Origin of the sequence: Kiloniella laminariae DSM 19542 (genome assembly GCF_000374005.1) — a bacterium.
Lineage (GTDB): Bacteria > Pseudomonadota > Alphaproteobacteria > Kiloniellales > Kiloniellaceae > Kiloniella > Kiloniella laminariae.
Genome location: NZ_KB893135.1, coordinates 286338 through 400164, shown reverse-complemented (window position 1 = coordinate 400164; position 113827 = coordinate 286338). Strand labels below are relative to the sequence as shown.

At 53.0% G+C, this 113827-nt stretch carries 116 protein-coding genes (2 of these 116 only partly in view); 70 read left to right on the top strand and 46 right to left on the bottom strand.

What is annotated here, in order from left to right; genetic code table 11:
• Window positions 1–95: the 3' portion of a PAS domain-containing protein gene (locus tag B152_RS0106705; protein ID WP_020591634.1), read on the top strand. The gene continues 388 nt to the left of window position 1, outside the view; the window shows 95 of its 483 coding nt (coding positions 389–483); the start codon falls outside the window, past its left edge; its stop codon occupies window positions 93–95.
• A 262-nt stretch (window positions 96–357) separates the two neighbouring features.
• Here B152_RS0106705 and B152_RS0106695 read toward each other — a convergent pair whose 3' ends face one another.
• The 4 genes from B152_RS0106695 to B152_RS0106685 all read right to left on the bottom strand — a co-directional run bounded on the left by B152_RS0106695 (window position 358) and on the right by B152_RS0106685 (window position 2508).
• Complete coding sequence (locus tag B152_RS0106695) at window positions 358–585, bottom strand: DUF1127 domain-containing protein (RefSeq protein ID WP_020591632.1); 228 nt, start codon at window positions 583–585, stop codon at window positions 358–360.
• 248 nt (window positions 586–833) lie between these two features.
• A complete protein-coding gene (locus tag B152_RS0106690) occupies window positions 834–1373 on the bottom strand; it encodes a protein phosphatase CheZ (protein ID WP_020591631.1) in 540 nt (179 codons plus the stop codon).
• 8 nt (window positions 1374–1381) lie between these two features.
• The gene (locus tag B152_RS25980) at window positions 1382–1546 is read right to left on the bottom strand and encodes a hypothetical protein (protein WP_157230923.1); all 165 of its coding nucleotides are present in this window, start codon (window positions 1544–1546) and stop codon (window positions 1382–1384) included.
• A gap of 146 nt (window positions 1547–1692) precedes the next feature.
• Entirely contained in the window at window positions 1693–2508 is an 816-nt protein-coding gene (locus B152_RS0106685; RefSeq protein ID WP_020591630.1) for a DUF2189 domain-containing protein, read from the bottom strand.
• Window positions 2509–2775: 267 nt separating this feature from the next.
• On the opposite strand from B152_RS0106685, the gene B152_RS0106680 reads away from it, so the two are divergent.
• The 3 genes from B152_RS0106680 (at window position 2776) to B152_RS0106670 (ending at window position 6752) form a co-directional block, all read left to right on the top strand.
• Complete coding sequence (locus B152_RS0106680; protein ID WP_020591629.1) at window positions 2776–4149, top strand: HD-GYP domain-containing protein; 1374 nt, start codon at window positions 2776–2778, stop codon at window positions 4147–4149.
• Between the two features lie 644 nt (window positions 4150–4793).
• Window positions 4794–5363 (top strand): hypothetical protein, encoded by a 570-nt coding sequence (locus B152_RS0106675; protein ID WP_020591628.1) that lies wholly within the window; start codon window positions 4794–4796, stop codon window positions 5361–5363.
• A 219-nt stretch (window positions 5364–5582) separates the two neighbouring features.
• On the top strand, window positions 5583–6752 hold the full coding sequence (locus tag B152_RS0106670; RefSeq protein WP_020591627.1) for an acetyl-CoA acetyltransferase: 1170 nt from the start codon (window positions 5583–5585) through the stop codon (window positions 6750–6752).
• A gap of 91 nt (window positions 6753–6843) precedes the next feature.
• Here B152_RS0106670 and B152_RS0106665 read toward each other — a convergent pair whose 3' ends face one another.
• Window positions 6844–7380, bottom strand: coding sequence for a hypothetical protein (locus B152_RS0106665; protein WP_020591626.1), 537 nt, complete (start codon window positions 7378–7380; stop codon window positions 6844–6846).
• Between the two features lie 387 nt (window positions 7381–7767).
• On the opposite strand from B152_RS0106665, the gene B152_RS0106660 reads away from it, so the two are divergent.
• The 4 genes from B152_RS0106660 to B152_RS0106645 all read left to right on the top strand — a co-directional run bounded on the left by B152_RS0106660 (window position 7768) and on the right by B152_RS0106645 (window position 9794).
• The gene (locus B152_RS0106660; RefSeq protein ID WP_157230921.1) at window positions 7768–7983 is read left to right on the top strand and encodes a hypothetical protein; all 216 of its coding nucleotides are present in this window, start codon (window positions 7768–7770) and stop codon (window positions 7981–7983) included.
• Window positions 7984–8448: 465 nt separating this feature from the next.
• Complete coding sequence (locus B152_RS0106655; RefSeq protein WP_157230919.1) at window positions 8449–9174, top strand: hypothetical protein; 726 nt, start codon at window positions 8449–8451, stop codon at window positions 9172–9174.
• On the top strand, window positions 9146–9331 hold the full coding sequence (locus B152_RS0106650; protein WP_020591623.1) for a hypothetical protein: 186 nt from the start codon (window positions 9146–9148) through the stop codon (window positions 9329–9331). Before B152_RS0106655 ends, B152_RS0106650 begins: the two co-directional genes overlap by 29 nt.
• A 4-nt stretch (window positions 9332–9335) precedes the next feature.
• Window positions 9336–9794: a helix-turn-helix domain-containing protein gene (locus tag B152_RS0106645; RefSeq protein ID WP_020591622.1), complete on the top strand. Its 459-nt coding sequence runs from the start codon at window positions 9336–9338 to the stop codon at window positions 9792–9794.
• 191 nt (window positions 9795–9985) lie between these two features.
• On the opposite strand, the gene B152_RS25110 is transcribed toward B152_RS0106645, so the two are convergent.
• Complete coding sequence (locus B152_RS25110; RefSeq protein WP_157230917.1) at window positions 9986–12379, bottom strand: ATP-binding protein; 2394 nt, start codon at window positions 12377–12379, stop codon at window positions 9986–9988.
• 466 nt (window positions 12380–12845) lie between these two features.
• On the opposite strand from B152_RS25110, the gene B152_RS0106630 reads away from it, so the two are divergent.
• Together B152_RS0106630 and B152_RS26515 are read left to right on the top strand one after the other, a co-directional pair.
• A complete protein-coding gene (locus B152_RS0106630) occupies window positions 12846–13367 on the top strand; it encodes a PAS domain S-box protein (RefSeq protein WP_020591619.1) in 522 nt (173 codons plus the stop codon).
• A gap of 2 nt (window positions 13368–13369) precedes the next feature.
• Window positions 13370–14491, top strand: a complete 1122-nt coding sequence (locus tag B152_RS26515; protein ID WP_020591618.1) for a methyl-accepting chemotaxis protein — start codon at window positions 13370–13372, stop codon at window positions 14489–14491.
• 113 nt (window positions 14492–14604) lie between these two features.
• Here the strand turns inward: B152_RS26515 and B152_RS0106620 are convergent, their stop codons facing one another.
• Window positions 14605–15378, bottom strand: a complete 774-nt coding sequence (locus B152_RS0106620; RefSeq protein ID WP_020591617.1) for a substrate-binding periplasmic protein — start codon at window positions 15376–15378, stop codon at window positions 14605–14607.
• A gap of 37 nt (window positions 15379–15415) precedes the next feature.
• Window positions 15416–16021 (bottom strand): TetR/AcrR family transcriptional regulator, encoded by a 606-nt coding sequence (locus B152_RS0106615; RefSeq protein ID WP_020591616.1) that lies wholly within the window; start codon window positions 16019–16021, stop codon window positions 15416–15418.
• Between the two features lie 106 nt (window positions 16022–16127).
• On the opposite strand from B152_RS0106615, the gene B152_RS0106610 reads away from it, so the two are divergent.
• Complete coding sequence (locus tag B152_RS0106610) at window positions 16128–17063, top strand: NADP-dependent oxidoreductase (RefSeq protein ID WP_020591615.1); 936 nt, start codon at window positions 16128–16130, stop codon at window positions 17061–17063.
• A 16-nt stretch (window positions 17064–17079) separates the two neighbouring features.
• Here B152_RS0106610 and B152_RS0106605 read toward each other — a convergent pair whose 3' ends face one another.
• The gene (locus B152_RS0106605) at window positions 17080–18099 is read right to left on the bottom strand and encodes an endonuclease/exonuclease/phosphatase family protein (protein WP_020591614.1); all 1020 of its coding nucleotides are present in this window, start codon (window positions 18097–18099) and stop codon (window positions 17080–17082) included.
• 258 nt (window positions 18100–18357) lie between these two features.
• Between B152_RS0106605 and B152_RS0106600 the strand changes: the two genes are divergently transcribed.
• Window positions 18358–19431, top strand: a complete 1074-nt coding sequence (locus B152_RS0106600) for a siderophore-interacting protein (RefSeq protein WP_020591613.1) — start codon at window positions 18358–18360, stop codon at window positions 19429–19431.
• Window positions 19432–19439: 8 nt separating this feature from the next.
• Here the strand turns inward: B152_RS0106600 and B152_RS0106595 are convergent, their stop codons facing one another.
• Together B152_RS0106595 and B152_RS22780 are read right to left on the bottom strand one after the other, a co-directional pair.
• Complete coding sequence (locus B152_RS0106595; RefSeq protein ID WP_020591612.1) at window positions 19440–20711, bottom strand: SEL1-like repeat protein; 1272 nt, start codon at window positions 20709–20711, stop codon at window positions 19440–19442.
• Window positions 20712–20876: 165 nt separating this feature from the next.
• Entirely contained in the window at window positions 20877–21842 is a 966-nt protein-coding gene (locus B152_RS22780) for a tetratricopeptide repeat protein (protein WP_020591611.1), read from the bottom strand.
• Between the two features lie 312 nt (window positions 21843–22154).
• Between B152_RS22780 and B152_RS25105 the strand changes: the two genes are divergently transcribed.
• Entirely contained in the window at window positions 22155–23876 is a 1722-nt protein-coding gene (locus tag B152_RS25105; RefSeq protein ID WP_020591610.1) for a sensor domain-containing diguanylate cyclase, read from the top strand.
• A gap of 194 nt (window positions 23877–24070) precedes the next feature.
• Window positions 24071–26227, top strand: coding sequence for a CocE/NonD family hydrolase (locus B152_RS0106580; RefSeq protein ID WP_020591609.1), 2157 nt, complete (start codon window positions 24071–24073; stop codon window positions 26225–26227).
• A gap of 23 nt (window positions 26228–26250) precedes the next feature.
• Here the strand turns inward: B152_RS0106580 and B152_RS0106575 are convergent, their stop codons facing one another.
• The 4 genes from B152_RS0106575 to B152_RS25100 all read right to left on the bottom strand — a co-directional run bounded on the left by B152_RS0106575 (window position 26251) and on the right by B152_RS25100 (window position 31436).
• On the bottom strand, window positions 26251–26544 hold the full coding sequence (locus B152_RS0106575; protein ID WP_020591608.1) for a hypothetical protein: 294 nt from the start codon (window positions 26542–26544) through the stop codon (window positions 26251–26253).
• 81 nt (window positions 26545–26625) lie between these two features.
• Window positions 26626–28449 (bottom strand): SEL1-like repeat protein, encoded by a 1824-nt coding sequence (locus B152_RS0106570; RefSeq protein ID WP_020591607.1) that lies wholly within the window; start codon window positions 28447–28449, stop codon window positions 26626–26628.
• Entirely contained in the window at window positions 28446–30239 is a 1794-nt protein-coding gene (locus B152_RS0106565; protein WP_020591606.1) for an SEL1-like repeat protein, read from the bottom strand. Before B152_RS0106565 ends, B152_RS0106570 begins: the two co-directional genes overlap by 4 nt.
• 102 nt (window positions 30240–30341) lie before the next feature.
• Complete coding sequence (locus B152_RS25100) at window positions 30342–31436, bottom strand: endonuclease (protein ID WP_020591605.1); 1095 nt, start codon at window positions 31434–31436, stop codon at window positions 30342–30344.
• A gap of 210 nt (window positions 31437–31646) precedes the next feature.
• Here B152_RS25100 and B152_RS0106555 point away from each other — a divergent pair, with 210 nt between their 5' ends.
• Window positions 31647–32723, top strand: coding sequence for a hypothetical protein (locus tag B152_RS0106555; RefSeq protein ID WP_157230913.1), 1077 nt, complete (start codon window positions 31647–31649; stop codon window positions 32721–32723).
• 209 nt (window positions 32724–32932) lie between these two features.
• The gene (locus B152_RS0106545; RefSeq protein ID WP_020591602.1) at window positions 32933–33370 is read left to right on the top strand and encodes a GFA family protein; all 438 of its coding nucleotides are present in this window, start codon (window positions 32933–32935) and stop codon (window positions 33368–33370) included.
• Window positions 33371–33672: 302 nt separating this feature from the next.
• On the opposite strand, the gene B152_RS0106540 is transcribed toward B152_RS0106545, so the two are convergent.
• Window positions 33673–34248 carry a helix-turn-helix domain-containing protein gene (locus B152_RS0106540; RefSeq protein WP_211212145.1) on the bottom strand — a complete coding sequence of 192 codons (576 nt, stop codon included), beginning with the start codon at window positions 34246–34248 and terminating at the stop codon, window positions 33673–33675.
• Between the two features lie 156 nt (window positions 34249–34404).
• On the opposite strand from B152_RS0106540, the gene B152_RS22765 reads away from it, so the two are divergent.
• The 4 genes from B152_RS22765 to B152_RS0106520 all read left to right on the top strand — a co-directional run bounded on the left by B152_RS22765 (window position 34405) and on the right by B152_RS0106520 (window position 37223).
• Complete coding sequence (locus B152_RS22765; RefSeq protein ID WP_211212143.1) at window positions 34405–35307, top strand: AzlC family ABC transporter permease; 903 nt, start codon at window positions 34405–34407, stop codon at window positions 35305–35307.
• Entirely contained in the window at window positions 35304–35615 is a 312-nt protein-coding gene (locus B152_RS0106530) for an AzlD family protein (RefSeq protein WP_020591599.1), read from the top strand. The genes B152_RS22765 and B152_RS0106530 overlap by 4 nt, the downstream gene beginning before the upstream one ends.
• A gap of 161 nt (window positions 35616–35776) precedes the next feature.
• Window positions 35777–36313 carry a CoA-binding protein gene (locus B152_RS0106525; RefSeq protein WP_020591598.1) on the top strand — a complete coding sequence of 179 codons (537 nt, stop codon included), beginning with the start codon at window positions 35777–35779 and terminating at the stop codon, window positions 36311–36313.
• A gap of 70 nt (window positions 36314–36383) precedes the next feature.
• Window positions 36384–37223 carry an enoyl-CoA hydratase gene (locus B152_RS0106520; RefSeq protein ID WP_020591597.1) on the top strand — a complete coding sequence of 280 codons (840 nt, stop codon included), beginning with the start codon at window positions 36384–36386 and terminating at the stop codon, window positions 37221–37223.
• Between the two features lie 49 nt (window positions 37224–37272).
• Here the strand turns inward: B152_RS0106520 and B152_RS22760 are convergent, their stop codons facing one another.
• The gene (locus B152_RS22760) at window positions 37273–37752 is read right to left on the bottom strand and encodes a GFA family protein (RefSeq protein WP_157230911.1); all 480 of its coding nucleotides are present in this window, start codon (window positions 37750–37752) and stop codon (window positions 37273–37275) included.
• A gap of 323 nt (window positions 37753–38075) precedes the next feature.
• Between B152_RS22760 and B152_RS0106505 the strand changes: the two genes are divergently transcribed.
• Window positions 38076–38600, top strand: coding sequence for a hypothetical protein (locus B152_RS0106505; protein WP_020591594.1), 525 nt, complete (start codon window positions 38076–38078; stop codon window positions 38598–38600).
• 82 nt (window positions 38601–38682) lie between these two features.
• Window positions 38683–38814 (top strand): hypothetical protein, encoded by a 132-nt coding sequence (locus B152_RS26510; RefSeq protein WP_281168711.1) that lies wholly within the window; start codon window positions 38683–38685, stop codon window positions 38812–38814.
• 47 nt (window positions 38815–38861) lie between these two features.
• Here the strand turns inward: B152_RS26510 and B152_RS0106500 are convergent, their stop codons facing one another.
• Window positions 38862–39911, bottom strand: a complete 1050-nt coding sequence (locus B152_RS0106500; RefSeq protein ID WP_020591593.1) for a DMT family transporter — start codon at window positions 39909–39911, stop codon at window positions 38862–38864.
• A 348-nt stretch (window positions 39912–40259) separates the two neighbouring features.
• On the opposite strand from B152_RS0106500, the gene B152_RS0106490 reads away from it, so the two are divergent.
• Both B152_RS0106490 and B152_RS0106485 read left to right on the top strand, forming a co-directional pair.
• Window positions 40260–41012 carry an FRG domain-containing protein gene (locus B152_RS0106490; protein WP_020591591.1) on the top strand — a complete coding sequence of 251 codons (753 nt, stop codon included), beginning with the start codon at window positions 40260–40262 and terminating at the stop codon, window positions 41010–41012.
• Window positions 41009–42100, top strand: a complete 1092-nt coding sequence (locus B152_RS0106485) for a DUF262 domain-containing protein (protein WP_020591590.1) — start codon at window positions 41009–41011, stop codon at window positions 42098–42100. The genes B152_RS0106490 and B152_RS0106485 overlap by 4 nt, the downstream gene beginning before the upstream one ends.
• 149 nt (window positions 42101–42249) lie before the next feature.
• On the opposite strand, the gene B152_RS0106480 is transcribed toward B152_RS0106485, so the two are convergent.
• Window positions 42250–42843 carry a MarR family winged helix-turn-helix transcriptional regulator gene (locus B152_RS0106480; RefSeq protein WP_020591589.1) on the bottom strand — a complete coding sequence of 198 codons (594 nt, stop codon included), beginning with the start codon at window positions 42841–42843 and terminating at the stop codon, window positions 42250–42252.
• 120 nt (window positions 42844–42963) lie between these two features.
• Here B152_RS0106480 and B152_RS0106475 point away from each other — a divergent pair, with 120 nt between their 5' ends.
• The 5 genes from B152_RS0106475 (at window position 42964) to B152_RS0106455 (ending at window position 46993) form a co-directional block, all read left to right on the top strand.
• Window positions 42964–43776, top strand: coding sequence for a hypothetical protein (locus B152_RS0106475; RefSeq protein WP_211212141.1), 813 nt, complete (start codon window positions 42964–42966; stop codon window positions 43774–43776).
• An 88-nt stretch (window positions 43777–43864) separates the two neighbouring features.
• Window positions 43865–44446: a redoxin domain-containing protein gene (locus B152_RS0106470; protein WP_020591586.1), complete on the top strand. Its 582-nt coding sequence runs from the start codon at window positions 43865–43867 to the stop codon at window positions 44444–44446.
• Window positions 44447–44581: 135 nt separating this feature from the next.
• Window positions 44582–45058, top strand: coding sequence for a GNAT family N-acetyltransferase (locus tag B152_RS0106465; protein ID WP_020591585.1), 477 nt, complete (start codon window positions 44582–44584; stop codon window positions 45056–45058).
• Window positions 45059–45123: 65 nt separating this feature from the next.
• Window positions 45124–45822, top strand: coding sequence for a helix-turn-helix transcriptional regulator (locus tag B152_RS0106460; protein WP_020591584.1), 699 nt, complete (start codon window positions 45124–45126; stop codon window positions 45820–45822).
• Between the two features lie 46 nt (window positions 45823–45868).
• Window positions 45869–46993 (top strand): aminotransferase class I/II-fold pyridoxal phosphate-dependent enzyme, encoded by a 1125-nt coding sequence (locus B152_RS0106455; protein ID WP_020591583.1) that lies wholly within the window; start codon window positions 45869–45871, stop codon window positions 46991–46993.
• 400 nt (window positions 46994–47393) lie between these two features.
• Here the strand turns inward: B152_RS0106455 and B152_RS0106450 are convergent, their stop codons facing one another.
• Window positions 47394–48080 carry a hypothetical protein gene (locus B152_RS0106450; RefSeq protein WP_020591582.1) on the bottom strand — a complete coding sequence of 229 codons (687 nt, stop codon included), beginning with the start codon at window positions 48078–48080 and terminating at the stop codon, window positions 47394–47396.
• Between the two features lie 259 nt (window positions 48081–48339).
• Between B152_RS0106450 and B152_RS0106445 the strand changes: the two genes are divergently transcribed.
• Window positions 48340–48522: a hypothetical protein gene (locus tag B152_RS0106445; protein WP_211212139.1), complete on the top strand. Its 183-nt coding sequence runs from the start codon at window positions 48340–48342 to the stop codon at window positions 48520–48522.
• Window positions 48523–48562: 40 nt separating this feature from the next.
• On the opposite strand, the gene B152_RS0106440 is transcribed toward B152_RS0106445, so the two are convergent.
• The 3 genes from B152_RS0106440 to arsB all read right to left on the bottom strand — a co-directional run bounded on the left by B152_RS0106440 (window position 48563) and on the right by arsB (window position 50587).
• A complete protein-coding gene (locus B152_RS0106440; RefSeq protein ID WP_026261328.1) occupies window positions 48563–48997 on the bottom strand; it encodes a c-type cytochrome in 435 nt (144 codons plus the stop codon).
• A 71-nt stretch (window positions 48998–49068) separates the two neighbouring features.
• On the bottom strand, window positions 49069–49425 hold the full coding sequence (locus B152_RS0106435; protein ID WP_020591579.1) for a hypothetical protein: 357 nt from the start codon (window positions 49423–49425) through the stop codon (window positions 49069–49071).
• A gap of 52 nt (window positions 49426–49477) precedes the next feature.
• Entirely contained in the window at window positions 49478–50587 is a 1110-nt protein-coding gene (arsB, locus tag B152_RS0106430; RefSeq protein ID WP_020591578.1) for an ACR3 family arsenite efflux transporter, read from the bottom strand.
• Between the two features lie 248 nt (window positions 50588–50835).
• Here arsB and B152_RS0106425 point away from each other — a divergent pair, with 248 nt between their 5' ends.
• The 6 genes from B152_RS0106425 (at window position 50836) to B152_RS0106400 (ending at window position 56835) form a co-directional block, all read left to right on the top strand.
• Window positions 50836–52056 (top strand): PepSY-associated TM helix domain-containing protein, encoded by a 1221-nt coding sequence (locus B152_RS0106425; RefSeq protein ID WP_020591577.1) that lies wholly within the window; start codon window positions 50836–50838, stop codon window positions 52054–52056.
• A 117-nt stretch (window positions 52057–52173) separates the two neighbouring features.
• The gene (locus B152_RS0106420) at window positions 52174–52590 is read left to right on the top strand and encodes a hypothetical protein (protein ID WP_020591576.1); all 417 of its coding nucleotides are present in this window, start codon (window positions 52174–52176) and stop codon (window positions 52588–52590) included.
• Window positions 52591–52843: 253 nt separating this feature from the next.
• On the top strand, window positions 52844–53443 hold the full coding sequence (locus B152_RS0106415; RefSeq protein WP_020591575.1) for a cupredoxin domain-containing protein: 600 nt from the start codon (window positions 52844–52846) through the stop codon (window positions 53441–53443).
• A gap of 79 nt (window positions 53444–53522) precedes the next feature.
• Entirely contained in the window at window positions 53523–55475 is a 1953-nt protein-coding gene (locus tag B152_RS0106410) for a copper resistance system multicopper oxidase (protein ID WP_020591574.1), read from the top strand.
• Window positions 55475–56227 carry a copper resistance protein B gene (locus tag B152_RS0106405; RefSeq protein ID WP_020591573.1) on the top strand — a complete coding sequence of 251 codons (753 nt, stop codon included), beginning with the start codon at window positions 55475–55477 and terminating at the stop codon, window positions 56225–56227. Before B152_RS0106410 ends, B152_RS0106405 begins: the two co-directional genes overlap by 1 nt.
• 134 nt (window positions 56228–56361) lie before the next feature.
• A complete protein-coding gene (locus B152_RS0106400; RefSeq protein ID WP_020591572.1) occupies window positions 56362–56835 on the top strand; it encodes a hypothetical protein in 474 nt (157 codons plus the stop codon).
• 58 nt (window positions 56836–56893) lie between these two features.
• On the opposite strand, the gene B152_RS0106395 is transcribed toward B152_RS0106400, so the two are convergent.
• Together B152_RS0106395 and B152_RS0106390 are read right to left on the bottom strand one after the other, a co-directional pair.
• Window positions 56894–57193, bottom strand: coding sequence for a YciI family protein (locus B152_RS0106395; RefSeq protein WP_020591571.1), 300 nt, complete (start codon window positions 57191–57193; stop codon window positions 56894–56896).
• Between the two features lie 147 nt (window positions 57194–57340).
• Complete coding sequence (locus B152_RS0106390) at window positions 57341–58540, bottom strand: glycoside hydrolase family 5 protein (RefSeq protein WP_020591570.1); 1200 nt, start codon at window positions 58538–58540, stop codon at window positions 57341–57343.
• A 278-nt stretch (window positions 58541–58818) separates the two neighbouring features.
• On the opposite strand from B152_RS0106390, the gene B152_RS0106380 reads away from it, so the two are divergent.
• Both B152_RS0106380 and B152_RS0106375 read left to right on the top strand, forming a co-directional pair.
• Complete coding sequence (locus B152_RS0106380) at window positions 58819–59778, top strand: DMT family transporter (protein WP_020591568.1); 960 nt, start codon at window positions 58819–58821, stop codon at window positions 59776–59778.
• 101 nt (window positions 59779–59879) lie between these two features.
• Window positions 59880–60812: a DMT family transporter gene (locus B152_RS0106375; protein WP_020591567.1), complete on the top strand. Its 933-nt coding sequence runs from the start codon at window positions 59880–59882 to the stop codon at window positions 60810–60812.
• A gap of 58 nt (window positions 60813–60870) precedes the next feature.
• Here B152_RS0106375 and B152_RS0106370 read toward each other — a convergent pair whose 3' ends face one another.
• The 3 genes from B152_RS0106370 to B152_RS0106360 form a co-directional block, all read right to left on the bottom strand.
• Window positions 60871–61164, bottom strand: coding sequence for a putative quinol monooxygenase (locus tag B152_RS0106370; protein WP_020591566.1), 294 nt, complete (start codon window positions 61162–61164; stop codon window positions 60871–60873).
• 92 nt (window positions 61165–61256) lie between these two features.
• Complete coding sequence (locus tag B152_RS0106365) at window positions 61257–62573, bottom strand: multidrug effflux MFS transporter (protein ID WP_020591565.1); 1317 nt, start codon at window positions 62571–62573, stop codon at window positions 61257–61259.
• 121 nt (window positions 62574–62694) lie between these two features.
• Entirely contained in the window at window positions 62695–63321 is a 627-nt protein-coding gene (locus B152_RS0106360) for a glutathione S-transferase family protein (protein WP_020591564.1), read from the bottom strand.
• Window positions 63322–63967: 646 nt separating this feature from the next.
• Here B152_RS0106360 and B152_RS0106350 point away from each other — a divergent pair.
• The 3 genes from B152_RS0106350 to B152_RS22755 all read left to right on the top strand — a co-directional run bounded on the left by B152_RS0106350 (window position 63968) and on the right by B152_RS22755 (window position 66270).
• The gene (locus tag B152_RS0106350) at window positions 63968–64510 is read left to right on the top strand and encodes a PAS domain-containing protein (RefSeq protein WP_020591562.1); all 543 of its coding nucleotides are present in this window, start codon (window positions 63968–63970) and stop codon (window positions 64508–64510) included.
• Between the two features lie 299 nt (window positions 64511–64809).
• Window positions 64810–65355, top strand: a complete 546-nt coding sequence (locus tag B152_RS0106345; RefSeq protein ID WP_020591561.1) for a PAS domain-containing protein — start codon at window positions 64810–64812, stop codon at window positions 65353–65355.
• Between the two features lie 123 nt (window positions 65356–65478).
• Entirely contained in the window at window positions 65479–66270 is a 792-nt protein-coding gene (locus tag B152_RS22755; RefSeq protein ID WP_020591560.1) for a GH25 family lysozyme, read from the top strand.
• 18 nt (window positions 66271–66288) lie between these two features.
• Here B152_RS22755 and B152_RS0106335 read toward each other — a convergent pair whose 3' ends face one another.
• Window positions 66289–67497 carry an MFS transporter gene (locus tag B152_RS0106335; RefSeq protein ID WP_020591559.1) on the bottom strand — a complete coding sequence of 403 codons (1209 nt, stop codon included), beginning with the start codon at window positions 67495–67497 and terminating at the stop codon, window positions 66289–66291.
• A gap of 1004 nt (window positions 67498–68501) precedes the next feature.
• On the opposite strand from B152_RS0106335, the gene B152_RS0106320 reads away from it, so the two are divergent.
• Together B152_RS0106320 and B152_RS0106315 are read left to right on the top strand one after the other, a co-directional pair.
• Window positions 68502–68981 (top strand): glycine-rich domain-containing protein, encoded by a 480-nt coding sequence (locus B152_RS0106320; RefSeq protein ID WP_020591556.1) that lies wholly within the window; start codon window positions 68502–68504, stop codon window positions 68979–68981.
• A 225-nt stretch (window positions 68982–69206) separates the two neighbouring features.
• Window positions 69207–70031 carry a phytanoyl-CoA dioxygenase family protein gene (locus tag B152_RS0106315; protein ID WP_020591555.1) on the top strand — a complete coding sequence of 275 codons (825 nt, stop codon included), beginning with the start codon at window positions 69207–69209 and terminating at the stop codon, window positions 70029–70031.
• Between the two features lie 89 nt (window positions 70032–70120).
• Here the strand turns inward: B152_RS0106315 and B152_RS25095 are convergent, their stop codons facing one another.
• Complete coding sequence (locus B152_RS25095) at window positions 70121–70708, bottom strand: TetR/AcrR family transcriptional regulator (RefSeq protein ID WP_020591554.1); 588 nt, start codon at window positions 70706–70708, stop codon at window positions 70121–70123.
• A 185-nt stretch (window positions 70709–70893) separates the two neighbouring features.
• Between B152_RS25095 and B152_RS0106305 the strand changes: the two genes are divergently transcribed.
• The 3 genes from B152_RS0106305 (at window position 70894) to B152_RS0106295 (ending at window position 72741) form a co-directional block, all read left to right on the top strand.
• Window positions 70894–71433: a carboxymuconolactone decarboxylase family protein gene (locus B152_RS0106305; protein ID WP_020591553.1), complete on the top strand. Its 540-nt coding sequence runs from the start codon at window positions 70894–70896 to the stop codon at window positions 71431–71433.
• 291 nt (window positions 71434–71724) lie between these two features.
• Window positions 71725–72435, top strand: coding sequence for a trimeric intracellular cation channel family protein (locus B152_RS0106300; RefSeq protein ID WP_020591552.1), 711 nt, complete (start codon window positions 71725–71727; stop codon window positions 72433–72435).
• 27 nt (window positions 72436–72462) lie between these two features.
• Window positions 72463–72741 (top strand): hypothetical protein, encoded by a 279-nt coding sequence (locus tag B152_RS0106295; RefSeq protein WP_157230907.1) that lies wholly within the window; start codon window positions 72463–72465, stop codon window positions 72739–72741.
• A gap of 302 nt (window positions 72742–73043) precedes the next feature.
• On the opposite strand, the gene B152_RS0106285 is transcribed toward B152_RS0106295, so the two are convergent.
• Complete coding sequence (locus B152_RS0106285) at window positions 73044–73499, bottom strand: DUF7684 family protein (protein ID WP_020591550.1); 456 nt, start codon at window positions 73497–73499, stop codon at window positions 73044–73046.
• A 425-nt stretch (window positions 73500–73924) separates the two neighbouring features.
• Here B152_RS0106285 and B152_RS0106280 point away from each other — a divergent pair, with 425 nt between their 5' ends.
• The 3 genes from B152_RS0106280 (at window position 73925) to B152_RS0106270 (ending at window position 77822) form a co-directional block, all read left to right on the top strand.
• On the top strand, window positions 73925–74212 hold the full coding sequence (locus tag B152_RS0106280; RefSeq protein WP_020591549.1) for a sll1863 family stress response protein: 288 nt from the start codon (window positions 73925–73927) through the stop codon (window positions 74210–74212).
• Between the two features lie 194 nt (window positions 74213–74406).
• Window positions 74407–74913, top strand: a complete 507-nt coding sequence (locus B152_RS22745) for a sll1863 family stress response protein (protein ID WP_020591548.1) — start codon at window positions 74407–74409, stop codon at window positions 74911–74913.
• Window positions 74914–75509: 596 nt separating this feature from the next.
• Window positions 75510–77822, top strand: coding sequence for a P-loop ATPase, Sll1717 family (locus tag B152_RS0106270; RefSeq protein WP_020591547.1), 2313 nt, complete (start codon window positions 75510–75512; stop codon window positions 77820–77822).
• Between the two features lie 89 nt (window positions 77823–77911).
• On the opposite strand, the gene B152_RS0106265 is transcribed toward B152_RS0106270, so the two are convergent.
• Together B152_RS0106265 and B152_RS0106260 are read right to left on the bottom strand one after the other, a co-directional pair.
• Window positions 77912–78646 carry a Stf0 family sulfotransferase gene (locus B152_RS0106265; protein WP_281168713.1) on the bottom strand — a complete coding sequence of 245 codons (735 nt, stop codon included), beginning with the start codon at window positions 78644–78646 and terminating at the stop codon, window positions 77912–77914.
• A 32-nt stretch (window positions 78647–78678) separates the two neighbouring features.
• Window positions 78679–80244: a tetratricopeptide repeat protein gene (locus tag B152_RS0106260; protein ID WP_020591545.1), complete on the bottom strand. Its 1566-nt coding sequence runs from the start codon at window positions 80242–80244 to the stop codon at window positions 78679–78681.
• Between the two features lie 291 nt (window positions 80245–80535).
• Between B152_RS0106260 and B152_RS0106255 the strand changes: the two genes are divergently transcribed.
• The 5 genes from B152_RS0106255 to B152_RS0106235 all read left to right on the top strand — a co-directional run bounded on the left by B152_RS0106255 (window position 80536) and on the right by B152_RS0106235 (window position 87435).
• Window positions 80536–81801, top strand: coding sequence for a multicopper oxidase domain-containing protein (locus B152_RS0106255; protein ID WP_020591544.1), 1266 nt, complete (start codon window positions 80536–80538; stop codon window positions 81799–81801).
• Window positions 81798–82997 (top strand): ZIP family metal transporter, encoded by a 1200-nt coding sequence (locus tag B152_RS0106250; protein ID WP_020591543.1) that lies wholly within the window; start codon window positions 81798–81800, stop codon window positions 82995–82997. The genes B152_RS0106255 and B152_RS0106250 overlap by 4 nt, the downstream gene beginning before the upstream one ends.
• Window positions 82998–83305: 308 nt before the next feature.
• Window positions 83306–85006, top strand: coding sequence for a two-component system response regulator (locus tag B152_RS0106245; protein ID WP_020591542.1), 1701 nt, complete (start codon window positions 83306–83308; stop codon window positions 85004–85006).
• A gap of 135 nt (window positions 85007–85141) precedes the next feature.
• Complete coding sequence (locus B152_RS0106240; RefSeq protein WP_020591541.1) at window positions 85142–86920, top strand: CHASE domain-containing protein; 1779 nt, start codon at window positions 85142–85144, stop codon at window positions 86918–86920.
• Between the two features lie 68 nt (window positions 86921–86988).
• Complete coding sequence (locus B152_RS0106235; protein WP_033405839.1) at window positions 86989–87435, top strand: response regulator; 447 nt, start codon at window positions 86989–86991, stop codon at window positions 87433–87435.
• Window positions 87436–87486: 51 nt separating this feature from the next.
• On the opposite strand, the gene B152_RS0106230 is transcribed toward B152_RS0106235, so the two are convergent.
• Together B152_RS0106230 and B152_RS0106220 are read right to left on the bottom strand one after the other, a co-directional pair.
• A complete protein-coding gene (locus tag B152_RS0106230; protein ID WP_020591539.1) occupies window positions 87487–88209 on the bottom strand; it encodes a VIT1/CCC1 transporter family protein in 723 nt (240 codons plus the stop codon).
• A gap of 137 nt (window positions 88210–88346) precedes the next feature.
• Window positions 88347–89135 carry a substrate-binding periplasmic protein gene (locus B152_RS0106220; protein ID WP_083921825.1) on the bottom strand — a complete coding sequence of 263 codons (789 nt, stop codon included), beginning with the start codon at window positions 89133–89135 and terminating at the stop codon, window positions 88347–88349.
• A gap of 291 nt (window positions 89136–89426) precedes the next feature.
• On the opposite strand from B152_RS0106220, the gene B152_RS0106210 reads away from it, so the two are divergent.
• Window positions 89427–89984, top strand: coding sequence for a PAS domain-containing protein (locus tag B152_RS0106210; protein WP_083921824.1), 558 nt, complete (start codon window positions 89427–89429; stop codon window positions 89982–89984).
• A 32-nt stretch (window positions 89985–90016) separates the two neighbouring features.
• Here the strand turns inward: B152_RS0106210 and B152_RS0106205 are convergent, their stop codons facing one another.
• Window positions 90017–90778 carry a CatA-like O-acetyltransferase gene (locus B152_RS0106205; protein WP_020591534.1) on the bottom strand — a complete coding sequence of 254 codons (762 nt, stop codon included), beginning with the start codon at window positions 90776–90778 and terminating at the stop codon, window positions 90017–90019.
• 269 nt (window positions 90779–91047) lie between these two features.
• Here B152_RS0106205 and B152_RS25090 point away from each other — a divergent pair, with 269 nt between their 5' ends.
• Both B152_RS25090 and B152_RS0106190 read left to right on the top strand, forming a co-directional pair.
• On the top strand, window positions 91048–91590 hold the full coding sequence (locus B152_RS25090) for a GNAT family N-acetyltransferase (protein ID WP_020591532.1): 543 nt from the start codon (window positions 91048–91050) through the stop codon (window positions 91588–91590).
• A 171-nt stretch (window positions 91591–91761) separates the two neighbouring features.
• Window positions 91762–92289 (top strand): hypothetical protein, encoded by a 528-nt coding sequence (locus B152_RS0106190; protein WP_020591531.1) that lies wholly within the window; start codon window positions 91762–91764, stop codon window positions 92287–92289.
• A gap of 234 nt (window positions 92290–92523) precedes the next feature.
• Here the strand turns inward: B152_RS0106190 and B152_RS0106185 are convergent, their stop codons facing one another.
• Window positions 92524–93105 carry a peroxiredoxin-like family protein gene (locus tag B152_RS0106185; protein ID WP_020591530.1) on the bottom strand — a complete coding sequence of 194 codons (582 nt, stop codon included), beginning with the start codon at window positions 93103–93105 and terminating at the stop codon, window positions 92524–92526.
• A gap of 151 nt (window positions 93106–93256) precedes the next feature.
• On the opposite strand from B152_RS0106185, the gene B152_RS0106180 reads away from it, so the two are divergent.
• Complete coding sequence (locus tag B152_RS0106180; RefSeq protein ID WP_020591529.1) at window positions 93257–94096, top strand: AraC family transcriptional regulator; 840 nt, start codon at window positions 93257–93259, stop codon at window positions 94094–94096.
• A gap of 29 nt (window positions 94097–94125) precedes the next feature.
• On the opposite strand, the gene B152_RS0106175 is transcribed toward B152_RS0106180, so the two are convergent.
• Window positions 94126–94806 (bottom strand): LysE family translocator, encoded by a 681-nt coding sequence (locus B152_RS0106175; RefSeq protein ID WP_020591528.1) that lies wholly within the window; start codon window positions 94804–94806, stop codon window positions 94126–94128.
• Between the two features lie 295 nt (window positions 94807–95101).
• On the opposite strand from B152_RS0106175, the gene B152_RS25085 reads away from it, so the two are divergent.
• The 4 genes from B152_RS25085 (at window position 95102) to B152_RS0106150 (ending at window position 98561) form a co-directional block, all read left to right on the top strand.
• A complete protein-coding gene (locus B152_RS25085; RefSeq protein WP_020591526.1) occupies window positions 95102–95980 on the top strand; it encodes a LysR family transcriptional regulator in 879 nt (292 codons plus the stop codon).
• Between the two features lie 346 nt (window positions 95981–96326).
• A complete protein-coding gene (locus B152_RS0106160) occupies window positions 96327–96968 on the top strand; it encodes a PAS domain-containing protein (RefSeq protein ID WP_218044360.1) in 642 nt (213 codons plus the stop codon).
• A gap of 218 nt (window positions 96969–97186) precedes the next feature.
• Window positions 97187–97807 (top strand): PAS domain-containing protein, encoded by a 621-nt coding sequence (locus B152_RS0106155; RefSeq protein WP_020591524.1) that lies wholly within the window; start codon window positions 97187–97189, stop codon window positions 97805–97807.
• A gap of 217 nt (window positions 97808–98024) precedes the next feature.
• Entirely contained in the window at window positions 98025–98561 is a 537-nt protein-coding gene (locus tag B152_RS0106150; protein ID WP_157230949.1) for a PAS domain-containing protein, read from the top strand.
• A 90-nt stretch (window positions 98562–98651) separates the two neighbouring features.
• On the opposite strand, the gene B152_RS0106145 is transcribed toward B152_RS0106150, so the two are convergent.
• Window positions 98652–98996, bottom strand: coding sequence for a PAS domain-containing protein (locus B152_RS0106145; RefSeq protein ID WP_020591522.1), 345 nt, complete (start codon window positions 98994–98996; stop codon window positions 98652–98654).
• Between the two features lie 395 nt (window positions 98997–99391).
• Here B152_RS0106145 and B152_RS0106140 point away from each other — a divergent pair, with 395 nt between their 5' ends.
• Entirely contained in the window at window positions 99392–99964 is a 573-nt protein-coding gene (locus tag B152_RS0106140; RefSeq protein WP_020591521.1) for a PAS domain-containing protein, read from the top strand.
• A 63-nt stretch (window positions 99965–100027) separates the two neighbouring features.
• Here B152_RS0106140 and B152_RS0106135 read toward each other — a convergent pair whose 3' ends face one another.
• Window positions 100028–100429: a hypothetical protein gene (locus B152_RS0106135; RefSeq protein ID WP_020591520.1), complete on the bottom strand. Its 402-nt coding sequence runs from the start codon at window positions 100427–100429 to the stop codon at window positions 100028–100030.
• A 412-nt stretch (window positions 100430–100841) separates the two neighbouring features.
• Entirely contained in the window at window positions 100842–101309 is a 468-nt protein-coding gene (locus B152_RS0106130) for a hypothetical protein (RefSeq protein ID WP_020591519.1), read from the bottom strand.
• 410 nt (window positions 101310–101719) lie between these two features.
• Between B152_RS0106130 and B152_RS0106125 the strand changes: the two genes are divergently transcribed.
• Window positions 101720–101881, top strand: coding sequence for a DUF1737 domain-containing protein (locus tag B152_RS0106125; RefSeq protein WP_157230905.1), 162 nt, complete (start codon window positions 101720–101722; stop codon window positions 101879–101881).
• A 227-nt stretch (window positions 101882–102108) separates the two neighbouring features.
• Here B152_RS0106125 and B152_RS0106120 read toward each other — a convergent pair whose 3' ends face one another.
• The gene (locus B152_RS0106120; RefSeq protein WP_020591517.1) at window positions 102109–103032 is read right to left on the bottom strand and encodes a LysR family transcriptional regulator; all 924 of its coding nucleotides are present in this window, start codon (window positions 103030–103032) and stop codon (window positions 102109–102111) included.
• Window positions 103033–103176: 144 nt separating this feature from the next.
• Between B152_RS0106120 and B152_RS0106115 the strand changes: the two genes are divergently transcribed.
• From B152_RS0106115 to B152_RS0106085, 6 genes are all read left to right on the top strand, one after another.
• Window positions 103177–103857 carry a type 1 glutamine amidotransferase domain-containing protein gene (locus B152_RS0106115; RefSeq protein ID WP_020591516.1) on the top strand — a complete coding sequence of 227 codons (681 nt, stop codon included), beginning with the start codon at window positions 103177–103179 and terminating at the stop codon, window positions 103855–103857.
• A gap of 254 nt (window positions 103858–104111) precedes the next feature.
• Window positions 104112–105128, top strand: coding sequence for a hypothetical protein (locus tag B152_RS0106105; protein WP_020591514.1), 1017 nt, complete (start codon window positions 104112–104114; stop codon window positions 105126–105128).
• Window positions 105129–105254: 126 nt separating this feature from the next.
• Window positions 105255–105665 carry a hypothetical protein gene (locus tag B152_RS0106100; protein WP_020591513.1) on the top strand — a complete coding sequence of 137 codons (411 nt, stop codon included), beginning with the start codon at window positions 105255–105257 and terminating at the stop codon, window positions 105663–105665.
• A gap of 285 nt (window positions 105666–105950) precedes the next feature.
• Complete coding sequence (locus tag B152_RS0106095; protein WP_020591512.1) at window positions 105951–106886, top strand: dihydrodipicolinate synthase family protein; 936 nt, start codon at window positions 105951–105953, stop codon at window positions 106884–106886.
• Window positions 106887–106917: 31 nt separating this feature from the next.
• The gene (locus B152_RS26505) at window positions 106918–107046 is read left to right on the top strand and encodes a hypothetical protein (RefSeq protein WP_281168710.1); all 129 of its coding nucleotides are present in this window, start codon (window positions 106918–106920) and stop codon (window positions 107044–107046) included.
• Window positions 107033–108376 (top strand): NAD(P)/FAD-dependent oxidoreductase, encoded by a 1344-nt coding sequence (locus tag B152_RS0106085; protein WP_020591510.1) that lies wholly within the window; start codon window positions 107033–107035, stop codon window positions 108374–108376. The genes B152_RS26505 and B152_RS0106085 overlap by 14 nt, the downstream gene beginning before the upstream one ends.
• A 53-nt stretch (window positions 108377–108429) precedes the next feature.
• Here B152_RS0106085 and B152_RS0106080 read toward each other — a convergent pair whose 3' ends face one another.
• From B152_RS0106080 to B152_RS0106065, 4 genes are all read right to left on the bottom strand, one after another.
• Window positions 108430–109641, bottom strand: coding sequence for an aminotransferase-like domain-containing protein (locus B152_RS0106080; protein ID WP_020591509.1), 1212 nt, complete (start codon window positions 109639–109641; stop codon window positions 108430–108432).
• Window positions 109642–109748: 107 nt separating this feature from the next.
• Entirely contained in the window at window positions 109749–110990 is a 1242-nt protein-coding gene (locus B152_RS0106075) for a GIY-YIG nuclease family protein (protein WP_020591508.1), read from the bottom strand.
• On the bottom strand, window positions 110983–113022 hold the full coding sequence (locus B152_RS0106070; RefSeq protein ID WP_020591507.1) for a DEAD/DEAH box helicase: 2040 nt from the start codon (window positions 113020–113022) through the stop codon (window positions 110983–110985). The genes B152_RS0106075 and B152_RS0106070 overlap by 8 nt, the downstream gene beginning before the upstream one ends.
• A gap of 159 nt (window positions 113023–113181) precedes the next feature.
• On the bottom strand, window positions 113182–113827 hold the 3' portion of the coding sequence (locus tag B152_RS0106065; protein ID WP_020591506.1) for an endonuclease NucS domain-containing protein. It continues 404 nt past the right edge of the window; the window shows 646 of its 1050 coding nt (coding positions 405–1050); its start codon lies off the right edge, out of view; the stop codon is at window positions 113182–113184.

The window sequence follows — 113827 nt, the reverse complement described above, 5'->3', positions numbered from 1 at the left end:
TGCAGTTACATGATGAAGTCTTGTTTATGCCATTGTCGAATGATGACGAACTGGTGAACATGGTGATGCTGTTTTGTGTGCAGGAATACAAATAAGCGACTGTTTCATAACTATTTTATGATCTCCTGCTTTGCTGTTAAAAAAGGCCCTGAAGATTTTTCTTCAGGGCCTTTTTTAAGTATTGGGAAAGCTGCAAGCGCAGTTAACGTATCTGATCCAGTCTGACCTTCCGGGATACGCCTTTTATAAAACATCTTTTGCCAGAACTCTGCCCTTCCGGACATACAGACAGAAGGTTCTTTTGGGGCAATATTTTATATTGCGCGAGCTTTCACGCAAGCAGGCATCTCGGGTAAATCAGAGTTTGGAAACGATACCTTCGATATCACCACGTGACAGACCAATGTCTTCGAGGACAGCGTCGCTGCAGTTATAGAGAGCGATGCGGGTCTGGCGGCGTAGTTTGTAGGCTTCCATAGCTTCGATCATGGAGATGAAGAGGCTGCCCAGAGACAGGCCAATGCGCTGTGCATAACCGGCTGTTGGGTTAAGGGGAAGTGTTTCACTGAAAGTAACTGTAGCCATTGTTTGAACTCCTAAACATTCGGTCAAATAAAGTTTAGACGTTTTGCGAAAAGCTTCGTGTCCGTCTGATATGCAGGATGTAATCCGGCTCGACTTGTTTTACGAGCGGGATTTCTACAACCGAGATATGCAAAAAATGCATGTCATAAAGCGGACATTTTCTGCGGATTTATGGCGGAATTGTGAATTTTACAAGACGGAATTGGTAAGGAGGTGGGCTGAGCTATGCGCGAGTAAAACGGGGCCGTTCAATCAAACAGGGCGTCAATATCATCCTGGGAGATGGCTTCTTCCTCAATGACCGCAGGGCCATCCATGGCGACTTCCTCTTCAGGAATGTCATTGGCGCTGAGTTCGGCACCGCGGTTGATCACGGCTTCCTGACCATAGATATTGATCATGGCATTGACCCGGTCTTCGACAAACTGCAGGGAATGCAGGATTTTTGTGACCCTTTGTCCTGTCAGGTCTTGAAAACTGCAGGCTTCGAGGGTGTCCATGGCATGTGCCGTCAAGGTGTCGCACATACTGTGACGTGCTTCTTCGTCTTTTTCGTCTCGGATCATATCGACCAGATCCAGAATGCCTTCGCTGGATTTGAGGATCTGGTCAGAGGCCACTTCGGTATTGCGTACCAGGGCATCCAGCTGTACGGACATGTTTTCAAAATCGGTACGTTCACCTTTTTTGCGGCTGGCATCTGCAAGCTCTTCGCGCAGACGCCCCATATACATGACCAGCTTTTCAAGTTCTTGACGAAGGCGCCCGTCGGTCTCTGTCGATCCCATTTCTCGTATTATCCCAGCATCAACATAGGGTGAAAACAGGAAATTCCGTGATGGTTCACCGGAGCCATTGCCGGACGAGGACGGTTGTGACGGTTGTTCTTACAATGTTTTACCGGAGACACGTTGTGGTTGCTTTCTTTGGCATTTACAGCTGTCGCCTTACCCAGAGACATGGTTAAGCCTTCTTTAAAAACAGTACTTTAAACGTCAGCGATTAACGTGGCGTTAAAATAATGCATTCCCCTGGAAGCTGCCGAGTTCAGTGTATTATACCAGTAAAAATATTACAAAAATGTTTTTTGTATACAGTAATAATTTATCAGGCCGTTTTTTCTGCGCCGTGCGTCGGCCCCACGGCCCGGCGATATAGGTGCCAGGTCGCATGGCCGAGAAGCGGTAGGACAATAAAAAGCGCCAGAAGTCCCGTCACGAGAGAAACCGCAATTAGCGCAGCAATCGTCATACACCACAGCGCCATGGGCAGAGGGTTACGGATTACCAATCGGACGCTGGTGACAATGGCGGTCACAAAATCGATATCCCGATGATAGAGCATGGGGAAAGAGACCACGGAAAAAGAGAACACGGCAAAGGAAATCAAAGCTCCTGCTGCGTTGCCAACCAGAAGGAAAACCAGGCCACGTTGTGTTGTCATGATTTGATGTAGCAGCTCAGCAATGCTGAAGAGCTTGAAGCCAAAGAAGCTGAAAGTGAGAAAGGCAGCAATATCAAGCCAGATAAACAGCGAAAACCCGGTAATCAATGCCATCCAGCCAAGATCCCGCTGAAACATTGAACGCACAACACCAAAAGTCCGTCCCCAACTGAGAGGCTGTCTTTCTTCCAGTTGATGGCTGATGAAATAAAAGCCGCCAGCGATAAAGGGCGCGATCAGGGCAAAGCCGACTGCCAGGGGATAGACGAGATAGGGCAGCTCAAAGTGAAACAGCAACAAAATCAGCAACCACCCGCCAATTGCATAGATGCCACCAAAAAAAAGGGCGTAAGGGGCTGCGGCCCGGAAGTCGGCAAAACCGGCAAGCAGAATATCGATGATATCCCGGCTGGTAATGTCCCGGACTTCTGGCCAGTGTGAGGCACTGGAGGGCTGCTTTGTGGATGACTGATCTGGCATATTCTGTTTCCCCGTTCTTGCAGTTTGTTTTTGTTGCCGGCTCTTTTCTCGCCGGAGACTGCTTAAGTTCCCGTTACAGAATAGAATATCCTGACGGGCTTTACATCTCAATTTTACTTCTTCGCGTTATAGGAGCGCCTTTAAGCTTGGCTCGGTTTTTTTTATCGCGATTTTTGCCTGATGGTTTTGTGGCGCTTCAGCGATTTTTAACCTGTATGGGGTAACTCTGATGTCTGGTGAAGGGAATGGCCCCTCGGGAGGGAATTGATGGTTCTAAAGGAGGTGGCAGAAAAAAGTACGAGCAAAATACGCCTGTCCGAACTGCTTTCTGCGCTCAGTCATGCTCTTGATCTGACAGAAGGGCAACCTGCTGGCCATTGTATCCGTTGTTGCTGGATTGGTATCCGGCTGGGGGAGCATATGGGGCTGAAAAGCGAGGAGCTCTCTGACCTCTACTACACTCTGCTGCTCAAGGATCTGGGGTGCAGTAGCAATGCTGCCCGGATCTGTAGTCATTACCTGACAGATGATATCAGCTTCAAACACGACTTCAAAAAAGTTGATGGCAGCCTGACCAAGGTTCTGGGTTTTGTCCTTTCTCATACGGGTATGCAGGCTGGTATGGCAGAACGCTTTCGGGCGATCTTGCACATCCTGCAAAACGGGGGAGAACTCGCCCGGGAGCTGATTGAAACCCGCTGTAATCGCGGGGCGGATATCGCAGCAAAAATGCATTTCAGTGAACGTGTGACCGAGGGTATCCGCAACCTGGATGAGCATTGGGATGGCTCTGGCTTGCCAGAGCGGCGCAAGGGGCATGACATACCGCTGTTTTCCCAGATTGCTCTTTTGGCACAGGTGGTCGATGTCTTTGCCTCTCAGGGCAATGTCAATCGGACCTTGGAGGAAATCAAGGCGCGTTCGGGAAGCTGGTTCTCTCCGGAGCTGGTTACGGCGTTTGTGGAGTTGGCGCTGGATATCAACTTCTGGAATGCGCTGGAAGACCCGGGGCTTGACAAGGCGATCTATCTCTATGAACCGGGGCAGGCAGCACGTTATGTCGATGATGATTATCTCGATGATATTGCCGAAGCCTTTGCCCAGGTGGTCGATTCAAAAAGCCCCTTTACTGCCGGACACAGTGAAAGAGTGACTGTCTTTGCCGATCTTATTGCCCAGCGGATGGGCTTTTCTGAAGAACGCCGCCGCTGGTTACGCCGCGCTGCATTGCTGCATGACATTGGAAAGCTGGGGATTAGTAATTCCATTCTGGACAAGCCGGGAAAACTGACCGATGAGGAGTTCATCCAGATCAAGTTACATCCGGTCTATTCCGAGAATATCCTGAAACAGATTTCAGCGCTCAAAGATCTTGTGCCTGTCGCTGTCGGGCATCATGAACGGCTGGACGGCAAGGGATATCCCTATGGTCTCAAGGGGGATGAAATTCCACTGGAGACCCGGATTGTTACTGTGGCTGATATCTTTGATGCCCTGAGTGCAGATCGCCCCTATCGTGCTGCAATGCCGCTGGAAAAGGCACTGGCGATTATGCAGGATATGGTCGACAGCGCCATCGATCCCGAATGTTTTGCCATGCTTAAAGAGGTTATTGTGGATCTTGAGGAGGCGGTGGCCTGAAAGCCGCCCGGCTTGTTCCGGCAAGGGAAAAGCAGAAAAGAAGGGGGGGAGGGAGCAGACTGACCCGCATTCCAGGTTCTGCGGAGGTTTGTATCGCTGGTATTTCCAGTCCCGTTTTCCCGGTGCTGATCCAAACGACTGCTTTAGCCTGTCCGTCTTATAAAACCTGTTTTGTGAACCGGTCAGTTTGTTCTTTGGTGATGGGGGAGATCACCGCGTTTACAAGATCTGATCCCTTCAACCCTGTGTTCACTATCCTCTTGAAGTATTAACAAGGGATTAGCAGAATTTTTTCCTGAAAAATGTCCAGCATTTGGGAGGAATGAGACAGGGAGAAAAACCCCGTCGTAAAAGATACTCTTTTGGTAATCTCTTGAATATAAAACAGTATTTTAAAATTGTCTTGACGCTCTGCCCCCTGTTGTCAATAATCTCCCTTCTTTCTCGCGAAGCGTGGGGCAGGACATCTGAACAGACCGGCAGGGGAAGACTCCGGTCCTGTCTCTCAGCCTCTCAAGACCCATGTCAGAGAAGGTAAATCCGCAGAGAACGGATTGCTCAAAAATCTATACGTCAGGCATTCCCTGTTATTTTCGAAGTTGCACTCTTTCCCGCCGGAAAATTGTGACTTCGCGGAGAAAAGCATGACCTGTTACGATCCCGACGCGTCGCCACATGGCTGGCCACAACACCCTCAACGAACCCGCAGCTATCCGTTGCAGAATTACGACTTCCAGCCCTCGGAACTGCTGGTGCTTGATCTGATCAGGGATTTTTGCCGAAGTTACGCCGATCCGGGCTCACTTGCCTGGGAGCAGGTATTCGAACAGGCGGAACAACAGCTGGGGCTTTATGATGGTGCCTGGCTGGTCAGCGCTGTGGGACGTTTGATCCGGACCATTCGAAAGACACGAAAAAGTCCCTTCGAGTTTATCGTCTCCTGCTGCCCGGACTGTCGGCGCATGATCTGTACAACCGAACTTAATGTGCTCTGGCTGGTTCAGGCGGCGAGACGGGAAAACCGAATGTCGATGGAAACCGCGGCTGTTCTGGTGCTGGATAATCACAACACCCTGGATTTGCTTGAAAGCGTCACCCATCTCGGATCGGTCTTGCGGGAAGTTTTTCCCGAAGAAGACAATGGAAAACCTTCTGAAGGTGATGCCGGGGGCAAGTCCTCAGATTTCCCGAAGTATCCTTTTACAACCCATTGAGGGGATGAAAAAGGAGAAGACAGTTTATACTTTTTCAAGGAAAGTTTGTATTATTGCCATGCCGCACTGCAACATTACCCTAGGGCGGAGGGGCAGGATTGTGGTAGTTTAGACGCCGAATTGAATTATCTGGCCGTTCCGTTTGATCTGTTTGGCACAAGCTGCGGGTCTTGCAGCGACAACCCCTGTGGGCTTTGCCCCGGTTCTGGAGGAAAAAGCATGTCTGCCTGTATCGTTGGTTGGGCTCATACCCCCTTTGGTAAATTGCCGGATGAAGATGTCGAAAGCCTGATTACCCAGGTCAGCCGTCAGGCTTTGGCTTCTGCCGAGATCGAAGGTGCCGAGGTGGACGAGGTTGTGCTGGGAACGTTTAACGAGGGTTTTTCGCCCCAGGGTTTTCCGGCATCGCTGATTTTGCAAAGTGATGACGCCTTGCGCTTTAAGCCGGCAGTCCGGGTCGAAAATGCCTGTGCGACGGGGTCTGCTGCCATTCATCACGGACTGAGGGCGATTGAATCCGGTGCGGCACGGATTGTTCTGGTGGTCGGGGTGGAAAAAATGACCGCCCTGCCGGGTGAAGAAATTGCCAAAACCCTGCTGAAGGCGGCCTATCTGAAAGAAGAGGGGGAGATCAGGGGAGGTTTTGCCGGGGTTTTTGCCCGGATCTGCGATCTTTATTACCAGCAGTTCGGGGCGCAGCCGGAGGCACTGGCCCGGATTGCGGCAAAGAACCACGCCAATGGTGTGCACAATCCGCTGGCGCAGATCCGCAAGGATCTGGGCTATGAATTCTGCCGCAGCCTGTCGGATAAAAATCCCGTGGTGGTGGGGAACCTGAAGCGTACGGACTGTTCGCTGGTCTCGGATGGGGCAGCGGCGCTGGTCCTGGCAGATGAGAAAACAGCCCGGCAGATGGAACGTGCTGTCCGTTTCAGAGCAACCAGCCAGGTCAGTGATTTTCTGCCCATGAGCAAGCGGGATATCGTGCGTTTTGAAGGCTGTACCAGGGCCTGGCACCAGGCTTTGCAAAAAGCCGGGGTAACGCTGGATGACCTGTCGTTTGTCGAGACCCACGACTGTTTTACCATTGCTGAGCTGATTGAATATGAGGCTATGGGTCTGACTGCACCGGGGCAGGGATATCGGGCGCTGAAAGAGGGCTGGGTCTATCCCGGCGGCAAGTTGCCGGTTAATCTTTCCGGCGGACTGAAATCAAAAGGTCATCCGGTCGGGGCGACAGGGGTTTCCATGCATGTGTTGTCGGCCATGCAGCTGACGGGAACTGCTCCGGCAGAAGTGCAGGTGAAAAATCCGAAGCTGGCCGGAATTTATAATATGGGCGGGGCGGCTGTTGCCAGCTATGTCTCTATTCTCGAGCCTTTGAGCTGATTTTTAGCTTCTGATTGAGGCAGGAATAACACAAGGCCCGCTTCTGGCGGGCCTTGTTACCTGTGCTCTGGCTTTGGAGGGCAAGGAGCAATCAGCCGGTTAAATTCCAGAGCGCACGGATCAGGGCAATCTGGGCCATGATGATATAGGCCATCAGCATGAAGAGCATAATGTAGCGATGAACATCTGACTCGCCGCTTGATTTGAGCGAGCGCACATGCTGGGCCGAGGTCGAGAGGTGCTCGGCAATATCCCGGATTTTGCGCTGTTCGTTGATCTGCCAGAACTGGAGGAAGATTTCTGCGACGATGGCAAAGAGGCTGAGGATAAACGAGCAGGCAGAGAGGTAATTGACAAACTTGAGGTCATGCACATTGCCCCGGGCGAGCAGATAAATCGCAACAAAGGCAAGTGTGAGGTATGCCATGCTGTGCCATTGCTTCTGTTTGGCAAAAAGCAGGTTGTCTCCGGCCTCCTTGTAAAGAGTCAGGAATTCGGCGTGGCTCAGGTCATCCAGCTCGCTTTCGATATGTTCGAACTCGTCCTCATCCTCATCCCGCACGCGATCTCTTCCCGGGGGATTTTTGCCAGGGGGGCCTTTGCCTGTGGGAGGTGGTGTGGCTGGCATTTCTGACTTCCTTTGTTCTTTCCGGCCTTCTGATAAGAAGATCTGTCAGACCGGCACCAGGGACATTCTCCTTGCTCTTTTGAATGGCTGGACGGTGAAACCAGGGTATATAAACACAATGCTGGAGGCATTTTGCAGCGTAACCCGTTAATAAATAGTTTCTTTTTCAGTGTCAGGTCTGCCAGGAAAAATAATTCATCCGTCGGGAATGAGGGTGTCTACCGGAATCTGGCCCGAAACTTGTAAGGAAAAAGAAGACAGTTTGTGTTATGCTTGCCCAGAGGTGAAGAGATGCATGGTTTGGGAATAATGGCGGCTATTTTCGAGTTTTTTATCAGATTTCGAGCTCGAGTTACCTGGTTTCGGGCAGGAGCCTTGCGGCAGAAAATGCCCGGAACTCTTTCTCTTGTGCTGGGTGGTGTTCTGGGCGGTGTTCTTTTGGGGCTGGCTGGCTGCAGTACCCAAAGAACTGCCCCCGAGGAAATTACCATTATCTATGCGGCCGAACCCGCGGCCTATTGTTATCGTTCTCTGGCAAATGTGGATTGTTATGAACAGCCTGTGCCGGAAAAAGAACGTACGCTTCTGACGGTTTCTCCCTGATCACTTCTCCCGGATTATTCTTCAGGCTTTGCCCATCTGCTCCTAATCTGTTCCCGATCCTGTCATCAGGATGGTTGATAGCGGCTTTGTTCATTCAATGATCTGCCAAAGTTGGCAGTCACTCCCGGAAATTTCATTAACATCATTGGCTCTCGCGATCCCCGTGCCTGCTTATTCCGATATTCTGGGGTGAGCAGAAGTGCAGGGGCCACAGAAATACAAGGTCCAAAGAAATACAAGGTCCGAAGAGATACAAGGGCCTTTGTATGCGCTGGCTGTCCCGATATTTTTTTTTACCCGCTGTCTAGCCCGCAGTTTATAAGGGCGACGAGGGCTTGTTCCTTGATAGATATAATTAAATTCAATAACTATCTAATTTTATAGTTGCATTAGTTAATTATGATTAATACTATCATCTAACAAAATATATAGATGGGCGCGACAAGCGCTCTGCAGGGGGACACTGTGAAGAGAACGCAACTGGATATGCGCCGGTTCGAGAAAGTGGTGGCATTGCTTGATTCAGATGTCGAGGGTGAAGCTTCGGCAGCTTTCGGACGTGCCAGACATTTGCTCACCAGCGCAGGAGTCAGCTTTCAGGAGCTGATGGTGGGGACCTCCGGTGCGGAAACTGGTGTTCTTGCATCTGCTCAGGAGCAGGCGCAAGAACACCAGCTTGAATCTTTACGGTGGTCCCTTGCCCGTCAAGAGTTGCAGATTGCAACATTGCGCCATGCCGTTGAGGAAAAGTCGGCTGTTATCCAGCAAGAACAGGAAAAACGTTTTTTGCTGGAACGTGAACTTTCCGGCGTGCGCAAGGCGCTTGCTGTGCAGATGGAAGAGGCGCTGAACCGGCGCGAAGAGGCAGAGAGACTCTTTCGCGATCTCTCCCGGTCGCGTTCGGAAGCTCTGGAGCTGCTCCGTGAAATGGAGCAGCTGAAGGCGGCGGAGAGCAGCAAAAAAGATCAGGATCAGGCTGTTTTCAAAAAGAATGACTGTCTTGATGAAGAGGTCATGGCGCCTTATTCCCCTGTTGGGCTGACGGCAACAAAGCCAAAGACAAAGGATATGATTCCGGGTGTGATGCAGCCAGCCTCTTCGGAGGCGAACCTGTCCGTCGGGAAAAAGCTTTCATCTGTTTCATTCTGCTGGACAAGGTGCGTTGGATCTTGTCGGGGGGCGGGACAATGAAGGCGGGCAGCAGTATCGCTGGGCCCCGGTGGAGCAGCGCCACTATACGGTGACGGCGACGATTAGCCGTCCGGGCAACGATGACACCGGATTTGAAGAGCCCGGCTACAGGATTACAGCTCCTGCCGTGACGAAATCGGCGCAGGTCGAGGCATAGCTTTATGGCTGGAGGTCGAAAATCAGACGGGCGCCCGGCAGGAAAGGCTTCTGCAGGGCGCTTGAAACAGCTTCAGGACAGCCTGCGTGAATCTGTCTCTCAGATGGAGCAATGGGGAGCCTGGGCGCAGAACCTTCTGGAAAGCCGGGATGGTGAAATTGCTGCCCTGCAGGCGCGGGTTGATGCGCTGGAGCAACGTCTGTTGCGTGAAAGCAGTGATGAACCCCGTCTGACCAATGCTGAAAAACGTGAGGCTATTACGGCCTATCTGAAAGATCCGGAACGACGGGACTGGTCAGATCGCGAGATCGCCCGTCAGGTCGGTACATCGCCCCAGACGGTTGCCAACTGGCGTCAGCGATTGTCGCTGACCAGCCGTAAAGGTCAGGACCGCACTGTAATTCGTGGCGGCAAGATTTTCAAAATGCGCACTGACAATATCGGGCAGGGTAAGGGCGAGTAAACTTGCCTGTATTTTGGAAAGCTGGAGGGTGTTTTTCCCTGGTTTATTTCGGGCGGAATGTTGCGGAATGAAATGCAAAATGCTGCGCGGTAAGATATTGAAATATATTTATACTTGGTGAATTTTTTAACAGCATGTCCAATGAAGTTCTTTTTGCTTAACTGATCTTGGAAAAGGCAAGGGGAGGCCAGCTACGCCCCTGGTTTCTGTTTGTTGTTTTTTGTCTGAACTATACCGTCTGGTGTCTCTTGCGACTTTGGCATCTTTTTTCTGGCTGCCGCCTTGGGGCGTTTCTCTTGGGATGCTTTTGTCAACTTTGCGCCGAGAGAGCGAGGTTGTTCTCTGGTGATTTCCAGGGCGTGGTCCTGGGGCATTTGTTCCGGGGGCGGCTCGAGCGGAAAGAGAATGGTGATGCTGGTGCCTCTGCCGAGAGTGCTTTCGATTATCATCTCGCCGCCCTGGGCCTCGACCAGGGATTTGACGATATAAAGCCCCAGCCCGTTTCCCTGTCGGGCGCGGGGGGAGTTGGAGTTGGCCTGGGCAAAGGGGGCGGTGATAAGGGGGATCATTTCAGAGGCAACGCCGATCCCCGTGTCCTGGACGGCAAGGCGCATCTGTCCTTGTACAGCGCGGGCAGAAAGGGCAATGCTGCCGCCGCGGTTGGTGAATTTGACCGCGTTGGAAAGCAGGTTGAGGGTGATCTGGGTCAGGGAACGGCTGTCTGCCTGCAGCAGGGGAAGAGGCTCCTGCAGATTAAGGGACAGGGTAATGTCGCGTTCTTCGGCGCTTTTCTCGATCGTGGAGAGGCACTTGCCAAAGAGCGCAGGGATATCGATGGCTTCGCGCAGCAGGGTTCGTTTGCCGGCTTCGACCGAGGCGATGTCGAGAATATCGTTTATCAGCGCAAGCAGGTGTGCGCCGCTGTCGTGGATATGTTTGGCATAGTCACTGTATTTATCTGATCCGAGGGGGCCGAAGTAACGGGTGTGGATCATCTCGCTAAAACCGAGGATAGCATTTAGCGGGGTGCGAAATTCATGGCTCATGGTGGCGAGAAATTCCGATTTGGCCTCGCTGGTTCTTTCTGCTTCGATCAGGGCCTGCTGCAGTTTTTCCTCAATCTGTTTGCGCTGGGTGATATCTGAGGCGGCGCCGCGATGACCGGTGTATCTCCCTTCGGAATCGAAAAGCGGTTTTCCATCTACCTTTGCGTGGTGAACGACCCCGTCCTTTCCGAGGTAGCAGTATTCAAATCCCTTGATCTCGCCTCCTTCTGCCAGGGCTTTACGATAGGGACGCCAGTCTTCATCCGACATCAGGTCGCCCGCGAGCTCTTCTCGTGTGCGCCCTTTGACATCATTAAAATTCAAACCCCAGTTTCCTGCCTGATTGCTGTCGATTTCCCAGATCAGTCGTCCGTGGCTGTCGGTCTCCCAAAACCAGTCCGACGCACTCGAGGCATAATCACGAAAGCGCTGTTCGCTTTGTTTGAGCCGCTGTTCTACCTGCTCCATCTCTTCGATCATGCCGTTGAAAGCAGTGATTAGATCTTCTGCTTCCTTCGATGCCAGGGAAGAGAAGGCTGGGACGCGGGTGTCATGGTGTCCGGCTCTGATTTCCCCTGCTGCCTTGACCACAGATTGTACGGGAAGGGTCAGGTAGCGGGCCAGAAGCCAGCTGGTCAGGGCCGCGGCGGCGATCCCGAAGAGGGTGACGAAGACGGCAGCAAGGTGCAGCTGTCCGGTCTCTTCCTGAAGCTCGCTCAGGGGTTGGGGGATCATAATGCCCCAGGAAACCCCGGGGACAGTAGTGTAGGCGGCAATCATTTCGGTTTGTGCGGCGGGCGAGAAGAAGGTGGCTATCCCAGTTTCGCCAGCCATCATCAGGGCGACAGGCTTGATTTTTGAAAGGTCTTCTATCCTGTTTCGCCAGGCGGTGTTGGGATGGGCAATGACCTGTCCGGCCTGGTCAACAATGACAGCATGTCCCCCCTTGCCAAAGGTGACGCTCTTCCCGACTTCGGAGAGATACTCGGTGGACAGGTTCGCCAGGGTGTAGTTGCCGGTGTTTTCGGCCCGGATCATAAAGAGGCTGGGGGCGCCGTTTTCATCCGGCAAGGTGCGACTGAAGATGATCTCGCCCACTTTTGATCTTGCCAGAAGCAGGTCCGGACCCAGGCGGGCGAGCTGATCAGGGGGAATCTGTGGCCCGGTTTGGCTCAGGGGATTTTTGCTGATGTGCTTCAGCTGGGTGCCGTCCGGGGCGATAAGGCAGATGTGGTTGAAATCAATCCCTTGCAGCAGTTCGGAAATTTGCGACTGGGGCAGGTCGGTTACCAGGCTTTGCGCGAGAACTCTGAAGAGGTTTTCCGCATCGGCAACATAGTCCTCCAGCCTGCTTGCAAGGTTCATTGCAAAAAGCAGGTGTTTATCCTCGACGATCTCCATTTCCCTGTTCTGTGCCGATCTCTGGGCCCAGGTCGCCAGAAAAAAGACTGGCAGGGTTGATATGATGGTAAACCCGATGAACAGGATATGGTGAAGTGCTAATCGTCGTGGTTGTGATTTCCCCGTGGAGATAGCCACTGAAAAGGGCCCTCCTGATCCTGTCAGTCAAGATATTCATGCAAAAGGCGCGAGAGAAAAGCCTGTTCCGGAAATCTTGACGGATGGTGAAGTAAATAACGTCCGCACTTTACTGATCCGGGCTGAGTATAGCTGAAAGCACGGGGTTCGGATAGTTGGATGTTTTGTTTTGCGGATTGAAGGGCTGCAGGAAATCTCTGTTTTGTACTGGAATCATTTATGAATAGGCTTTGGGAGTTCCCTTTTTTAATGAATTTCAAGTATTAATGTTGGATTATTTATTTACAATAAATATAAACCTTAAGTTGTTAGTTTTAGATCTTTCTGTATTAAATAAATATTTGTTTATTTTTTTGTAATTGTTTTTTTATTTGTATTCGAAGTGTATTTATTTAAATTTTGATTCATTTTTTCTTTGCATACTATAGTTGCTCGTTAGAGGGCGGCGAAAAGGAGAAATGAAAACATGCAATATCCAGGCAAGGAATTGTTCTTTGACCGCAATGATTTGATCGTCAGCAAGACTGATCTCAAAGGACGTTTGACCTATACGAATGATATTTTTCTGCAGATAGCGAGCTATTCCGAGAATGAGGTGATCGGCAAACCGCATAACATCATCCGCAATCCCAATATGCCTCGTGCAATTTTCGAGCTGTTGTGGACGAACCTTGCCGCGGGTGAGGAAATTTTCGCCTATGTCGTGAACTCTTCCAAAAATGGTGATCATTACTGGGTGATTGCCCATGTGACACCCAGTACCGTAAATGGAGAAATTGTCGGTTATCATTCGACCCGGCGTGTCCCAAATCCGCAGACAATCAAGACAGTCATCGAACCGCTTTATGACAAGCTCAAGAAAATTGAGGATGCCAACAGTAACCGCAAGGAAGGCATCAAGCAGTCGATCGAGGCGCTCAACCAGATCCTGTCCGAGAAAGACCAGTCCTATAATGAGTTCATTGCCGCTTTGGCCCAGGAGGATTGAGCATGTTTGCGCGAAAAAAAGAAATGGTTCAGCGTCAAGCTATCCGACCGGAAGTTCTGGAACAGGTTCTCCAGGTCTGCGAGGCGATTTGTCAGGGGAATTTTGAAGCCCGGATTCTGGACATTACCCCTGAAGACAATGTGGAACGCAAACTTTGTACGCGGATCAACGAGATGATTGACCGCACGGATGCCTATGTTCGGGAATCAACGGCCTGTCTGGGATTTATCTCGAAAAATCAGTATTTTCGCCGAATTGCTGTTCATGGGATGGTCGGTTCTTTTGGTGAAGCTGCGCAACAGATTAATGCTGCAGCAGATGGTGTCGAGAACAAGATGAAAACCTTTGGGGAGATGGTTGACGCGATCGCCTCGATTTCAAGCCAGCTGAACAATAGTGCCCAGTCTATGAACCGCACAGCATCGGAAGCGGCGGAACGTACCGTTACGGTCGCGGCAGGTGCGGAAGAGGCGGGAGTAAATACCCAGACTGTTGCGTCTGCGGCCGACCAGCTCAATTCCTCAATCAAGGAAATCAACCAACAGGTTTCCCACTCTTCCACGATGGCAACCAATGCCTTTACCGAAGCTGAACAGGCCAATCAGTTGGTACGCGGCCTATCCGAAGCCTCGGCGAAGATTGATCGCGTGGTCAGTCTGATCAACGACATCGCGGGGCAGACCAATCTGCTGGCGCTTAACGCCACGATTGAAGCTGCAAGGGCGGGCGAGGCAGGTAAGGGCTTTGCCGTTGTTGCCTCCGAAGTAAAGGCACTTGCGACTCAGACGGCGAAGGCAACGGAAGACATCAAGATCCAGGTTGCAGAAATCCAGGACGTTTCAGGAAATGCAGTCACGGCCATTGCTCACATCACCAAGTCGATTGGCGACATCAACCAGGGGGCGTCGGGAATTGCCGCAGCCATGGAAGAACAGGGGGCCGCAACCCAGGAAATTGCCCGTAACGTCGGCGAAGCAGCTTCTGGAGTGAATGATATCACGGTCAATATCAGCGGTGTGACCCAGAACGTTGATCAGGTCCATACTGTTGCAGGTGAAGTCATGGGCATTGCCGAAGATCTTGCTGGGAGGGCAGATCGCCTGTTGAAGGTGTTGAACAGCTAGGACAGGATCTTGCTGTCGTCAGTAAGGTAAAAATGACCGGCTCTGTTGCGCGCCTCTCGTCCGGGAGGCGCGTTTTTCAGAAAGCCAAGGCGTTTCTCTTTAATTTTTTGCGTTTAGTTCGACAGCTCGCCGATATAGGCAAGGCCATAGCGGGCGGAAAGCTGTTTGATTTCTCCTGTTACGGCGAGTTGATTGAGCGCGTCGTTAAAGCGCTTTTGAAAGGCAGCATCGGTTTGTTTTTTTGGGAACGCGAAATAGCCAACCACCGTGCGAAACTCGGGCTCCTTGATCTCTATTTCCTCCAGTGCGGCTTCTTTTCTTATCTCATAGAGAGCATTGCGTTCGTTCAGGGCCACCAGATCAACCTGGTCATTGCGGAGCATCAGCAGGGCCTGTGCTGCTGTCGTAACCTTTTCAATTCTGAGAAGAGGGCGGGATGCTTCAAATTCCGGTCCGTAAGCCCAGCCGTTGATTGTCAGGATGCTATAGCTGCTCATGGACTTGAAATTGCCGTCCCAGGGGATCGGTTCGCTCTTGCGCTGCAGGAGCACCATGCGATCTTCGTAAAAATGACGGCTGGAATAGGTCATGTAACCATCGCGTTCGGCAGAGCGGTAAGGCCCGACAAGACCATCGACGCTTCCGAGCTTCAGCAACTGCTGTGCCCGGGCCCAGGGATAAACCTTCACCTCAATGGGATCACCGGTGATCGCGGAAACTCTTTCAAGAATATCGACGGATAATCCCCGCGGGGTTCCTTGGTTATCCTGTTCTAGTATGAAGGGGAAAAAAGCACCCGCAAAAACCTGGGTTTTACGCGGTTCATCAGCCTGTGTCGAAACCGTAAAGGCAAAAAGGCAGCAGGCGATAACAAGACGAACAATCACTTTATTTCCACCTCATTCATTCGCGGTACCTTGTAGTCTAATCCCTGATTGGCTCTTGACTCAAGAGTGCATTCGTAAGGTGTGCCAGATCAGCTGACAAAATCCCGGGATCCGAGCGCAATGCTTTCCGGGTAACGCAATAGCCTTCCAGAAACGGTAAAAGAATATCAGCTGTCCGTTCCGCTTTTTCCTGCTCAACTGCCGAGGTGCTTGTTGAAGAAAGCAACTGGCAAAGGAAGCGATGGCTCTGTTGGTAAAAGTCAACAAGCAGCTGGTCTATTCCTGCATTCCTTTGTGCGAGGGACCAGATTTCCTTGAAGACGACTGTGCAGTCATCAAAGCTGTCGTGTGTCAAAATCTGCAAGAAAACCTGTTCCAGAGAGGGGGAGGGCTCTGCTGCATCTTTCTTGCTCTTTTCCCAGTTTCCGCTCAGGTAATTTGAAAGGAAATCATCAAGAATGGTCGCAAGAAGTTCTTCCCTGGTTTTATAGTGATACTGCAAGTTGCCAAGGCTTATGCCGGTTTCATCCGCAACACGGCGCATTGACAGGCCTTCTCCCCCGCACTCCTTCAGAAGTTTGATCGTCGCTCTGGATATGGCTTCTTTCTTGAGTTTATTTTGCTGCTCTCTGGTCTGGGCCACTAAACTCACCTTACATCGGGTCAATATTTTCTGGGTCTTCATCTTGTAATTTAGGTCTGTTGACCTAAATTACAATTTCCATATAACAAATACCATGAGGGAAGTCATGAAAGGCCTGGTCGTCAAGGAAAAATCGGTCATCCTACTGAAGGACAATCTGGAAAAGCCTGTACCAGCAAAAGGAGAGGTCCTGATCAAAGTCCATAGCGCATCCTTAAATTCCTATGATCTGGAGAGTGCAGCGGGGAGCTATGACAGTTATTTTCAGGAATACGGATTTGACCACCCGGTACAAACTGGTCTGGAATTTTCTGGAGTTGTTGAATCTCGGGGTGAGAAATTTGATATTGGCACGCGGGTTTACGGTTATGTCCATCTCATTACGGGATGCAAGACCCATGCAGAATATATCGTCTTGCCTGAAAGCTATATTGCCGAAATTCCGCCATCTCTTTCATTTGAAGAAGCCGCGTCTTTTCCTCTTGGCGTTCTGACATCCTTGTCAATTCTTGAAGATCTCGCGCCACAGAAATCAAATGTGAAATCAAATATGAATATCTTGATTGTCGGGGCTGCCGGCGGTGTCGGCGTTTATGCTACCCAGCTGGCAAAACTCAAAGGTCACCAGGTGACGGCCCTGGCGGGTAAAGACCATACTGATTTTTTAAAACAACTGGGCGCTGACAAGGTTTACGACTACCGGGATACAAACCTTGCTGATCTTCCGGGAAATTATGATCTCCTTGTCGATTTCTCAACAAAGCTGAAGCTGGACGACTGCCGCCATCTGTTGAGTGCAAAGGGGAAATTTATTCCGGCACTTCCCGATGATGTGAACGGGGGAACTTCCGAAGATCCGCAGGTCGGATATTTGATGGTCATGCATGGCGATACAGCCCGGCTTAAAGCAATTGAACCCTTGATAGAAGGCAAGTCGCTCTTGCCGATTGTTGAAGAGGTTTACGGCTTTGACCGATATCAGGCTGGCCTCGCCCACCTTAAAAAAAGCGGCAAGCGTGGGCGGATAATCCTGAACTGGTAAAGTTTTGTTTCAGGGGCTATTTCCCCGATAAAATTACCGAGACGGGGCGGTGGTCGCTGCTGTGGGCGTAGAGGGGCAGGGGTGCGTTGATCTGCTCGTGGATTTCATGTTCAACCCTGCCTGCTCCGGATCTGATTTCGAAGGGTTTTGTTCCCTCGACCAGAGCCTGGGTAAAAAGAATATGGTCGAGCAGGATATGGGGATCGCGTTCGGGATCAACAAAGTCCTGAAAGTCCACTGACCAGCGCAGTTCCTCGGGGGCATCAAAAAGAGCATGGTTGAGGAAACGCCGGGCAAAAAACACATCGCCCTGGATGTTGGAGAGCAGATCAAAAAACAGGTACTGGCGTTCGAAATACTCTTTGCCGGGGCCGTCGTTCAGATCACCCATAACAAAGATGTTCGGAGCAGCCAACTGGGCGAACTTGCGGTCGATATAGTTGCGCACGTTCTGGGCCTCGGTCGTCAGTTTTATCCGCGCCTTGATCGCCGCGCGGATAAAGTCCTGCTGTTGCTGCCCGCCTGCGGCCCAGTCAGAAGAGCCCCGCTGGACAAACTTGCTTTTGAGGTGCAGGCCGATAAATTCCAGCCGTTCGCCGCGCCAGTCCAGCAGCAGGGTTTGCGGGGCGCGGTAATGGCGGTGGGTCTGTTCCTCGAAATCGCCCCAGTAGTGAACCTTCCAGCTTTCCCCGGCGAACTCGCGAAAGGTTGCAACAGGCAAAAGCGAGGCATCAGCAGCCAGAGCACTTTTGACCAGAAACCAGATGTACTGGCTGCCGCGAGTGCCGTACTGGCCATCCGCCGCCTCGATCAGCTGCCAGTTGCCAGCAAGATCGTGGGCGCAAAAGTTTTTCATATCCGCAGCAGAAGAAGGACCTTCGAGAACACAGAGGACGTCGGCATCAAGGGCCATGACCTGCGCGGCGACAGTTGCCCGTCGCCGGGATCGCCGCTGCTGCACGGTCGCGCTGCCGCCAGTTTCAAACAGGCGTTTCATGTGCTCGATGTTCCAGGATGTGACTTTCAGATCAGACATGGCGTTCTCCCGTTGAGGCTGTGTTCTTTTTTGTCCTGTCGAAAATGCTGCTTGCTACCTTGCCGCGTATCCTTATAACACGCAGGGATTTTAAATTTATGATGTGTTGTGATTTTTGTGATCACGATTTGTTGCTTTAATTGCGAATAATTCTCATTGAATTGATGGGGACAGCGCCCTATATGGCAGAGCAGAAAACCACAGCGTCTTATACCCAGTCTCTATAACCGGAGCTTCTATCTTGAGGGGGATAGCTTGATGACAGACAAGACCAGAGCGGTATCGCCCAGACCAGAAGGAAGGCCCGCAGTATCAGCAGGGCAGACGGATGGAGGATCGGCTGTTTCAGGAACTGGAACCGGTGAGGGCTGGAACGCCCCGAAAACTCTGATGGAGAAAGCTTCCCTGCGGCCGCTGCCAACTGGTGCTGCCAATGACGGGGCTGGTGCTGAACGGTCCAAGAGCAAACTGCCCCGTATTCTTTCGGTGATCAGTCGTCATCAACTAAGTCCACACATGCTGCGGGTGACGCTGGGCGGAGAAGGTTTGCGCAATTTCCCGGAAAGTCAGGAAGGTGCGCATGTCAAGCTGTTGATTCCAGAACCGGAAATCGACCCGGCTGGCTTTCTGTCCCAGATTGAACAGGGGCAACGCCCGGTGATGCGGACCTATACCATTCGTCATCATCGGCCCGATCTGCGGGAAATTGATATCGATTTTGCCCTGCATGGTCATGAACCGGGAGAAGAGGTTGGTCTAAAAGCTGGCCCGGAATCTGGCCCGGAATCTGGCCCGGAAATTAACTCGCAAGTTGGCCAAAAAATTGAGGGGAGTGGCGGCCCTGCCAGCAACTGGGCCCAGCGCGCCATTCCCGGTGATTTCATCGGCCTGTTTGGCCCCGGTCCGAAAAAGATGACTTTTCTGACTGCAGACTGGTTCTTGTTGGCTGCTGATATGACGGCCATTCCCGCTGCGGCTGCCGCGCTGGAAGAAATCCCGCGGGATGCTGTAGGAACAGCCGTGTTTGAAATCACTTCAGAAGAAGATCGTCAGGAGATTGATGCCCCAGAGGGGATTGATATTCACTGGCTGGTGAACCCAAGCCCGGAGAAACCCAGTCGCGAACAAAGCCGGTTTATCCGCTCGATCCGCTGGAGACCCGGTCGACCCAGTATCTTTGTCGCGGGAGAAGCTTCGGTGGTGAAGGAACTGCGGGTGCACCTTCTTCAGGAGCGTGGTATTCCGCGTGAGGACAGTTACGTCAGCGCTTACTGGAAAATCGGTGTTAACGAGGACACTCATCAGAAAATCAAGCGGGCAACAGCAGAATAACAGGCAGATCAGTTCCCGCCTGCCTTCTTGCTGCTCTCTTGCCAGTCGGCAATCAACTTTTCCGCGGCGGCTCTTGCTTCGGGCTGGAGGTGCCGGGATACAACGTTTTTGCGTTCCAGTGCTTCTTCGTGGCCGTTAAGCGTGGCAATGCCAAACCACATATAAGCCTTGGTATAATCCGGGCCAAGTTCATTCTGACCTTGATAAAGCTCTCCCAGAGCAAACTGTGCTTCCAGATGGCCCCGCCCAGCCGCATTGCTGAACCAGGTTGCCGCCTGCCAGTCGTTGGGCAGGGTGCCTCTGCCGTCGCGATAGAAAGTACCAAGGCGATACTGGGCTCTGGGATGGCCCTGATTTGCAGCCTGCTGGTACCAGCGAAAGGCATTACTCTGATTTTCCTGATCAGTACCGCGTTCGTCAAAAAGCTGGGCCAGGGCATGTTGGGCGTCGACATGTGTGCTTCTGGCGGCTCTTTCATACCATAACAAAGCCTGTTCAATATTTTCCTCAGGGGTGTTTTTTTTCGGCAAGCCTTCGCCTTTTTGGTACAGCTGTCCAAGCAGATATTCTGCCTCTGGTCTGCCGAGTTCTGCTGCTTTTTTCAACCAGGGAAAGGCGGCCTGCGGGTCAGTCGTTACAGGGACAAGGGGACTGTCGTCTGTAACTGAAAGGGAGGTGTTCTGTCCCCCCATGGGGCTGGTTTCGCCCTGAATGATTTCGCCCTGATTTATTTCAGGGGGATTGATCTCAGGAAGGAGAGCCTGGCTTGACAACTCTCCGGAGAGTTCAAGCGTGACCTGGCCGTTCAGGCCTGCGCTGTCGATTTCAACATCACCCTCCGGACCATTACCCGTCAGATGCAGCAGGCCCAGAGGCAAATAGGCGGCCTCAATACCCTTGTCCGCGGCTTTTTGATACCAGAAGAGCGCCTTGTGGGGATCGCGCCCGGTTCCATAACCGTTGCTGTACATATGCGCCAGATAATACTGGGCTCTGCCCTGGCCACCTTCTGCTGCCTTGCTCAGCCATTTGAAGGCTTCTTTCTGGTTTTTAAGGGTTCCTGTGCCGCGGTTATACATGATGCCCAGTTCCGTCTGGGCCAGGCGGTCGCCTTTCTGGGCCGCGGTTTTGTACAGGGTAAAGGCCTCTTTCTTGTCGCCGCGTTCCAGGGCGGCAATTGCCTCGGCGTTGTCATCGGGGATCATCATCAGCAACCAACCGCTGATCAGAGCAAGCAGAAGAATCAACAGGACCAGAATACGTGCCAGTTTCGGTTTCATGGGGTCGGCTTCACTGGGTCAGGTTATTGTGATTACTTAGTATATCCGCAAAATCGAGGTAATTCTATGCCCGCTTTCTGAAAGAAGAGTAAAGAGGGAAGGGGATGGTTTTGCCGAAAGAACCTCTGGCCAGCGGCAAAACCCGTTTTTTTAGGCGGGAATGCCTCACTGGTTGTTGCGCCGGGTAATCCATTCCACCACTAGCTTGTTGGCCTGAAGGATCTGGTTCTGGTCCATCCCGCCCGAGATTTTCTCGAGCAGGGCGGTGGTGTCCTCTTCGGTGTAGATGCCATTTTTCCCGTCTTCCCCATATTCAAGGGCAAGTGTTGCATGGCTGTGAGCCTGCACCAGATCCTGTTCTACACCACGGCCTTCAAAATAGAGCCGGGCGAGGGCGGCCAGGGCCTGGGGGTCGCTTTTCGCGGCAGCTTTTTCGTACCAGAAGAAAGCTTGCACTGGGTCTGCCCTGGTGCCCCGCCCTTCATCAAAAAGACTGGCAAGGTCGTACTGGGCGTCGGTTACACCTTTTTGCGCCGCCTTTTCGTACCAGGGCAGGGCCGATTTGGCATTTTCTGCTGTACCAAGCCCGGTGTTATAAGCCACAGCAAGGGCATACTGGGCTTCGGCAAAGCCCTGTTCAGCAGCCTTGAGGTACCAGAAGAAAGCCTGATCGTAGTCCTGTTCGGTTCCCTGACCGTCGGCATGCATGAAGCCGAATTTGTACTGAGCCCGGGCCAACCCCTGTTCGGCCGCCCGTCCATACCACTTGTAGGCTTCGACATAGTCAAGCGGACGTCCCTGCCCCAGGGCATAGAGGTCGCCGAGACGTTCCTGGGCAATCACATACCCCTGGTCGGCGGCACGCTTGACCCAGACAAAGGCCTGTTCGGAATTCTTGCGGGTGCCATGACCCTGGCGATACATACGCCCAAGGTTGAATTGTGCCGCAGCGGAACCGGCCTCGGCGGCGCTGGTATAAAGCGCGAATGCGTCTTCATAATCACCAAGCTGATAGGCCTGGACGGCATCACTGTAATCATCGGCGAGGGCGAGGCAGGGTTTGAAAGTTGCTGATACAAAACAACTTGCCGCAAAAATTGACAAGACAAGAGCAGGCGTGAAACGCTTCATGTATTCCCCCCATCAGGAATAGTTATATCCGCACCCGGGTGAGTGCAATCAGGTTAACTATTGTTTCATCAGGCTGATTATTTTTCTGCGAAGACCAAAATACAGCTGTAAATATTCATCAGACTTTAGCCAATGGTGCTGAAAATGGGAAGTTTATTTGAGCATAAATTCATATTTATTGTGGCGAACAAGTATGGTGATCGGGGATTTTGAGAATTTATATAGAGTATCTGTTAATTAAAATGCTGTATAAAGATGATAGTTGCTGAACTGTTTTTTGTGTAAAATTCAGTCTTTACATGGAACGTTTGAATGAAAAGAAATAAAAATCCTAAAATAAAAGGATTTAGTATTAGGCATAAAGTTGCAATTGTTCTTTTAAGCACAACTTTGATTTCCATTGTTTTGACAGGGACGTCTTATCATTATCGTAGTCAGTCAGAATTAACGGAGCTGGTACACAGGCATCTGGTATCTGTCACCAGTCAGATAAGTCATCAGATCACCCAGACCATCGACCGGAATGCCGAGCGCATGGCGTTGATTGTCAGCAGGACGCAGCTCCGTCACTCACTGGCTCAATGGCAGAATGAGCAGGATCAGGGATTGGTGCCTGCTGCTGCGCACGAGCAGAAAATGCGATCTATTCTTGTCGATGCACAACAGGCCATTCCTGCTGTTCTCAGCTTGAATATTGTGAATTTTCAAGGCGATGTCATTGTTTCGACGGATCCGGAGAGCGTTAAAAATTATTCCGTCCTGATCAGGGAAGCTGATTTGGATGAAGAGAATAGCTTTCAAGTATTTATTGTGCCTGTCGGCGAGCAGAACAACAAACTGGTTGCCTTCCAACAATTGCTCCTGAATGGCAGGTCTTTGGGTATCTTGGTTCTTGAAACGGATCTGTCCTCATTTCAGAGTGCGGTGGGAAATCATACAGGGCTGGGAGAAAGCGAAGAGGTTTTCCTGGTCTATCGGGATTCAGAAAACAAGATCAGACCTTTTGCACGTCCCAAATACGCCAGTACAGGCCTGGTGGAACTGTTGATCAATCCTTTTGAGCGATCAGAAGCAGATATTTCGGATATTACCCGCCATATTGATTACCGCGGGAAAGAGGTCTTTGTCATCACGCATGTTTTCCCGGATTTAAACTGGGGGCTGGTGTTCAAAATCGACACTGCAGAAGCACTGGAATCCCTCAACAAACAAAAGAAATTTTTGTTCTATTCCCTTTTTGCATCCGGTTTTGTCGTTCTGATTGTTGCGTTGTTTCTGGGGCGCTCTATTACCCGGCCCGTCATCGACCTGACCTCGGTTGCCATGATGATTGCCCAAGGGGATCTGTCCAGGCGTATTGAATATCTCAGTAAGGACGAACTGGGACTTCTGGCCAAAGCCTTTAATAAAATGGCGGACAAGCTGATTGACGCCAATAAATTTCTGGAACAGAAAATTCAGGAAAAAACCGGAGATCTGATGCGGGCCAATGAGCACCTGCTGGAACTTAGTGCCGATCTTGAAAAGGTGGCGCTGGAAGACGGGATAACCGGTATTGCCAATCGCCGGGCTTTTGATCAGATCTTGCCGAGGGAGTGGAATCGTAACCAGCGAGACGGAATTTTTTTGTCGCTGATTTTGATTGATATCGATTTTTTTAAACAATACAACGACGCGCTGGGACACCAGGCCGGGGATGAATGCCTGCTCAAAGTTGCCCGTTTGCTGGCAGCACAGGTCCAGCGCAGTGGTGATCTTGTCGCCCGCTATGGCGGGGAAGAGTTTGTGATGCTTTTGCCCAATACGAACCGCGAGGCCTGTGAACTGATTGTCGAGCGGCTGCAGCAATCGCTGGAAAGTTTGGCAATCCCGCATCCTGATTCGCAAGTTGGTCCTCAACTGACAGTCAGTTTGGGGGCGGGCGTGCTTATACCCGAACGGGGTGCAGGGGAAATGGATTTTATCGCAGCAGTCGATGCAGCGCTCTATCTGGCAAAAAAACAGGGGCGAAACCGGGTTGTGTTTGCCAGCTAAGAGGAGCGTTTATCTTTCTGGGAATAATCTTGCGGAACTGTCATCAGCATCGTGACCGAAGCTGTGGTAACGTGATATTTCTTGACGAAACCTGGTGATAAGTTTTTGATCCTTCAGTGGTTTATTCTGTCTTGACTGCCTGACCCGGTTTTCTGGTTCAGACATGCGGGAACGTCTTGTGGCAAGGAACAGCTGTGGCATCACACCAAAAAAATGATCAGGCAATCAGGAACCCGGTAATCACGAAAACAGATGACGATCCCCGGGCGCTGGTGATCCGGCACGACGGTTTTGTCGAGTGGGAAAACATCTGGATACCACTGGCTGACGGACGCAGACTTTCGGCCCGGGTCTGGATGCCGCTGGAGGCTTTGGAAGAAGGCGGATCTGTCCCCGTTCCGGCCATTCTGGAATACCTGCCCTATCGCAAGCGCGATGGCACGGCCCCACGAGATGAAAGCAACTATCCGGTTTTTGCCCGCGCGGGCTATGCGGGAGTACGCGTGGATATCTGCGGCACCGGGGAGAGCGACGGGGTGTTCGATGATGAATATTCCCCGCGTGAACTGTCTGACGGGGTCGAGGTGATCAACTGGATTGCTGCGCAGCATTGGTGCAGCGGCAAACTCGGTATGATGGGGATTTCCTGGGGCGGGTTTAATGCGTTACAGATCGCAGCACTGCGGCCCGAGCCGCTCAAGGCGGTGATTTCCATAGGCTCGACCACAGATCGTTACAACTGTGACATCCATTACAAGAACGGCTGTCATCTCTACAGCAATCTGTCCTGGGCCGGGGTGATGCAGTGTTTTGCCAATCGTCCGCCCGATCCGGCCCTGGTTGGCCCGCGCTGGCGCGAGATGTGGCTGGAGCGGCTGGAAGGGGCTACGCCGATCCTGACGGGCTGGCTGGAGCATCAGCGTTTTGAAGATTTCTGGAAACATGGCTCTGTCGGGCAGGATTACAGCGCGATCACCGCAGCCTGTCTGGTGATATCCGGCTGGGCTGATGCCTATCGTAATGCCCCGCCGGATGCTGCAGCGCACTTTCACGCGGTGACCAAGGCGATTAACGGTCCCTGGATCCACAAGTATCCGCACTTTGCCTATCCGCACCCACGCGCTGATTTTCACAAGGAAGCCCTGCACTGGTGGAACCGCTGGTTGAAAGAGGAAAACAACGGAGCCGAGGATCTGCCGGATTACCGCGCCTATATTTCCCAGAACGTCCGGCCTTCGAACTGGCGCGAGGTCGAAGAGGGGCGCTGGGTCGCCGAACAGATCTGGCCCTCGCCGGATATCGAACTGCAGGATTGGACACTCACTGCGGATGGATCGTTGGAGCCTTGTGCTTTTGAATCCTCTGGCACCGAGAGGCTCTCTGGCAGCAGGGAAAGCCTGCTGTCGATCTGTTCGCCTCAGGATACCGGAACGGCCTGTGGCGAGATTTTTACCTTGAAACCTGATTCCGAAATGCCGGGTGACCAACGCGGCGATGATGCGGGGTCACTGGTGTTTGAGACAGCACCACTTGCGAACCCATTGGAGATTTTGGGTCAGGTCAAATTGGCTTTGAGCGTGGCGATTGACGCGCCGCTTGGCAATCTGGCCGTGCGATTGATCGACGTCCACCCTGACGGGGTGTCGCACCGGGTGAGCTTTGGTCTGCTCAACCTTGCTCATCGCCAGAGCCAGGAACAGCCAGAACCCATGATCCCCGGTCAGGCCGAGCAGGTGGAGATCTTGCTGGATGATGCAGGTTATCGTTTCCTGCCTGGTCACCGGATCCGCATTTCGATCTCGACTGCCTACTGGCCGATGATCCTGCCGTCGCCCTATCATGTGACCGCCTCGATCCTGACCGGAAAGGCGGCTGTGGTGACCTTACCCGTCCGACGCACTGCCGGGGTGAATGATCTGCTGCTGGCGGATGAAACCGACATGCCCAGACCGGATGCTTCGGTGCCGGTGCCGCAATACCAGATCAACCAGCCGGGCAAGGTGGACCGCTGGGTCAAACGTGATCTTGCCAACAACCGCACCGAATATCATGTGGTCGAGGACACGGGCGAGAGTGAACAGCCGCATGGCCTGTGTGACCGTCACCTGCGTGAAGACTGCTGGATGATCTGCCCGGATGACCCGCTGGGCGCAAGCGGACGCTCCGCCTGGACCAGCTGGCTGTCGCGTGTTGCGGAAGAGGGGAACTGGTCAATCCGCCTTGAAAGCGTCGTCGCCATGACCCTGACTGCCGAAACCTATGACATCACGGTTGAACTGCGCGCTTACGATGGTGAAGAGCTGATCTTTGAGCGCCGCTTTGAACACTCGATTGTCCGGGACTGCATGTGACGCCACAGGTGAAGCTGGCAGGTTTATTGGTGGTTCATCGCCCCGACAAATCCGAGAAGGGCGAACAGGGTACTACTTGTTGTCCATATCAGATAGTAGCGTTGATTGCCGCGGATTTTTTTATAAACAAAGGCAATAATCCAGCCCACGACGAACAGGGTGAGTGCCGAGCCGACGGTTCTTGCCAGCAAGAGGTGCAAAGGTCCTGTGTAGGAGGGGAATAAAAAACTGATAAGACCTTCCAGAAAAAGACACCAAAGAAAAATATATAGGATTGTCTTGCCGGAGGTTTCTGTTTCCTGTGTTGCGTCTGTCATATTCAAGTCCTTAGGTGCGAGGGTTATGTGTGTGGGGGGGCTTAAAAAACTTATAGAATAACGGTATAGATGTTCTTTCGCCTAGTTTGTTTTCTTGCGGGATTCAAGAAGGGCAAGGATTTGTTCACGCCGCTTCTGCGCGGGTTCAAAACCTTGCCTGGCGGCTTTGTCGTACCAGCGCATTGCTTCGACGATGTCTTCGGGGCGGCCCAGCCCCTTGAGATAAATCTCGCCCATTTGGTACTCTGCTTCGGGCAGGTTCTGGTTTGCAGCACGGGATACCCAGTGGAAACCCTCCTTATAATCTGGCGGGCTGCTCTTGAGATTATAATAAATCCCGAGGATGTACTGGGCTTCCGGTAGGCTCTGTTCGGCTGATTTCCTGTACCACTTCAGAGCCTGGCTCATGTCTTTTATCGTCCCGTTGCCATCTTCATAATCCAAGGCGAGCATGTACTGGTAATCCGGGTTTCCCTGTTCGGCTGCTTTTTTGATCCAGAAAAAGGCCTCTCTCTGGTCCGCTGGGGTGCCTTTTCCCTTTCGATACATTTCGCTGATCATGTATTGCGCGTCTTCATGGCCACCCTGAGCCGCAATCTTGGCCATGACGAAGGTATTTTCGAGATCCCCCTCATGATAGAACTCACGCGCAACAGTCAGAAAATCTTCCGGGGTTTCAGGCATCCTGATGCCGGACGATGCGCCAGAAGATTTCGCTTGGTTGCCGGGCTTTGAGCCTGGCTTCGAAGCTGGTTTTTTCGCGGGTTCCTTTGGGGGTGAACCGGGTGTTTGTTCCAGTTTAGCGAGTGCTGTTACGGCATACTCAAAATCCTGGTCAGCGGCCAGTTTAAACCAGTAGCGAGCTTTGGCCCGATCCTGTTCAACGCCCATTCCCCGCAGATAGTGATCTGCAAGGACATACTGCCCCATCGCATTGCCATTCTTCGCGGCAAGCCTGAACCAATAGAGCGCTGTTTCTGTATCCTTGGGGACCCCTTCGCCATAGATGTAAAACAAGCCCATGGCTGTCATGGATTCAGCGTGCCCCTGTTCAGCGGCCTTGTGGTACCAGTTCCGGGCCTGGATGTAATCCTGGGGGAGATCTTCGCCGTAATAATAGAGATCTGCTAAAGTGTATTGGGCTTCCGGCTGCCCGTTTTTTGCCGCCTCTTTGATCCACTTCAGCGCTTCTTGCAGGTTTCCTTCGGTTTCGTGGATGCTCCAGAGCGTGAGTTGAGCCTCGGCATCCCCGGCTTCGGCAGTGCGGTGCAGGCGCTGGCGCGGGGTGAGGGTGATCTCGGGCTTGCGTTTGGGGAAGGGGACCTTTGATTTGTCCAAGACCTGTTGCTGCGCCGGGGTCGGAGACGCGGCGGTATTGGTTTCTGGCGTTTTCGAAGCCGTCTGCTCTGCTGCAGAGCCCGGTTGTTCCAGTCGGGCAATGGCTTCTGCCAGCCCCTGTTGGGCCGCCTTGCGATACCAGCGCAGGGCTTCGTCGCGATCTTTGGGTGTGCCTTCGCCCTTCTCGTGCATTTCCCCAAGCGTAAACTGTGCTTCCTTTTCGCCTTTGCGGGCGAGAATGCTGATCCAGCGCAGGGCTTCGCGCGGGTTCTTTTCCGTGCCGATCCCCTGGCGGTAAAACGCCCCGAGATAGATCTGGGCCGAGGTATTCCCGGCCTCGGCGGCTTGCTTGAACAGCCGGAAAGACTTTTCCATATCCTGCCGGGCAAAGGCGGAAAAACCCTCTTCAAAGGTTTCGGTTGGTCCGGCCTGAACCGGGGCAGCCCCCAGAGCGAGCGTTGCAACAAGGGGAAGGATGAACAAAAGCCGGGCGAAAAGAGGTTTGATCCCTGTTGGGGCCAGGACAGCTGTTCGATTTGTCGCTTTGTTGGTACGGCTGCAGGTCACGAGGGCATCTCCCAGTTGGCGACGGCGCGTTCGGCTCGCTGAAGATCCCGGGACGACAAGAGGGCGGCGGCAGCTTTGCTGATCTCTTCGCCTTCGGCAAGGCCGTTGTTGCCAGCTAGACGGGCCCAGATGTAGGCGTCTCTGTTCAGGGCACTGCTTTCGTCGGGATCAGCCTCCTTACTGGCCTGGGCGAGATATTCTTTGGCCAGGGCAAGCTGGGCCGCGGGATGACCGCGCTGGGCGGCAAGCTGTAGCCAGTTCATGCCTTCGCTGCTGTCAGGAGGAACTTGCGGCCCGGCCCCCTGGAAATAGATGAGCGAGACTTCGTACTGACTTTCCAGATCGCCTTCTTCTGCGACCTGTTTGATTTTGGCAAAAGATCTGGCATCATGGGGGGCAGGGTTTTGCTCTTCCTCTGGGCTCTCTTCTGTTGAGCCAAACAGCTTCTGAAGTGCGTTCTGATCTTGTGAATTGCCCCGTTTCTGCGCCGCTACCGCCTGTTTCAGGGCATCAAAAAAACCGAGATTTTTTTCTGCTGTTTCAGCGCCGGGATCAGGAGTATCCGGGGCATCAGGAGCATCGGCAGTATCTGGCGTTTCCCCTGCTTTGCTTGGGGCTTTGCTCCCGGCTTTGCCCCCGAATTCTTGCGCGATCCGGCTTTCAAGCCGGTCAATAGCCTCTGTTGCCTTGAGGTTGCCAAGCGCTTCGGCCTGACGGTAAAGCCTGAGAGCTTCCTGCCTGTCGAGCGAGACAACTTGCCCTTCTTCATAAAACTGCGCCAACATAAAAAGCGCGGGGTGATATTGTTGTTCTGCCGAACGTTTCATCCACTCCAGCGCTGTTTTATCATCACGCTCTGTGCCAAGGCCGTCGTGATAGATTATGGCCAGGCGTAACTGGGCATCGGCCTGCCCCTGTTCTGCTGCGGCCTGGTACCAGCGGCGGGCCTTGAAAAAATCGGCAAGCCCCCCCTGACTCTGCAGAAAGAGATCGCCCAGATAAAACTGGGCGTTTTTGTCGCCAAGTTCGGCGGCCTTCTCCAGCCAGATCCGGGCTTTGCCATGATCCTGTTTTGTGCCGTCGCCGATCATGTACAGCAGGCCAACTTGGATAAAGGCGGGTTCATAGTCCAGATCAGCGGCTTTTTTGTACCATTCAAAAGCTTTGGTTGTATCGGAAAAAGCGTTGTCCGTATCGTAGTAGAGAACAGCGAGGCCAACCATGGCCAGTCTGTCTCCCTGCGCCGCGGCCTTGTGAAACCAGATCAGGGCGGCGGCATTGTCCTGGGCTGTTGCCGATCCGCTTTGGTACATGTAACCCACGGCAGTCTGGGCTTTCATATCACCTGCGCGGGCCAGTTCCAGGGTTCTTTCAAACAGGGCCTGTTCAGGGGTAAGGCCTGGGGATGCAGGCTGTTCTGCGACCCCCAGTCTTGCCAGCTGCTGTTGGGCATCGGGATTGCCCTGTTTGGCAGCCTTGCGATACCAGACGATGGCCTGTTCAAGGTTTTGTTCAGTCCCGGCACCGCGTTCCATCATGTAACCGACGAGATACTGGGCCGCCGGATTGCCTGCTTCGGCATGTTCAAGAAAAAAAACATAGGCGGTGGCAAAGTCCCCCTCGGTCATGGCCTGCATGGCTTCTTGCTGGGTGACGGCTTGGGCAGGTGCGACGGGCAGCAGAAGCAGAGACCCGGACAGGAAAATCGGGGCGCAAAGCCGCCAGAACGCCGATAATAACAGCGGTAACGACACGGGGGACAACAGGGGTAACAACAGGCGAGGTATCATGGGGAGTCCCGGAAAGGAAGCCGTGGGGCAGACAGGGTTTGTTTCCGGAAACTCTAGCGGGAGATCACAACCTTTGGAAGATTTTTATCAGGGTGAAGACGATTATTGCGGAGAAGATCCTGTGCTGTTCCGGGCTGATTCTAGCGGAAGTGCCGGATTTTCCCACCAGCAAGCCCCGGCAGGATTTGGCGGGATGCGGGCGACGAAAGGGTTTTCGATCCCGGTCAGATGGGCGACACGGTCATGGCGGCCCCGTTCCCAGGGACTGACGGGATCGGCCTTGCTCCAGCGTTCGAACCGGTCCTCTTCTCCCGCAATCAGCTCCACCCCGTGACGGGCAGACATATAGAGCCAGATCCGCGCGACATCTCCGCGTTTGCAAGGCGGGGGGGCAAAGCTGCTGTTGGTATCCTCGATCTCGCAGCGGCCAAAATCAGATGTGCTGGCAGGCAGTTCTGCGTAACGGTCGTTGCCACGCAAGGCGTTAACCTGCCCGATAGAAGGCACAAGGTTGTGCAGGTCAAAGATCATGGCCTGGGCCTCTGGTGACTCTTGCTCGCAGCGACTGCGCGAGCCACGTTTGCCGTCGGCTGTTTTGGTCCAGCAGTCAAAGTTGCGCGCTGGCATTAAGGAAGCGGGAACCACATGCTCCCACTCGACCCGGGCCGCGCGGTTTTTATGCTTGTCCTGGGCTTTATACCCGCAGGAGGGCCCGTCAATCTTGCCCGAACCGTCGCTGTCGCCGTCGCTGCTGTAGCTGCAACCACAGTAAAAACTGCGCGGACGATCCTGAAAGATCACATCATCGGCCGCATTTTTGGCCTCGCGCCAGCTTTCCGGTTGCCACAGCGGGATCTGTTCGGACAGCGTTTTTCCGGGGGGTGTGGAGGGCAGGGGAAAACCTGCGATCACGGGGGAGTTTCTGTCGGATTTTTCGACAGAGATTCCTGGTTCTCTTGATCCGCTATCTGGTGGAGTGATCTCTGGTGTTGCAAAAGAAATAGCGTCGATCTGCCTGATAAAGTCGGCAGGGCTTTTCTGCCAGATCTGTTTGAAAAGCACCACCAGAACAATGCAGAGAAGAGCGGCAAGAGGGGGGAGAAAGCGACGGGTGAGCGCGTTGCGGGATCTGGATTTACGGGATCTTGGCCGGAGGGATTTGAGGTGGGATTTGAGGTGGGATTTAAGGCGGGACATGAAAAGCCGAAGAGACTTGGAGACGATGCTCGGGTGGAAAAATACAGGGCTGAAGGGCGAAGGGCTGACCGGGGGGCAGATCCCTTTCGCAAGGGTTGTTTTTTTAAAAGGGGAGTTGTCGTATTAATTGTTTTAACGCAATATGTTAGAATTGAATTTACGGGCGCGGGCGTCATAGCACAGCGCGGCCAAAGCGAAAGGGTTCTTTTTGTGGCAAAACCGGATCTCTTCTGCCTGATTGCGAAACAGACGGCAATCCGTAACGCAACGTCTGTTCAGACAACCGCGAGAGACCGGCGCAAGCTCAACAGCGAGACGCGCAAGAGGGAAATTGGGGCCGAGCGTGACCGGCAGGCTTTGCTTCTGTTGGAAGAACATCGCGCGTCGTTGTTTCATATCAATGAAGTGCTGGATAACCGGGAAAAAGTTCCGGCTTCTTCTTCTTTTGCCTCGGGGGAGAGACTTTCCCCCAGTGGCGAGATGGAGCAGCTGCGCGAATTCCGGCATTATGTCGGGGAGTTGGAACAAAGTGACTTTCCGGACCTTTCCGACAAGGAATATCTGGTCAAAACCCGGCAGCGGGTCGCGGAACAGTGGGAAGCAACCTGCCAGCGCTGTGGTCAGCTGATGCGCGATGTGGTGCGCCACAAAAGTGAACTGCAACAGCATCGCCGTGACCTGGAACAGCTCTACCCCCTGATTTTCCTGCGTGATCGCATGCGTGCAGGCCGCTTCTGGTTTGACGGCGGGGTGACAAGGTTGCGTATCGGACTGGGGTTCGGGGCTTTTATCCTGCTGTTGTCCATTTTGTCCCTTGGGGAAAGCCGATACCAGTATCTGTTATTTGTCGTGACGGGCGGATTTTTGCTCTGCCTGCTTGGTCTGTTCTGCTGTTCTCTCATGCAAAAAGATGCCAAGGACAAATTGCGGCAGGAGCTGGATCTTCTCTGCAAGTCTGAAGACTGTCCGCCACCGGTAATTGCGAAGGACTATTTTGACCTCGACGGAGTAGAGCACCTTATCCCCAATGATCTCGCCACGATTGTCTATGGCAAGCGTTACAGGACAAAGGGGAAGTCAGGCCACCCCGAACGCGACACCAGTCAGGAGGCCGAACGCGAAGCCGCCAAACTGACTGGTGAAGGGCTGATCCGGATTGCCGATGCGATCGAAAGCGAGCTGCGTGGAATAGGGCTGCAGCTGGCCGAACTGGACCGCGAGCTGGGTTGGAGAACTGCGACACAAGATAAGGCTGGAGAGAAACAACAGCCAAAAAATAACAGCTGAAAATGCCTCCTGACATAAACTGTCATGATGTTCTGGTTAATCTTGCTGTTCCAACATCTGTTTTGCCCGGACCCTGTCGTGATATCTTCGGGGTGGGGAGAATTGCTTGGGGATTTGTGCCGTTCGGCAACCGGGCAGGCCCTGTTGCTGACCACAAAACCAGCATCATTTTTGAGAAGAACCAGTGAAATGTCCGAGGGAGTAGAAACATGACACAGCAGGAAAAACCAAAAGTGGCGAAGATGACCGGAAAGTGCCTTTGCGGTGCGGTCAAGTTCACCGCAAGCGAGGTCACCACAGGTCACGGTGCTTGCCATTGCAGCACCTGCCGCAAATGGGGCGGCGGCCCGGCGCTGGCCACCGATGTCGGCAGCATCCAGTTCGAAGGCCAGGACAATATCTCGGTCTACGGTTCGTCAGACTGGGCCGAGCGCGGCTTTTGCAAAACCTGCGGCACCCATCTGTTCTATCGTCTCAAGGAAGGCGGCATGAACGTGGTCTGGGTCGGGGCCTTTGACCAGCAGGAGGCCTTCACCCTCGCCGCCGAGATCTATATCGACAGAAAACCCAAGAGTTACGACTTCGCCGGAGACCACCCGCGTCTGACCGAAGCCGAGTTCCTCAAATCCATCGGCATGGGCGAATAACCAGCCCCTGATCCGTTCAAAAATGACGAAAAAAATGGACCCGGTTCATCAAAAACGCTGTAAACCAGCCGTTTTTATTTTGATGAATCGGGCCTTTTGTCTTGTATTTCAGCCTGTTATTCGACCTCTGTCATAGCATAGCGGTGCATAAAGGGAAGCTATGACGCCGCTGCTGCTTATGCTTCCTATGCTGCTGTCATAGTATAGCGGTGCATAAAGGGAAGCTATGACAATAAGCCCCCGCATTGATCGCCGGATCCGTCATAGCATAGCGGTGCATAAAGGGAAGCGGGGGTTGGCTCTTAAATACTTTCCATCATCAGCACGGCTGATGTATCCGGGGCGAGGGCTTTGAAGGTGTGGGGGCGGTCGCCGGGGTAGGTGAAGTAGTCGCCGGGGGCCAGTTCGACCGGGGCGTCGCTGGGGCCGACCAGGGCGCGGCCGGAGCAGAGAATGACATGTTCCATGGTACCCGCGGGATGGGGATCGGAGTTGCGGGCCTGGCCGGGCTGGACGCAAACGCGGAAGATATCGCGCCGGGCCGAGGGCGGACAGCTGGACAGCAGGGTGGCGATATAGTTGGCTTCTGATGACAGGGCCTTGGGACCGTCGCCCGCACGGATCAGTCGGGTGTCGGGCTGCGGCGCATCGATCAGGCGGCTGACCGGAATGTTCAGCGCCGTAGCCAGGGCCCAGAGGGTTTCCAGCGCGGGATTGCCTGCCCCTGATTCCAGCTGTGACAGGGTGGATTTGGCGACCCCCGCCTGTTTCGCCAGTTGCGACAGGGACAGTCCGGCTCGTTGGCGTTCGCGGGGCAGGGTGGCGGCAATCAGGTCAATTGGTTTCATTCGGCTGGGTTCACTGTCTACTGGGTTCACTGTCTACTGGGGTCTACTGGGGTCTACTGGGTCTTTTGTCTTGAATGTCATGTAAAAATCGTTCGGTAAAAAGAACAGTAGTTCATCTTGACGAACAATAGTATCTTTGTCACTATATCGAACAATCGTTCGTTATGAAATGAAAAGATGCAGACTATGGACCCGACCAGACCGCAGGATGAAGTGCCCCGGAAATTGTCCCAAAAATCAGGCGACAATCCACCCCAAAATTTTGGCAAAAATTCAGGCAAAACCCCGGCGCGGGCAGGGGGGAGAATTTCAGCCGATGTTTTCCGCGACGGGGGGATGGCTCCCCGGGCGGAGTTCTGGCTGGCGGTGCGGGATATCACGCCGCTGGCGCTGGGCGTGGCGATCTATGGGCTGGCCTTTGGTTTGCTGGCGGCGCAAGCAACAATGGACGCGCTGGACATCGGTGTAATGGGGGCGCTGGTTTTTGCCGGATCATCACAGATTGTCGTGGTTGAGCGTCTGGTCGCCGGGGCCGGGGCGCTGTCGGCACTGGTGGCGGGACTTGCGCTCAACCTGCGCCTGTTGCTGGTGACGGCTTCGATCCGCGATGTTTTTGCCGGGCGGCCACTGTGGCAGCGCTTGCTGGGCGCACATATGACCACTGACGAGAACTGGGCCCTGATGCTGGCGACCCGCGCCCGGGGGGTGAAGGTGGGCTACTGGTATCTGGTCGGCGGCGGGGCCTGTCTGCTGGTGACCTGGTTGGCCTCGACCGTTTGCGGGGTGATTTTTGCCGCCGCTATTCCCGAGCCCAAAGCGCTGGGCATGGACTTTGCCTTTACCGCCGCCTTTATCGCCATTGCCCGCTCGCTCTGGCGCGGGCGCGGGGATCTCTGGCCCTGGCTGACCTCCTTTGCCGTGGTGGCGCTAGCGGTGTTGGGCGGGCTGCTTGATCCCTCGCACGCGCTGGTGCTCGGCGGGGTGCTGGGGGCGGTTGTGGCCAGCTGGAACAGGCAAGAAGGGAAGCAAGAACGCGGGCAAGAGGACGGCCCAGAAACTGGCCCAGAAACTGGGGAAAAAGCAACATGAATGAAACCGTCACAGATATCTATCCGGTGATCTTTGCTCTGGCGCTGGCGACCTTTTCCATTCGTCTGGGCGGGGTGCTGCTGGGCCAGCGTCTGCCGCAGAGCGGGCGCTGGGCTCGGGGACTGAACGCGCTGCCGGGCTGTCTGATCATCTCGCTGGTGTCGCTGCTGGTTTTATCCGGCGGGCCCAGAGAATGGCTGGCCGGAGGAATCGCGGCGGCGGTTGCCCTGCTGACCCGCAGCCTGCCACTGACCATGGCCGCAGGCATTGCCGCGATCTGGCTGCTGCGCAATTTTGTTCCGATCTAGCCAGGGGGGTGAGTGGGGCGCTCTTGGGGAAGGGGCACTCCTGTCTCGATAGCTTGGGCCTGGATAACTCGGGCCTGGATAACTAGGGTCTGGATAACTCGGGCTTGAGCCCTGTGGGAAAACCTGCTTTGCTGGGTTTTTAACCTCTGGTGAAGTCCTCCATGTCTCCCGATCCCAAAAACCCGGCTCCCAAAACCCCGGCTCCCAAAACTCACGATCATCAAGCCGATTTCTACAGCGATGCCTATCTTGTTGATATTCTGAAAGAGGTCAGAACCATTGCGCTGGTCGGGGCAAGCGACAAGCCGCATCGCGCCAGCAACGGGGTGTTTGGTTTTCTGCAGCAGCAGGGCTATGAAATGTTTCCGGTCAACCCGGCACTGGCGGCTGGAGGGGTGCGTTCCGGCAGCGGAGCTGAGGCAGGGCAGAAGATCTGGGGCCGCCCCTGTTTTGCGTCGCTTGCTGACCTGAAGGCACAGGGTCACGCCATTGATATGGTCGATGTCTTCCGCGCGTCTGATGCGGCACTGGAGATGACAAAAGAGGCGATTGCCATCGGTGTCAAAGTGATCTGGATGCAGCTGGAGGTGGTCAGTTATGAAGCGGCCGAACTGGCCGAAGCCGCCGGGATCAGGGTGGTGATGAACCGCTGCCCGGCGATCGAGATCCCCCGGCTTGCAGGGCTTGGCCTGCTGTAACAGCCAGCCTGTGCAACGGCTCAAAAGCTGTACGCGTACAGGGGCAGGTGGTTGGAAAAAGGAAAAGACGATGACAGATCAGGCACTTTCTAAACAGGCAGACAAGGTTGAGACAGGTGAGCAGATTTTGCTTTGGCAACTGGATGACAGCGGAGTGTTGCGTCTGACCCTGAACGATGCCGCCCGGCGCAATGCCCTGTCGGAAAAGATGTTGGGACTGCTGGAGGCTGCCCTGCAGCGGGCGGAGGCCGATCCTTCGGTACGGGTTATCGTACTGGCAGCCAGCGGTCCGGCCTTTTGTGCCGGGCACGACCTGAAGGAACTGCGCGCCGCCCGGGCAGAAGCCGATGGCGGTGCGGAAATCTTCAGCCGTATCTTCACGCGCTGTTCGGCGGTAATGCAGGCGATTGTCCGCCACCGCTGCCCGGTGATTGCCGAAGTCGCCGGGATCGCGACGGCGGCGGGCTGTCAACTGGTGGCGAGTTGTGATCTGGCTGTTGCCGCCGATACGGCCCGCTTTGCCACGCCGGGGGTGCATATTGGCCTGTTCTGCTCTACACCGATGGTGGCTCTATCGCGCAACCTGTCCAGCAAACACGCCATGGAAATGTTGCTTACAGGCGACCTGATCCCGGCAACACGGGCCGAAGCCATCGGGCTGGTCAACCGTGTTGTGAGAACTGATGCGCTGGGCGCTGCGACCCTGGAGCTTGCGCAAGCTATTGCGAGAAAATCGGCCCTGACCCTGGCAATCGGCAAGCGGGCTTTTTATGAACAGCGTGAATTGCCGCTTGAGGAAGCTTATGGGCTTGCGGGGCGGGTAATGGTGGAAAACATGCTCAAGGCAGATGCGGAAGAAGGGATCAATGCCTTCGTCGAAAAACGCCCGGCGGTGTGGCGCGACAAGTAGGGGGGTGCTTCACCCTTTTAAAACACTATCGAGTTTAAAGAGCCTCTCTTCAGAACATCCTGGGTTTGTCGTAGACCTGCGGATTGACCGCTGTACCGTCGTTGGTGGTTGCGTGAGCAAGATAACAGTTGATGCCTGGCGGGATGATGGTGCCGCGCTGGGCAGTTTCCAGAAAAATGTGTTTGGCGGTTTCGCCTGTGCGGTCAAACCAGTCGGGATCGTCAAAGGTGCCGCCGTAGACCCCGACAGCATCGGCAAAGCGCTCGAACGTCAGATAGAGCTTGGTGCCACAGGTGGCGCAAAAATGGATATAGACCTTTTTGCCGCTGCCTTCGGATTTGTGTTTATAGACCTTGGCGCTGCCCCGGATGGTCGCGAAGCAGGCGGCTTCAAAAATCGGCTCAACCAGATAGGCACTGCCGGTGGCCTTCTGGCAAAATTTGCAGTGGCAGAAGGTCACCCGGACCGGCGCGGCCTGGACAGCATATCTGACCTCTCCGCAAAGACATCCACCTTCAGCAAGCGACATGATCTTTTCCTCTCTCAGGACAGGGATACAGCGTAGCATAGTCTGAAATATTTCCGGAAAATATTTCGTAAACCTGAAACATTGGGCAAGGCTATTTTGGGTGGAATATTGAGAAATTCTCCAGATACAATCATGAATTGTTTTGATCTTCGTTCTGATGAAGATCCGTGTTATATAATTATTCGAGTTCAAGGGGTGATCTCTGCTCTTTCCGGTTCCGGTACTTTGCAGGTCTGGTGCTTTGCGATTTTTTTGCCGTGGTGTGTCATATCCTGAAATTTGAGCATCGCCCCCCCCTGTAAAACAACACGTGGGAGTACGCCATGTCACCGCAGGAAGTGGCGCGTATCAATCAGGTTTATCGTGCCTATCTCAACTCGCTCTATGAAATAGACTATCATCACGAATGCCACGACCGGCTGGCCAGTCGCTCGCAGCATATCGACTTTCTGATCGCGCTCGGGGCCGCCTCCAGCGGGGGAACCGGGCTGGGTATTCTTGCCTCGCCGGACTTTGCCTGGCTCTGTGCCATCCTGACCACCATCTCGACCATCGGGGCGGTGGCCAAGGGGATTTATGACTGGAGCGGGCGTTTGAAAAAATCCATCGAACAGGTTGAATTCCACACCCCGGTCAAACACGGTCTGGCCAATCTGATTGAAGATATCAAAGCCTCACAAGCCTGGAGCGGGGACTTCGAGGCCCGCTATACCAAACTGCGTGATGAACTGGCGCTGGTCCCCGTGAATTCGGGCAATGGCCTGTCAGTAGAGATCCAGCGCCAGATCCAGAACCGGATCAAGGACCGGTTGCAATACAGGAACTGGTGGGGCTGGCAGGAACAATAGTGCCTGGTCTGAGCAGCTGTACAAAAGGGAGAGTACAGGGCTTGGAGACCAGCCAGTTTGTCTGTGTGAAGGAGATAACATCATGAAATCCGACTTTACCCCTTGTTTGTCCGAAGTGGAGTTGCGGCGCGGTCCGCGTCCCGGCCCCGGCCAGAGCCCGGAGGAACCAAACCATCCCACCCCGGAAGGCCCGCCTGATCCCTGGCTGTTATGAAGCAGGTACCACTGCAAATAATGCGGGAAAACTTGTTTTGCACAGGGTTATTTTTCAGGAAATGTCGCTGTAACTTCCCCCTGGTCCTGGCGTTTGCGCAGGGCGTTTCGGTGGATAGTGTAGAGGGTTGAGGCGATGATGATCGCCGCCCCGCTCAGGGTATAGACCGTTGGGATTTCGCCAAAAAAGACAATGCCGATGCCGGTAGCAAAGAGCAGCCGGGAATATTCCATCGGCGCGACTGCGACCGTTTCGGCCACGCGAAAGGCCTGGATATACAGCCAGTGCATCAGCGACATCAGCGCGGCGATCACCCCGATAATCAGCACATCTGTCAGTGACGGCGGCACCCAGAACCAGATCGCCGGGCCGATCATATAGAGGGTGATGAAGCTGTACTGATAGGCCATAATGGTCGAGGGTTTGTCGACCTGCGAGAGCTTGCGCAGGATAATCATGACCGCAGCGACAAAGAAGGCCCCGGTCAGGGCGAGCAGGGCATAGAGATGCTCCTGGACAAAGGTCGTTGTTGCCGCCAGAAAGGCTTCAAGTGTCAGCAGGGTTTCCCCGACCGCTTCCGAGCCGGAAGAAAGGTCAGGCTGGATAATAATCAGCACGCCGATAAAACCGACAATGGTGACTGACCAGCGGCGGATACCCACGACTTCGCGCAGAAAGATGATCGCCAGCAGGGTGGTAAAGAGCGTGCGGACAAAGCTGATCGCTGTGACCTGGGCCAGCGGCAGGTGGACCACAGCGGTAAACCCGGCACTCATGGCAATACCAGAGCAAACCCCGCGCAGCAGGTGAAAGCGAAACAGCGTGGTGCGAAAGGTGGTGCGCCAGTTGCGGATCACCACCGGGGCAATAATGCTGACGGCAAAGAGCTGGCGGATAAAAAGGATCTCGAACACCGGGATGCGCTGGCCGATCATCTTGATCAGCCCGCCCATACAGGCCCCGGACAGGGCTGCCAGCAATACCAACAACGACCCGCGTACATTGCCCGGAATTGCCCCCCAATAAGGGTGCCAGCGGCTGTGCAGGGTGTGGCTGTAATAGCTCTGGAGGCGGACCGGAATCAGTTGAAGGGGCATGTAATATTCACAGATACAAGAGACAAAAAAGAAAACAGAAAGCAGAAAACCGGGGCCGTAAGGGGGCCGTCAGGAAAAGCGAAGCTGTACCGGGATCAGACCCAGGCCAGGAAGCCGTGAAGGCCAGAGGCGGGGAGCGGATGAAAAGATGTACAGAGCGTCCAGCTTGCACCTCTTCCATCTACGGCGCAAGTGGCTGGCAAGGATTTGTGACAAAGAAATAAAGCTTTGGCGAAAAAGTGACCTGCTGGATGTTTTTAACTGGATTAAAATCATGGATTGCAGATATTGTGATGCTACTATTTTATAGCGTCTGGCTATTGAATGTAACTGGATTGGATTTTTTAAGTGATTGAAGAAAAGCCAATATCTTCTATTCAAGATTTTCTTAATATTCAAAAACAAGATAGAGAGAGCTACACTGAGGCTGTTTGGTATCGTGGCCATGCTAATGTAGAATGGAGTTTAATTCCTGGTTATTATAGGTTATCCACCCCTCCATCTGAAACAACCCTTATTAATAAGTTTAAGCAAAATGCGTCGATGTTGATTGATCGACAGCCAAAGGAATCATTCGATTGGTTATTCCTAATGCAGCATTATGGGGTGCCGACAAGATTATTAGATTGGAGCGAAAGCCCATTAGTGGGGCTTTATTTTGCGTTAGAGGATATGGAAGCTCACTCAAATACTGATGCGTGCTTGTGGAGGTTAAGACCTGCAGAATTAAATGCTGTATCGAGAATTATAGATCCAAATGAGGCGGGATATATCCCCTCCTTTGAAGATGATTTAATAGTAAGCACTTATTCCCCTGAAAGTTTAAATGGAAAGATAAAAACACAGTCGCTACCAGTAGCTACAATAGCAACAAGAAATAATCCAAGAATTCAAGCGCAAATGGGGGTTTTTACCGTTCATCATGATTATAGAATACCAATAGAGAAAGTTTCTGATGGGTCCTATTTGATGAAATTTATTATACCTGCAGAAAATAGAGCCAAATTAAGGGAAGAAATTCAATCTCTTGGGTTAGGGAAGTTTCAAATGTTTCCAGAGCTTTCAAGTGTAGGTGAAACGATTAAAAGGGGGCTGTTGTGAGTTACATTGAAACATCTGTGTTGAAAAATAGCACAATTATGCTTCTGTATTCAGAAATTGATGAAATCAAATTTGATCCTGAATATCAGCGAATGGGGGGCGTTTGGACTATTGATAAGAAGCAATTATTAATAGACTCAATTCTTAATGATTACGATTTGCCAAAAATTTACTTTCACCTGTATGACACAAAAAAATTTCTAGAAACGGGTATTAAATACGCTGTAATTGATGGGAGGCAGCGCTTAGAGACTATTCGAGGCTTCATTGAGGGTGAGTTCAATCTATCAAATGATTTTGAATATCAGCGTGATGATACAATCAAGCTAGCTGGATTGAGCTATAACGATATTGCAAAGCAATACCCAAAAATTAGAGTGAAATTTGACTCATTTGTTTTACCGATTGTGACTGTGTCTACATTGGGAAACGATTTAGATTTAATTGAAGATATGTTTGCCCGGCTAAATGAAGCCTCTCCATTAAATGCTGCAGAAAAACGAAATGCATTTGGAGGATTTATGGTCCGAGCGATCTCAGAGCTGTCAGGGGGAAGGCTTTTTATTAATAAGGTTCGTTTTTCTAACTCTAGATATCAGCATAAAGAAGTCGCTGCTAGATTTTTAGTTATTGAAGATAGTATTTCTGTTAATGGTAAGTTAATAGATACTAAAAAAGTTTATTTAGATGCAATGGCTAAAAAATATAGAGAAGAAGGTGCGGAGCACGTAAATTGTATTTTGCAGAAATGCTTAGAAATCTGCGATTGTATGTGTGAAGTTTTTTCTGATAATGATGAACTTTTAAATGCACAAGGAAATTTAACAATTTATTACTTGATTTTTAAATCAGCAATGATTTCTGATGAATTGGATAAAATTTCTAGGCGGAAGCTTTTAGATTTCCGTGAAAAGCTTCGAAAAAATAGGCAGGATGCAGAAGAGAATTATGCTGATTCATCATATGATCTATTAGAGTATGATCGCTTAAGTCAGCAAGGTACAAATGATTCGTCTAATCTAAAAGAAAGAGCCAGAATACTTGCGTCTGAACTAAATATCTCTTTCGACCCCATATGGGCCAAGTAGTGGATGGGCAGGGTGAGGATACGGAAGGAACCTTGGAGCGTGAAAGTTACGCGACAAAATCGACATGGCCTGCTGAGTAATAGGACGCTATAAGCAAAATCGTGACCGAGGCGAGTCAATGATGGACTTTCTCAGTGTTTTGTCGAGGGTCAGGCGGCTTCCTGTTCGATGCAGATTTTATGGCTGCCGCTTTCGCTCAAGGGTTCGTTGAGCAGGCTACAGAAATGTGGCTTGCCTTCACTTATATTTCCCTGAGCACTGTTTTTGCGGAAATGGCGGCAGCTGTTGCAGATGCCAAAGGGACGGTTGCCTTCGCGCTGTAGTTTGGCCCGGAGCAGCTGTTCCAGCGCGGCCTCCAGCTTTTGCCGATCTGCCGGGGGCAGGCCTTCAAAGAGGGTGCCAAAGCTGGTGAGCGCATCGCTGCTGGCCAGTTCTTCCCCGGCAGCAGTCAGCCTGAGAGCGACCGAGCGGCGATCCAGAGGATCGGGGGTTTTCTCAAGCAGACCCTTTTTTTCCAGGGACATCAGGGTTTGTGAAATTGTGCCTTTGGTCGCACCAAGATAGGCGGTCAGGCCGCCGGGCGTGCGAGAGAAACGGTTGGCCCGGGCCAGAAACCGCAAGGCATCCCACTGGGCCGGCTTTAACCCTCCGGCATGGCCGTCGTGATTGACCAGCCGCGAAAGGCGCGCCAGCAGGCTGATAAAATGGTCCGGTGTGTTTTGGTTTTGGCTCTGGTTTGGCATCAGTCATTCTCTGGTTATGCAAAATGGTATCGACTAAAAACGAATCTTGCAAGCCGCAATAATCCTTGTTATCTGTTTAAATGTATCGAGTCGATACTAACTGTGACGCGGGAGCTAATTATGAAAAAGAGAAACAGGCTGGAACAGACTTCAAACGGGGTTACAGGATTGAAAAGGGGACTTTTGGCCACGGGGACGAAGAGGAGGGCGAAGGGGATGACGATCGGGGCGGCGATCTTGTGTGGTTTACTGGGGAGTTCGGCAAACCTTATGGCGCATGACATCCTCAGTCCGGTTAATCCGGCGGTTGATCCGCCCTTTGATATTATTAAGGCCTCCGCCTCTACCGACGGACGCTGGGCCAGCTTTATGATGGAGCTGGCTGGGAAAAGCGGTAGTATTATCCCGGAAGCCAGCGGTGCTTTTCGCGGAGCAGAAGTCTATGCCTATGTCTGGCCGACCAAGATAGATCCTTCCGGTGTTGGCTTTGCCGAAGGTTCAGGCATTCTGGCGTTGGCGATTACGGCGCATCCCGATTTTGATGATACGCCATTGCATGATGAAAATGGCGATGGTGATCCGGCCAACGACGGCAAAAACTGGCATGCGCACTGGGCGGTACTGGCAGAAGATGCCGCCTGTGGCGCTGGCTTCAAGGTCAAGGAAATCTCGCCGGGGCAGGATCTGGTGCCCGCCAGCATGCCCGATCTGCCGATTGCTCTGGATGCGCCGGGGCAAAGTCCCTTGCTGAACGATAACAGCCTGCACATTACCCTGCCGGTCAAGGGCGCCGAAGCCGCAGCTTTTGATGCCATGACGGCAAAATTGATGATTTCTCAAGAGGGATCACCGGGGCCTTTGCTCTGTGTGACGGAGGCTCAGGATGTGGCCTCGGGCGATCTGTCGTTCCCCGGTATCATCATGAAAAAATAAGCAGGAAACTGGTCGATAAAAAATTGGGGCAGGTTTTGAGCCGTTAAAGGCCTGCCCCCCACAACTGCGACATTCAGGAAGTGAAACCATGAGAAAGTTACAAAAAGCCCCAGCCTTGCAGGTCGAGCAGTGGTTTAACAGCAAGGAGGATATTACCCTGGAAAGCCTGCGCGGGCGGGTGGTGCTGATTGAGGTATTCCAGATGCTTTGTCCCGGCTGTGTTGAGTTGGGCTTGCCGCAGGCCAAACGGGCAGCACAGCTTTTTTCGCCCAAGGATCTGGTTGTGCTGGGGCTGCATTCCGTATTCGAGCACCACGCGGCCATGACCCCGGTATCACTCCAGGCCTTCTTGCAGGAATACCGTATTCCCTTTCCGGTTGCGGTTGACCTGCCCGCCCTCAAGGGAACAATTCCACAAACCCACATTCCACAAACCCACATTCCACAAACCATGCAGCGATATCAGCTTCAGGGAACCCCCAGCCTGATCCTGATTGATCGACAAGGGTATCTGCGCCGGGTCAAGTTTGGGGCGATCGACGATATGCAGTTGGGGGCAGAGATCATGTCGCTGATCCGGGAAAACCCTCTGGAGGGAGAAGAAGGCACGATGAAAATTGATCCCGCATCTGTCCCGCCGGGATGTGACGAAAAGGGTTGCGCGATCTGATCCGCTTTTCATAACCAACAAAAATACTGATCAGATGCCTTCACACAGATGTGAGAACTCAAGGGAGAGATAGAGCTTTATTTGACAATCCCGATAAGACTAGTCTCTGGCATGGACTGTTTCCCGGATGGCCTTATGGATATGATCAAGTTTGTTCGTCTCTCGGAGATCAAAGAAGAACAGATTATCGCGCTGATGAATAATGAACTGGTCGGCAGGCAGATGCCCTTGCTTGCCGGAGGTTTCTCGGGCGAGAGCTGTCGCGCTTTTTTGAAAGCCAAAGAACAACTTTGGCACGCCCATGGCTATGGCCCCTGGGCTTTTCTGATCGGGGGGGAGTTTGCCGGATGGGGCGGTTTGCAACCGGAACAGGGGGACGCGGATTTTGCCCTGGTCCTCCACCCCAGATTCTGGGGCTGGGGACGACAGATCTTTAACAAGGTCAGGGATCAGGCCTTTAATGAAATGGGCCTTGAGTCCATAACAATCCTTTTACCCCCCGGCAGACCGAACTCAAAAGCCGTAACACGCTTGGGGTTTGTTGAAGACGGACAGCAGTCCGTTGACGGGGAACTTTTTATGCGGTTTCGTCTTAGGGGCAGCCATAAATAATACAAAATATCTTAAGTTGACAAAATGTATTTGTTTGGTCATTCTCTGTCAAAGGGCAGGGAATCATGACAGACAACAGCACGCAAAAAATACAGCAAGATCAGCATCTCTGCGAACATCCGCATCTGGATGCCCTGAGGTGCTATATTCCGGTCTGTGAGGCGATTGCCAGCTTGCTTGCGCCCCAGGCTGAAGTGGTGCTGCACGATCTGGCGCACCAGCGTATTATTCATATTGCCAACTGTTTTTCCCGGCGGCGGGTCGGGGATGATTCCCTGACCGAAATCGATGAGTTACCATCGCTTGATCACGACGTGATCGGCCCCTATGCCAAGGTCAATTACGACGGGCGGGCGCTCAAATCCATTACCTCGGTTCTGCGTGATTCAACCGGGCAACCGATTGGTCTGCTCTGCATCAACCACGATCTCAGTCTGGCCTCAGCACTGGTCGAACAACTGCAAAAGCTGGTGACCCCGGTGCAGGAGTTGGGGAGCTCAGGCGCGCAGCAGGGGCAGGATGACAAGGCGGCGGTGCTTTTTGCCAATGACTGGCGCGAGCAGATCAACGAACAGATTGATGGCTTCCTGCGGGCGCGGGGTCTGACCCTCGCGGCGCTGAACCGGATAGAGCGGCAGGAGCTGGTCAGCGTTTTGGCCGACTTCGGCTTTCTCGAAATTCGCAATGCGGTGCCTTATCTTTGTGATGTGCTGGGGATATCGCGGGCGACACTTTACAAATGGCGCAAGCAGCAAGGCGGTTGATTGCGTCGCCGTTCCTTTTGACTTTTAACAGGCAGAGACAAATCCCATGCGTGACTTCACTCTCGAGACTTTCTTTTCCAAATGGGAATTTGCCGCCCGTTATCACATGACCGCGTCAGATATGCAGAGCATGAGTGTGAGCGAGCTGCTGGCACTGGCTTCGGACGAAGACCGCACGGCCTTTGACAAGCTGCATCTGGGCTATACCGAAACCTGGGGCGCACCGGATCTGCGCGCCGAGATCGCCCGGACCTATGAAAGGGCAGAACCGGATGACATCCTCTGTTTTGCCGGGGCGGAAGAAGGCATCTACATCGCCATGAAGGTACTGTTGGAGCCATCTGACCACGCCATCGTCGTGGTGCCGAACTATCAGGCCGCCGAAACCCTGCCGCTGTCGATCTGTGCGGTCAGCGGGGTGGCCCTGAATGCGGAAGACAACTGGTCGCTGGATATCGATGCTGTCCGTGCGGCGATCCGGCCCAATACCAAGCTGATCTCGATCAACTTCCCCAACAACCCGACCGGCGCCGTGCTGGAGCGCAGCCGATTTGATGCGCTGGTTGAACTCTGCCGGGAACAGGGCATCTGGCTGTTCAGTGACGAGGTTTACCGCGGGGTCGAGCGCGAGGAAAGTCTGCGTCTGCCCCAGGCCGGGGATGTTTATGAGCGCGGTCTGTCACTCAATGTCATGTCCAAGGCCTATGGCCTGCCGGGCCTGCGCATCGGCTGGATCATGACCCGTGACCGGGAAATCCGTAGCAGGATGGAGCGCTATAAACATTATCTCTCGATCTGCAATTCCGCGCCGAGTGAGCGCTTGTCGCTGATCGCGCTCAAGGCCCGCGACCAGATTTTGACGCGCAACCGGGCACTGCTGGCGGAAAACGCGGTCAAGCTCGGCAGTTTCTTTGCCGAGTTCCCTGATCTGTTTGACTGGCGTCAGCCCGAAGGCGGCTGTGTCGGCTATCCGTGTTACAAGGGGCCGGGCTCAACCGATGAATTCTGCGAGAAACTGGTGCGCGAAAGCGGCGTGCTGTTGCTGCCGCCGCACATCTATCACTCCGAACTGCTGCCCACACCCTCAGACCGTTTCCGGGTCGGCTTTGGCCGCGCCAACATCGACGAAGGCCTGTCCGCCTTCCGCGCCTGGTTGCGGCGTAACGGTTAAGAGGCCCGAGCGAGAGGGGGATGAGACATCCCCCTGATAGCTAGTTCATCTGATGGGGTTCATAGCTGATCCCGTTTGCCGTTTGCAGTTCACGGACATAGCTACCGTGCCACACACGTTATTTTCGGGAAAGAGATGATGGGCGGGAGCTCTGCGGCAGGCCCGACAGGCAACCTTATGAACTGTTTCTGCAACTGGACAAATCGTGCACCATACCACCAGAAGTACGGCGACCCCATCAAGGCCGGAACAGGCCTTAATTGAGGGATTAGCAAAACAAGAAAAAACAAAGGAGGCAAAATCAGAAAAATTGCCTAAACTACAGCAAGACAGAAACGGCAACTGTCAGCCCATTACCATCTCTGTACAGTTAATCGATATTTACAAGAATGTTCAAATATTATTGTGCAGCTATAAACTTCTTTAAAGTACTCACGGATTCTTCTAGGGACTGAAAATTCTTATACGGGCTATTGTAGTAGTGATAAATAACTACCCCGTCCTGAATTTTTGGAGCGTAAACTTTTAATAGTAGCTGCTCAGATTTATCACTATTCACAAATTTATTAAGTATCCCGAAATAACAAGTTTCAGAATCTGAATCAAGAAATCCAATTGAGATAAGGCCCATTTCTTGTTGGTCTAATAATTCGAGTTTGTCTTTTTTTTTCAAGTCATTTTTGCTCAGAGGATGAGGTTCTTGAGCCCATTTAGGGCATATTATATCTTTTACTAAATATTCATGTCCGTGATAATCATCCTTTAATAAATTTAAATCTACAATTGACTCTATGAAGTTTTGTGAAAATGGGGGAGGTGTAATGTATCGCTTCCAGAACGAATCCATTTCAATTTTGTATGCATTCAAAATATCGCAAGGGAATAATAGGGAAACAAGTTTTCTGGGTTTCTTGTCACCCTTACTATAAAAGTCAAATATATTTTTTTCGGGTTCATCAGTCGGTAATATAAAGCAATAATCATCAATGGTCTCTATGGTTATTTTTTTGTTATTAACTGTATAAGTTTCGGCGGTTGCCTCAAAAGAACAGATCAAAAAAATATAAATACTAATAATGAATTTCATAATTACAAATTGATTCAGGTGGTTAATTCTGATGGGTTGAGTTCTTATGTATTTGATAGCATTATTTATTTTGTGACAAAAGAATAAGATTTAATTCAATTATTCTCTTGATTATTCAGCCTTGAGTTGATGTTCCATTGTTGGGTTTTATGAAAAGTATAATTTTAGATAGGGACTAATGACTGATTCAAATCTAACTGAGTCCAAGAAGGGTGAAGATATTGCTAACGCTCTGGTAATCCTCCCAATTTAAATGGGATTGTTCCGTAAAATTTACGTAGCCATTTTCAGTTTTATTGCAGGCGTGCTGTTGCTGCCGCCGCACATCTATCACTCCGAACTGCTGCCCACACCCTCAGACCGTTTCCGGGTCGGCTTTGGCCGCGCCAACATCGACGAAGGCCTGTCCGCCTTCCGCGCCTGGTTGCGGCGTAACGGTTAAGAGGCCCGAGCGAGAGGGGGATGAGACATCCCCCTGATAGCTAGTTCATCTGATGGGGTTCATAGCTGATCCCGTTTGCCGTTTGCAGTTCACGCACATAGCGGATGATCGCCTGAAGTTCTTCTTTGCTGACCTGGGGCTGGGCGGGCATGTCGCCGAAGGGCCAGTGGTGTTGTTTCACACCATTCAGTACAGCCCGGACAAAGGCTTCATCCGCGTGATGGCCGGGGTTGTAGACCGGGTGAATAAAGGTCGGTCCCTGTGGGGTACCAAGGGCGTTGGTCCCGTGGCACTGGGCGCAGTTTTTGGTAAAGGCGACCTCTCCTTGCTCTGCGAGGGGGGAGAAGTCCGGAAGTACCAGCCCGGCCTTGCTGCTGGTTGGTTCTTGGGGGAAAAAACGGGAGGCAACAAGGGCAATTCCGCCCAGGACGACGGCTGTAACCAGTATTTTTGGCAACTGTTCTTTAATCTTCATGCTGAAGCTGTCCTCAATAGAAAAATCAGGGACAAGAGACAAGGGATCGCTCTTGCCAGTGGTTTGAGGCTTCAGGCAATCGGAGGACGGAACCGGGGGGATCTTGTGAGTAGACGCGCGGAATGCTGGCAACCCGGATCAGTCAGGGTCGCACAGTCTGCCGTCTTGCCGGAGAGGGGGCTTCGGTTCATATCGTGCGGCCCACTGCCGGGGATACTCTCCATTAATGTTGCGGATGATATCGCAGGCTCACTGGATAATCCGGGATTACTGGCTGCAGATTTTCCCGGCACAAGGCCAAGGCTTGCCACAAGAAAAATCATCGTGACGAGAAAAGTGACAAAACCGGTTTTCTTTGATGCCTGCATGGAGAGCCCTTGCCCTTTGATCACCAGATCAGGATGTCCTCTTTTATGGTCGCTTGCCATGATATAAGTCAAGAACGCCTGTATCCCCCTGTATCCCCCTGCATTCTGCGCGTTACTTTTCAGGAAAGAGATGACGGGTGGCGGTGGAGAGGCTGACCAGCGACAGCATGACCGGAACCTCGACCAGAACGCCGACCACCGTTGCCAGCGCGGCCCCGGAATGCAGGCCAAAGAGGCTGATGGCGACAGCAACGGAGAGTTCAAAAAAGTTCGAGGTGCCGATCAGGGCGCAGGGGGCGGCGACATTAAAGGGAATGCGCCAGAACCAGGCCCCGAGATAGGCGATGAAAAAGATGCCGTAGGACTGGATCACCAGCGGCACAGCAATCAGGGCGATCAGCAGCGGATTGTCGAGAATGACCTGTCCCTGAAAGGCAAAGAGCAACACGACGGTCGCCAGCAACCCGAGAACCGAGAAGGGTTTTACACGCAGGGTGAAGCGGTTCAGGGTTTCGGCTGCTTTTTCCGGCTGTTTTTTGTCGCGGGTGAGAGCCTGTCTGGTCAGGGCACCTGCAGCCAGCGGGATCACCACATAAAGCAGGACCGACAGCAGCAGGGTTTCCCAGGGAACAGAAAAATCTGTCACACCGAGCAGTAGGGCGACGATCGGGGCAAAGGCAAAGATCATGATCACGTCGTTGACCGAAACCTGGACCAGAGTATAGGTGGCATCCCCACGTACCAGCTGGCTCCAGACAAAAACCATGGCTGTACAGGGGGCGGCACCCAACAGGATCAACCCGGCGATATACTGTTGCGCATCAGCCGGAGCGATCATGTCGGCAAAGATGCCTTCGAAAAACAGCACCGCAAGAAAAGCCATGGAAAAGGGTTTGATCAGCCAATTGACCACCAATGTGACCACCAGCCCCTTGGGCTTGTCGCCGATATGGCGCAGGCTGGCAAAGTCCACATTGACCATCATGGGATAGACCATGGCCCAGATCAGCAGAGCAACAACCAGATTGACATTTGCGTATTCAACCGCGGCCAGAAACTGAAAGACAGCGGGAAAAGCAATGCCGAGAACGATCCCCGCCGTAATGCAAAGCGCGACCCAGAGCGAAAGCCACTTTTCAAAAAAGCCGATACCGCCGGGGGGCGGTGTATCCGCTGTTACCGTTTCATTCTGAAGAGGTTTCTGAAGCGGGCTGTTGGTCATGCTGGTGTTCTTGTTTTTGCTGTTTGGGGGCGGATCTGCTCTAGAAAAAGTGTCATTCAGGTGACTTGATAAGGCATGATTGCGTGAAAGTCACGAAAGGGCTTTGCTGCTGTCAAAAATGGCAAGGTCACAGATGCTGCCTTGACCTTCCCCCTGCTGGAACTTTTAAAAACCGCAGTTCATTGGATGGGGAAGAGGCATGGCCTTACTCTGCATGCCGGGGGATCTTTCCCGCTTGGAAAAAAGAAATGTGCAAATTTCATCTGTTTCTTGCCCTGTCTCTGGGCCTGTTTTTTGTGATTCTCGGTCTTTCTGGCACGGTGCTGGTGTTCCGTGCAGAATTACAGCAGGCGGCCTTGCCCCAGCCAGAACTGGCAGGGCTGGAGGTTGAAAATGATGCCCAGCTTTTGCCGGGACCGGACCAGCTTTTTGCCAGTGTGAAGAAGCGCTTTCCCGATGCACGGCTGCGATCAGTATTATTGCCACAGCGTCTTATGGACCCTTACCTGATGACCATAAGTTATCAGGACCAGGGAAAAAACCGGCTGGAAAAACTGTTGGTTGATTCTCTGGGGGGCAAAGTCGAGCGGCAGGAAGATTTTGTCTCGGAAACAGAAGCATGGATGTATCAATTACATTCCAGTCTTTTTTTGGCGACGCCGGGAACCTTTCTGGTTGGGGGGATCGGGATAGGGTTGCTGGTTTTGTTGCTAGTGGGTTTGGGAATCTGGGGACAAGGGCTGGTCGCTGCTGGTCCGGAACAGGCCAAAGCGTGGTTGATGATATCTGGCCGAGCCAGAGGCAAGGCCCGGCTCTCGCTGCTGCACCGGGTTTTCGGGTTTTATTTTGCGCCGCTGCTGTTGTTGCTGGTCGCCAGCGGGGTTCTGCTGGTCTTCCGCGCAGAGCTCCTGGCCCCTTTCGAGACAGAACGGCATGATCTGCACCAGCCCGACATGACAGGAATGGCTGCTGGCGAACATTCCCGAGATCACTCCGGACATATTCAGGGCACGACAGACACTGCAAAGGCAAAAGATTGCAGAGGGTCAGTTGGCATTCCAGTTGGCCTAGAAGACTATCTTTATCAGGCCGAACTGGTTTTCCCAACAGGGAACGCAACCTTTGTTCGCTTCCCGCGTACAGCGGAACTGCCGGTTAGCGTGACCCTGCGCCAGCCGGGAGAGGTTCCCTCGCCGCTGGGTCTGAGCAGCGTTCTTCTGGAAAGGGAGTGTGGCCGGGTGGTCGGGCAGCAGAATGGTCTGGAGCTCAGTTTGAGCCAGACCCTGATTGAACAGATCGTGGCCCTGCATAACGGCAGCTACTGGGGCGGTGCGGGGCGGTTGCTTTATGCCCTTGCCGGGATTTTGCCCCTGTTTTTCATGGTCACGGGGACTGTTTTCTGGTTTCGACGCAAAAACAGTTCCAAAAAGAAAACAGAACGGACGACAGCAAAAATGAGACTGTCATAATTCGATTAAACGATCCTGTTGAATGATCCTTGAAAATAAGGCTGTTGTAAAAAATATCCCACGTGCAAAAACTTCTGTGAAAGCTCTTGACCTTCCCCCTAGGGGAAACATTATCTGATGATCATGAAACACATTCTGCACAGTCTTGTTTTGCTGGTTTTTGTTCTCTCTGCCATCCTGCTTGGGGCCGAGCCGGACACCCATGACGGTCCTTTGCATCATGCACAGGTGTCCTCAGTCAGCAATAAAAACAAGGCAATGGCTGAAATGGCAGTAGAAAGTGTTCAGGCAGCTGAACAGGTCATTTCTCATGATCATAGAGAAATCGTTGCACCTGATTTTATGCAGGAAAACAAAATCCAGACGCATTGTCTGGGCGTTTTCAGCTGCAGCTTTACCAACTCGCTGGCGTTTGTTTTTTCGAACCCTGACCCGGTTGTGTTTTACCAGCCGACAAACTGGTTTCTGGCCCGCAGTGATGAATTTCTTTCCCTGACCCGGCCAGTCGACGTACCTCCTCCGCGATATAGCTGATCCTGTCGTTACACACGAGCTTGCCTTTGATTGATGGTTGATTTTCTGGATGATCTCTCTGGGTAATTTCCCGAGATAATCTCTTTGGGTGACCCACCAGCAAGAAAAATTCAGAAGGCAAAACGACAAGGGGGAGTTTCACCTTTGCGTTTGGTGCCGATCGTGAAAATTTTCATGATACAGGGACCGTGTGTAGCGATCATTCTCGTCAATTATTTGAAAATGAACAGTTATATGCTTATCTGGAGCTATCATGTCTAACGTTAATCGTCGTCGTAACGTCCTGCTTTCATCCGCTGCTGGTCTTACAACCGTTCTTTCTCTGGTGCTTTTTCTTGGCCTCGGCCTTGCTCTTTCATTTGGTCTGGCATCGCCGGGGTTCGCTGGTGCCGGGCATGGAAAACCAGTCGAGATCGCGATTGGCTTGCCGGGGCAGGCATCCGAAGTTACGAAAACACTGGAAATATCCCTTGGGGATAATTTCTTCGAGCCTGAGTATATCGATGTGAAGGCGAATGAAACCGTGCGGTTTGTCATCCGCAACAACGGTGAATTTGTTCATGAGTTCAACATCGGCACCGCTGCCATGCATGCATCGCATCAAAAGGAAATGATGATGATGGTTGATCACGGTATCCTGCAGCTCGACAAGATCAATCGCGAAATGATGACCATGGATATGGGCAATGGCCAGACCATGGAGCACAAGGCCCCGAATTCGGTGTTGCTGGAGCCGGGCGAAACAGCCGAGATCATCTGGAAGTTTCCCGAAGCAGCCGAGCTGGAATTTGCCTGTAATGTGCCCGGCCATTACGACAGTGGCATGATGGGCGATTTCAAGATCGGTTCCTGAGCACGCGATCCCGGAATTTCCAGTTTAAACAGAATAGTACAGGCAGCTTCCGGTTTCCGGAAGCTGCAAGGGAAACCAAATGACAGATAAAACAATCNCCCCCGCCCGGACTCTGGCCGGGCTGGCTGCCAGCCTGTTTCTGGGCGGGGCCGCTTTTTCAGGCATGGCCCAGGCCGCGGTCTATGACCTGAGCGTTGATCCCGTAATGATCACGACCGGGGATTTTACCCGTGAAGGGATCGGCTATAACGGCAGTTCGCCGGGACCGGTTCTCCGTTTTGAAGAAGGCGAGGAGGTCACCATCAATGTGACCAACAACCTGGCGGAATCAACCTCGATCCACTGGCACGGTCTGATACTGCCGCCGGAAATGGACGGGGTGCCGGGGATCAGTTTTGACGGCATAGAACCGGGCGAGACCTTTACCTATAAATTCCCCATCGTGCAGTCCGGGACCTACTGGTTTCACAGCCACAGCCATCTGCAGGAACCGGACGGGGCTTATGGGGCCATCGTCATCACACCGAAAAAACGCGATCCTTTCAAGTTTGACCGGGATTACGTCGTCCAGTTGACCGATGCCCATCCGCATCGCGCAGCAACCATCCTGCGCAATCTCAAGATGATGGATGACTATTACAACCGTAGCCAGCGCACCCTTGGTGATTTCTTCAGCGATCTGTCGAGCAAGGGCCTGTCGAAAACCCTGTCCGATCGCGGTGACTGGGGCGAGATGCGCATGACCCCGACCGATATCGAGGATCTGCAGGGCTACACACCGCTGATCAACGGGCGGGATGCCACGGGCAACTGGACCGGGCTGTTTACGCCGGGCGAACGGGTGCGTCTGCGCTTTATCAACTCTTCGGCCATGGCCTATTTCGATATCCGCATTCCCGGTCTGCAGATGACCGTGGTCAGCGCCGATGGCAACAATGTGCAACCGGTCAAGGTTGACGAGTTCCGCATTGCCGTGGCCGAAACCTTTGATGTGATTGTTCAGCCGAAAGACGATCAGGCCTATGGCATCATTGCTGAATCCATGGGGCGTACTGCCATCACACGGGCGACGCTGGCCCCGCGTGACGGTATGGTTGCCGCCCTGCCGGAGCTGCGGGAAAAGCCGCTGTTGACCATGGCGGATATGGGCATGAACCATGCAGGTATGGATATGGGAGATATGGATCACGGGAGTATGACCCTGCCGGAGGGGGATCAGCCCGACAGCGAGACTGCCGAGATGGACCACAGCAAAATGGACCACAGCAAAATGGACCACAGCAAAATGGATCACAGCAAGATGGGACAGGGTAAAATGGATATGGCCCAGATGGATCATTCCAAGATGGATATGTCTCAAATGGCCCCTTCCGCTATGCCGGGGATGGATCATTCCGCTATGCCGGGGATGGATCATTCCAATATGCCGGGAATGGATCATTCCAATATGCCAGGTATGAAGATGGGGGCGAGTGCTGATCCGTTCTATGCTGCGGGCAGCGGCCTGACGCCTGTTGCAGCTGACGGCGGGAAGTTTCTCTCCTATGGAGATCTCAAGGCACAAAAGCCGCTCTACGAGGATCGGGAAGCAACGCGGGAGATCGAACTGCGCCTTACCGGGAACATGGGGCGTTACAGCTGGTCGATCAATGGCGTGAAATATGAAGACGCTGATCCGATCCGGCTGCAATACGGCGAGCGTGTCCGTTTCAAGTTTGTCAATGAAACCATGATGACCCATCCGATGCATCTGCATGGTATGTGGTCGATCCTGGATAATGGCAATGGCAAGTGGGATCCGGTAAAACACACCATCTCGATTGCTCCCGGCACCACCGTTTATTCCGAAACCGAAGTCGATGCACCGGGGGAGTGGGCGTTCCATTGTCATCTGACCTATCACATGGCCACGGGCATGTTCCGCAAGATCGTGGTCGAAGGCGGAGATCAGCCAATCAAACTTTCAGCTGCTGAAGCACCTGCAAATGTGACTGCCCCGGCACCTGTCAGCGAGCATGAGGGACACCACTAATGAAAACGAACATTTTTTGTAACAACAGATCCAAGGCCCTCATCACCGCTTTGTTGACGGGCGTAGCTGGCAGTTTTGCCCCGATCAGCATGGCATGGGCTGTAGAGCCTGTTCCCTATGTCTATTACGGCACCTCTATCGAGCAGTTCGAATATCGTTTCAGTGATGACAACGAAGTGGCAGCTTGGGATGGTTATGCCTTTGTCGGCACGGATGAACTCAAGTTCCGGCTGGAAAGTTCGGGCGAATATGCGCTGGATGACAGCGCTTTTGAAACGCTGGAGCATCAGGCGTTGTTACAGGTCCCGGTCAGCGATTTCTGGGATGCCAAGGCAGGCCTGCGCTATGACGCTCCTGCGGGGGAGGACCGGGGTTATGCCGTCCTCGGGCTGACCGGGCTGGCCCCGCAGTGGTTCGAGGTTGATGCAGACCTGTTCCTGAGCGAAAAGGGCGACCTTTCAACCCGGGTGGAAGCGGATTACGAGCTGTTGCTGACCAACCGTCTGATCCTGCGTCCGACCGCCGAGGTCAATATCGCCTTTTCTGAAGATGAAGAAGTCGGTATCGGTCGGGGCCTGTCCTCACTCGAAACCGGGGTACGCCTGAGTTACGATCTGGTGGACCGGACCATAGCCCCCTATGTGGGGGTGCATTACGAGCGCAGTTTTGGCGATACCCGTGATCTTGTCAAAGAAGACGGCGGCAAGACTGATGAGGTCTTTTTCGTGACCGGACTGCGGGTGATGTTCTAAAACTGGTCTCTTTCTGGTCGTTCCCGGTGCTTCAGGGTTTTTGGCACCGGGTATGGCCACGGGTATGACCACGGGCATGACCCGTCTGTCAAGAGAATGTAACAAGACGGGAAGCGGGAGGTGCTGTATGGTGGATGACGAGGATTGGGCCTCCTGGCAGCAGCAAAGGTAACGGAGCGATCATGGATGATGACAGGGCGGGCGGTGTTTCCTCGGATGGTGTTTTCTATGGTCTTGCTGCTGTGTCGCGGCAAGCGGATGTTTTCAGCCGGGGAAGTCTTGTTCTGACCTATGAACTTTTGCGGAAGGCTGAACCGCAATTGGCCCTGCTGGTGCGCAATATTGTGCATGGGCCTGCCTTGCAAAACCAGGCATCACGCGCCGCTGAGACCCGGGGCGGATCGCTGCAGAAAAGTGATCTGAACAATGATCATTTCCGCGTTGTTCTGGAGGGGAAACAGGTTCGGGCCATTGTCGAGGCGCTGGCAAGACACCGGGAAATAAAAGAAACAGGCAGTGGTAACGCGGTACTGGCGCAAAGCCTGATTGAAGACTGGGCGGCCCTGGCACAGCAAATGATCAAAAAACTGTCGGGCAAAGTCGGCTGAGCTGAACCCGGTCAGGGATCTTCAGAATTGAGGCCCGGTAATCCTATAGGCCTCATGGTTAAAGCGTTACTTGTTTGTCCTCGAGGATCTTGCCCCAGCTGTAGATGACATACCGGCGGTGATCTGCACTGTAGAAGGGATCGCGCAGGATCAGCTGGACGACATCTTCGCGCGATGCCAACTCGACAATCCAAAGCGCCCCGCAGAAATCCCCCTCCGGATTGGTCTTCAGGCCGCCGCCGATCAACAGTTCCGGATGGGCGCGGACATAGGCAACATGGGCATCCCGCCGCGCCTTGTCGGCACGTACATCCATCATTTCGGGACTGTCGGTAAAGAGAACGGCCCAGCGTGTCATGACGGTTTCTCCCGGTTTCTGAAGTAGGTTAGCCTAGCTTACGCCGGAAACAGGCCATAGAGCCAGTTTTCTGTTTTTCCCATTGCCAGACCTTCTTTCTTTCGCTCGGATGGTCGGAAGAGTTCGTTATGCCGGGTTCAGCTTTTTTCAGGGTTTCAGTCTTTTACCAAGAATTTTAAACAGCGGGCCGTTGCGTTTCAGCGTGTCGCCGCGACCTTCTTCCATCAGCCAGTAAAACCGTCCCGATTTTTCCGAGGGGCTGAGTTCATAATCCATGCCGTCCCAGACATCCTCGCGGAAGGCATAGAAGGCCCAGTGGGCCGATTTCTCCTCAAGGATATCCGTGACATCCTCAAGGTAGCGACCACAGTCCTGCCAGAAGCGCATGCAGCCAAATTCGGCGGCAACCATTCTGCTGACGGGAATATCATGTGTTCTGGCCCAGTCAAAGGGGGCGGAGATGTGGCTGCGCAGGGCTTCCTTGTCCCAGACCAGACGGCCTGTGCCATAGTCGAGCTCAACCCCGGGATAGCGGTAGGGCTCGGCCCGTTTCATGTTCGGGCTGCTGGTTGCTTCGTAAGGTTCGTACATGTGAAAGGCATAGAGCACCCGCGCATCGGACAGGGCCGCAGGCAGGGGACTTGGCCAGTAGTCAAAACTCAGCGCATTGGCATAGAACCCGGCATCAAGCATGACGGGGGTGAGCGGATCAACTTTGCGGATGGCGGCGATCAGTTTTTCATAGAGGGCGGGCAGATCCCGGGCGGTTCCCTGCTGTTTTTGATACCAGTCTTTCCGGTCGGACGCGGTGCCGTTTTCAGCCAGTCCGGTGCCGCGTTCGGGCGCTGGTTCGTTGAGCAGATTATAGGCGGCAATGGCCGGATGATCGCGAAGCGCGGCAGCAAGATCCGACCAGAAAGCCACAGCCTGATCCGCATAGGCCGGATCGCTCCAGAGACGCTGGTCGAACACTCCCTTGTTCTGCTGCTGCCAGCGGGCGCCCGGCAGGCTGAGCGGGGCAAGCACAACTTTCAGGCCCGCCTTGTCTGCCCGGTCCAGCGCCCCGCGTAACAATGCCAGATCTGCCGCCGGAATGGCCTGATAACTGTCCGCCGAGCCGAGCAGGAAATCCTGTCCGGCCCCGTGCCACTTGCTGAAGGTCAGACGTACCCAGCTGGCCCCGGTGTTCGCTAGCGCATCAAAATAGGCCTGATCCGGCACGGCTTCGTTAAAGCTGTTGCCACCGCGTTGCGGCTGATCCCAGAAGGTGATCAGGTCTGCAGCAGAGGCAGGTTTCATCAGGCCGAGACAAAAGAAAGCAAGATAAAAGCAACGGACAGGGTGCAAGAAAGGTCTCCGGTAAAACAGGACGGGATGAAAGATCAGGTGTGATTAAAAAAAATCTAGCAGATGAATCCGGGGCTTCAAGGGGAAGAGGATATTTTCACAGGATTATTTGAAATATCATTTGCACTTCAGTGTCGTCTGATCGGCAAATCTGTCGGGTTATCTGTACAGGGGGAGGCAGCGAAAAGCGGATATTTGGTATAACGCTATTCACAATCTCACCTTGCAAATAAATCTGAAACCTTGCTCTATGAAAAGATCACTAGAGGAGCGGGTGGATGTCGACAGGATCGGGAAGCGGTACAGCGGGAAACAGCACGGCGAACAATTTTCGCGGGGCGGTGATGATGGTGATTTCACAGGCGGCTTTTGTCTGTAATGACGCGATCATGAAGCTTGTCTCGGCGGACCTGTCCCTGTTCCAGACGATCTTTCTGCGCGGGCTTTTTACCACGTTGCTGCTGGGCCTTCTGGTCTGGTATCAGGGGGTGAAGCTGTCGGCAGTGACCAAAGGCGACCACCGTATTCTTGGCCTGCGACTGGTGGGCGAGGTCGGGGCGACACTCTGTTATCTTACCGCCCTGTTCAACATGCCGATTGCCAATTCCACGGCGATTTTGCAGGCTTTGCCGCTGGCAGTAACCCTGGGCGCGGCGCTGTTTCTGGGTGAGGCCGTGGGCTGGCGGCGTTATTCGGCGATCCTGATCGGCTTTTGCGGTGTGCTGATTATCGTGCGACCGGGGGCCGAGGGCTTTAACGCCTATTCCTTCTGGGCGCTGGCCTCGGTGGTCTTTATTGTCGCCCGCGATCTGGCGACCAAACGCATTGCCAGCGGCATTCCCTCCTCGCTGGTGGCGCTGCTGACCTCTATCGGTCTGACCATCACCTCCGGGGTTCTCTTGCCGCTTTCGGGCTGGCGTCCGGTTGAACTGCCGTCGCTCTTCTATCTGACAGGGGCGGGGGTGTTTCTGGTGCTGGGGTATCTGACAGTCATCTCGGCCATGCGCACCGGGGAAATCTCTTTTGTCTCGCCCTTCCGCTATACCATCCTGATCTGGGCGATCCTGCTGGGGCTGTTTGTCTTTGGCGATGTGCCGGACAACTGGACCCTGATCGGCAGTTTTATTGTGGTGGCCACAGGCATCTATACCTTCTATCGCGAGCGCCGCCTGCAACAGCGCGACGCGCTGGAACTCAAACGCGATGTGGTCGCACCGGAAGTTTTGCGTCACAGGTAATCGCTTTCCACAAGCTTCGCCACAGGTCACAAACACCACAGGTCACAAACAGAGATAAACAGCGGTCTTTAACTTATCGGGGACGCTGGCAAGAAAGGCGAATGAGCGTGGAAAATCAGCCGTTATCCCCGGAAGGGACCATAAAACGAGCTGGAAGTGATCTTTCTTCAGGCAATCTGCGCGGGGCAGGGCTGATGGCCTTTGGCCAGATGGCTTTTATCGGCAATGCCACCTTGATGAAGCTGGTGTCCACAGACCTTACCCTGTTTCAATCCATTTTCCTTCGGGGCCTTTTTACCATTGTTGTCCTTGGCGGGTTTGCTTGGTATCGCCGTGAACTTTTGCCGGAATTTAAACGGGGCGATGGTTTGGTCCTGAGCTTGCGGGTGGCTGGAGAGGTCGGAGCTGCACTCTGTTATTTTATGGCTCTGTTTAATCTGCCAATTGCCAATGTCACGGCGATTATGCTGTCCGTGCCTCTGGTGATTACGCTCGGGGCGGCACTGTTGTTTGGCGAAACGGTTGGCTGGCGGCGTTACGGGGCAATTGCTCTGGGGTTTTGTGGTGTTCTGGTCATCGTTCGGCCAGGGGGCGAGGCATTCGATGTTTATTCGCTCTGGGCGCTGGGGTCCATGCTGTCGGTGGCCGCACGCGATCTGGCAACACGCAGGCTTTCTTCTGGGCTGCCCTCGGTTTTTGTTGCTTTTGTCACGGCAGTCGTGGTGACACTGGTCAGTGCGCTGTTGTTGCCGACCATGGACTGGAAACCCGTTACACCAGGCAGTCTGGTTCTGCTGGTCGGGGCCGCAGGCTTTATCATGCTGGTGCATGTGTCCGTGATCATGGCGATGCGCTGTGGCGAGGTCGCTTTTGTTACACCCTTTCGTTATACCTTGCTGGTTTGGGCCATTGTTCTGGGCTATCTGGTGTTTGGCGAAATCCCCGATCGCTGGACCCTGCTGGGGGGCCTGATCATTGTCGCGACCGGGATCTATTCGCTTTGGCGTCAACGGCGATCAATACGCAACGTCTAGGTTTCTTCATTAATTCGTGACGCATTTTCGGGGTTAATTTTTCCGGGAGGAAACCCGGTTATTCCCCGATCTGGGTCATTTCGTTGATGTTGAGGTTTTCGATCGCGCCCTCGGTTGCGGCGATAAAGGCCTCGAGGTGCGGAGCCTGCATGTGGTCCTGCCAAAAAGCGCGGCTTTCCCAGTTCTCGACAAAGACAAAGTGACAGGGATTGTCGTTGTCCTGGTGCAGGTCATATTGCAGACAGCCTTTTTCTGCCCGGGTAATCGGGATGAGTTTTTCCATTTCGGACAGAACCAGATCAAGCTTGCCGGGTTTGACCTGGATATTGGCGATAATGGTGAGCTTGGGCATGTTTTATGTTCCTGTAAAAATACGATCGGTTTGTCTGTTGTCAGTTTGTTTTGGGTGCCAGTTTGTTTTGGTCAACTGCGGGAGCAGGGAGATCAGGCTGGCTGCAGCGTATCGCTCTTGCTGCGTTTGGCGATCATCACCAGCAGGAGCGAGAGCAGGCCACAGCCCCCCATGGCGAAGACGATATGCATCACTGTGCCGTCATAGAGCCGCCCCATGGTGATGGAGACGATAACCGCCACCAGACTGGAAATCGACGCGATCACCGACGCACCCAGCCCGGCCATCTTGCCCAGTGACTGCATGGCCATGGCGTTGATGTTGCCAAAAAGAATGCCGACGCAGAAAAACAGCAGGAAGCCGATCACCATAAAGGCGCCAAAGGGCGGAATGCCGTCGTAGGGCAGGGCCACAGCACAGAGCAGTCCGGCGAAAGCGGTCATGGCGGTCAGGGCGATCACCACCAGGCGGTACATGCCATAACGCATCACCATGGCGCTGTTCAGCAGGGACGAAATGGCAATGCTGGAGGCGAGAATGGCAAAGTAGAAAGCGAAGGCATCGCCGGTGTGATAGATGTCATGGAAAATCGCCTGAGAGGTGCTGACATAGACCAGCAGCGCCCCGAACATCAAACCGGCCGCGAGGGAATAGGCCATGATGCTGCGGCTGCGGACAATACGCCCGGTGGAACGCGCCAGTTTTCCCGGGGAAAAGGGCAGACGGTTTTCCTTCAACAGGGTTTCGGGCTGACGCAGCCACAGCCAGCCGCCTGCGATGGTGGCCAACAACAAGAACGACAGAAAGATCTCGCGCCACTGGCCAAAAGCCAGTACCAGCTGGCCAAAGGCCGGCGCGACCATGGGCACAAGAATAAAGATCATCATGATCAGTGACAGCACCCGGGCCATGGCGGCCCCTTCATACTGGTCGCGAACCAGGGCGCGTGAAGCAATCTTGGGCCCCCCCGTGCCGATCCCTTGGATCACCCGGCCCAAGAGCAGCAGCTCGAAACTTTGAGCGGTCATGGCAACCAGGGTTCCGGCAAGATAAATCAGGATACCCAACAGGATGGCCGGTTTTCGACCAATGGCATCGGAAACCGGGCCGCCGAGCAGGTCGCCAAAAACCATGCCGAAGATAAAGAGGGTAATAATCAACTGATTGTTGCGCGGATCAATGACGCCGAGATCCTGCCCGATCTGGGGCAGGGCGGGCAACATGGCATCAATGCTCAGTGCCGTGAGCGAGGTGATCAGGGCAAAGAGGATAACAAACTCGGGCAATCTCAGCGGGGTGAGGATCTTCCGGGGCTTGTGGTCTGGCTGCTGCTGAAAGGGGGCCTGGTCCGCGTTGTGGAGCGGGGCAGGACTTCCGGGGATTTCACCCAGGGAATTATCACTTTTCATTGTTCTGATCTTTATTGTACGGGGCTTTATTCTATCGGGATTTTATCGGGGCAGAATTTATCCTGGTATCCCCTGTCGGGTTATCGGGGCTTTCTGTCGCTTGTATCATTATGGCAGCTTTTCAGGACCCCGTGCTTTCCCTGGCGCGCAGGCGCTGCAGGGCGGGGCGTTCCTCCATCCGCTGTCTGTGGTCAAACAGTTTGGGGAAAGAGGCGGGGTCGATGCCGTCTGATTCCATCCAGCCCGCGACGGTGTGCAGATAACCGTCACAGATGCTGTAGTTTTCACCGAGAACCCAGGGACCCTTGAAAAGATTCTCCTCAATCTGGGCAAAGGCGGCTGCAACGGTTTCCGGCACCTTGCGTTTCATGTCTTCCAGCGCTGCCGGGTCATCGGCCCAACGGCTGCCCCGGCGGCCATGGGCATGGGCAACATGCAGAGTTGAGCTGATGAAACTGTTAAAGGCCTGGGCCTGGGCCAGGGCAAAGATATTATCAAGCGGCGCCAGCTTTGCTGCTGGAAAACGCTGGGCGATATAAAACAGGATGGCCGGGGTTTCGCTCAGGATTCCGTCTTCGGTGGCGAGGGCGGGCACCCGCCCTCGCGGGTTGATTGCCAGAAACTCGGCTTTGTTCTGGTCCCCGGTCGCAAAAGATACAAGATGAATCCGGTAGTCAGCGCCAGCTTCTTCGAGGGCTATAAGGGACGCCTGGGAGCAGGCACCGGGAGTATGAAAAAGTGTCAGCATGGAAACCGTCTTTCATCTTGTCTGATAAGTTTTGTATCTGGCAATTTTGTAATCTGTAAATTTCTTGCTGTCTCTTGCAGGATTGAAGCGGGCAATTCTGCAAGGGGACGGATCTGTCGGTTGTATTGGTGTCTTGTTAGGCCCGTTTCAGATCCCGGCCTGAGGTTATATGGGAACCGGGAACAAAAAAGCCAAAGACAATAAAATCAGAAGGCAAAGAGCCAGAGCCAAACCAGAGCCAAAAGAAAAGCTCTTCGTCCTTCAGACGCGGATCCCGCAGCCGGATAAGGCTGGACAGGGGCAGATGAGTTAGGGGTTGGGTATCAGAGCCGCGGGAACAGAGTTCTTTGGCTAAATCTTGTGTCGTTTCGAACAGTAGTCGTTCTTGCCGTGGCAAAATAGCAAGAAAAAACAAATACCCGGTTCCAATATTTGAAGCCGGACTGTTCGCTCTTTGCCCAATATCGAAAGGCAGGATGATTTCAGCATTTGACGTTGTTCTGGTCAAGAGATAAAAAACGAGGGGTTGTGTGTTTTTTTTATCTGCTTCTTTTTTCTACTTTGCCTGTTATCAACCTTTTCTAAATTGTTTTAGCGGATATAGTCAGGGGAATGACAGGGTGCAAAGCCCGATGTGGAGGCATGATTGGTTGAGATCAAGGATCCAAAAAACCGACGGTTTTTTGATTACTGGCAAAGTTTACCGCGGGATGAGGGCTGTCTGGTGCCGCGCAAGAGCAGCTTTCTGCCAGAAGAGGTTCCCCAGCTTTTACCGAACATGTTGGTCTTCGAGGTCATTTCCCGGCAGGAGATAAAAATCAGGCTCCAGGGAACCGCGATTGACGAACAGTACGGCCAAAGCATGACCGGTGGAAATTATCTTGATTATGTTGAACCGCACCGTCGCGATGTGGCGGCTTCGGCCTTCTGGCAAATGGCGGAACATCCTTTTGGTATTGTGGCCGAACTCGATCAGGCGCTGTCATCCGGGCGTTATGTGACTGTCGAGGCAATCGGTTTTCCGCTGATTAATGACACAGGCAAAAACCCGATTATCATCTATCAGAGTAACGAGATAAAAAAGAGCAAACGCGAGGACCACGACGATGACGGCAAGCTCAAGTGGATCTATGTCCTGAGCCGGCAGATCATTGACATCGGGAACGGTGCGCCAGTGTTTGTTGACTAGGGGAGCGAATTTGACATTTGCCCCTGAACTTGCCGATGCGGGATGCAAATGTTGGAAACGAACGACTAGGGGGTGTATTTTTCCGGGGAACCTTTCTTGGGTATTTTTTTCGCTGTACTTTCCGACCTGTTTTGTCTTTGCTGTGTTAATGAAAAATATTGTGGTGCAGGGTGCTTTATTGCCTGGATAAAAATGCGGGGGGAAGGGAGTTGATTAATTGTTTATAATCAAGCTTTTCTTGAGGGGCTTCTCCGCAGTAGTATAGTCAGTACGGGTGAAAATCTTACGGGAAGGGGGCGGTGTTGTTCGAGATCAGAAACCCGCGAAACCAGCTTTTTTATGATTACTGGCGTAATTTACCAAGGGCAGAAGGAGAACTTCTGCCGCGGAAAAGCATTTTTCTGCCCGAAGATATTCCCTCAATACTGCCCAATATCATCATCTATGAGTTGCTGGACAAAGACCAGATCATGATCCGCCTGCAGGGAACAGCGATCAATCAGCGTTTTGGTCAGGATATGACCGGGGGCAACTATCTGGACTATGTCGAACCCGACCGCCGCGAGAAGGCGGCTTCGGCTTTCTGGCTGATGGCTGAACAGCCCTGTGGTATCATTGCCATTCTTGATCACGCCCTGTCTTCTGGCCGGAGCATTACGGTCGAATCGATTGGCTTCCCTCTGATCAACGATTATGGCCCCAATCCGATTATTATCTATCAAAGCAACGAGATCGAACGCGAGGAATGGCGGGATCGCCCGGAAAACGAAAAGCTCAAGCTGATCTTTGTCCAAGAACGTCATCTGATTGACCTGGGAACCGGAACTCCCCGTTTTATCGACTGAACTTTGATTTGCAGGGCGGGGCGGGGCTGGATTTTCCGAATCTTCCGCCGACGAGGAATATTTTATTCCCGCTGGCGCCCCAGGGGAGTACAATGACGGGTGTCACAGCGGAGAAACACCCGGATGAAACGTTCCCCCCTTTTACACAAGCCCCCTTTATACAAACTTGGCCGAAGACTTGTCAGAGGGCTGTCCCTGTTTCTGGTTGCCGTGACGGGACTTGGTCTGACGGGCTGGTTCTTTGCCCCGCATCTTGAACTGGCCCGGCAGTTTCACCCGGTGCATGGTATTGATGTCTCGCACCATCAGGGAGAGGTGGACTGGCATCAGGTGGCCGGGGAAGGCACCAGTTTTGTCTATATCAAAAGTACAGAGGGCGGGGATTATGTCGATCCCCAGTTCGCAGCGAACTGGCAGGGAACCCGCAAGGCCAATTTACCCCGGGGAGCCTATCACTTTTTCAATCTCTGTCATTCCGGCAAGGATCAGGCGGCGAATTTTATCGCCACAGTCCCGCAGGAAGCCGACATGCTGCCCCCGGTTGTTGACGCCGAGGTGATGGAACCCTGTGACAAGCCGCAGGAAGCCAGCGCGAAAAATGATCATGTGGTCACGGACGTGGTGGCAGAGCTGACAGATTTTATCGAGGCGCTGCACCAGCACTATGGCCAACGTCCCGTGATCTATACCATGCGCCACTTTGATGAGCGTTATCTCAAGGGCAAGTTCCTCGACGATCGTTTCTGGATTGCGAGCATGCCGCTGGAGCCGAATTTTCGCGAAGACCAGTGGGTGATCTGGCAGTATCAGGACAGGGGTAAAAGGGCGGGCATAAGCGGCACTGTTGATCTCAACGTCCTTCGCAGCGGCGTGACTGATTTCCCCCTGCCAGATCAAGGTCTCCAGACCCAATAGGTCTCCTGCTTTTGGGGCTTACTTTGCCAGTTGAGATCGTCTGGTCGCGGGCATAAGGGCAAAAAACAACCCGGTGACGGTAAAGATGCTGCCCCATAAAAGATAGATTTCAGCGGTAGAAAAAGTGCTCAGGAACGATGGCGACAGGTGAACAAAAATGCCGATTAATCCGGCGATTGCCTGTACAAGACTGCGGATGCGGCCGATCTTTTTTTCGTCGCAGTGCTGGAGCAGTTCGCCGTCTGAAATGGCTTTTGCCGTGCTTGCCGTGGCCCCCATGGCCAGTTGAAGGACAATCAGGGTCAGGGGATTTATCTTGAACCACATCAGCAGCATGGTGCCGCCGATCAGGATCAGGCACCAGGAATCTGTTTTTTGCAAACGATAGCGCGTGAGCAGCAGGGCAATTGTCATGCTGGCACCGACGGCACCGATTGCCCAGGCGGCGTCGGCAAAGCCGTATAAGTCACTGCCCGACTGCATTTCTTCAAAGACGTAAGCGGGCAACAGCGTGTTTGTTACCTGCCCGGATGCAAAGGCGAGGGCGCTTGTGGCCGAGGCAATCACCAGTGCAGGGGTGCCTGCCAGATATCCCAGTCCCTCGCGCAGATCGGAAAGATAACTTTGCTCTGCCACAGGCAGATCCGTCAGATCCGTCAGATCCGTTTCGGGGCTGTGTTCCGGCGGAGAAGAGATCCCGAACAAGACAGTCAACCCCATAAGCATGGCAGCAGTCGCAGAGAGCAGGAAGACAAGGCCTGGGCCATGGTGATGCATGATCAGGCCAGCAGCGCCGACACCTGTAACCATAAAGACCTGTCGAAAGCTGCCGAGCTGTGCACCAACCTTACGGCGCTGGTCTCCGGCTATGGCCGCCTGTACCAGGGCATCAAACGGCCCGCCAACAAACAGCCCTCCGAGAGACCAGACGGTGGCGGCGATAAACAGGTGTTCAATCGTCAGCTCCAAGCCAGAGAGGGGAAGTATGGCAGGGAAGGTGATGGCCAGACAAACCAGGAACTGTCCTGCAAGCACGGACCGCTTGCGATTCCAGCGCTCGATCATTGTTCCGACAAAAGGGCCGATAAACAGGGCAATCAGGCTCCAGATAACCAGCACCCGGCCAACCATTGCCTTATCGTTTGTCAAGACCAGCGCAGTCCAGGCCACGGCAACAACAAAGGCGCCACGTGAAAAGGCCCCGGCCGCAGCGGCAAAAAAGATCACAGATACTCTCCTTCTACCTGCATAATGACTCTGGTGATACTCTGGTAAGACACAGGCATTACCCTGGCTGTTGTCTGGTTATTTTCTGGCTCTTTCCCGAACCTGGTACAGCGGATTGTGTCATCTGTTTATGATTGCATTTTTGACTTATTAAACAAGTGTAAATAGAATTCCTGTCTGCTTGTTCATCTTGATGGGACAATTTTTTGCCAGATGATATCCGAATATTTCCCGGATATTCCTCCGATATTCCCCCGATATTCCCCCGGTAATCCCCCGGTAATCCCCCGGTAGTCCCGGGCTTGATGATCGAAATATTTAACTGTTTATAAGTAAGTATTGCTTATCTATGATTGAAATATAATTATTTTTTGTTGAAATTTTATTTCGTCAGATGTATTTGTGGTTGTGCGTGAAACAACATCACGCCATAGCAAATTGAGAGGATATTTTGATGAATAAGCTAACTTCAAAACAGGCAAAAAAATCACTCACAAAATCAATTGCTTCTACAGGGAAGCCAACTCAGTTCAAAATCAAGCTAAGTACCAAGAAGGCCTTTTGTGGAAAACTCTGCATGCCGAACGTTAACTGACGCCCGGTATTCAGTTACTCCCTGGTCGCTTCCTGCCCGGAGCTTTCCGTTCTGGGCAGGAAAGGCAATTACAAGGGAGATCTGAAAGGAATAAAGCGGATTATATTTATTATCAGATTGATTTAAAAGGTAATATTTCTTTGTTTTGTTTGTGCGATTCTGTGGGGTGGAGGCTGGAAATTTATCTGGAAAGCCGCATCAGAATAATAATATAGCGCTGGTGATCCGTTGTGTTTCTGCAGGCTGTCCAGGATTTCCCGGATCTTTGTGTTCATATCTTTCCGCCCCTGTCTTCAGGCTTGATGTTTCTGGTTTGATGTTTTTGGCCCGGGTAAAAGAAATCAGCTGTACGACAGGGCAGGACAGCCTTTTGTGATGTCATTTGTCGGAGATAAAGGGAGTAACAGAAATGGAATTGGCGCGGGTCGAGAAAGATTTGACTGGCAATCTATGGTTGCTTTTGCAGATTGAGAGTATCAAGCACCTCGAACAGCTTGAGGAGGTGCGGGACTATATCTTTACAATGGATATGTCGATGATCTTCTTCAAGATGACAAATGAGGAATCCGCCGGGGAGCTGGGGCTGCTCTGGGAAGAGGACGATGCAAAATTTGCGATCAACCAGTATCGGCAGTATCTCTACCTGATCCGGAAATACGAAGCCAATATCTCGCCAACTCTGGCGATTGATGCGGTCTGGCATAATCATATTCTGGATACCCGGAAATACGTCCGGGACTGTCAGGTTATCTTCGGGCATTACCTGCATCATTTCCCCTACTTTGGTTCGCGAAGTACAGAGGACCGACGGCAGCTGGAAATCGCCTTTGGCAATACCCAGAAGCTGTTTCTGGAAGAATTTGGCGTCGATATCACCCAGGGAACCTGAAAGCGGGTTTTCCCTTTTCCTTTCCGGTTTTGCCTCTGTGATATAGCAATAGCAGGAAATGATAATAAAGCCTGATACTGATCGCTTCTTGGTATAGGGGAGAAGTGATTATTCTGTTGACCGCGGGCTTTTCTCGTAACAGCCTGAGATCACAGAAAAATAGCCTGATTTATCTCGACCTGAAAGCAGGGAGATATTAAGGGGCGAGATCAGGAGTGCGCTTTGATGAACAGGGAAAACCAGGGGTCCGTTAATGAGATGATCACGGACGAAGACGTCGCCGCCTATCAGCGCGACGGGGCCGTCTGCATTCCCGGGCTGTTTAAGGGCTGGGTCGATGATATCATCGCGGCGATTGACCAGAATATGCGCGAACCCGGTCCCTATGCGGCCGATAATCTGAAAGCAGGCGAGCAGGGGCGGTTTTTTGACGACTACTGCAACTGGACCCGTCTGCCCGCACTCGCCCGGATTATTGAAAAATCCCCGATGGCCGAGGCCGCGGCTCGTCTGATGGGATCAAAGCGGGTGCAGCTGTTCCACGATCATGTGCTGGTCAAGGAACCGGGTACGGCCAAGGCAACCCCCTGGCATCAGGACGCGCCCTATTATTTTGTCGAGGGACGCCAGACCCTGAGTTTCTGGATTCCGGTTGATCCGGTGCGCGAGGCCTCGCTGCGGCTGGTCGCCGGGTCGCACCGCTGGGACAAGATGGTCCTGCCGACCCGCTGGCTTAACGAGGACAATTTTTATCCCGATCAGGAAGACTTCCTGCCCGTGCCCGACCCCGATGCAGAGCCGGACAAATACCGGGTGCTGGAATGGCCGATGGCCCCGGGCGATGCGGTGGCTTTTGATTTTCGCACCCTGCACGGCGCACGTGGCAACCTTTCCGGCAGCCGCCGCCGAGCCCTGTCGCTACGTCTGGTCGGCGATGATGCGCGCTATGTCACCCGCCCCGGCCCGACCTCGCCGCCGTTCCCCGGCCACAACATGACCGACGGCCAGACCCTGCGCGAGGACTGGTTCCCGGTGGTGTGGAGCGCATAGAAACGGCTTGTCAACATTAGTTCTATGCGGGTGAACTTTAAAGGAGAAGGCTTTGGGCGCGCTTTTTCCATTGCGCGATTCAGGGGGTATTAATCTGGTTTTTGGGCCTGAAAGGCTGAAAAATACTCCTCAATTTCCTGGGCAATGAAAGGCTTGTCCCGGTTGATCTCAAGATAGCCTCTCCAGCCGAAAAATCTGGTTTGAAACCGTTTGACGTGTTGTTCTGGAGCTTCTTTATCAGAGAGAAATCCCATGGTCTGGGCCTGTGAAAAAATATCGTAAAACCACTTTCCGGTTTTTTCGAAGGGGATATCGCTGATGTGCGCCAGCTCGCTATTGTTAAGCTCGATCCTGGTTTTGCCGATGAAGCAGAGATAACTTGGCGGATTGTCGGCATCCAGCAAGGTCCGGGTCACAAAGTCCTTTAACGCATCCAGTGGATTGTCCTGTGCTGTTTTGCAGGAGACAAGGCAGTCTTCGAGCATTTGCGTGTAACGCTGCAGCGCTTCGGAGAGCAGCGTCTCCTTGTTGGTGAAGCTGCTGTAAAGGCTGCCGGGTTTTAGCGCCGTGACCTGCTGAAGATCCCGGGTTGAGGTCGCCTGATAGCCTTTTTCCCAGAAAAGATTCATCGAGGATTCCAGCACCTTTTCGCGGTCAAATTTCTTTGTGTTTGCCATTGTTTTTCCAAATTTGATCGATCGCTCAAAAAAGAGATTGATTTTTAAAAACAGCCTGCCTATCTCTTTTTTATATTTGAGCAGTCGATCAAATATAAGCGATTTACTGATGATATCTCAAGAGGCATCTCGCGTTTATTGACTTTCGGGGTGCCCTTTACTGAAAACAGACAGGAATAGAAGCCATGAAAAATTTTGAAATTCACGATGAAAAAACCGCACCAGAAGGCAGCCGTCCTCTGCTGGAGCAGTCCATAAAATCATTCGGAATGGTCCCGAACCTGCACGGGGTTCTGGCGGCCTCTCCTTCGGCCCTTGAAGCCTATCAGCTGTTGCACGGCCTGTTCCAGAACTCTTCTTTTGATGCCGATGAACTGACTGTGGTTTGGCAGACGATTAATGTCGAACACAACTGTACCTACTGTGTTCCGGCACACAGCATGATTGCCCACAGCATGAAAGTGGACGCAGGGCTGATTGACGCGCTGAGAAACCGCAAGCCGATGCCAAACAGCAAGCTGCAGGCTTTGCACGATACCACCTTGAAAATCCTGCGGAACCGCGGACATCTTTCTGAAGCAGAAGTTCAGGCGTTCTATGCCGAAGGTTATGGCCCGCAACAGCTGCTGGAAATCATCCTTGGCATGGCACAGAAAGTCATGAGCAACTACACCAACCATCTGGCTGGCACACCCCTGGATGAACCCTTCAAGAAGTTTGCCTGATAGCGGCTGTTGATCTGGACCTTGCGGGGGAGGGAGAATACCTGCTTCGATAGCATCCTCTCCGCGATTTGGTAAAGCATTGCTTTTAGAATAAGCGAAGCAAAAAACCTGCATTTTCGGCGGCAACGGCTGTTCAGGAGTGCAGGTTTTGCTTTTTATCTTAAGGCGCTGGTGACAAATCTGCGCTATAGATCAGGGCACTATTTCTGATGGATCGGCAAACCGGCCTGTTTTGGTGGGGCGGAAGGCTGCTGATAAAAGAACCGGAAACGGGTGAGGGGAGAAGGTGCGATGGAAATCCTGAGCTGGGTGGATTATGCGGGGGTGGCGGTCTTTGCCGCAACCGGCGCTTTGGCAGCGTCGCGCAAGCAGCTGGATTTTATCGCCTTTGTTTTCCTTGCTGCGGCAACCGGGATCGGCGGCGGCACCCTGCGCGATACCATTCTTGGCCTGACCCCGGTGTTCTGGATCCACGAGGAAATCTATCTTTATATCTGTGTGGTGGTGGCAGCGGTGGTGTTCTTTACCGCGCACCGTTTTGAATCGCGCTATCGCCTGTTGCTGTGGCTCGATGCCATCGGCATGGCGATTTTTTGCGTCAAGGGGGCACAGATCGGGCTGGCGGCTACGGGTTCACCGACGGCGGCGATTGTTACCGGCATTCTCTCCTCGACCTTTGGCGGGGTGCTGCGCGATATCCTCTCGGGCGAACAGTCGGTGCTGATGCGCCGGGAAATCTATGTCACCGCCGCGCTCTTTGGCTCAACCGTCTGGGTTTTGGGCGATTATATCGGGAATGTTTTCGGCGATCAGCTTGGTCCCTATCAGTACCTGAGCCAGGAAATCGCCTCGGTCGCGGGTTTTGCCGTCGCACTCTTTATCCGTGGCGGTGCGCTCTACTGGGACTGGAAAATGCCCAACTACAAAAATGCGCCGGGCCGCACAATGGAAGAAGTCGAGGCCCTGATCGAAAAACGCCGCCAGGAAAAGACGGGGGGATAAGTCCCTTTGGGCGATTTGCAGGAGGATATGGATTTGCGGAGGTTCTACAGCAAGGCAAAGCCGAGGGATATCTACTACACGCTGGTCTGGGTGGCGGTGAGTGCTCTGTTGATCTATCTTGTCGAAAGCCCTGTTTTTACTATCACGGCCAGTGCTTTTTTAATTCTGCTTGCCCTCGTTGATCTGATCTTGAGCTGCCGGGGCCTTAAAACCCTGTCGAAATTTCTCTACCAGTCCGTTGGTGTTATATTCGATCTGTTCCCTTTGCTGAGGTGGTTATTGGGCAAGCTCAAGTTCCTGGATTGAGGCAGTATATGGCTGGAGGAAATTGTCGAAGAAATGCAACTTTCAGCACACACAATTTTCGTTAATTCATCTCATAGGCTTTGTAGCCATAAGCCTCAAATTCCGTCACGGTAATTCTGGCTTCCCCACTTAAGAGTGAAAGCCCAGAGGTCATTGAATATTAACCGAAATAGAGCGTTACTCCTTCTTCAGTTTCCTTGTATAAATAACAGCTTGGTTCCAAATTCATACTCTTCGAGACAGCATGGAGGAGTGTTTTGTTTATTTGATTTGTTCGACGTGATTCAAGGCTGTAACGTCATTCAATTATTCCAGCTTTCTATCCGGTTTATAACAGCCGATCTGAGCTTCATATCCTCCTCTCTCTCGCCATCAAGGAAAAGCGCGAAAACCGCCTGAGAGATGACTGTAAAAGAAAACAGAAAATCGGCTGTTTCGTCTTCTGGTTCATTGTCATGCCAGGTGGTCAGGATCTGATAGTCTTTTGGTTCCTCTCCGTAGTAAATTTCAATAATGATATCATCAATATAATCATGAAATGATTCCGAGTGTTTCCCGCTGCACAAAAAATGTTCGCAGCCCTGTTCCATTAAGGTGCTTATCATGGGAGATAAGGCATTAACCTCAGTCAGATCTGCTTCCCAAGCGCTGAACAACACTCTGTTGGGGGTTATATTCGATTTCTCAAAGTCGCGAGTCCAATTCTTCTTGTCTGTAAAAATCCAGATCTCCGATTTTTTGTAACATAGCTTCTCCATAAAAAATTGTTTCCCTTCAGCTTTAATTCAGAATGTCCCTGTCTTTCATGGGATTGTTGCTCAGATCTTCGACCCAATGATTATTCATCTGGGGTAGCGTAAATTATAAAACCATTTTCCGCGCCGATGTCCGAGTGTTTTCAAAAAAATCCTCAGGATTTTCCTTGAAATATATAGGGGAACTCTTACGTGGGGTGTAAGCTGCTTTTCGCAGTGCGGGGCAAAATCCTTGTTGGTCAGGTTTATATCGAGTTCATCTGATGATTGAGCCGACCTTCTGATTTGTCCAGGGATCTTTCCCGGTCTTCCCCTGTGTTGAGGCATTGGGGAGACGGACAGGCAGTTACCCGGCACTTGCTCTCACTATCAGTGGGTGTAAGCAGCTTAAGAAGGCATGTCGTCATAACCATAGAGGAGAAATCTACATGAGTATGAAAGAAGCCTATGAGAAAAAATTCCAGGCCCAGCTGGCGGAATGGAATGCCGAGATTGACAAGTTCAAGGCCAAGGCGGAGGCCGCACAGGGTGATGCGCAGTTGCAATATGAAAAGAAAATTGCCGAACTCAGAGACATGCAGGAAGAAACCGCCGGGAAATTCCGCGCGTTCACAAACGCCAGCGACGATGCCTGGAAGGATATGAAAACGGGTATGGATGCCGCTTGGGATACCTTTGAAAACGCCATGAAATCTGCGGCGTCCCGCTTTAAATAAGGGTTGCGGGCGATCCCGAAAGCTCTTTTGGATTTTGGGCCCTCTGGACTGTGATCCGGATCTGCCCCCAACTGGTGACCGGTCAGGGGATGTAACCCGTTCCGATACAGGGCAAACAGGCTCTGGCAAGGGGCTGCTTGTCCCGCCGCGCCCTGCACCTTGCCAAGATTTGTTAACAGTTTCAGGAGACAAGAATGAAGTTTAATACTCTGGTACCTGTTGCCGGATTTCTCGTGCTGTTTGGTGGTGCTCTACCCGCGCAGGCACAGACTCAAACCCAACCCCAAACACCTGAACAGACAGCTGAACAGGCCGTCGCAGGTGAGGGTACGTTGGAAGAGGTCCAGCAGGACGCGGCAGAGTTGATGGAATCAATCAAGGGCTATAGCGCCGAACAGCGCGACGAGGCTCTGGCCGAGGCCAAAGCTGGTCTTGAAAGTCTGGACCAGCAGATTGACAGGCTGGAAAACCGGATCGATGAAAACTGGGACGAGATGGATCAGGCAGCACGGGAACAGACCCGTGAAAGCCTCCGCGCCCTGCGCAAACAGCGTACAGAACTGGCCCAGTGGTACGGCGAATGGAAAAACAGCTCTGCCGATGCCTGGGACGAGGTCAAAAAAGGCTTCTCTGACGCCTATCAATCCCTCAGCGACGCCTGGGGTGACGCGGTAACGGAATTCGACGAAACAACAGAATAATCCCGGACGCGTTGCTTTGCCGCCATTGTTACAGAGGGCAACAGCGGGGTTTTCCGATAGAAACGCTATCTGACAACGGGCCAGCAGGATGATTTCCTGTCTGGTCTGTTCCCGTTCACGTTTATGCACGAAAAATGCAGGCAGGCAAAAGCGGAAGGATGGGGGACGTGACCTGGGTTTGGCAAGAGTCTTAGTGTGAAAGTTAAGGAATGTTATTGTGCTCGTGCGTGATACTTTTTACCGTAAGATTAATCAGGCTATTATCTTTAAATTCGCTATGGATTATTGAAATGAATTATATCTGTAGGGGATTAAAAATTAGGATTTCGAATCTTGGAGGCGAAAATGATACTTGCGAGGTAATGCTTGCAGGAGAAGAGAGCCTCTTTGTTTAGTGTGAATATCTTAAATATGAAGAGGCTCTTTCTATCTGCTGTTGGTTGCAGGTGTGTATGTGCTGAAATATTATGAAATGGTAATTTTCCTCAAAACATTCATTCGCGACTTCTTCTTCTTGTATAGCGATAATGTTAAGAGCTAATATCCATCATAGATAGTTGATTGATTGATCAGTTTTATGTGATTTGGATATTCAAATGCCATTAATAAACGCATTTTTTGCCTATGCTTCAACGCATAATGAGGTAGGTAGCGCAATTCGCGGTGCACAAAGTTTGGTGGCCCAGCAACGTAAGGATTTATCCATTCATACGTGGGTTGAAAACGATATCTCAGGCAGAGCTTTAATCGACCCAATATTTAAAACAATTAATAATTCTGAGATCTTAATCGCTGATATTACGACGATGAACTTCAATGTCACTTTTGAGATTGGTTACGCTATAGGGTTGGGAAAAAGAGTATATTTAGTTCGAAATGCTAATTTTAAAGGCTGCATTGAAAAGGCTAATAAAATTGGGATTTTTGATACCTTGGGTTTCGTTGAGTATTCTGACCAAGAAGAATTAGCTGATATACTTCTTAGGTTGGATAATTCAAATCCTATAATGATTAATAAGAATTCAAAGCAAAATACTGCTGTATACTTGTTGCAAACGCCTACCTCTGGCCAAGCTATGTTGTCCATAACGGCTAGTATAAAGAAGGCAAGGTTAAAATTTAAGAGCTTCATTCCTGTAGAAGAAGTCCGATTAGCAGCAACAAAAGCTATTGATGAAGTAGCTAATTCTTTAGGGGTTGTTATTCCTTTGTTATCGGAAAGTTTTGCCGACTATGATATTCATAATATTCGTGCAGCTTTCGTAGCTGGTCTTGGGATATCTTTAGAGAAGGTTACACTGGTTTTACAGTCAGATGAAGGGCCAGCGCCTCTTGATGTTAGAGATTTCGTTAAGACGTTTCGTAGTCGAGATGAGATTGCGGATCATATAACAGAATTGGCATTGGAAGTGACTGAAAGACTTCAACTTCAAACGCCAATCAAACTTCCAAAAGGTAATTTTTTATCTAATTTGTCTATTGGTGACCCTATTGCTGAGAATGAATTTCAGACGCTAGCAAATTATTTTTTACGGACTGATCAATTCGGACGCGCTTCCCGGGGAGAAGTTAATCTTGTTGTTGGTCGGAAAGGGGCGGGTAAAACAGCTCTTTTTTCACAACTGCGCGACGAAAAAAGAGCACAGATCCAGAATATTGTCGTTGATTTAAAACCCGAGGGATATCAGCTTATCCGGTTGAAAGAGGATGTACTTGATTTCCTTGCTGAAGGAGCCAAAACGCATCTTATCACGGCGTTCTTTGAGTACATTCTTTATCTTGAAATATGCTATAAGCTATTAGAAAAGGATAAGGAGCGTCACGTTCGTGATCAAAACCTATATGAGCCATATCGTCGTATGCAGGAAGTATATGAGAGTGGTGATGCCGGAGAAGGTGATTTTTCTGAGCGCCTTTTATCATTGTCTCAAGATTTAGCTGCAGAGTTCCAGAAAAAATTTAGTAAAAATTCTGATCAAAGATTAACTTCGACTGAAGTGACAGAGCTAATCCATAAACATAATATTCGTGATGTGCGAGAAGTGCTGTCTAATTATCTTAAATTTAAAAAATCTGTCTGGGTTCTTTTTGATAACTTGGATAAAGGGTGGTCAATGCATGGTATCTCTTCTAGTGATGTTTTAATATTAAGATGCTTGATTGATGCTGCTCGAAAAATTCAACGGCAAATGCAATCTAATGACCACGATTTCCATTGTGTCGTATTTGTTAGAAATGATGTATATCAGCTTTTAGTCGAGGTTTCTGCCGACTATGGTAAAGAGAGCCGTGCCGTTCTTGATTGGACTGAGCCAGATCTCTTGAGAGAAATGCTACGTCGACGACTTGTTCAAGGTCAGTTATCTGAGGGTACCGAGTTTGAGCTTGTTTGGCCCCAAATTTGTATTTCTCATTATAAAGGAGAGGAAAGTTCACAATATTTAATTGAGCGATCTTTGATGAGACCACGTAATCTCTTGAAAATAATTGGCCATTGTCGCAGTTTTGCTGTGAATTTGGGCCATGAACGGATTAGTGAAGATGATTTGGAAAAGGGGCTGAGAGCATTTTCTTTGGATTTGATTACGGAGGCAGATCAAGAGCTTACCGACATCGTTGGTGCTGAAACATCTTTGATTTATTATTTTATTGGTGAAGGAAATACGTTTACGGAAGAGAGCCTGAGAAACATAATTAGTAGTGCTGATGTTCCAAATGATAGAGTCGAGAAGATTATACAGTTTTTACTATACTATGGATTTATTGGGATAAAGTTTGATGCAAATCCTGCAAAATTCATTTTTGATGTCGGGTATGACATGCGATTAATAAAAGTATTGTCAGATAAAAATAGAAACACTTTGGAGTATATTCTTAATCCTGCTTTTTACCCAGCGTTAAATTATTAAACAAAATGCAGGCAGGCAAAAGCGGAAGGATGGGCCACAGCCCCATTCGGCGTCGCCCCCGCTGTTGCGGTCTCTGGCTTGCGACAGTGTTATCCTTTGTTCTCGCCCCGGAACCGTTCGGCCCAAGAGCGGTTGATTTCATCGGACAGTCGGGCTGTTGGCGGGGTAATATCTTTGGCAATTGAGCTGTCCTGACCGAGTTCTTCGAGTATTCCCGAAAGAATTGCCGATGGATCGCGGGAAAGTTCATCGTAGGTAATTCGCATGGGGGTAATACCCTCACGGTCAAACCAGGATTTCCAATTCTCGTCAGCCAGCGTCATGTCGGTGATATGACGGGCGATTGATACTGCATCATAGCTAAGCTCCTGAGGTGCAGAAAGGCGTTCCAGTTCTGTCCCGTCTGCTGCTCTGTGCCAGAGGCCGGACTGCTCTGCCCTGAGGCGGGAAATAGCCTGTTCAAGTTTGTTTGGGCGTGTCAGATGGATGAATAGAGTGTGTCCGAAAGCGGTGTGAAGGCGCTCTGCATCCGTCGAAAGACCTGGATGCAAACAATCGAGTTTTTGCATCAAGAAGTCGAAGCTGTGTCGTTGGAGGCGCAATCCGAATATGTCGCTGCTGCCAGTTCCATAAGCATGCGCGGCAGCAAAAACAGCGGTCAGTTGTTCTTTCTCGCTGGGATACTGGTCATCCTGCAATCCGAAATCTTCCATCCATGCCGAAACCGATGGTTCGTGGAAATGGGAGTCCGGCACACCGGATTTTCCTGTCGCGGCCAAAAGTCGGCACAAAAGAGTGCTGCCACTCCTGGGGCTTGTGCAGATAATATAGGATTGATATTGGGTCAGAACTCTTTCTAGCCCCCCAGTTTTTTCAGGATGGATTCAACTTCCATGAGGTTACCACTCAGATCATCGGCCCAGTCGCTGTTCATCAGGGCCAGCATGAGCGTCTGGCTTTGTTCCAACTGGGCTCGAGCGGCGGTTTTCTGATCCTGTTTCAGCAGGATCATGCTGCTGTAATAGGTGGCAAAGGCGATGTAGGCCCGGTGGGCGGGTTCTTCCGGTTCGTTTTGAACAAGGGGATCGGCGACGTTGACGACGGATTGGAAGTGGGCCAGAGCGGCGGTTGTGTCGCCCAGGGCCTGCTGTTCTTCGCCAAGGTTCAGATGCACGGTATAGATTGCCGCGGACCAGAGGCGATTTTCCGGCGCCATTTCGTGGAGTTCCAACAGAGCAGCCATGGCTGCCTCAAAGTGGCTCAGGGCCGTCTGGTGATCGGTCTGATCTGCCCTGATGTTGCCGATCCGGTGGTGCAGGGCAAAAAGCTGGTGCAGGCTGTTTTCACGGCTTGCGTAGTCGCCAACCCGGCTGCTGCCCAGATCGCTGGTATAGTAATCAATGGCAGCCTGAAAGTTGAGAACAGCTGCTTCCGGATCGTCCAGATCCCGCTGAAGATCCCCGGTCATGGTATGGAGGAGAGGCTGGTTCGTCATCATCAGGGATTCGAGCTGGGGCGAACGCGCGATCATGATCCGGGTCGTGTCCAAGGACTTCTGATATTCGGCGATTGCGGCTTCCTTGTTTTCCTGCTGTTCGTAGAGGTGGCCGATTGTTGCGTGAAGTTTGTATTGGGAAAAAAGCAGGCGGGGATCTTCCGGGAATTTTGCAACTAGATCGCTGGCAGCTTTTAGCGCGGCCTGATAGCTGAGCAAAGCAGCAGATAGATCGCCTTTGCTTTCCAGGACTTCCCCGGTCTTGTTATGCAGGGCGCTGAGGGCGAAATGATTGCCGAGCTTGTCCGGTGCCTGTGCGAGGATCATCTCGGCGATCTCTATTGCGGGACGGTACTGTTCCAGGGCTTTGTCGAACTGGCTTGTCGCCTGATAGACCTCTCCCTTGCTGTGCAGGTTATCGCGCTGGCCGACCTGCCATTTATGAGAGTCAGGGGTCTTGGTGAGAGCCTGCTGGACTATGTCCTGTTCGGTGGCGAGAGAGGCCAGAGCCTCGGCGAAATTCCCTCGCCTGTGCTCCAGATCCCCGATTAGGGAATAGACCCGGGCAAGATCCTGTTGCCATGTGTCGTTATCGGGATTTTTCCGGCTTAAAAGTTCAGCAAAGACCAATGCCTTCTGCAGTTCTTCAAAAGCCTGATCCAGTTGGCCGCGGTCCCTGTTTTCCAGCGCCTGGCGGGTATAGTCCCTAGCCCGCCGGGCTCCTTCGGTATCAAGGCGGGTCGGGGGACAGTCAGAAAGGGCATAGGGGGCTCCAAGACTGTCAGCGACATTGCAAACCAGCGCAAGCCCCTGGTTACCCGGAACAAAGTTCCAGACCAGCAAGGCGCTAGAGACAAGGCCCGCAGCGATCAGTTTGCCCCAATGTCGGGTGATGCCGCTTGGTCCGGTCTGTTCTGATTTTGTCATGCCTTCTGCCCCCGCTTGAAAAGTACAACCTGATTATTTTTCGGCCTTTGCGTGTATGCTGTGACGCTATCACCCGCAAAAGAAAGAGAGCAAGGGCAAAATAAAGGTGGCTTCTGAATAGAGCCAACCTGAATGCTGCGAGGGAAACACCGGACGGATTTCCCGCCCCGAAATACCTGAATGTCCTGCTCGGGATTATTGACAGATCCGGCGAAGAGGCGTACCAATTACTTATATCTGTAGCTATGGCTACATTTCTCAGGTTATGCATTATTGCGGGTGTGGTGTTCGATGACGTTTTTTAAATCCCTGACGGCGAAACTGAGGGCAAAAATGCCCCCGGTTAAACTGCCCCAGCTTCACCTGACCCGGCTTAAACCGACCAAGGTCAATCCGGGGCAACTTAATCCGACGCGGCGGCGATTGCTCGGCGGCAGCCTGCTGGCGGGCGGGGCCTCGTTGCTGGCGCTGGCGGGATCGGGAAGCCGGGCGCAGGCGCAAAACCATGACAATCATCAGGCCGGGTATGCGGCGGATACGCCTGGGACCAGTCCGGCGGCCAACCCGGCTGGGCTTGATCACAGCAAGATGCGCCTGAAACACGGGGCCATGACCACCGTGGGCGAGGTTGATCATGCCCGCAACGGCTTTCACCCGGTGGAGATGCTGACCGACTGGGATCGCGGTGTTGTGTCCAGGTTGCCGGATGGCCGGACCCTGCGCGAGTTTGAGGTCACGGCCGAGGAAAAGGAAATCGAGATCGCGCCGGGGATTTTCTTTCCGGCCTGGACCTATAACGGGCGCGTGCCGGGGCCAACCCTGCGCGTGACCGAAGGCGATCTGGTGCGCATTCGTTTTATCAATAACACCAGCATGCCGCACACCATGCATTTTCACGGCATTCATTCCGCGCGGATGGACGGGGTGCCGGGGGCGGGTGAACCCATGCCGGGGGAAGAGTTTACCTATGAATTTGAAGCCAAGCCTTTTGGCTGTCATCTCTATCACTGCCATTCCTTTCCGCTGAAACGCCACATGCAAAAGGGGCTCTATGGTGCCTTTATTGTTGATCCGGACCCGGAGAAGCAGCGGGACAATCCGGAGAACTATGCAGTGGCCCGCTCGCGGCTGCTCGGGACGCCGGAAAATGATCACTGGCAGGAATTCATCATGGTCATGAACGGCTTTGATACCAATTTCGATGAAGAAAACGAGATCTACGCGGTCAATTCCATCGCCCATGCCTATAGCAACGATCCAATCCGCGTCGACAAGACCCGTCCGATCCGGGTCTATCTGGTCAATGTGACCGAGTTTGATCCGATTAACTCGTTCCACCTGCATGGCAATTTCTTTGATTATTATGACCACGGCACCACGCTGAGCCCGACGCACAGGATTATTGATACAGTGATGCAGTGCCAGGCGCAGCGCGGTATTGTCGAGATCTCCTTTGCCGAACACGAAGATGGTCACTACATGTTCCACGCCCATCAGGCCGAGTTTGCCGAACTGGGCTGGATGAGCCACTTTCAGGTCGAGGGAGAAGGCGCATGAGTGATTATGAAAACCAGGAATCTCAGCCTCTTGTCTCGTCCCCTCTGCGCAATCTCTTCTGGCTTTTGTTGCCGCTGATCGGGCTTGGCCTGTTGCTGGCGCTGCTGTTTCGGGCCGATCCGCTGGCGCTTTTGTCCGATATGGCACCACCGCTGGAAGAGCTGACGGTTGAGCGGGCGATTCTGGACGAGGACGGCATCACACTGTGGGTGCGGGCCGATGGCTCCGAGCCGCTGACCATTGCCCAGGTCCAGGTTGACGGCGCTTACTGGAAGTTCACCCAGACCCCGGCGGGCCCGGTTGCGCGACTGGACAAGGTGCGGCTGGATCTGCCCTATCCCTGGGTGCTGGGCGAGGCCCACTTTATCACCCTGCTGACCAGCAGCGGCACCACCTTTGACCATGAAATTGCCGTGGCCTTGCCAAGCCCGAAAGCCTCGGGCCAGCAGTTCCTGGGGCTGGCGGTGATCGGGATCTTTATCGGGCTGGTGCCGGTGGCGCTGGGCATGCTCTGTTATCCGGCGCTGCGCCGGGCGGGCAGCGGCAGTGTGCAGTTTCTGCTGGCCTTGACTGTTGGGCTGCTGGTTTTTCTTTTGATCGATACGCTGGCAGAGGCACTGGAACTGGCGGAGCAGGCCGCTGCGGCCTTTAGCACGTCCACTCTGGTCTGGGTTGCGGCCATTGCCGCTTTCCTGGCGTTGTTGATGATCGGAAGGCGCGGCGGGTCAAGCCCTTCGGGGACAGGGCTGGCGAGTTATCTGTCGCTGGGCATTGGCCTGCACAATCTGGGCGAAGGTCTGGCGGTCGGGGCGGCCTTTGCTGTGGGCGAAACCGCACTTGGAACCTTCCTGCTGGTCGGTTTTGTGCTGCACAATATCACCGAAGGCATCGGCATCGTTGCTCCACTGGTGAACAAGCGCCCAGCCTTGTGGGTTTTTGCTGCGCTGGCGTTTGTCGCGGGTTTCCCAGCGGTCATTGGTGTGTGGATCGGGGCTTTTGCCTTTGCCCCGCAATGGGCCGCCCTGTTCCTCGGCATTGGCGCAGGCGCAATCGCTCAGGTAATCCTCGAAGTCTCGGCCTATCTGATCCGACGTTCCAAAGAAACCGGTGGTTCGTGGCTCTCGCTTTCGACTTTTGCCGGGTTTATCGCCGGACTGGTGGTGATGTACGGCACGGCACTGCTGGTGACAGCCTGAGGAAGTAACTTTTTAAGAGATTTGGCGAAGTCATAAAAACGGCGACCTTTCTGTACTGGTGGGGTCGCCGTTTTTGTTTGGGTCCACTTGCCCCGGGATCAGGCACTTGGATGCTTGTGCCATAACAAAATGCAGGGGCAGATTTTTCTGCCAAACAGCAGATTAATCTGCTGGAGAGACACAAAGTGCTAATGAATTTTTAACCATTCTTTCAATAATATAAAAACTAACCTATGGTTGTGGTTACGTTGTGATAATTAATGGCGTATGTTCTGTGCATCTTTTGCGCAAAAAAAGGATAGCGGGCCTTGAATTTACTGCTTATTGATGACGATATGGTCGATCGAGCGAACACCGTCCGTACTTTGAACCGCTCTGGTTATGCGTTGAATATCACCGAGGCAGAGACGGCAGAAGACGGGCTCGGACAATATAAAAAAGCAACCTATGATATTGTACTTCTGGATTATCAGCTGCCGACAATGACCGGGTTGGAACTGCTGAAGCTGTTCAATTCTGATTCTCATGAATGCAATGCCGTTGTCATGATCAGCAACCATGACGACGAAGATCTGGCGATCTCCTGCATTGAGAATGGTGCCCAGGATTTTATCCCCAAGAGTGAGCTGTCTTCTTCCCGGCTGATCCGGGCGATCATGCATGCGAAGGAACGCTACAAGATTGACCAGCAGCTGCGCCGCAGCCATGAACAGTTGAAGGTCATGGCAGAAAGGGATGCGCTTACCGGTCTGTCAAACCGCTATGTATTCGAAGAAGAAATGACCACTGCTATCCCCCGGGCAGAGCGACAGGGTGTGCGCCTGGCTTTGCTGATGCTGGATCTGGACTGTTTTAAAGTCGTCAACGATACTCTGGGGCATGCCGCAGGGGATCGTTTGCTGGTTGAGGTGGCAAAGAGGTTGAGCGCTCAGGTTCGCGGCGGAGATCTGCTCTGTCGTCTTGGCGGGGACGAATTTGCCATCCTGGTGCATAATCTGGCTGATCCGATCATGATGCGGCTTTTTTCCCAGCGAATTTTTGCCGCCTTTTCGACCCCCTTTATTCTGGAAGAGATCGAGTTCACCATTTCTGCCAGTATTGGCATTGCGGTCTACCCTGACTGTGCCCAGGATGCCATGCAGCTGATGAAGTGTGCCGATGTGGCGATGTATCGCTCGAAAGAAAAGGGACGGGGCAGGGCAAGCTATTATTCCCAAGCCCTGCACGAAGAAGTTTCCCGGCGCATAGAACTTGAGCGTGAACTGCGCCGTGCAACGGTTGAAAACGAATTTGTGCTCTATTATCAGCCCCAGGTTGATTGTATGTCAGAAAGTCTGGTCGGCGCTGAAGCCCTGATCCGGTGGCAGCATCCGGAGAAGGGCTTGATCAGCCCGGTAGAGTTTATCCCGATTGCCGAAGAAATTGGCCTGATCCCCAAAATCGGCGACTGGGTACTGGAGACGGCCTGTGCCCAGTTACAGCGCTGGCACAAAAATAAAGCAGGATATGGCGAGAGTTTCTCTATCTCGGTCAATATCTCGGCGCTGGAGCTGAACCAGCAGGGTTTTTTCGCGAAGGTCGAGAAGGTTATCGAGCAGTATGACATCGCACCCCAATTGCTTGAGCTGGAGGTCACAGAGAGCACGCTGATCAATTCCACGGCCGAAACGGCCCAGATCCTCAAAGACCTTTCCGACTATGGCATCACGCTGTCGCTGGATGATTTTGGCACCGGTTATTCTTCCCTGTCTCAATTGCAGACCTATCCATTCGAGGTCCTGAAGGTTGATCGCTCTTTTGTCCAGTCAATTGAGGATAATGACGAGGGTGCCCAATTTCTGGAGGCAATTAATGCTCTGGCCAAGGTTCTGGGAATCAAGACGGTGGTTGAAGGGGTGGAGAGGGAGACGCAGAAAGGATGGTGTCAGAAGCTCGGGTTTGACCGGATGCAGGGCTATTACTTTGCCAAACCACTGCCTGCTGCCCAGTTCGAAAAACAGTTCTTGTGACAGCTTTTGTGTAAACCCCAAAGATTAAACCCAGAGATTAAACCCAGAGATAAAGGCGAGATTAAACCCGGAGAAATAAAACAGGATTGAAAAGCAGGCGGGGAAGTTGTGATGACAGTATCAGGGGAATTTTAGATGGATGGGCTTAATGAAGCCCGCCTGTTCCACCGGGAACAGCGGAGCAAGTATCTTCGTGGTACACGACTGCACTGGGCGCACTGGTGTGTGGTTTTTCTCTCGATCATATTGACCATCAGTGCCTGGTACATTTCTGACCAGCAGGTTCATCAGCGAAGTCAGGAGAAATTTACCCGTGAGTCCGGCCAGGTGATCGAGTTTGTCAGGGAACGCATGGCTCTTTACGAGAACGCCCTTTGGGGAGGGGTGGCTTTTATGGACGCCAATGACGGGAATGTTACTTATGATGACTGGTTTTCCTATGCCAGCAGTCTACGGATCGAGAAGGTCTTTCCTGGTATTAACGGGCTTGGAGTGATCTATAATCTGGAAGCCTCGGAGCTGGAAGCCTTTCTGGAGCAGCAGCGGGAGGCACAGCCAAACTTTGCACTGCATCCGCAGCATTCCCAACCGGAATACTGGCCCATCACCTATATCGAGCCTGAAGGTCCAAACAAAAGAGCAGTGGGACTGGATGTGGCTTTTGAAGCCAGCCGTTATAGCGCGATAAACAAGGCACGGGATAGCGGGAAGGCTCAGATCACAGCGCCGATTGCCCTGGTCCAGGACGCGATGGATACACCGGGTTTTCTGTTCTACACCCCTTTTTACCGTAACGGAGCCAAGCCTGGCAGCCTTTCGGAACGGCACCGTGAAATCGTTGGGGTGACCTATGCTCCCTTTACCATGTACAGATTGATGGAGGGGATACTGGATCGCCGGAAACGGCAGGTTCTGGTCAAAATAGCTGACCAGGACCAACCGCTTTTTGATGACATCGTCAACGCCCGGGAAGAGGAGATCAATCAGGATCCGGATCCGATGTTTCAGCACAGGGCTGAGGTGGAAATCTATGGCCGGAGCTGGACATTCGACATCGAAACAGACCTGTCCTTTCGGGAAAGTGTTGCCAACAGCCAACCCGTCTTCATCCTGATCGGCGGGCTGGTTATTGACGGTCTTCTGTTCGGGTTTTTCGTTTATCTCACACAGGGAAATCGTCGGGCTCTTTCCTATGCCGAAGAGTTGACGGTCGCTCTGGACAGCCTCAAGGAACAGTCAGTGCGGCTGGAGAAATCCAATGCTGATCTTGAACAGTTTACCTATGTTGCCTCCCATGATCTCAAGGCCCCCCTGAATTCGATCAAACAGATTGTCGGGTGGCTGGAGGAAGATTGTCAGGAAGTTTTGCCCGAAGAATCAAAAAAACATCTGGAGCTGTTGCATACCCGCTGTACCAGAATGATGAAACTTCTGACCGACCTTCTGGAATACGCGCGGGTGGATCGCCGGGAATACAGCGATGAACCGATCATTCTCAAGGATCTGACAAGGGATATCTTGTTTTTACTCGGGGTCGAAGACAGGTTTACCTGTGAAGTGCCGGAAGATCCGATCCTGATCCCGCGCTCGGTTTTTGACGTGGTGCTGCGCAACCTGATTTCCAATGCCATCAAACACCATCATGATGACCATGGGAAAATCGTTATTCGCAGCGAAATTGGTGAAAACGGGCGCTTTTTCTATGTTGAGGATGACGGGCCGGGTATCCCGGATGACCTGCATGCAAAAGCACTGGAAATGTTCCAGACGCTCAAGCCGCGCGACCAGGTTGAAGGCAGCGGCATGGGCCTGGCGCTGGTGAAGAAGTTACTTGAATATCACGGCGGATATCTGTCGCTTGAAACCGGGCGCAAAGCCGGGACCTGCATTGTAATTTTCTGGCCACGCATATAGCAGGAGGGCGAAAAATGGACGTGGGAAATAAATTTTCAATAGCTGCTAACAGAACGACAGGCTTTTCGATGAATAAAATTACGAAAGAAGTTAGCCTTTTGCTGGTTGAAGATGATGATGTCGATGCCACTTCGGTTGAGCGCAGCTTTTTAAAACAGCGTATTGGCAATTCTGTACTGCGTGCTCACGACGGGCGTGAAGCTTATGAAATGCTGCGTGAGAAGCGGATTACGAAGCCCTATATCATTCTTCTTGATTTACAGATGCCGCGCATGAACGGGTTGGAATTTCTGTCGGCAATCAGAAAGGATCCGGAGCTTACGGATTCCATAGTTTTTGTCCTGACGACCTCAAAGGCTGATGAAGATCTGGTCGCAAGTTATAACCATCAGGTGGCAGGATATTTTGTGAAGCAGGAAGCGGGGAAAAACTTTATTGATGTGGTGACAATGCTCGACAGTTACTGGAAAATTGTCCATTTCCCTGAATTTGTTGAGGAAAACAGTTCCAGTTGAGCCAGAGGGTGTTCTGTTTAAGTTGTACCTTTTACTCTTCTATACCGTGACTTATCCCACCACCCCGCGCAGCAGATAACCAACGCCATAGGAGACTGCGGCAGCCAGACCGCCAATCAGGAGGGTTTCACTTCCAGAGCGCCACCAGGGGGCGAGGGACCAGCGGCTTTTGACCATGCCGGTGAGGAAAAAGGCAGCAGCCGTCAGAAGCGTCGAGATAACAAAGGCGTCTCCAAGCCCGAGGATAAAGGGCAACAGCGGGATCGCGCCGCAGAGGAAAAAGGCGCTGAAGGTCACAAGGGCCGAACGCAGGGGATTACGCGATACCGGAGAAATGCCGTATTCTTCGGCCAGCATGGTGTTGATCCAGAGTTCCTCGTTCGAGGTGATTGCATCCGTGGCTTCTTCCAGTGTGTGGCCGCGCAGGCCTTTGGCTATGAGAATTTGGCGGATTTCCTCCCGCTCGCCTTCCGGCACCTGACGGATATGTTTGCGTTCGATCTCGCGCAATCTTTCGGCATCATCCAGTTCCGATTTGGTTGCGCTGTAGTTTCCCGCGGCCATGGAAAAACCGTCGGCCAGAAGGTTGGCAACACCGAGGATCAGGATCACCCGCAAGGAGAGCTGGGCACCGACCACCCCCGAGACCACGGCAAAGGTGGTGACGGCCCCGTCTATGCTGCCGTAAACCCAGTCGCGCAGGTAGTTTACCGACGTTTCCTCGGCCAGTCTGGCGCGGATGGCGGTTTGGGAGTGGTCGTGTTCCAGTTTCATGGTGCCCTCTCGTACCTGTCTGTCCTAAGACTTTAGGAGTGGCGATTGATCAACAAAAGCAGCAAGTTGTCACAGGGGGGAATCAGGCAGGGAGCAGCCGGCGAACAGACAGGAAACAAGCCGGGAACGGGCAAGGGTTAATTGAAATAGGCGTACTTTGCTTCGAGCTTTTCTATAAAGCCTTCGTTGTGAAGTTCAAGGATGATCCGGTTTATATCTTCAAGCAAGGCATGGCAGGGTGAGGCCCTGCTGATCATGAAATACACATCGTTCGAAGCAACATTCCAGGGCAAGGGGATGACTGTTTTTGTATTCCCGGTTTCAAAAACATCGGCAATGCCGTCATAGCGGGCCAGAACGACATAGTCAGCCCTGCCAGCAGCCAGCATTTCGATCAGGTTTTCGCCAGAAACTTCGAGTATGCTCAGATGTCGGGCGGCGTATTGATCAAAGTCTTTTCCATAGGAACCTCCCATCGGACGCAGACCTTTGTAACCAACCAGATCATTGAGCTCTCTATAGGACTGCTCATCTCCCTTTCTGACAAAAATCGTCACCTCATCCGTCGTAACAGGTTCGGTATAGCTGTAGATCTGAGCGCGTTCCGGGGTCCAGTAAGCGCCGAGCAGCATGTCGAGTTCGCCTTTTTCCAGCTGTGAAAGTACCCGGTTCCAGGGAAGCTTGCGGTCAACATGCAAGGGGACATCCAGGCGTCGGGAGACTTCCCGGGCGATATCCGGGGCCAGCCCCTGTAAATCTCTGGAACTTTCTGTCCGCATGATAACTGGATACCAGTCTGTGGTTCCGTTTATGTGGATCGTCGGGCAGTTTGCCGGGGCGCTGTAAACAGGAGAAGGCACGGCCCAGAACAGAAAGGCTGAGGATAACATGCCGAAGATAAAGGCTAAGTAGACTTTAGCTATCATGATCACCCGAATGTGCAATCGTGGCTGTTCAAAGTTCAATTGTAATACAGGAGGAGTATTTTTAAAAGTCAGGTTGTGGGAATTCAATGACTTTATCGTGATGGGGGTGGTTTTAAAATGGGTTGTGGTCTGTCGGTTGAATATAGCAGAGGCAAAAATCAACAGCTGTTTACAAAGAGGTTGAGGGTATGACAGTATTTTTCTTGCCCTTCAGTCGCTTAACTGCAGACCAGCAGTGTTGGTGAACAAGAGGGACAGATGCAGATCCGGCTTTGAGAGAGTGATGTAGGCTTGGTTGACTTTAAACACCCCAGAAGCGCCCAGTTCTTCCAGTTCTGGCGAACAATCCCCCGGGAAGGTCTGGTGCCGTACCGTCAGGATTATCATCCGGAAAAAGCTGCGGCACTACTGCCAACGATGATGATGTATGAGCTGATTTCAGCCGATCATATCAAAATCCGCCTGATGGGAACAGGGATCACCCAGGATTTTGGCAAGGAGCGAGAAGGCAAAAATTTTCTCGACTTTATCGAACCGCAGCGCCGGGAAAAGGTATCGCAGGCCCTGTGGGAAATTGCCCGGGTTCCCTGTGGCATGCGGGTCGTGGCTGAACACCTGTTGCAAAGCGGTCTGACCGTCAAGCTGGAATCTGTCGGCTTGCCTCTGCTTAACCGGGAGGGCAGGATCAGCTGGATCCTGTTCCAGCGCAATATTCTGGGGGAAGAACGTGGTCTGCCGGAACAGCCCTCGGACCGGGAATTCGATCCGCGTACCTACGTCCGGCTTTTCCTGCGGGATTATATCGACCTTGGTGCTGGCGTGTCAGCGTTTTGCGAGGAAAATCTCTGAGAACCAGCCCTGAAAAGGTAAATCCCTGAAAATCAGCGCAAACAATCGAATGGGAAAACCCTGATTTCCCGTTCGAGTTTCTGAAAGAAACGGGCGATATGAAGGCCGTCCACAAGGGCGTGGTGGGCGGTGATGTTGACCGGCATCTGCCAGGACTGCTGTGCAGGCTGAACAGGGAGACTGTTCAGGGGCGTGTTCTCCCGGGCCATATTATCATGAACCGTTTTTTCACGGGAAGTGATTTTCCCCCAGGCGATACGGGGGATACAATCATCCGGCCCGGAAAGCGGGTGCTGCAGAGCAGTGAAGTCAAGCCAGGGCAGGCAGCTGCCATAGATCCAGTCATCCCGGTGGCTGGTGTTGTCTTTCAGCTCCGGCTGGGTCTTGGCCCTTGAGACGGCGAGCTGACAGCGCTGGTTGAACAGGCCCCAGTCCGGACTGTATTCAACTTCGCAAAAAGCAAAGCCGTCATCTTCGATCGGGACAGTGACCGAAGGGTTGATGACGGCATGTTCGATAATTTCCTCACCATTTTTCCCACTGATTTCCCTGTTGATTTCCCTGTTGATTTCCCCGCTGCGAAAACGGCTGCGCAGTTCCGGCACTGCATTCACTGCCTTCATCAGGCAAAAGAGCAGGGCATTAAAAGGGGAAACCCCATGCGACTGACGTGCCTGCATAACAGGGGTAACGTCAACTTTGGCGGTAATGCTGACATGCGGATTGGAAAAGCCTCTGAACAGATTGTACTGGCTGCGCCGGGACCAGCTGTTCAGGTCGATCTTTTTCTCCACTGCTTTTCTCCTGCCCGTTTCTGTCATGCCGGTTAAGATAGAGCATGAGGTTTATGGATAAGCTTTATCGTATTTTTTGTCTTGAGAGCAGATGATGTCAATTGTTGAAGGGATCTCTTCAACAAGATGGTTTCCGGACGAGACCATAAGCGGCTTAAAGCAGACCATTGCATCTTCTGCGTTTCTGCTACAGCGTTACTTGCAGATTTTATCTGGGGCGTTCTTGGGGGTGTTCTCGGGGACGTCCGGGGCAAGCGGGAGGGAAGAATTTGAAAGAACTCTATAGCGAGCGGCTGTATCTGCGGCCCTTCAGGGCGGGGGATCAGGCCGATCTCTTCCGGCTGTATGGCAATGCCGAGGTCATGGCGATCCGCAAGATCGGCACACAGAACCGGGCCGGGAGTGACCGGCAGCTGGAGATTATTCTCGATCACTGGCAACGAAGAAACTTTGGTCTCTGGGCTGTTTTTGACCGGAAGAACGATGACTTCCTTGGAGAATGTGGCCTGCGGGAAGAAAGCGGAGAGGGCCCGGAAGAAAGCCGCGAGGTCGAGCTTTCCTATGGGTTGCTTCCGGCGGGCTGGGGCAGGGGGCTGGCAACAGAGGCGGCCGGGCTGATGATATCCTGGGGATTTGAAGAGCTGGGCTTGCCTGCCATTCAGGCTTTCGCCCGCAGTGACAATGCGGCCTCGCTCCATATTCTGCGCAAGCTTGGGTTTGTATACCAGAGCGACTTTCCGGAAGAGGGATACCGGGTCAGCCGGACCAGCCTGAAGCAAGGGGACTGGCTGAAAAAAGTTCAGCCCTGTTAACCGGGTCCGTTTTACAGGATAGCCTTAGCAGGACAGCAGGGTGCGGATCACAGATAAGGCACAATCCTCTCCTGTCTTGCGTGTTAGTATAGGGCCTGTCTTGCATGGACAAACCTTTGGGGACAAACCTGCGGGAACAGGAAGAGATCCGGAGCAGAAGGAACTGAAAAGATGAAGCAGGATATACTGAAAACCGGATTGATTTTACCCCGATTGATTTTACCCCGATTGATTTTACCGGGTTTGGTTTTACCGGGTTTGGTTCTACGGGGATTTTTATTAAAGGCACTCTGCGGCTTTCTGTTTTTGCTGACTGCTGCTTGCGGACAGGAGGAAAGCGGGCAAGAGGATGGTCTGGCAAAGTTTTTTGAAAAAGATCTGGCCGAAAAAGCGGCTGTGGCTGATCTTGTCGCGCATGTGAAGGTTACCGGATTTACGCTGGAAAAACAGAGCGGGGATCTCTGGCTTTACCGGATCGAAGCTGATGTGCTGGAAAGCTTCAGGGGGCCGTCACCGCAACAGCTGGTTTTTGAACAATGGATTGCCGAGCGCCCGGATCAGGGAGCGATTGGAGACAGCGTGATCGTGGCGTTGCACCGCTCGCCTACGGATGATGTCTATTTTGTTCCCGAAGGCGGCTCGGCTTTCCCAGATGATGAGAACCTGTTGAAAACAGCCCGGAAAGTACCGGAAAAATAGCTCCCAAAATAGCTCCCAAAATAGCGCCCTCAAATAACGTCCTGTGGACTGTCTTTGAAAAACAAATACCCCCGGCATGATCGCTTGTGAAATGATCGCCGGGGGTATTGTTTCTGGCCCCCCCAGACGCTCGCAAGCCAGGGGAAGCCAAAAACCCAACTGAAAAACCCAGACTGTTTGTGCTGTTGGTCTGGGGCTTGTTCCTTGATCGGAAACAGTCAGCGGGATCAGGTTTTAGACCGCGCCGCTATATTCACCGCGACCGGGATAGTCGTTGGCCAGAATGAAGTCGAGCGCGCCGACCATCTCGCGGAAGGCGGGGCGGACAAAGGGCATGGTCTGGACAGAGGCGTAATAAAGCGTCTGGTCCGGGCGGACCATAAAGACACCGGGTTCAGAGAAAAGCGCAGGCTCTTCTATGCCGATAGAGGTGGTGCCGCGCGAGGTGGAAATATAGAGACCCCATTCCCGGGCAAGGCTGAGGGGGAGGTCATAGGCAAAGCGCAGGTTCTTGGCTTCGATCTTGTCGGCCATGGCCTGGGTGCGTTCCTGGCCATCTGAGCTGATGGCAATGGTCTTGACGCCGCGTTCGGCAAAGTCAGGGGTCAGGCGCTCAAGCTCTTTCAGATAGGTGGCACAGAGCGGGCAGTGCAGGCCGCGGTAAAAGGTAACAAGGGTGAAGTTTTGGGCCGCATCACTGCCCAGATCAAACGACCCGTGTGACAGGGTGGGCAGAGAGAGACCGGGGGTTTTCTGGCGGGGGATCAACACGTTTATATTACCTTTCGCAGTTATGACTTTGGCTTTGATATTCATTTGGGCAGATCTCCAGAAACGCTTGCGGCCTGGCGCTTGCTTGGACTGGACATCGGCGCGTTGATATTAATATAATGAACTTATAGTAACAATTTGTGCATATATGTTATCTCATCGTACCAAATTAGATTTGTTATAACAGGAGTTGGAAATGACTGAAGCGCGACCGGATCGGTTGTCGGCACTGATCAAGCGCTTTCGGGTTCAAGCGAAGGTCTTCCCGCGATCCCGCCTGAGCGACGTTGCGCAGTCTTCCCCGGCGAATTTCTATATTGCCCGGCGGGGACAGATTGCCCTGAATGATCCCCGGCTGGAGGGTCTGGAGGAGAGTGTTCCGCTGCTGGTGTTCTTCCCGCGCGGACTTCCGGCAGGAACAAACTGTCTGTTTCCAGCCGAAATGACGAAGGCAGGGGGCATCGCGCAGGTCTCGGCGTTGGTCGATACCGGCGGGGAAGCCAACCCGATTGCCCTTGCTTTGCCCGATCTGGTGATTGTCCGGCTGGATCAGGCCAAGGCCCTGCAGGCGGTTACCGATATTTTGCTGGAAGAGACAAGTGCTCCCCGCTGTGGCGGATCAGCCGTGATCGACCGTCTGTGCGAGATTGTGGTGATCCGCCTGTTGCGCCATCTGATCGAGGCAGGTGAAACCGAGGTTGGCCTGCTGGCCGGGCTGGCGCATCCCAACCTGTCGCTGGCGGTGATTGCGATCCATGAAAACCCCGACCATACCTTTTGTCTGGAAGAACTGGCGGCCCTTGCCGCCATGTCGCGCACGCAGTTTGCCAACTCCTTTCGCAACTGTCTGGGGGTGACGCCGGGGCAGTATATCTCGAACTGGCGTCTGACCCTGGCACGAATGGAGCTGGGCAAGGGCACCCCGCTGAAAGTTATCGCCCGCCGTGTCGGCTTTTCCAGCTCCGCCGCCCTGTCCCGCGCCTACTCCCGCCACTATGGCATCTCGCCGAGGCAAGAGCTGTCCCACAGTGCGTGATCAAGCTTTTACCGAAACAGAGCATGAACCTACCTGATTAAATCCGACAGTCCTGCCGAGATAAGCAACAGACCAAAGCCAAGGAAGACACAGGTGATGGTCCGGTTCATGTTGCGGATCACGGTAGGGCGACACAGCAGACCGGAGAGGCGTACGGCGAGCAGGGCGAAGCTGCTGAGGGAAACAAAGGAAAGGGTCATAAAGGTTCCGGTCATCAACAGGAACTGGGGCGCGACTGGCCGTGACTGGTCGAGGAAGAAGGGGAAGAGTGCGAGCAGGAAGGTCAGCATTTTCGGGTTGGTCAGGCCGACCACCAGCGACTGGCGGAACAGGGCCAAGGGGGTGGGGCTGATATTATGGCTGATATTCGAACTGGTATTTGGGCCAGCAGCAGAGGGAGCCGTGCCAAGGTTTTCGAAAGAAACCATGCCTCTGTTCGCGTTCTGGAAGGCCAGCCAGAGCAGGTAACTGCCCCCGGCAAGCCGCAGGAACGAGATGATTTCCGGTCTTGTTGTCACCAGCGCCCCCAACCCCAGTGACACAGCCAGACCGACGCCGCCGATGGCGGTAATGTTGCCAAGGGTGGAATAGAGCGCTTTGCGCATGCCCAGGAACAACCCGTTCTTGATTGCCAGTACGATAGCAGGGCCGGGAGCCAGAGTGTTGGCGGCGGCGGCCAGGACAAAGGTAATCCACAGTTCCTGTGACATGCTGTTTTCTGCTTTTCTGTCTGCCGGGACTGGTCCCGGATGTTCCGGAACAAATCCCGGCAATGTGATCTTTGATGGTTTGATCAAACAGAAAAACAGACATCAATAATAATAGTTTGTTTTAATAAATACATAAAATATAATGATGTGATGATATAAGATTTGGGTTCCACAAACGGGAACCTGAACCCCTTGTGGCTTCAGCCGATAGACATCAGCGCAAGGTCTTACGATTGGCCCTTTCCGGTGTTCTCAATCCGTCGTTTTGATCGGAAGACAAGAAAAGGCATCAAAGATGGATCTGCAATCCCTGCGTACCTTTAAGTTGGTTATGGATCTGGGCAGTATTACTGCGGCTGCCGAGCAGTTGCATACGGTCCAGCCCAATGTCACCGCGCGGATCCGCAAGCTGGAACAGGACCTGGGGACGGCGCTGTTTCAACGCGCCCATCGCCGCTTGATCCCGACACATGAAGCGCAGGAGCTTTTGGGTTATGCCAATGCAATGCTGTCGCTTGAGCAGGCGGCGATGAAGGCGATCAACCCGAAGGATCAGGGACATATCCGTCTGGGCTTCATTGACAGTCAGGCCGGACATTTGCTGCCGCGCTTTATCCCGGCCTATCAGAACCGGTATCCCGAGGCCGAGATTACAGTAGAAGCCGGTGTCTCGGGCTATCTCAACCGGGAGGTCGAGGATTGCCGACTGGATGCGGCTGTGGTGGTGGATCGCCGGGTGCGCAGTCGGGATCAGGACAATCTGGTCACCCATAAACTTTTTACCGAGCCGCTGGTGTATCTGGCTCCGAAAAATGTGACATCGCTGGAAGAGGCCCTGACTCTGCCGATCATGGTGCTGGTCCAGGAAGGGGGCGGCTATCGCAACTTTGCGATCGATTGGTACAGATCCCAGGACCTGGTTTCGCCCAAGGTGATGGAAATATCAACGATTGATGGTATTGTTGCCTGTATACGTGCCGGGATCTGTGCTTCTGTCCTGCCGCTTTCCATTGTGAACAGCTTTGAACTGCAAGCCCGGGTATCCCGGTTTTCGTTGCCTGGAGAGGACGCCGAAATCAGCATTGTCCTGACCCATCGCCCTGAATTGAAAGGAGACCAGCGGATCGGAAAATTGCTTCAAATCCTTCAGGGTAATCCCCGGAAGCTCAGTTGATTTTGGGGCGCCGGGCGACTTGTCAAGCTTTGCCATTCTGTAAACTAGGCGCGGGAATTACCAGAGTTTACGGGATTACAGGACAGGTGATTTACCTGGCTCTGCCTGGTTTTGGTCCTTGCTGACGCATTTGACCTGTTTTTATTTCGGGGTGTTGTTCTTGGGTTTACGGGGGGCAAGATGGGGCCGAAAATATTCATTCCCGTAAAGAGAGAAAAACAAACACTTTGTTAACCTTTCATTTACCATATATACTGGAGCTCTGTTGTCAGACTGTCCGGTCATGTTTGGCCCGGTCATGATTGGCCAGTTATGATCGGCGGGTTATGATTGGCGAGGAAACAAGTTGGGTGAGGCATTATTGAAGGATTACCATCCTATCGATTTCAGACACTCAAAAAGCCGGAACCTCTTTGAGTACTGGCAAAGTTTGCCGCGGCAGGACCTGGTGCCTTTCCGGCAGAGTTTCCTGCCGGAACAAGTGCCTTCGCTGCTTTCGACCATGTTGCTCTACGAACTGGTTTCTCCGGACTATATCAAAATTCGCCTGTTAGGCACCTTGATTGCCGACCGCTTTGGAGCGTATCGGACCGGGACCAACTATCTGGATTTTGTCGAAGAAAGCCGCCGGAAAAATGCCGCCGAAGCCCTGTGGGCCCTGGCCAAACATCCCTGTGGCATGCGGGTATTCCTGAAACAGGAACTCTGGAGCGGGCGCAATGCCCTGCTGGAGACCGTTGGACTGCCACTGCTGAATGATACTCCGGGCGGAAATCCTCTGGTTATTTTCCAAAGTAATGAAGTTTTTCAGGACCATGATGGCGAGTTTATTGAAAAACGTCATGCCAACGGGAATCCTCCCGAAGCAAATACGTTGCTCGACAGACCGGGGCAGTCAGGCACAAAAACCCAGACCCGGTACATCCATCTCAATCGCCGGGAGTATTTTGATGTCGGGGCTGGCATAAGTGATTTTGTGGATCACTGAAGCTTGTGCATCCCTTTTTCTGTCCCGCCACCGAGGCGCTGTGGCACAGTCGGCAACCATTGCGTTTTTGGAGCTTTACCTTGGGTTACCACTGCGAGCGATCAAGCCAGTAAATAGTCTATAAGATATTGTTGTTACTTGTAATAAGGTGATTTTCCGGTGATGATGTTTCCGTTTTTAAGCTGCGGGAACAAGGGTGTACGGGAAAAGGCGGGGGAATGGTGGAGTTCAGGCATAAAAAGACCCGGGTCTTTTTTGACTATTGGCAAGCGCTGCCCCGGAAGGATCTGTTGCCCTGCCGCAGTGACTTTCGCCCGGAAGAGCTGCCTTCTCTGATGACCAACTTCATGATCTATGAGCTGGTTTCCAGGGACTATATCAAGGTCCGTTTGCGCGGGTCGGTTCTTGGGGATCGACTGGGGTATCGCGGTGTCGGGGATAATTACCTGGATCTGGTTGAGAAGGAACGTCGTCCCAAGGCGTCAGAATCTCTTTGGGCTATGGGAACCCAACCCTGTGGGATGTATGTTATCATCGAACAGGAACTCAAGAGTGGCCTGATGGTCAAGATGGAATCCCTTGGGCTGCCCTTTTCACAGGCTGAGGGAAAGGCGCCCCTGATTATTTTTCAAAAAAACGAGATCGATTGCGAACAGGCGCAGGAGCTTGCAGAGGCTGCGCCAGAAATAATGCCCAAGGGAGATGAGCCGAAAGCAAACGGACCGGACGCTTTGACTGCAATGTCTGAGCCCGGCGATCGGGATCGCCCCCGTTTTATTCGTCCGCTGGAACGGGTTTTTATCGATATCGGGGCGGGAATCTCGACTTTCCGTGATTAAAGGGAACCAGCTCATGTGTTTTCCCGCAAGATCTTAACAATATTTTATCCGGGACCAGATAGGCTTGTGCTGCTGCAGGGCTGTTTGTCGGCTTCCGATCCTGCCGTTGTAAGTTTGTCTTATCTAAAGTAATGTTTTGTCAGAGGAAAACACAAACATTCAGGGTTTATGTTTGTGATCTATTGCCGAGATTTTATGAGATGGCGAGGGTAGAAAAATAATAGAATTCAGGCATCCCAACAGCCAGAGTTTTTTTGATTACTGGTCAAGCCTTCCCCGCGAAGGTGTTTTGCCGTTACGAAGCTCTTTTCTGCCCGAGAAAATACCCCGTCTTTTGCCGACCCTGAGTATCTACGAGCTGGTTTCCGAGGATTTTATCAAATTCCGTCTGGTTGGCTCGACGATACGTGAACGGGTTGTCGAGAACTATACGGGAAAAAATTATCTGGATTATGTCGCGCCGGAGCGGAGGGCAAAAGCGAGTGCATCACTTTGGGCGCCAATGAAGCAGCCTTGTGGTATGCGGGTTTTTTCCAACTATAATCTTTCGACTGGCCGGACGATTTTCCTTGAGGTGGTGGTGTTGCCGGTTTTAAACGACCTGGGTGAAAACCCCGTGATCCTGCTGCAGAGCAACGAGATCAAAGCGCGGGACAACCGCTCGCCCGAAGAAGCCGAAAACCTGAAGGTTATTACGGTGGCTGGACGGGATTTTTTTGACATTGGTGCAGGTCTGTCCGACTTCAAAGATTGAGTGCCGGATGATATCAGGCAGGTTACCGGACTGTTCTGTAGAGACTTTTCGCGAAACACTACGCCGAGAAACGCCTGTCGTTGCCTGCTATTAACTAAAAGCCATCAGGGTGAGCGTCTTGGTGACCACGATGTCCCGGGTGTTGTCTTCCGGATCATGATCAGCCAGAGGCTGGGTGATCTGGTGCCAGTGCTGGTGTTCCTTGTCGAACCAGTCGAAAACACCACAAAGCCAGGTGGGGGTCAGGTTTGACAGTACCTCGCGGTGTGTGGCCCGCAGTATCTCGCTGGTTCCGGGACCTGCGTCGCTGAGATAGTGCCCGGTAGGTTCTTGCCCGCTTAACTCTACCAGACGGGTGCCCCAAAAGGTGGTCTGAAAATCCTGTTGTTCGGTTATCCAGCGGTTAACAATCATGGACGGCCAATAGGGCAGCATTGCCCTGGTACTCTGTATCTGTTGTCTGGTCAGAATACCCCCCTCCCGGATATGATCACAAAGAGACTGGAATGCAACAAGTTCCGGGTGGTGGATACTTTCTTCCCTGTTGCGCTGGATCGAGTTGATTGACCTTCTCCCCGGCTAAAATTTACGGTCAAAGTTTTGAGCGTGTTGTCTTTATCAGTGTAGCTTGAAGCGACAGAATTTTCCATCTGTGATTTAGATGTGTTTATAAAATATTTCCTATGGTGGTGGGGATGTGGTCTCCCATGCTTTTCCCCCGAGGAAAATATACAAGAATGCAGGAAGGGTGTTATTGTTAAGCTCTGGAGAAGGTAAAGGCTCTGTGATAGAGGAAGCCCGAGGAGCCGTTTATGCCGGGAGCCAGAGTGATGAAAGATCAATCGGGATCAGACAGGGGCGAGAAGATTATTAAATTTGAGCACCCGCACAGTGTCGCATTTTTTGAGCACTGGCAATCCCTCCCGCGGGAGGGACTGTTGCCTTTACGCAGTTCTTTCCTGCCGGAGAGAGTTCCCAGACTATTATCCACCCTGAGTATCTATGAGTTGGTTTCCCGGGATTTTATAAAATTCCGCTTGATTGGGACAGCAATCCGCGAGCGTATGGGGGCTGACATGACCGGGAAAAATTACCTGGATTTTGTCGATCCTGCCCGGCGGGAGAAATCCGGTGGGTCTTTCTGGGCCGTGGTTGAGCAGCCCTGCGCCATGCGGGTTATTTCCAACCATGCCATGACCTCTGGTCGGCATATGTTTCTTGAGGTACTGATGGTGCCGGTGGAAAACGATATGGGGGCGAACCCGGTTGTGCTCTGTCAGACCAATGAAATAAATAAACCCGGGAAAGATGAGTTTCATAACCCGGACGGTCTGAAGCTTGTGACCGTTTCAAACCGGGAATTTATCGATATTGGTGCGGGGCTTTCCAGCTTTCGCGACTGAAGCCCTGCTCTATTCCGTTATGCCCTGTTTATTGTTCTTCGGGGTATCGTCCTTTGGGCTTTTTTATCCGGCAAAAACCAGAAACGAAATTGTTGCCGACAGATCTTTTTCGGCAGGATTCTCGCGGGTCAGGGGCAGGGTAACCTGATCCCAGCGGCGGTGTGATTTGTTGAACCAGTCAAGTTGTCCGCCCAGATATAAGGGTTCGCCGGTTTTAATCACCTCGGCATGGCTGTGGTGCAAAATTTCCCCGGTTTCTCCTCCGGCGGACCGAACATGCTGCCCGGTCTGTTCCAGGCCGCAGGCTTCGACCAGTCTGGTGCCCCAGAAGGTGGTGAGAAAATCATTGGCGTCACTGTCCCATCGATTGACAATCATCGAAGGCCAGAAAGCCAGAAAGGGGCGGGTTTGCATCTGTTGCAGAGACAGGGGCGCATCATTTCTCAGTGGATTACAAAGAGACATGAATTTTCTGATTTCCGGATGGGCCATACTTTGGGGATGGTTGCGGATAATGCTGCTTATATCACTCTCCCCGACTGCTGTCCGACCATGCGACCCCGGCAGCTAGACTGAATTTGAATCTGAAAACGAAGGGTTCATTCGATGTTGCCGGAAGTATAGCATCATACAGGAGTATGTCATTATTTTATTCAGGAAAAGGAGGTGTTTAGCAAAAAATTCATATTTTACTTTGCAGGTTATTCGCCTGTCTATCTGGCAAGGTTCCATCCTGTCTTTATCGATTGCTGAAACTGTTATGAGATCTTTTCTGTCCGCGTCCTAATCCGTAACCCGGGGAAGGGGACAGAGAAAGGTTTCCTGCAAGGGACCTGTCGGCGGGTCATGCGCTATGACAACCAAACCGAGCTGCTGGTCATTGATCAGTTTTTTTTTGATCAAAGCTGACATAGGCCAGGGTCTCGCTGACCGATCCGTCGCGTTCAAGCGGGAGAATAACTGCGTTGAGCTGCTGAAAGTCTTTGTTCAGCCAGTGGATGGTGGTGCTGAGATATACGGGCTTGAGCTGTGTGATCACATCGTGATGGGCCTGCCAGAAGATGTTTTCTGTTTGGGGAAATTCGCCGCGCCTGATGTATTTCCAGCTCAGATCCATCCCATAGACAGTGGCAAGACCTGACCCCCAGTAACTGTAGAGGAAGTCCTGCTTTTCCGCGTCCCAGCGGTTGAGAATAAGCGTTGGCCAGTAGGACAGAAAAGGTCTGTTCTGGATCAGGGGTATAGTCATGTACCCCTGGCCACGGGCTTTGTCGCAGAGCCGGAGGAATTCGGCAATATCTGGATGATTAACCGTGGCTTCCTGGTTGATATAAATTTCCGGCACGACGTGCTTTCTGAAAACAGTAAAATATATTGGCACAGCTGTCTGACGCGTCTGTTCGACAATAACAATAAGGTGGCGAAGGGCCTTTGGGAAGGATTTTGGCAGCAGTTGCCCTCATTAGTTTCCGGATTTGTTTTCTGCATTTTTTCTGCAAGGGGCTGACCGGCAAGGCCGCAGGAAGAGAATATCCAGAGGGATCGGGGAAGTAGATATTTTGATCCTAGCGACGACCTTGTCTGGAATTTTTAGATCCTTTTAATATTTCTGCGGCATAGTGATGCTGAGGTAAGTGCGCTGCAGAGGTCACCCTGAAATCGGGATTTCTGTTCTGTTGCAATACCTTCTGAAATAATATGTGGCGCAGATTCCTTGCTATTGGAACTCTGGTCATTGGACAAGGGGAAGTCGGAATGAGAGAATACAAGCTGATCCTGGAACACAGTCAGGATGATCTGAATAAAAAGATAACCGACATGCTGAACAAGGGGTGGGATGTCAGCGGTAATCTTGTGGTTGATAAAGATGATGAAGGTTTCCCTTATTTCTATCAGGCGATGATCAAACAAGGGTAATTCCTGGCAGGGATAATTTCCGGCACAGCTTTTCTTTTATCCTTCGGATGTATTGCGTGGAGGGGGCTTCTGTTGAAGCCCCCGAAAGTACTTTCTGCTGTTTTGCTGGCTTGGCATGGTTCCAGCAACTTTACGTCAATTTGCTGCAGATCTCGGACTGTCCGGCAGTATCCTTCATGTCTCTTCACTTCTGGATTGCCTCGCCATTTCTGGTGTGTCCGCCGATTTCAGGTTTTCTGATTATCGGACAGAAAACCTTCTGCGGGTTGTTGCCCGCTCTTGGGCAGTTCCAGGGCCAGATAATCAATCAGCATTCTGACTTTCAGGCTTGAGGCCGCGCCGGGGGGATAGACCGCAAAAAGATCCAGTGGGGCGAGCTGATAGTCTGGCAGCAGAACCTCCAGCGTGCCTTCGGGCAGATCCCACAGTTCATGTTCCGGCAGAAGGCCGAGCCCGTGTCCGCCCAGCACAAACTGAAGCCGGGCACCGGCGTTGTTGGTATGCACGGGGCCATTGACCCTGATGGTGACCTGCTGCCCGTCGCGCACAAGGTTGATCTGGCTCGTCTGGCGGCTGTAGACCACCCAGTTGTGATTGGCGAGTTCCTCTGGGTTGGCGGGGCGACCAAACTGTTCCAGATATGCCGGGGTGGCGCAGATCACCCGCTGGACCGAGCAGAGCTTGCGCGCCATCATGTTTGAAATCTGCAGTGGCCCGGCCCGGATGGCCAGATCATATCCGCCTTCGATCAGATTGGTGATCTGATCGGTCAGCTCGACCTCTAGCTCGACTTTGGGATAGAGCTGGCGAAAACTGCTGAGCAGGGGAACGATACGTTTCAGGCCATAGTTGGTTGAACAGGTGATCGACACCCGTCCTGTCGGTTCGCTGCTCAGGGCCTGAAGCCGACGGCTGGCTGCTTCGGCCTCATCGGCAATGATTTTGCAGCTTTGATAATAGTCCTGCCCCGCGTGGGTCAGGCTGAGGCTGCGTGTGCTGCGGTGAAGCAACCTGACGCCGAGCCGTTCTTCCAGTTGCTTGACCTGGTGGCTGATCGCGGCGCGTCCGACACCGGATTTGCGGGCTGCCTCGGCAAAGCTGCCGCTTTCCACCACCCGGGCAAAGGTCACCATGCCGCGCAGCTCGTCCATTTCAAGCCTCTTATTGTCAAATTATTTGATACATAATGTAGATCAGGAGGCTTATTCACTTCAAGTGCCTAACGAATTATCTTTGCTTCAGACGCCAACCAAAGCATCTGTAACCCCAAAGTATCTGTAGTTAAGGACACGACGATGAATATTCTGATGATTTTGACTTCCCACGAAGATTTTGGAACCAGCGGTCGCAAGACCGGTTTCTGGATGGAGGAATTTGCCGCTCCCTATTACCGCTTTCTCGATGCAGGGGCTTCGGTGACAATTGCTTCCCCCGCTGGTGGACAGCCACCTGTGGACCCTGCCAGCCTCGGCGATGATTTCAAAACCGCTGAAACCCGTCGCTTTGCCGAAGATGATCAGGCCCAGGCACAGCTGGCCAACAGCAAAAAGCTGGAAGATATCGCGGCAGCTGATTTTGATGCGGTTTTCTATCCCGGGGGCCACGGCCCGCTTTATGACCTGACCGACAACGCGGCCTCGCTGGCTCTGCTGACACAATTCCACAGCGACAACAAGCCGATCGCCGCGGTCTGTCATGGGGTTGCTGCGCTGGTAAAGGCGCAGACAGCCGACGGAGCAGCACTGGTCAAGGGCCTTGAGGTGACAGGCTTTACCGACAGCGAGGAAGCCGCGGTTGGGGCCACAGATCTCGTGCCCTATTCGGTGGAACAGGAACTGCAACGCGCCGGGGCAACCTTCCGTGGTGCTGCTGACTGGGCCGATTTTTCGATCCGTGATGGTCTGATGATTACCGGCCAGAACCCGGCCTCTTCCGGTTCAACGGCCGATCGCTTGCTCGAAGCGCTGAAGCGATAGAGCGGGAGAGTTGGCGCGGGCAGGATTGGACGCGATTACTGCGGTTCTTTCCCCCTGCTGAACGGGATAATCAAGCCAGGCCTGTATGATCAGGGCTGTCAGAATTTCTGTTGAGATCCTGGCAGCCCTGGTGCATTTTTGTTCGGGAGAAAGCTTGTGCCGAGATGCTTTTATCAGAAGCCGCTTTACTGGGCAGGCAGACAAGGAAGACAGATAAATCGGTTTATCCGAATTCTGTAACAGGGGGAAAAAGCATGATTATTCGAGCAGCACTGGTGGGGCTGGGCAGCGTCAACCGCCATCTCATGACCATTCTGGCGGATAAAAAAGACCGTCTGCAGCAGGATCACGAGGTGGAAATCCGTCTGGTGGCGCTGGTCGACAGCCGCGGGGTTGCCGCGAGCCAGGATGAGCAAGGGTACGATCCGCGAGAAATCCTTGCGGCCAAGCAGGCGGGGAAATCCACCGCTGACCTGCCGGGCTATCAGCCGGGGCGTTCCATGGTGGAGCTGATCGAGACGCTGGACTGCGATCTGGTATTTGAAGCATCACCGGTGGATCTGGTAACAGGTGGACCGGGGCTGGAGGTCACACGCAAGGCTTTGGCCCGGGGCATCACTGTGGTGCTGGCGAACAAGGGGCCGCTGGTGCTGGCCTATCATGAACTGCACGAACTCGCTGCCCGTTCTGGTGCCGGGCTGGGCTTTAGCGCCACGGTCTGCGGCGGCCTGCCGATTATCAATATGGGACGGCGCGACATGATCGCCGGGGATATCAGCCGCCTGCGCGGCATCTTTAACAGCACCAGCAATTTTATTCTCGGGGAAATGGCAACAGGACGTTCCTATGACGACGCTCTGGCCGAAGCCCAGCGCCGTGGTATCGCCGAAACTGACCCGAGCCTGGATGTCGGCGGTTGGGATACCGCCAACAAGCTGGTGATCATCGCCAATGCCATCCTGCGGATGAAAGTGGGACTGAAGGACGTCGCCGTCGCAGGCATCACCGACATAACCCCGGCCATGATCACCGCCGCCGCGAATGAAGGCAAGGTATACAAACTGGTCGCTTCTGCCGAAGGTGGCAAGCTCTCGGTCGCGCCGCTGGCCCTGCCCAAAGACGATTTCCTCGCCCATTGTGACGGCTGGGAAATGGGCGTCGAGATCCACAGCGATATCTATGGCATCATGTACCACAAACTCTGGGAACGCGAACCGACCCCCACCGCCGCCTCAATGCTGCGCGACGCGGTGAATATTATCTGCGGGTGAGGGGCAGTTCCTGCCCACGACTTTAAAGGGATAATCTACTTGCGGGCTAGAATGATTTATTCCCGATTTAGAAACTGTTTGCCAAGTGTTGAACCCAATAGGTGAATTTGACCAGAGGAAAACCGAATGGACAATCTGATTGTTGTAAATGACTATGACCAGTTTCTAAAGCGATTTTGGTTCTTTTGTGATTCTGTCGTTCAGTCGTATGAAGTAAGATATACTGAGGGATCAGGGATTATTTTAAACATCTTGATAAATACCCGCGATTATTCAGATGAAGAGAATGTCGAATGGGTATGCGCTTTTGTGTCGTTGGTTGGTGTTGAAGAATACGGGTTGAAAGAGAGCCGCAAACTTTCTAACCAAGTTATTTCAGATGGTATTAAAATATTACAATTTGCGGGTTTCATCGGGGTCGAGTTTGGGGGCTATCCAGATTCAACGTTTACACGTGAAGACTTACAATCTTCACCCGCTTATGCCTTGTGTAAGTCGATTAACTACAGAGTAATGCCATATGTTGAGAGTGCATAACTCTGGGAACGCGAACCGACCCCCACCGCCGCCTCAATGCTGCGCGACGCGGTGAATATTTTCTGCGGGTGATTGTATGTGGGGATTTTGCGGGTGAGGGGGGCTCGCCGATCGGCTGTTGTTATGGGCAGGTGGGATGTATAAATTTCATCACTCATAAATATTGTATACATATTGTATTTTTAATCGTATGTTGCATCAATAATCAGCTGTTGGATTCCAGAAATCTGCCTGATTTAGGGGGTAATGTTACCTCTTGATTTTACTGGATCAGCAGGAGGGCACATGGCCCCGCATAAGACAACATCGCCGATGATGACATTCTCGGGGATCTATACGCCGCTTGTGACCCCGTTTCATGAAGGGGGATCGATCAATTATGACGCGCTGTCTGCGGTGATCGAGAACCTGATCGACAAGGGCGTCCACGGTCTGATCAGCGGGGGCTCGACGGGCGAGAACTATGCCCAGAGTGTTGCCGAGCGGCTGGAGATTGCCCGCTTTACCAAGGAACAGATCCGGGGGCGCTTGCCCTTGATTGTCGGGACAGGGGCGATGATGACTTCTGATTCCATCGACCTGGCCCGTGGGGCGCGGGAAATGGGGGCCGAGGCCATTCTGGTGGCGACCCCGCCCTATTCCGTACCAACTGAAGAGGAAAACGCCCTCAATGCCCTGGCGATAGACCGGGCGGCTGACCTGCCGATCATGCTCTATAACTATCCCGCTCGCATGGGTGTTTCCATGGGCGAGACCTTTCTGGATCGGGTCGGGGGGGCGCGCAATGTCTGCGCGATCAAGGAGAGCTCGGGCGATATCAACCGCCTGCATCTTCTGGCCCGGGAGTATCCGCATATCCAGATGGCCTGTGGCATGGATGACCAGGCCCTGGAATTTTTCGCCTGGGGCGCGCAGAGCTGGGTTTGTGCCGGATCAAACTTCCTGCCCGAAGAACATATCGCGCTTTATCAGGCCTGTGTGCTTGAGGGCAACTATGACAAGGGTCGTCGGATCATGTCGGCGATGATGCCGTTGATGCGGGTGCTGGAACAGGGCGGCAAGTTTATCCAGTGCGTCAAACAGGGCGTGACCCTGAACGGCATTGATAGCGGGCCAATGCGCCCGCCGCTCCTGGGGCTGGATCAAGAGGAAAGACAGACGCTGGAACAGGTGATCCGGCAATTGAGGGCCGAGATTGCAACAATCCGGGCTGAGGGCTGAGGGCCGAGAGTTGAGGACGGGGGCTGAGGCGGTGCAATACCTGACGGGAAAAGGCGATATCGGGGCGGCGGCGTATCAGCGCCTGAGTGCGCCAGAGAAGATACTCGTCATCCAGCAGGCAAAACAGTTCGGGGCAGGTTCGGTGCATGACAGTCTATAAGGCAAAGCGTCTCCCCCGCCATAGCGGCCTTGCCGCCTGGCGCGATATCCTGCCGCCGCAAATGCCCGGAGCTGCGTTGGAACATGATTTGACTGCCGACTTTGTCGTGGTCGGGGCGGGCTTTGCAGGCCTGTCGGCCGCGCGTCGTCTTTCCCAGCTCAACCCCGGAGCAAGGATTGTGGTGCTCGAAGCCGGGGCACTGGCCGAAGGGGCCGCCGGACGCAATTCAGGTTTTATGATCGACCTGCCGCACGATCTGGCTTCGGACGACTATGCCGGGCAGGGCGAACAGGCCGACCGCGAGATCATTGCCCTCAACCGCAAGGCGATTGATTTCGCCCGCGAGGCCGTGGCGGAATACGGCATCAACCCTGCCTTTTTTGATCCTGTTGGCAAGGTCAATGGCGCAGCCAGTCCGGCAGGTGTGGCCCACAATGCCGCCTATGCCCGCCATCTGACACGGCTGGGCGAGCCGCTGGAAATGCTGTCTGCCGCGGATATGGCCGACATGACCGGAAGCCGCCATTATCTGTCCGGGCTCTATACGCCGGGAACGGTGATGCTTCAGCCCGCGGGCTATATTCAGGCGCTGGCCCAAGGGCTGCGGCAGAGGCTCGATATCTATGAGAACAGCCCGGTCACCAGCTTTGCCCGCTCTGGTCCGGACTGGAAACTGACCTGCCCCAGGGGCAGTGTCACCACGCCTAAAATCATTCTCAGCGTCAATGGTCATCTGGAAAGCTTTGGTTTTCTGCCGGGGCGGCTGATGCATATCTTTCTGTTTGCCGCCATGACGCCGGATCTGGATACGGCTGTGCTCAAGACACTGGGCGGGCGATCGCGTTGGGGCATCACCCCGGCTGACCCCATGGGCACAACCCTGCGCCGGATTGACAGCGCCCAGGGCGGCAACCGGATCATCACCCGCAGCTGTGCAATCTTTGCGCCGGATATGCAGACCTCGCCGGGGGAACTGGCAACTGCTCAGAAGGTGCTGCACAAGAAATTCGCGGCCCGGTTTCCCAGACTGTCCGGCATGAAAATGGACTACAGCTGGGCTGGGCACCTGTGCCTGAGCAAAAATGCCGTCTCGGTCATGCGCGAGCTGGAGGAAAACGTCTTCTCTGCCTGTGTCCAGAACGGCCTCGGCACCACCCGCGGCACCCTGACCGGGATCGGTGCTGCCGAGCTGGCCAGCGGCCAGAACAGCGATATCACCCGCGCCTTTGCCACCCAGGACGTGCCAAAAAAACTGCCGCCCCAGCCCTTTTCCAATATCGGTGCCACTGCCTACCTGCGCTGGAAAGAATGGCGTGCCGGGAAGGAGTAGCCCGCTTTACGGGCTGTTAAAGTTCAGGGCCTGTAACGGTAATTAAACCGACTTCAGCAACAGGACTTCAGTAACAGTCCCAGGCGTTTGATGCCTTCGTTGATGGTGGCTTCGCCGGCCTGGGAGAAGCTCAGGCGCAGGGTGTTGCCGTTGGAACCGTCGGCGAAGAAGGCGCGGCCGGGGACAAAGGCAACCCGCTGGGTCTCGATCGATTTTGCCAGCAGTTCAGCTCCGTCGAGATGTTCGGGCAGGGTCAGCCAGACAAACATGCCGCCTTCGGGGCGGTTCCAGCTTACGCCTTCGGGCATGTGCTGTTCCAGCGCGGCCAGCATGCAGTCGCGGCGGGCGGAATAGGCGGCAGAGATCTTGGCGACCTGTTTGTCAAAGCCCTTTGCCGCGACCTCGTGGATCGCGATCTGGTTGACGGTCGAGGAATGCAGATCAGCGGCCTGTTTCATCAGCACCAGCTTGGAGATCACAGGCTTGGCAGCACAGACCCAGCCGACGCGCAGGCCGGGGGCCAGGGTTTTCGAGAAGCTGCCGCAATAGAGCGTGCGGGTCTTGTCGATGTGGCCGTTGCGTTTGATATCCAGCGCCAGGATCGGCGGGATGGCATCGCCGTCATAACGCAGGGACTGATAGGCGGCGTCCTCGATCACCGGAATATCTAGATCGGCGGCGAGGTCGAGCAGGCGCTCGCGCCCGGCAAGGTCCAGGGTCTCGCCTGTCGGGTTGGCAAAGTCCACCGACATATAGGCGAACTTGACCCGGCTGTTGTTCTCAGCGGCGGTCTCGCGGTACTGTGCGGCAGAGCGGTTGCCGTTGGCGATCAGGCGATCATAGCGTGGCTCATAGGCGTTAAAGGCCCCCAGCGCGCCCATATAGGTCGGCCAGCTCACCAGCGCGGTATCGCCGGGCGAAAGCAGCAGCTTGCCCAGATAATCCAGCGCCTGCTGCGAGCCCGAGGTGATCAGGATATTGTCGATGTCACAGGGAATGCCAAGATCGGCCATCTGTTCGGCGATCCACTGGCGCAGCGGGGCATAGCCTTCGCTGACCGAATATTGCAGCGCGGTGGTGCAGAGCTTGCCGCCCAGGGTCTCGGCAAAGGCCGCCTGGAACTCTTCGGCAGGGAAAAGCGCCGGATCGGGAATGCCCCCGGCAAAGGAGATGATATCCGGCTGGTCCAGCAGCTTCAGCAGCTCGCGGATTTCCGATGCCTTCATCCGCGAAGAACGCGTGGCAAATACCTTTTCCCAGTCCATGACCCAACTCCCTTTATATGAGAGCCTAGCAGTAATGCAGCAAGGGTCTTTCTGTCAATAAAACTGATCGACCCGGGGCGGATTTTCCGGTTGAAAATACCAGAGCGCTAGACCCGCTTTTTCAGGCTGGCCGTTTCCAGATCGTAACGGTAGTCCCCGATTGTCTCGTCCCTGATTTTTTCCACCGCTTCGTCGATGACAAACAACGGCACCAGAAACCATTCGCGCGGGGTGACAGGTTTGTCAAAACGGTCCCTGATCTCGATGTCGAGGCGGGCGGTTTCAAAGACGCGGTGGATCAGCTTCTCAAGCCGGGTCCGGTTGATATTGTACAGCTCGTAGCTGGCGACAATCTCGACGTCGGCCATCAGGAATGTCGGGTCAAGTTTGGCATTGGTAAAACGGCGTTCGAGCTTGCCGCTGGTAACACCGATCTTGTGCAGTACCTCGCGGTTGGCGGTGACAACCGGATGCTGCGACTTGCTGCGCAGGACATAGATCGTGCCGCTGGCCTCGTCGTCATCGGTACTTTGGTTGGTAAAAAGCGGCCCGGCGGTTGGCGAGGTGATCCGCCTGCCAGCCTCGTCCTTGTAGAGCGCGCGTTGCAGGGAGCGCAGCAGCAGATTGCTTTCGGTGCCGTTGGAAAAAATCACCCGCAGACGGGCGTCGGTTTCTCCATTGGGGGCCTTGAGGGTCTCGCCCAGTTCGGCGACATAGGCGGTCTGCCCGCCAAGAATGAAAAACTCGCCCTGTTTGATGTCGGCTTTGAGAAAACCTGTGTCTTTGACAAATTTCCGGGTACTGCGGATCTCGTCTTTCAGTTCCTGCTGCACCCGGGCAAAGAGGGGACGGAAGGTTTCGAAATCCGCGCAGCTTTCCCGGTTGGCAATTTCCTCGGCGGCGCGTTTTTCGGCGCTTGAACGCACATGGCGCAGGTTGGTGATATCGCTCGTTTTGTCGCTCGTTTTGTTACTGCCGGACAGGCCGGTATCAGCCGCGACCTCCAGTTCGGCCAGCAGGGCGTCATCATCCATCTGGTCAAGTCGGGCGACATCAAACCCCGGATCAGCAGTGAGAAGTCCCTGATGATCAAGCGGTTCAATCAGCGCCTTGCAATCGGGAAGCACGCGCAGGCGTTCCAGCCTTGTGGCGTAAAGCCGTTCAAAGATATCCCGGTTTTCGCCGTGTTGGGGCGCGCGGCCCTGCTGTTCGACAAAACGCTGGATTTCCTCAAAACCTGCGATCACGCGTTCTTCGCGGGGGCTGCGGGCCGGGGCTTTTTTACTTTCGACCTCGACACCCAGTTCAGCCAGCAGCGCATCGTCTTCGTCTGTGAACTCTTTAGCCATTGGCGGCCTCGGCTTTCATGCGGGCGAGGAAGGCAACACCTTCGGCCATTTTCTTTTCCCAAGGGTCCGCAGCGGTGAGCGCGGGCAGGCGACCACGTTCATGTTTGAACCTGACCGCGCGCCGGGCAAGGTCGCGGGCTTCTTCCGGGGTAAGGTTGAGTTTCTTGCCAGAGAAATGGGCGTGAAAATGTTTCAGGCTTTCCTCGCTCATGGTCTTGGCAAGGATGGCATAGGCCTCGCCAAAGGGATTAACACTGTCGATCAGATCAACATCGAGCTTGCGCACGTCCATGGCATATTTACGCACCCCGTCAATCAGGGCGGTATTGCCTCTTTCCCCGATGTCATCACCAAGGGCGATCTGTTTGGCCTGCTGGGTCAGGTTGAGCGCGGCAATGGCATGCTGGCGCACGGCTTCCTGATCTTCGGCGTCCAGTTCAGGAAACCTGTCCTTGACGATCTTGCCCATGCGCAACTGGGTCAGTTCTTCGGGCACCAGTTCCTCGTCAAACAGGCCGCGTTCGATTGTCTGTTTGTCCTGGACAAAGGCGGTGATCACCTCGTTCAGGTCTTCCTTGCAGATGCGTTCGGCCTCTTTTGATTTCGGTTCGGCCAGACCTTTGATCTCGATCTGGAACTGGCCGCTGGCCTCGTTGAAACCGACGTTGGCTTTTTGCGGATCATAGCCACCTTCGCCATAGTCGAAGCCCTCTACCGCAGTGTTCTGCGGCGTTTTGGGGGTGAAATTGAAGCGCGGGGCCAGAACCTGTTCCATCAGCAGGCTGGCGGCGATGGCCTTGAGGGTATCGTTGACCGCCTCGGTCACGGCTTCTTCAGACGCATCGGGTTCGGCGATCAGGTTGGTAAAGCGGGCGCGGGTCTTGTCCTTGGCATCGCGGGTCGCCCGACCAATGATCTGGATAATTTCGGTCAGGCTGGCACGATAGCCAACGGTCAGCGCGTGTTCACACCAGATCCAGTCAAAACCTTCCTTGGCCATGCCCAGGGCGATGATGATATCCACATGGTCGCGGTTGTTTTTCTGCGCCGGGTCTTTCAGCGCCGCCGATACCCGGTCGCGCTTGGCGGCTTCGTCATCAACCAGATCGGCGATTTTCAGTATCCGGCCCTGCGGGGTTTTAACCAGTTGAAATCCGGTTGCCGGGTCGCTGCCCTGCCAGTCGCCCAGCGCGTCGATAATGTGTTCGACCTCGCGGTGTTTGTCCTTGGTGCTTTCGCGCGAATTGACGCTGGGAATATGCACGATGGTCTTTTCAGCCGGGTTCAGGACCTCCAGAATACTGTCCGCATAGGAACCGCTATAGAAAAAATAGCCGATGTCCAGGGTCTTGAGATATTCATAGCCGTTGAGCTGTTCGTAATAGCTGTAGGTCACACTATCGAACCGGGCTTCGGCCTCCGGGGTCAAAACGGCCTCGGCATCGCCCCGGAAATAGGACCCGGTCATGGCGATCAGGTGCACCTTGTCGCGGGCGATGAAGTCGCCAAGATGCTGCCCCAGTCTGTTGTCGGGGTTGGCAGAAACATGGTGGAACTCGTCCACCGCGATCACCCGGTTGTCAAAGGCCTCGACCCCGAAGCGGTCCACGGCAAAGCGGAAGGTCGCGTGGGTGCAGACCAGGATCCTGTCGTCACTTTGCAGAAATTTTTCCACCGCATTGACCTTGCCGCCATCCTCGCCCGGTGCGTTGCAGAGGTTCCATTTCGGCGTAACGGTCCAGTCGGTCCAGAAACCGAATTTTGAAAGCGGTTCATCGGCGAAGCTCGACCCGATCGAGCGTTCCGGCACGACGATCACCGCCTGTTTCAGGCCCTGGTTGGCCAGCTTGTCGAGCGCGATAAACATCAGCGCCCGGCTTTTGCCCGATGCGGGCGGCGATTTGATCAGCAGATACTGCTCACCGCGCTTTTCATAGGCGCGTTCCTGCATCACCCGCATGCCCAGCTCGTTCGGTCTGGTCGAGCCGCCATTGCGGGCATAGGTCACGCTGACAGAGGGAACTGATTTCATGCTATTTTTTCTTTCTTGCTGAATTGGCTTGCTGAATTGGCTTGCTGATTGTGCAATTTTTTCCAGCTCTTCCAGTTCGCTGACGTCCAGCTCGGATTTTGTCTCGGCAAGCCTGCTGGCGGGAGTTCAGCTTGTTACATGGAGCGAGATCAAAGACCGTCATGCGCGGTCCTCCTTCACGTCAAACTGTTCTTTCAGATAATCGACCGTCTCTTGATGGCGAATTTTGCAGACCACGTTCTGGTTGGAGAAAATGCCACTGAAAGTGCGCGCGTCGTTGGTCGCAACAGTCTTTTGCCAATCCATTCCGACTACATATGCACAATTGTCAGGGTCATCCGAATTCTCGGTCAAGTAAACCTTAGGCACTGCATCAATCAATTTCCGACCATCTTGTAGAACATAATCGGTCGCTGCCACTTTTTCAGACGTGACAATCCCATAGCCTAGATAGCCGTTCTTTTTCTGATAGTAGAAAACCTTGTCACCAACCGAGAGTTGATCAAGTCTTTTTGTAAAGAACTGTTTGCCACTAGCGGTGAAAAAGCCGTGCTGCCGCATATCTTCCCAAGGTCGATCTTCTTCCACTCCACCTGTGACATAATAATAACCGGACCAAGGCGCTTGTGCTTTTTTTACAGCACGGTCTTTGACTTCCTCCTGATCCAGTAATGCGTCGGTTGTCAGCCATTCCTGACCATTGGCCTCGAACACGTTAAAGAACGCGGCATTAATACCAACATCATGTTCTTCAGACAGATACTCGATGATCCGCTTCGTGCCTTCGTCTACTTCACTGGCTACG

Coding starts and splice junctions, on each gene's coding strand:
- B152_RS0106695 (WP_020591632.1), bottom strand. CDS start 585: ATGGCTACAGTTACTTTCAGTGAAACACTTCCCCTTAACCCAACAGCC.
- B152_RS0106690 (WP_020591631.1), bottom strand. CDS start 1,373: ATGGGATCGACAGAGACCGACGGGCGCCTTCGTCAAGAACTTGAAAAG.
- B152_RS25980 (WP_157230923.1), bottom strand. CDS start 1,546: ATGTCTCTGGGTAAGGCGACAGCTGTAAATGCCAAAGAAAGCAACCAC.
- B152_RS0106685 (WP_020591630.1), bottom strand. CDS start 2,508: ATGCCAGATCAGTCATCCACAAAGCAGCCCTCCAGTGCCTCACACTGG.
- B152_RS0106680 (WP_020591629.1), top strand. CDS start 2,776: ATGGTTCTAAAGGAGGTGGCAGAAAAAAGTACGAGCAAAATACGCCTG.
- B152_RS0106675 (WP_020591628.1), top strand. CDS start 4,794: ATGACCTGTTACGATCCCGACGCGTCGCCACATGGCTGGCCACAACAC.
- B152_RS0106670 (WP_020591627.1), top strand. CDS start 5,583: ATGTCTGCCTGTATCGTTGGTTGGGCTCATACCCCCTTTGGTAAATTG.
- B152_RS0106665 (WP_020591626.1), bottom strand. CDS start 7,380: ATGCCAGCCACACCACCTCCCACAGGCAAAGGCCCCCCTGGCAAAAAT.
- B152_RS0106660 (WP_157230921.1), top strand. CDS start 7,768: ATGCCCGGAACTCTTTCTCTTGTGCTGGGTGGTGTTCTGGGCGGTGTT.
- B152_RS0106645 (WP_020591622.1), top strand. CDS start 9,336: ATGGCTGGAGGTCGAAAATCAGACGGGCGCCCGGCAGGAAAGGCTTCT.
- B152_RS0106630 (WP_020591619.1), top strand. CDS start 12,846: ATGCAATATCCAGGCAAGGAATTGTTCTTTGACCGCAATGATTTGATC.
- B152_RS26515 (WP_020591618.1), top strand. CDS start 13,370: ATGTTTGCGCGAAAAAAAGAAATGGTTCAGCGTCAAGCTATCCGACCG.
- B152_RS0106610 (WP_020591615.1), top strand. CDS start 16,128: ATGAAAGGCCTGGTCGTCAAGGAAAAATCGGTCATCCTACTGAAGGAC.
- B152_RS0106605 (WP_020591614.1), bottom strand. CDS start 18,099: ATGTCTGATCTGAAAGTCACATCCTGGAACATCGAGCACATGAAACGC.
- B152_RS0106600 (WP_020591613.1), top strand. CDS start 18,358: ATGACAGACAAGACCAGAGCGGTATCGCCCAGACCAGAAGGAAGGCCC.
- B152_RS0106595 (WP_020591612.1), bottom strand. CDS start 20,711: ATGAAACCGAAACTGGCACGTATTCTGGTCCTGTTGATTCTTCTGCTT.
- B152_RS22780 (WP_020591611.1), bottom strand. CDS start 21,842: ATGAAGCGTTTCACGCCTGCTCTTGTCTTGTCAATTTTTGCGGCAAGT.
- B152_RS25105 (WP_020591610.1), top strand. CDS start 22,155: ATGAAAAGAAATAAAAATCCTAAAATAAAAGGATTTAGTATTAGGCAT.
- B152_RS0106575 (WP_020591608.1), bottom strand. CDS start 26,544: ATGACAGACGCAACACAGGAAACAGAAACCTCCGGCAAGACAATCCTA.
- B152_RS0106565 (WP_020591606.1), bottom strand. CDS start 30,239: ATGATACCTCGCCTGTTGTTACCCCTGTTGTCCCCCGTGTCGTTACCG.
- B152_RS25100 (WP_020591605.1), bottom strand. CDS start 31,436: ATGTCCCGCCTTAAATCCCACCTCAAATCCCACCTCAAATCCCTCCGG.
- B152_RS0106545 (WP_020591602.1), top strand. CDS start 32,933: ATGACACAGCAGGAAAAACCAAAAGTGGCGAAGATGACCGGAAAGTGC.
- B152_RS22765 (WP_211212143.1), top strand. CDS start 34,405: ATGGACCCGACCAGACCGCAGGATGAAGTGCCCCGGAAATTGTCCCAA.
- B152_RS0106530 (WP_020591599.1), top strand. CDS start 35,304: ATGAATGAAACCGTCACAGATATCTATCCGGTGATCTTTGCTCTGGCG.
- B152_RS0106525 (WP_020591598.1), top strand. CDS start 35,777: ATGTCTCCCGATCCCAAAAACCCGGCTCCCAAAACCCCGGCTCCCAAA.
- B152_RS0106520 (WP_020591597.1), top strand. CDS start 36,384: ATGACAGATCAGGCACTTTCTAAACAGGCAGACAAGGTTGAGACAGGT.
- B152_RS22760 (WP_157230911.1), bottom strand. CDS start 37,752: ATGTCGCTTGCTGAAGGTGGATGTCTTTGCGGAGAGGTCAGATATGCT.
- B152_RS0106505 (WP_020591594.1), top strand. CDS start 38,076: ATGTCACCGCAGGAAGTGGCGCGTATCAATCAGGTTTATCGTGCCTAT.
- B152_RS26510 (WP_281168711.1), top strand. CDS start 38,683: ATGAAATCCGACTTTACCCCTTGTTTGTCCGAAGTGGAGTTGCGGCGC.
- B152_RS0106500 (WP_020591593.1), bottom strand. CDS start 39,911: ATGCCCCTTCAACTGATTCCGGTCCGCCTCCAGAGCTATTACAGCCAC.
- B152_RS0106480 (WP_020591589.1), bottom strand. CDS start 42,843: ATGCCAAACCAGAGCCAAAACCAAAACACACCGGACCATTTTATCAGC.
- B152_RS0106475 (WP_211212141.1), top strand. CDS start 42,964: ATGAAAAAGAGAAACAGGCTGGAACAGACTTCAAACGGGGTTACAGGA.
- B152_RS0106470 (WP_020591586.1), top strand. CDS start 43,865: ATGAGAAAGTTACAAAAAGCCCCAGCCTTGCAGGTCGAGCAGTGGTTT.
- B152_RS0106465 (WP_020591585.1), top strand. CDS start 44,582: ATGGATATGATCAAGTTTGTTCGTCTCTCGGAGATCAAAGAAGAACAG.
- B152_RS0106460 (WP_020591584.1), top strand. CDS start 45,124: ATGACAGACAACAGCACGCAAAAAATACAGCAAGATCAGCATCTCTGC.
- B152_RS0106455 (WP_020591583.1), top strand. CDS start 45,869: ATGCGTGACTTCACTCTCGAGACTTTCTTTTCCAAATGGGAATTTGCC.
- B152_RS0106450 (WP_020591582.1), bottom strand. CDS start 48,080: ATGAAATTCATTATTAGTATTTATATTTTTTTGATCTGTTCTTTTGAG.
- B152_RS0106440 (WP_026261328.1), bottom strand. CDS start 48,997: ATGAAGATTAAAGAACAGTTGCCAAAAATACTGGTTACAGCCGTCGTC.
- B152_RS0106435 (WP_020591579.1), bottom strand. CDS start 49,425: ATGGCAAGCGACCATAAAAGAGGACATCCTGATCTGGTGATCAAAGGG.
- arsB (WP_020591578.1), bottom strand. CDS start 50,587: ATGACCAACAGCCCGCTTCAGAAACCTCTTCAGAATGAAACGGTAACA.
- B152_RS0106425 (WP_020591577.1), top strand. CDS start 50,836: ATGTGCAAATTTCATCTGTTTCTTGCCCTGTCTCTGGGCCTGTTTTTT.
- B152_RS0106420 (WP_020591576.1), top strand. CDS start 52,174: ATGATCATGAAACACATTCTGCACAGTCTTGTTTTGCTGGTTTTTGTT.
- B152_RS0106415 (WP_020591575.1), top strand. CDS start 52,844: ATGTCTAACGTTAATCGTCGTCGTAACGTCCTGCTTTCATCCGCTGCT.
- B152_RS0106405 (WP_020591573.1), top strand. CDS start 55,475: ATGAAAACGAACATTTTTTGTAACAACAGATCCAAGGCCCTCATCACC.
- B152_RS0106400 (WP_020591572.1), top strand. CDS start 56,362: ATGACGAGGATTGGGCCTCCTGGCAGCAGCAAAGGTAACGGAGCGATC.
- B152_RS0106395 (WP_020591571.1), bottom strand. CDS start 57,193: ATGACACGCTGGGCCGTTCTCTTTACCGACAGTCCCGAAATGATGGAT.
- B152_RS0106380 (WP_020591568.1), top strand. CDS start 58,819: ATGTCGACAGGATCGGGAAGCGGTACAGCGGGAAACAGCACGGCGAAC.
- B152_RS0106375 (WP_020591567.1), top strand. CDS start 59,880: ATGAGCGTGGAAAATCAGCCGTTATCCCCGGAAGGGACCATAAAACGA.
- B152_RS0106370 (WP_020591566.1), bottom strand. CDS start 61,164: ATGCCCAAGCTCACCATTATCGCCAATATCCAGGTCAAACCCGGCAAG.
- B152_RS0106365 (WP_020591565.1), bottom strand. CDS start 62,573: ATGAAAAGTGATAATTCCCTGGGTGAAATCCCCGGAAGTCCTGCCCCG.
- B152_RS0106360 (WP_020591564.1), bottom strand. CDS start 63,321: ATGCTGACACTTTTTCATACTCCCGGTGCCTGCTCCCAGGCGTCCCTT.
- B152_RS22755 (WP_020591560.1), top strand. CDS start 65,479: ATGAAACGTTCCCCCCTTTTACACAAGCCCCCTTTATACAAACTTGGC.
- B152_RS0106320 (WP_020591556.1), top strand. CDS start 68,502: ATGGAATTGGCGCGGGTCGAGAAAGATTTGACTGGCAATCTATGGTTG.
- B152_RS0106315 (WP_020591555.1), top strand. CDS start 69,207: ATGAACAGGGAAAACCAGGGGTCCGTTAATGAGATGATCACGGACGAA.
- B152_RS25095 (WP_020591554.1), bottom strand. CDS start 70,708: ATGGCAAACACAAAGAAATTTGACCGCGAAAAGGTGCTGGAATCCTCG.
- B152_RS0106305 (WP_020591553.1), top strand. CDS start 70,894: ATGAAAAATTTTGAAATTCACGATGAAAAAACCGCACCAGAAGGCAGC.
- B152_RS0106300 (WP_020591552.1), top strand. CDS start 71,725: ATGGAAATCCTGAGCTGGGTGGATTATGCGGGGGTGGCGGTCTTTGCC.
- B152_RS0106295 (WP_157230907.1), top strand. CDS start 72,463: ATGGATTTGCGGAGGTTCTACAGCAAGGCAAAGCCGAGGGATATCTAC.
- B152_RS0106285 (WP_020591550.1), bottom strand. CDS start 73,499: ATGGAGAAGCTATGTTACAAAAAATCGGAGATCTGGATTTTTACAGAC.
- B152_RS0106280 (WP_020591549.1), top strand. CDS start 73,925: ATGAGTATGAAAGAAGCCTATGAGAAAAAATTCCAGGCCCAGCTGGCG.
- B152_RS22745 (WP_020591548.1), top strand. CDS start 74,407: ATGAAGTTTAATACTCTGGTACCTGTTGCCGGATTTCTCGTGCTGTTT.
- B152_RS0106270 (WP_020591547.1), top strand. CDS start 75,510: ATGCCATTAATAAACGCATTTTTTGCCTATGCTTCAACGCATAATGAG.
- B152_RS0106260 (WP_020591545.1), bottom strand. CDS start 80,244: ATGACAAAATCAGAACAGACCGGACCAAGCGGCATCACCCGACATTGG.
- B152_RS0106255 (WP_020591544.1), top strand. CDS start 80,536: ATGACGTTTTTTAAATCCCTGACGGCGAAACTGAGGGCAAAAATGCCC.
- B152_RS0106250 (WP_020591543.1), top strand. CDS start 81,798: ATGAGTGATTATGAAAACCAGGAATCTCAGCCTCTTGTCTCGTCCCCT.
- B152_RS0106240 (WP_020591541.1), top strand. CDS start 85,142: ATGGATGGGCTTAATGAAGCCCGCCTGTTCCACCGGGAACAGCGGAGC.
- B152_RS0106235 (WP_033405839.1), top strand. CDS start 86,989: ATGAATAAAATTACGAAAGAAGTTAGCCTTTTGCTGGTTGAAGATGAT.
- B152_RS0106230 (WP_020591539.1), bottom strand. CDS start 88,209: ATGAAACTGGAACACGACCACTCCCAAACCGCCATCCGCGCCAGACTG.
- B152_RS0106220 (WP_083921825.1), bottom strand. CDS start 89,135: ATGATAGCTAAAGTCTACTTAGCCTTTATCTTCGGCATGTTATCCTCA.
- B152_RS0106190 (WP_020591531.1), top strand. CDS start 91,762: ATGAAGCAGGATATACTGAAAACCGGATTGATTTTACCCCGATTGATT.
- B152_RS0106185 (WP_020591530.1), bottom strand. CDS start 93,105: ATGAATATCAAAGCCAAAGTCATAACTGCGAAAGGTAATATAAACGTG.
- B152_RS0106180 (WP_020591529.1), top strand. CDS start 93,257: ATGACTGAAGCGCGACCGGATCGGTTGTCGGCACTGATCAAGCGCTTT.
- B152_RS0106175 (WP_020591528.1), bottom strand. CDS start 94,806: ATGTCACAGGAACTGTGGATTACCTTTGTCCTGGCCGCCGCCGCCAAC.
- B152_RS25085 (WP_020591526.1), top strand. CDS start 95,102: ATGGATCTGCAATCCCTGCGTACCTTTAAGTTGGTTATGGATCTGGGC.
- B152_RS0106155 (WP_020591524.1), top strand. CDS start 97,187: ATGGTGGAGTTCAGGCATAAAAAGACCCGGGTCTTTTTTGACTATTGG.
- B152_RS0106145 (WP_020591522.1), bottom strand. CDS start 98,996: ATGCTGCCCTATTGGCCGTCCATGATTGTTAACCGCTGGATAACCGAA.
- B152_RS0106140 (WP_020591521.1), top strand. CDS start 99,392: ATGAAAGATCAATCGGGATCAGACAGGGGCGAGAAGATTATTAAATTT.
- B152_RS0106135 (WP_020591520.1), bottom strand. CDS start 100,429: ATGTCTCTTTGTAATCCACTGAGAAATGATGCGCCCCTGTCTCTGCAA.
- B152_RS0106125 (WP_157230905.1), top strand. CDS start 101,720: ATGAGAGAATACAAGCTGATCCTGGAACACAGTCAGGATGATCTGAAT.
- B152_RS0106120 (WP_020591517.1), bottom strand. CDS start 103,032: ATGGACGAGCTGCGCGGCATGGTGACCTTTGCCCGGGTGGTGGAAAGC.
- B152_RS0106115 (WP_020591516.1), top strand. CDS start 103,177: ATGAATATTCTGATGATTTTGACTTCCCACGAAGATTTTGGAACCAGC.
- B152_RS0106105 (WP_020591514.1), top strand. CDS start 104,112: ATGATTATTCGAGCAGCACTGGTGGGGCTGGGCAGCGTCAACCGCCAT.
- B152_RS0106100 (WP_020591513.1), top strand. CDS start 105,255: ATGGACAATCTGATTGTTGTAAATGACTATGACCAGTTTCTAAAGCGA.
- B152_RS0106095 (WP_020591512.1), top strand. CDS start 105,951: ATGGCCCCGCATAAGACAACATCGCCGATGATGACATTCTCGGGGATC.
- B152_RS0106085 (WP_020591510.1), top strand. CDS start 107,033: ATGACAGTCTATAAGGCAAAGCGTCTCCCCCGCCATAGCGGCCTTGCC.
- B152_RS0106080 (WP_020591509.1), bottom strand. CDS start 109,641: ATGGACTGGGAAAAGGTATTTGCCACGCGTTCTTCGCGGATGAAGGCA.
- B152_RS0106075 (WP_020591508.1), bottom strand. CDS start 110,990: ATGGCTAAAGAGTTCACAGACGAAGACGATGCGCTGCTGGCTGAACTG.
- B152_RS0106070 (WP_020591507.1), bottom strand. CDS start 113,022: ATGAAATCAGTTCCCTCTGTCAGCGTGACCTATGCCCGCAATGGCGGC.